We start from the raw sequence: 113872 nt of genomic DNA on the forward strand, positions 1-113872 counted from the left end.
ATTTTGCCATCTTGCAGGGCAATATTAGTCAGCGTGTCATCGACCAGACGCGCATGGCGCAGGAGTAAATCAAACATCGTTCTCTCCTTTGCCGGATGGCGGCGCAACCGCCTTATCCGGCCTACAAATCAACAGTTAGCTAATCGCAATCGGGAAGATGGAACCGAGGATCATCGCGCCTAAAATCGCGCCGCCGGTAATCGGCTTCTGCCAGATATAAAACAGCAGCGCGCCCACCAGAGAGCCCAGACCAATGGGAATCGATGCCGTCATGGCGCTGAGGATAATCAACGGCCCCAGAAAACGACCTGAAGTGTTACCGGCCCCCATCATGACGTCCGCTCCGTACGTGGAGTCGCTCTGATTGATGGTGAACTTACGCGCCAGAATAATGATGTAGCCAATCGCCAGGCCAATCACCAGACCGGTTATCAGCGAAGCGATAAAGTTCGCCACCGGGAAGACAAAGCCAGCCCCCAGCAGTAACGCCGGAACCCCTAAGCCCACGCCAGTCTGAATTGCCCCGCCGATATCCAGAATTCCGACCAGCGAACCTTCGATAATGCGGGCAAATAAAAAGCTGGCGCCGAAAGCGGCGACCGCGCCGTAGACGCCGGTATCCATCCCCGCTTTCAACATCGCCACAAAAGCGACTTCGTTAAATGCGCCGATGCCGTACAGATAGTACATATGCGTCCCGGCGAAAACGCCGGAGGAGAGCAGGCCAACAAAGATCGGGAACGACCAGTCGGCATACCAAAAACCTTTATTCTCTTCCATTGTGGCCTCCGTTATTTGCCGCTGAGCGAGTTGTGGATCAGTTCAAGCCAGTTCGGTACCGTCATGTTGAAAGACTCGATCATTTTCATGTCGAAGCCGCGGAAGAAGCCGCTCAACACAAACAGCAAAACGATGGCGACCATCATCACTTTGGTGACATGGTTCCAGCCGCTCTCTTCTACGCCTTTACCGATCAAAATACCCAGTACCAGCCCCGGTACGGCGTTCCCCATGATGAGCTGCGCCGCGCCGCCGAAAACGGTGGCCCAGAAGCCCGATTTTTTACCAGCGTCGATCGCCGCTAACCAGAAGATCACAGGCATGACGATGTTGACCAGCAGGTTTGCCGCCGGTACCAGCACCTTAACCGCCGTCACCTGTAGCGCTTCTGGCACGGATGAGGCGGTCAGGTTAAGGAACGTCACGACGATCATGCCGATGACGGCGCAGGCGATCGCCATTTTTTTCGGGTCGTGCAGCGTCTCGCCGACGTTACGGTTTTTGATCATTAGCGCCGCCGCGCCCCAGTTAGGGATGATGCGGTGATCGACATCCTGGGTGAACGATCCGGCCGCCACAGACGAGGCCCAGGCGTTAAAGAAGAAACCCAGCCCAAAGGAGAAGTGAGATGCCGGGTCGCCTTCACAAGAGTTGAGTTCGCCCAACGTACGGAACGCGCCCATCCCCTGCGTGGTTGGCGCGTGAAACATGCGTGCAGCCCCAGCGCCCACCCCTACGCCGACCAGCGCACCGATAATGAGCGATTTAATTAGTATTATCAGGAACATAACTATGCCTTTTTAATAAAAATCAGCGTTTCGCGACGAAATCCACCCTGTCGAGATTGATGGCGGTCACGTTGACGGTCACATCCAGCTCCACGCTGTAAGTGCGTCGTTCCCGGCGCAAAAAGAAAAACAGAAAGGCCTCTTTACGCACCGACTCATGCGCCTGAACAATCCGCACATCCTGTGGCTCAATACGCAGTAAGATATACGGCGACTCTCTCATCACCGCCGACTGAACATGGTTCAGCGCATCGGCAAAGGCGCGTGCTTTGGCGTCGCCCTTGCCTTTTACTCTCACCGTGGTGGTGAATTGCTCTTTCATCATCAGGCGCCGTATTTCTTTTGCCACGCCTGCACCAGGCGCTCGCCGAGCTCTTCTTTATCCATAAAGCCGAAACCCAACACGTTGCAGCCTTCATTGATAGCGGTGACGCCTTCATCCACTGACCGCATTCCATATTTGGCTTTGTAGCCATGCTTGTTTTGCGCGGTGATAGCGCCCGCGCCGCCGCTGCCGCAAAATGAAATGCCGAAGGTGGCGTTTTCCGCTTTCATCACATCGCCCAGCTTCATGTCTGCCGCGACGCCCGGTACGACGACCGCGCGACCGCCCGCTTTTTCCACGCCTGCCGCTACTTTCTGGCCTTTACCCAGGCGATCGCCAATCACGACGGTAATCTGTTCCATTTTTTGCTCCTTAGAGGTTGTCTTTCGCGACTTCAAAATGTACCGATAATAGCCAGGCTTCTTCGTCAGGAAGGTTGCCAAACGCCGCCACGATTTCGCGGGCGAGCGCCATTGATTCGGCTGAGATTTCATCAAACAAGCTGGCATCGACTTCCGGTAAAGGCTCGCCGGTAATTGACCGGTGCGCCATCGCGCGAACGTGCGAGGTCAGCATTTGCGTCTGTACCGCATTGGGGACAATGTGATGCCGCCCCAGCAGGCTATCCACCTGCGTTAACACCTGTTCAGCCAGTTCGTTAATTCGCTCACCAGCATCGTGTTTTACTGCTCCGTTATCCACGCGTCTCACCCCGTTAATGGCAATGAGATAAAACTAGCGGTAAGGGTTAAAAGTTTGTAGCGAGTTATTTTCCACCTCGAAGTGGAAACGCGAGTGGGATAGGTGATCTGCGCCACAGAAAAGGCGGCATTAATGAATTAATGCCGGGAAAGTGTGAGATCTATCGCGGCATAAAGAGGAAATGGCGAAACAATGACGTTGTCGTATAAAGTGAGAAAGTGTGATGGGTATTACAGTTTGCCGGATGGCGACCTGCGGATAAAGCGAAGCCGCCATCCCACAAAAATTAACGATACTTCTTATGATACGTATTGCGGGTGGTTTTTAGCGCTTCCGCCGCCGCTTTCGCTTCTTTAACGTTACCTTCGTTCGCCAGCTTCAGCGCGCCATCAATTTGGCCGACCAGAATGTCAAAACCGTGACGAAAATCCTTCATTTCCGGGCTATCCGGCGCTTTATCTTCCAGCTTTGGCGGCGTAGCTTTTTGAGCATCCAGCGCGGCCGCGCGCATTTTGGTTAATGCCGCTTTCAGTTCAGGGGCACTATCCGTTTTCTCAACAACTTTCAGATTATCATTGAGAATATCCATATTATCTTCAAGATCGGCAGCAAAAACAGCCGAACCGAATACCAGCGATGACACAGCAAGAATAGCTAACAGGCTTTTACGCATTGCTCACTTCCTTTTTTATTATTAACGATAAGTGTAATACCCTGAATAATTCGGGTCGCAGGCAGCCAACGCGCCTGCAGCCTGAAGTATGACGGGTATTATTGTCCGGCGATTTTCATCTCCGGTAACAATACCGAACCACACTGTATATTACTGCGCGTTTCAATATCATCACCTACGGTGACAATATTACGCCACATCTCTTTTAAATTACCGGCAATGGTAATTTCACTTACCGGGTACTGGATTTCACCATTTTCAACCCAGAATCCCGCAGCGCCGCGGGAGTAGTCGCCGGTAATACCGCTGACGCCCTGGCCCATCAGTTCCGTCACCACCAGGCCGGTGCCCATCTCTTTCAGTAACTGCTCAAAGTTCAGCCCCTGCCCGGCGATACGCCAGTTATGAATGCCGCCGGCATGACCGGTACTTTTCAGCCCCAGTTTGCGGGCGGAATAGTTGGTCAGCAACCATTGCGTCAGTACGCCATCCTTCACAATGTCCCGGCGCTCCGTACGCACGCCTTCGCTGTCGAACGGCGAAGACGCCAGCCCTTTTAGCAGATGCGGGTGTTCTTCGATGGTTAACCATTCCGGCAGAATTTGTTTGCCCAGCGAGTCGAGCAGAAAAGTGGATTTACGGTATACCGCGCCACCCGCAATAGCCCCGACCAGATGACCAAATAGCCCTGTCGCCACTTCATTGGCGAAAATGACCGGCGCTTTCATGGTGGAGAGCTTGCGCGGCGACAGGCGGGATAAGGTACGGCGCGCGCACTCGGCCCCGACCCATTCCGGCGCTTGCAGATCCGCCATTGCCCGACCGATGGTGTAAGCGTAATCACGCTCCATATCGCCGTTCTCTTCGGCGATGACGCAGCTTGAGAGCGAATGGCGCGTGGAGCAATATCCCTGCAACATGCCGTGGCTGTTGCCGAACACTTTAATGCCGTAATGGCTGTTAAAACTACCGCCTTCGGTATTGGTGATGCGTTTATCCGCCTTTAGAGAAGCCTGTTCCGCACGCGCGGCCAGTTCAATGGCTTCGTCTGGCGTAACCTCTGCCGGGTGGAACAAGTCCAGATCCGGCGCGTCAAACGCCAGCAGTTCTTTGTCCGCCACGCCTGCGCACGGGTCCGGCGACGTGTAACGCGCGATATCCAGCGCGGCCTGCACGGTACGGGCAATCGCCTGCGGACTTAAATCCGTCGAAGAGGCGCTGCCTTTGCGGTTCTGGTGATACACCGTAATGCCCAGCGCGCCGTCGCTATTAAATTCGACATTCTCTACTTCACCATAACGGGTGCTGACGCTAATGCCGGTGGTCTTGCTGACGGCGACTTCCGCCCCATCCGATTTGCCTGAGGCTAACTCCAGCGCTGTCGAAACTGCTTCTTCCAGAATCTTACGCTGCGCTTCAACTTGTGAGATTACTTTCATTGCAAATGCCATAATGTAGAGAGAGTTTCTCTGAAGTCTAACAGAGAACCGTTTTTCAGTGCGCATCTTAACTGGTAACATTAGCCTCTTTTTTTAAGGAGCCTGACATGACAAAGCAGCCCGAAGACTGGCTCGACGACGTTCCCGGTGATGACATCGAAGACGAAGACGATGAAATTATCTGGGTCAGTAAAAGTGAAATTAAACGCGATGCCGAGGAATTAAAACGCCTGGGCGCGGAACTGGTGGATCTGGGGAAAAACGCGCTGGATAAGATCCCGCTGGACGCCGATCTGCGCGACGCCATTGAACTGGCCCAGCGTATCAAAATGGAAGGACGCCGCCGCCAGTTGCAGCTTATCGGAAAAATGCTGCGCCAACGCGACGTTGAACCTATTCGCCAGGCGCTGGACAAGCTGAAGAACCGCCATAATCAGCAGGTGGTGCTGTTTCACAAGCTTGAGCATCTGCGCGATCGTCTGATCGTCGAAGGCGATGACGCGGTAGCCGAAGTACTGACCCTGTGGCCGCACGCCGATCGTCAACAGCTTCGTTCATTGATCCGCAATGCGAAGAAAGAGAAAGAAGGCAACAAACCGCCGAAATCAGCGCGTCAGATTTTCCAGTATCTGCGCGAGCTGGCGGAAAACGAAGGGTAATTGCCGTAAATGACCGCGCCAGCCTGTGGCGCGGTACAGGCAAATCCACCCTTTTTTAACGTCCGAGTAACTCCCGCTCGATCCGCTCGCGCGTTTCCACCGCCTGAACACTCATTTTTTCAGGATAACCAAACAGCGACGTGGTGATAATTGCCTCACCGCCCACCTTAAACGTGCGGTTTGCAAAATCCATTTCACGCAGCGCCTAGAATAGCGCGTCAAAATCAACCTCACCTTCTCCCAGCCCGATGTGCTGATGAATCGTCGCATTCACGCCAGGCGGGTTCATGATATAGCGGCAGGGAAGCGTGTGGTTGTGCGTATCGGCCAGCAGAACATGCGAAAGATCGGCCCCGGCATAGTTCAGCATCCTTGCGACGTCGCCCTGCCCTTTATCGTAAAAGAAGCCATGCGGTGCGCTGTACAGATAGGTCACGTTATCACTACGCAAAGACTGCACCATGTCGACCGTCTCATCGTTCAGTTCGCAGAAATCCCAGGGGTGAGACTGAATTTCGATTCGAATTCCCTCTCGTTCCACGATCGGCAGCAGTTCCTCCATGGAGCGATACCACATCTCTTCACAAATCTCCGGCTCATCCGGCGTCCCGGAAAGCTCGGTATTAATCACCTGTACGCCCATATCAACGGCAATCTCAATCATCCGCTTCCAGTTGGTTACCGCGGCGCGCCGACGCTCTTCATCGGGGCCGGACCAACGATAAACCACAATAAATGACGAGATTTCCACACCGTAGTTCTGCAAGGCGCGTTTATATTCCTGCATGGTATCGCGACCAGCTTTAGGGTGTTTATAAAACGGATTAATACGCGGGTGCGGCGACTGCTCAATATATTTATACCCCCACTCGGAAACCTGCCGTACCATTTGGGTAATGGGTAAATGTTTAATAACATCGACATCAAAAGCAATTTTCATTGTAAATACCACGCTGCGGAAACTGAAAACGGTCACCTGGAAATTAGCTGTATCATTGCAGCAGCAATGACACGCTGCGATTAATTTGTTCCTCTATTTCCGCCTCACTCCAGGAAGCCAACTGGGAAGAAAAAGGTTCAAAAGCGTAAATACCGCGATATCCCATATTTTCCAGACGCTGCACCTGCTGGTAATTCTGCATTACATCCTTTTCACTCAGCATAATACGCTGCTCATCAGCCAATGCTTCCGTTGGTCGGGTGTCTTCCACACCGGACAAATGCACCAGCCCGATAGCAGAAATATCAATGCGCGACGCAAACTCCTTTTCGGCCTCTTCGTACAGATGATGATGGAAGGTATCCAGCAAAACCTTAAAGGGGGAACCTGCTTCCCGGATCAGTTGCTGAGCCCAGACGGCAGAACGCAGCGAACTTACGCGGAATCCCAAAGGTTCAACCAGCCCCTGAATATCATACCGGGCAAAGAGATCGCTCAGTCGTTTTATTGCCTCAACCGTAACCTCCGGCGGCACAATCGTTCCATCATTCAGCGGACAAAGAACTAATGCCCGCGCGCCGACTCCCTGTGCGTCTCGTAATAATCCTTCCGTTTTTTTTACTACCTCCTCGGTCAGTTGGTTAAAGGGATAGACCGCATTAATTGTGACAATTTCAAGTCCATACTTTTCTGCCAGGTTACGCACCTGATTATAATTCAAGTCATCAGTAACGCTGCCGCTTGGCATATCATTACGCAATTCCACTTTATTAAACTCAAGACGTTTAACCAGTCGAAAGAATGCTTCTATGCTTAGACCCGGTGCAATTTTCCGGTTAATACAAAACCGTGTTTTTTCGATATTCATTATTTTCTCCCTGAACGTATATGAGTGGGTAAATAACCGTAATCCGTTAGTACAATTTAACGTAGGGTGAAAAAACCGGCTTTATCAATCTTGATAAAAACCGGTTTAATTTAGTGATGAACATCACAGGCTATAAGGGATTTTTGAAGAATATTTGAAGCTATTTCTCGCCAGGCACTTTAAGAAACTGCACCAGGATGCCGCTGAATAAATAGAGCCCCGCCATAGTATACATCACCACGCCGGTGCCGAACCCTGCCAGAACGGAGACCAGCGCTGGCCCAACGAAATTCCCCAGGCCGGAGCCAAAGTTCACGGCCGAGTTCGCCGCCCCCTTCTTATCCGGCGCCATCATCGGCACCAGCGGCGTCATTGGCACAAAGCCAGCCAGCCCGGCTCCCCACAAACACATCGCCAGCATAAAGGCGACATAGTTATGCCCCCATATCATCGGCACCCAGTAAACAATCAGCGTAGCGACACCAGTCAGGATGCTGCCAAAAGTCTGGATGGTTCGGCGAAAACCAATTTTATCGCCCATCCAGCCAAAGATAATGTTGAAGACCTGGTTAGAGATAAAGGTAATCCCCCAAATACTCGCCCATTCCTCAAGCGTAAAGTGCTTATCCAGCAGAAACAGAGGTAATACGACAACAAAACCATAGGTGCCAAGACCGTTAATAGTTTTGACAATCACCGCCAGACCGATCCGTGGCCGTTCATACATAATGGAGATACCCGCAGATAACTCTTTGAAGACCGGCGTCGTTCGCGGTTTCAGAATGAATTCATTGCGTTCCAGCACCAGCATGAAGAGAACCCCCAGCAGCGCAACGCCCATCCCGGCCCACATCACGTTGATATGCCCCAACGCAGGAATTAACGACGCCGCCACCACCGGCCCAATGATAGTAAAACCAAGGTTATAGACCACCCAAAACAGCGAGGTGCCGATCCCTTGCTGGTGATTATCCAACTGGATGGTCAGGCGTACCAGGAAGGAGTAACAGACCAGCGGATACCCCACGCCACGCAGCATATAGGTCACGAGAATGGCGCCAAAATCATGGCTGGGTAGCGCAAAGTTCAGAAACGCGACGGAAGCCAGAAGATAGACGATAAAACCGGTAACCATCACCTTTTTAGGACCAAAAACGTCCACACAGACGCCGGATAGCCAGGAGGTGATCGCGACCACAATCCCATATCCGGCAAAAATCTGCCCGATATGCGCCTGATCAAATCCCTGCGTATTTAACCAAGCAGATAACCAGCTGTTCTCAATACAGCCGCCCAACATAAATAAAAATGTTCCCAGGTAGCTCCAGATAAACTTACCTGGTTTTATATAAAATGTCTGGGGCAGCGTTGCCTGCATTTCTTTCATTTTATTACCCTCGGTATAGAAAAGCTCTCACACTTTTCAGTGCGAGAGTTTCTTCATTATTAACAGATGCAGTTAAAGATAAATATCGCTTGTTATTTTCACCGGCAGCCCGCTTTTTAATGATTGCTGCGCGGCAATAGCGATACGCTGGGCCAATAATGCGTCTTCGCCGGTACAGACAACCGGCGTATGATGCAGGACTGAATCAATAAAGTGTAATATTTCCGTTCGGTAAGCTTCGCGATAACGGACCGTGAAATCAGGAAGGGGATTTTTCATTATGCAGTGCTGGCTGTTGAAAACTTTCACCGTCGATTCACTAACGTTATCCGCATACGCCATCCCTTCTGAGCCAAAAACCTCCACCCGTTGGTCATAGCCATATACCGCCCGACGGCTGTTATCAATGAGCGCGTAGCCGCCGTTTCTGAAAGTCAGCATCACCGCAAGCGTATCAACATCATCAATATTTTTCAGGCTGGGATCAATCAGCGTATTGCCCTTAACATAGACTTCGCTGACTTCATCCTGCATCATAAAACGAGCCATATCAAAGTCATGCATGGTGAAGTCAAAAATCAGACCGCCAATACGTTTGATCAGTTCATGGGGTAGCAGGTCCGGATCGCGGGAGGTGATTTTTATCATCTGGGGCCGACCAATCTTGCCGCTGCGCACCAGCTCAAAGACCTCGTGAAACTGAGGATCAAAACGGCGGTTAAAGGCAACCTGCAACGTCACCCCCTTCTCTTTCACTTTTCTCAGCACCGCCATTGAGGCCTGCTCATCTTCATTCATGCTGAGCGGTTTTTCACAAAAAATGTGCTTCCCCGCCTGCGCTGCCGCCGTGACGATCTCTTCGTGCATATCCGTTGAGGTGAAAATAAAAACTGCCTCTATATCATCACGCTGTAAAAGTTCCTGATAATTTTTATACCCTGAAGTTATATTTACCGAATAAAGCCAATCGCTCATCTCCTCAATAAAATAATCGGCGGCGCAGATAATATCTAATTGAGGCAGTAAATACATATTCTCAACATGCATTTTACCTACCCGACCGAGGCCAATAACACCACATCGAAGCTTTTTCATTCGTACCTCTTAATCTCATGAATAGTAAATTTAAAACCGCAAAAGAAAAGCACCCGTAATTCTGCGAAAAACGGATCGTTTTATTTTGCCGTTCTGAAAAGCAAACAATGCGTTGACGCTGTATCGTTCAGGTTGCAGAACAATAACCACACTTCTGCAACCTGAACGACGGCAAATTAATCAGTACTGCCGGGCCTGTCCGATATGTTCCTCAAGAATACGCGCTACCGCCTGGATACGTTCGCTACGGGATACCTGCGCCCCGCCAACGCGCCACCAGCTCAGGTACTTATGCACCATCGTTTTGGGAAGCACTTTTATGTCTATCAGCGTGCTCACGGTCTGTTTACGAGCATCTTCCAACGCTTCATGCAGTTGTTCAATGGTGGTGACGCGATAGCTTTTACAGCCATATCCTTCAGCGATGCGAGCGAAATCGACCGGGATAAACCCGCCTTCCTGACGACCGCTCTCCTGCTGATGGAAACGAAACTCGGTGAAGTAACTGTCCATACCGTGTTCCATTTGCAGATTATTGATACAGCCGTTGGTCATGTTATCGAGCAAAATGACGGTAATCTTTTTCCCCATCTGGACGGAAGTGACCAACTCAGAGTGCAGCATCATGAACGAACCGTCGCCCACGAAGCTGTACACCTCGCGCTCCGGCTGCGCCAGTTTGGCCCCCAATGCGGCATTGACTTCGTAGCCCATACAGGAGTAGCCGTACTCGACGTGGTAATCATTCTCGCCGCGGCTTTGCCAGACACGCTGGAGGTCGCCCGGCAGGCTGCCCGCCGCCGCCACCACCAGCGCGTTTTCCGGCAACATCCGGTTAAGCACGCCCAACACGCGCGTCTGGGTCAGCCACGACCGCGTAATCTCATTAAACTCTTCAAACACCTTTTGAGTATCCATATGATCCTCAATTTCAGGTTTGAAGCCCTCTCCGCTATATTCCACAGCATAGACGCGCTCAACTTCCGCCATATATTGCGAGCGGACGCGGTGAATAGTCTCACCCCATTGCGAAGCATAATGCTCCTGGGCCAGCCGTTCGCTAAGCTGCGTCAGGGCGACGCGAGCGTCACCCTGCATCTGTACGCCATCCAGCTTGAAGACATCAAAGCGGCTAACGTTGATATTTAAGTAGCGCACGTCGGGATTCTGGAAGATCCACTTTGAGGAGGTGGTGAAATCGGTATAGCGCGTCCCTACACCGATAATCAGATCGGCCTCCTGCGCCAGCAGATTCGCCGCCAGTGAACCGGTTTCGCCAATCCCGCCGACGTTCAGCGGGTGTGCAGAACTGAGCGCTCCCTTGCCAGCCTGGGTTTCAGCAATCGGCAGATGACAGCGTTCGGCAAATCTCAGCAGCGCCTCTTCAGCCTGCGAGTACTTCACGCCCCCGCCGCAAACGATCAGCGGCCGCTGGTGGCGGCGAATCAGCGCAACCGCCTCGTTCAGCATCGGCTCCGTCGGCGCGTGACGCTCAAGACGATAGACCCGGCGAGCGAAAAAATAATCCGGATAATCCCAGGCTTCACCCTGCACATCCTGTGGCAGGCAAAGCGTCACGGCCCCCGTATCCGCCGGATCGGTTAACACCCGCATCGCGCTGATACAGGCGCTCATTAGCTGTTCCGGACGCGTAATGCGATCCCAGTAGCGGCTAACTGCACGGAAAGCGTCATTGGTGCTCAGCGTCAGATCGTGTTCTTGTTCAACCTGTTGCAAAACCGGGTCGGGTTGACGCGATGCGTACACATCGCCCGGCAGCAAAAGCAGTGGAATACGGTTAGCCGTCGCGGTCGCCGCTGCGGTGATCATATTGGCGGCCCCTGGCCCCACTGAGGAGGTGCAGGCATAAATCTGATGGCGACGCATCTGGCGGGCAAACCCCGTCGCGATATGCGCCATTCCCTGTTCGTTACGCCCTTGATGAACGCTAAGTTGGCCACAGTCCTCTTCCAGCGCTTGCCCCAATCCGACGACGTTCCCGTGGCCAAAAATGGCGAAAATCCCTTTTACAAATTTGATTTCGCTGCCGTCTACGTCGATGTACTGATTATCAAGAAAGCGCACCAAAGCCTGCGCCATGGTCAACCTGATTGTTTTCATGTACCCCACCTGCTTTTATCAACCGTTCGGCTGTCGTTGCCTGCTTATGCATCGCTTCAGCCCCAAAAACACAGAGACTTATCATAGGATCAAAATTTCCGTTCTCACAATTATATGGAATTTATATTTCATTTATGGGAAGGAGATCAAAAAACGGTTAAAAAATTTCGCCATTTAGGCGTATTTTTCATGAAAATGAAATTTATCTTCCACGTGCTTTTAAAAGAAATAACACATTAATAATCAATCAATTAAAACAAAAAACACAACAAAAAATGATTATATCCGTTGCCCGGAAATGCCATTTCTGTGATCTTGTTCAAACAATAAATGAAAACATTATTTCCATTTTTATTGAAAATGAAATCACCAAACCTTAGTATGGGCAAAAATAACACCGTCTTCTGTTAGGGGATATGTCAATGAATAAAGCAGTCAGTAGTGAGCAAAAGCCGCTGGACGTTATCTGTCTGGGACGAGTCGCCGTTGATTTGTATGGTCAACAAATCGGGTCGCGGCTGGAGGATATGACGACTTTCGCTAAATATTTAGGGGGATCGTCAGGCAATGTTGCCTACGGCACGGCCATTCAGGGATTACGTTCCGCTATGCTGGCCCGCGTCGGCGATGAGCATATGGGACGTTTCGTTCGTGAAGAATTAAACCGCGTTGGTGTGGATACGCAGTGCCTGCTGTCGGATCGCGATCGTCTGACCGCGCTGGTGATCCTCGGCATTAAAGATCAGGACACCTTTCCTCTGATCTTCTACCGCGATAACTGCGCGGACATGGCGCTAACACCTGAGGATATCCGCGAAGATTACATCGCTTCTTCACGCGCATTAGCCGTCACCGGTACCCATCTTTCTCACCCCAATACGCGCGCCGCCGTTCTTAAAGCGCTGGAGTATGCGCAAAAACACGGGCTGCGGCGGGCACTGGATATCGACTACCGCCCCGTACTGTGGGGCCTGACGTCGCTAGGAGACGGTGAAACGCGTTTCATCGCCTCATCACAGGTTACCGAACAGCTCCAGCAGGTATTGCGCCATTTCGATCTGATCGTTGGGACCGAAGAAGAATTCCATATCGCCGGCGGCAGTACCGACATGCTGACCGCCCTGCGGCGCGTCCGTCAGTTGACCCAGGCCGTACTGGTGTGCAAACGCGGCGCGCTGGGCTGCTCAGTCTTTGAAGGCAACATCGCCGATGACTGGTCGCAGGTGAAGATACATAGCGGCGTTCGCGTAGACGTTCTGAACGTTCTGGGCGCGGGCGATGCCTTTATGTCAGGACTGCTGCGGGGATACCTGAACGATGAAAGCTGGGAGCAAGCCTGCCGTTATGCAAACGCCTGCGGCGCGTTAGTGGTATCGCGCCACGGTTGTGCCCCCGCCATGCCAACCAAAAAAGAGCTGGACGACTACCTCGCGCGTGAACAATCCATCACCCGGCCAGACAAAGACCCGCGGCTGAATCACCTTCATCGGGTCACAACCCGTAAACAGCACTGGCCGGAGCTGTGCGTATTCGCCTTTGACCATCGCAAGCAACTGGTGGATATCGCAAATGAAGTCGGCGCCAGTGAATCCGCGATCCCCCCCCTGAAGATGCTACTGCTGGAAGGGGCACGTCAGGCGGCGCTTGAGGCCGGTTTACAGAATAATAGCGGCATCCTTGCCGATACCACCTTTGGTCAGCAGGCGCTTAACGACGTGACCGGCCAGGGATGGTGGATTGGCCGACCGGTTGAGATGCCCGGTTCGTATCCGCTGAAGCTGGAACATGGCGATATTGGCTCTCAGCTTGTCAGCTGGCCGCAAGAGCACGTCGTGAAATGTCTGGTCTTCTATCATCCACTCGATGCAGAGTCGGTACGTCTTGAACAAGAGGCGCTCATTGACGAGGTTTACCGCGCCTGCTGCCAGTCTGGTCACGATCTGCTGCTGGAAGTCATCTTGCCGCGCGATGCGGCAGACCAAAATGAGCAATACTATCCTCAGATTGTGGAACGTTTTTATCAACTGGGGATCCTGCCGGACTGGTGGAAACTGCCGCCGTTAAGCCCAGATCGTTGGCGAGAAATCAGCCAGCATATTGAGCATTATGACCCTGAATGTCGCGGTATATTGATACTTGGCCTGGACGCACCGGAAAGCGAGTTGAAGTCAGGATTCGCCGCAGCAGCGGATATGCCCTGGGTGAAAGGTTTCGCCGTCGGCCGGACCATCTTTGGCGAACCGTCACGCCAGTGGTTAGGCGGCCAGCTTAACGATGAACAGCTCATCGCAACGGTGAAACAAAAATACCGCATGCTTATCGACTACTGGCGCGAATACCGCCCGGCACGTTAATGCCTGCCTCATCACGCCCCGTGTCTGCATCGGACAAGGGACGTGTTCAAGGACGATTCCATGCCAGCTCTCACACAACATTCCACATCGATCACGCTGTTTCGCATCAGCGCCGCGATGTTTCTCAACTATCTGACTATTGGCATCCCGTTAGTCATGCTGCCGCTGTACGTTCAGCAGCAGTTGCATCTGAGCGATCTGTTGATCGGTATCGCGGTAGGCAGCCAATTTATCGCCACCTTGCTTACCCGGGGCGCCGCGGGTCGAAAAGCCGACACGTCAGGCGGACGTCGGACGGTTATCACCGGTCAGTTCTACTGCGCCGCATCAGGTCTGCTGATGCTGGTCAGTCTAATCGCTCACCCGGTTCCGCTGCTCGCATGGGCCATAATGATTGTTGGTCGTGTGCTGCTGGGCATCGGTGAAAGTTTCATTTTGACCGGTAATTTAACCTGGGGGATGTGGCTGGCGGGCTCGACCCACGCGGGTCAGGTTATTTCCTGGAACGGCATGGCGACCTACGGTGCGCTGGCTATCGGCGCGCCGCTGGGGCTGTCGCTTTACGCCAGGGCCGGCCTGGCGCTTCCGGCGCTCCTCGTCGTGCTGTTGCCGATCATCGCCAGTGGAGTCATCTATGGCATTCCGGGGAATATCCCAACAGCCCGTGCGTGCCAGTGCTACGGGTAGTCGGCCTGGTGTGGCGGCCCGGAACAGGGCTTGTGCTCCAGGGCATTGGTTTTGCCACCCTAAGCGCGTTTACCGCCCTCTGGTTCAACGAGCGTCACTGGGATAACACCGGTTTTGCGATAACGCTGTTTGGCATTGCGTTTATCGCTGTCCGCTTTTTCTGCGCCAAATTTCCCGACCGTTACGGCGGCGCCACGGTCGCAACCTTTTCACTACTGGTAGAGGGGACCGGACTGGCGGTAATGTGGGCCGCTCCGTCAGCAGGCGCTGCGCTGATTGGCGCGGCGATTACCGGCTGCGGCTGTTCGCTGATGTTCCCATCGCTGGGCGTAGAGGTTGTGCGCAGAGTGCCACCGGAGATTCGTGGTACGGCCCTCGGCGTCTGGTCAGCGTTTCAGGATCTGGCCTACGGATTTACCGGACCAATAGCGGGCCTGCTGACGCCGTTTATCGGCTATCAGCAGGTCTTTCTTCTGGCCGCGGCCTGCGCGCTGCTGGGCGCGGCGGTTGTCCATCTCCTGCTGCGGCAACATTAAGCTGTTAAGAAGGGGCGAGTCTTTTCCGCCCCTATCGCAAAGACTTCGCTGGCAGCCATCTGCCAGTAGCCAGGGTTAAACAGTTCCAGCGAACAGATCCCCTCATAGCCCTTCTGCACTAGCTCATGCGTGATCTCATGCAGTGGGATCACGCCGTTGCCAGGAAACAGACGATGGCAATGCTCCAGCGTTGCCAGCGGCAGATTATCGGCGTCATCAATATGGTAAACGAAGATCTTTTCCACAGGGATCTGGCGAAGCGTGGTCAGATCCCGCCATTGATCGTGCAGGTAAAGGTTAAAGGCATCGACGACCAGCCCGACATTACTGCGATCGACCGCATCTACGATCTCCATCGCCATGGCAAGACTGCGCACACAGCATCCTGCGGAACCGATCGGCTCAAAGGCCAGCCGCATCTGGCTTTCTTCCGCCACTGCCGCCATCTCGCGCAGACGCTTCACTGAATCTTTCACCGTTTCCCCTGGCGGAAAATTTCCCCCCTGACGAATGGTGGGCACCACGACCAGACAATCCCCCCCCACCACTGAGCCAGCATGGCAGGCGAAAGCCAACTGCCGCCGTTTCTCCGCCCAGCTTTCGCTATCACAAAACGTAATGTCTTCCAGCGAATTGTAGCCCCAGGGCTTAAGGTGGCCGACGGCAAAAATGTCTGCCAGCTCGCTTAACGTATGTTTCTGCAACCACTCCTGCAACATATCCAGACGGATTTCGATGTAGTCATAGCCAAAACGTTCCGCCAACACAACATCCTGTGCCAGCATGGAGTTTCGCATACAGGTCGCTTCATTAAATCCCAGCTTCATCATTCAGATCGACTCCTGCCGCCATAGCAACGTACTGGCGCCTGACGGCGGCAGCGTTAACGCGATCTCTTTATCGCCATCCAGCACCCGGCAACGCCTTTCCTGTACATCGCGGTTATACACCACCAGCACACGCTCACCGTCAGGATTCACAAATCCCACCTCTTCCAGAAGATTATCGTAACTTGAAGAAAGCATGACCCTCGCCCCCGGACGCACATAGCGGCAGAAGTGGCCAATACCATACCAGGAGTGGTTACGCCGCAGCACGTCGTTTTGCGCATCGTATTGAATGGGCGCTTCACACAGATTACCCTGATGATTCGGCCCGCCCTCACTGTTCAGCAGCAGATTCCAGTCGATAAACCCGCTACAACCCGATTTGAAATTACCAATCATGTCATGGAGATAGGTATGCCAGTGGCGAATCTGGCTACCGGCATCGCTCTCCATTGGCACACAGCCTTCGGAAAACAGGAGTTTTTTATCCGGCAGGCACTGGGCCAGATACTGTATTTGCGAAAAATGGTCGCCGGTATACCAGTGGAATGCCAGCCCGTTAATTCCCTTATAATTAGCTTCGTCAGCAAAGGCGAGTTCAGCCCAGTCCACCAGGCCATCTTTATCGTGATCCCAGATATAGATCTCCATCTCATCCATACCCTGCCGGGCGAGGCGCGGACGCAGATACTGCACGGCAAAGGCTGTCTCCTCTTCCACGCTATACAGACAGGAGTCCCAGGTTTTTACCGCCACCGGCTCATTCTGCACGGAGAGCGCCTGCACATTAATGCCGTGGCGGCGGTATTCCAGCAGGTAGTTGATAATGATATCGGCCCAGTCGGCGTAGCATTCGCGCCGCAGCTTGCCGCCACCGTTCATATCGTTATTAGTTTTCATAAACGCCGGCGGACTCCACGGCGAAGCCATCAGCTTCATTTGTGGATTTAACCGCAACGCCCCGGAAATCAGCGGTATTAAATGCGCTTCATCGCGGGAAAAGGAGAGCCGTCCCTGCTGCAGGTCAGCGCTGGAATCGACATACGCGTAATTGCCCAGGGAAAAATCACAGCTCTGAATTGGCATCCGCGCCAGAGTGTAATTATGTTCCTGAGCAGAAAAATAAAGGGAAAGAAATTGCGCCTTCGTCTTTTCGCTCATGCTGTTGAATACCACGCCCGCACCTTCGGTAAAGCTGCCGCCGAATCCGTCAATCTGCTGTAACGTGTGGCGCGGTAAGACGCTGATTAATTCACTGCAATCACGCTGACGATGCGAAAAAGAGACCGCACGCTCAACAAGGAATTGCTGACGATACGGATCGGAAGAGATGAGTCTGCCTTTCATAGGGAAGTTCCGGATAAAAGAAGATAATAAATTGTGATATGCCGGATAGGACGCTTAAGCATCGCTATCCGGCAGGAGTTTTAATACGCGGAAGGTTTATTTGTAGAAATCAGGTTTTGAGGGTAATTCAACAATCTCGGTATTCCCTGTTTCCTGAGACTTCACGCAGGCATCAGCGGTAACCGCAGCCAGATAACCATCCCATGACGTTGGGCCTGCCGGCGGCAATCCTGCGTTCAGACGATCGAAGAAATCCTGGAACTCAATGTCGTAGGCATCAATAAAGCGCTGTTTCCAGTCAACCAGGATGTCGGTGCTATACTTCGCCGCTTTCCGTACCGCGGCGCTGGCGACGGTTGGCAGCTCCGCCATTCCTTTCTCGCCGGTAACATCGCAGTGAATGTCGTAGCCATACTGGCAGTTCACAAACACTTCAACCACAATATTGATGCCGGAGGTGGTTTCCATTACAACCAGCTGCGGATCACGCAGAGTGGTCACCAGGCTGGACTGACGCGGGAAGTAAACCTTAACGGTTTTATAATCTTCGTTAAGCAGCCAGTGCATAACGTCAATTTCATGAATCAATGTTTCATAAATAGCCTGTGGCGTTTTGTATTCTGGCACCGTGCTGGCATTGTAATGACGTCCATGAACTATTAATGGCTGACCGATTTCGCCGCTGTCGATAATATTTTTCAGCTGAACGTAACCTTTGTCGTAGCGGCGCATAAAACCAATCTGCACCATGCGCTTACCATTTTTCTGCTCTGCTTCAATCACACGCTGACAATCCGCAGCCGTCACCGCTAACGGTTTTTCGCAGAAAACATATTTGTTAGCATTTAGCGCGGCAACGGCCACATCGGCATGCGCCTCATTTGATGCGGTAATGATGACCACTTCAACGTCTTTATCATTAATCAGATCGTGATAGTCATTATAATCTTTGGCTTCGATCGCATACTTATCCAGCGCCGCCTGCGCCCTACCCGCGACGATATCACATACGGCAACAACCTCTACACCCGACACGGTGTTGGCCAGACGTCTTAAGTGATCGGAGCCGATCATGCCGATACCTACAATACCTGCTTTTAAAGTCATTTTCTGTTTCCTTTTCAATTAAAGATAATTTTTCAGTAACTCATCAATATGCTTTTTACCTTTTTGCGCATATTCCAATGGGTTATATTTCTTAGGATCCTGCTCGGCCTCAACAACAATCCAGCCAGAATATTGATGCCCGACCAGATAAGCTAATACGGATTTAAAATCAATATTTCCATCGCCGGGGACGGTAAACACACCATCAAGGAAAGAATTGAGGAAGGATTTCTTCGCGAGGCGACATGCTTTAAGTTTTTCATTACGCACATCTTTAAAATGAACGTGTTTAATACGATCAAAATGTTTACTCAGTAGCGGCATGACATCGCCGTCAGAAACATATATATGCCCGGTATCAAACAGCAGATGTACAAATTGCGGATCGGTATTCTCCATGAGTCGATCCACTTCTGGCAGAGTCTGCACACCGGTGCCCATATGATGATGGAAAGCGAGCTTCAGCCCGTGCGCATTGGCAATCTTCCCAAGCGCATTAAGTCCTTCGCATAAAAGCTGCCATTCGCTGTCGCTGAAGTTAGGCTTCTCTGTATAAACGCACTTATCGATAATACCTTGAATACTATAAGTTTGTTCAGAAACAACGGCGACATATGCATGTATTGCCTGCAAATAAGCACAATGCTGTTCAAAAGCATTCATCGCAGATGCAATACCATCGCGAATAATAAAGGAAGAAAACCACTGGCCTGGTATTTCCAGTCCGCGAAGCATTAACTCTTTATTTAACTCAGCAGGATCCTGCGGATAACAACCGCCAACTTCTGTCCCGGAAAAACCGGTAAGCGCGGCATCACTAAGTATTTGTTTATATGTATTTTCTTTACCAATCTCAGGAATATCATCATTGCGCCAACCGATAGGCGCAATCCCCAACTTAATGCTCTTTTTTACATTGTACATGTTGCTGGCTCCCACTTAATGAAACGCTTTTACTGCATACCGCGATGCAAATTAACCTTTGATGGACAACATATTACTTTTTGTAGCCTGAAAAACTTTATCTATCCTGGTTGAAGATGTGGGATAAATGCGTCAGGTATCACAAAAAAATCATCACTCTTTAATGATATTGCCAGACTTTTCGCGCTATAGATAAACGCATAAAATATACCGACAAATAAAAAATGGCCGCAGTATTGCGACCATTCTCATGACGATTAAATTTTAGCAAGCATTAATATTCAAATAATAAATAATTAGCTTTACGATAGTCCTTGCGATATTGACCGGGCGTTTTCCCCACTTTATTTTTGAAGTAATTCTGAAAATGACTAAGGTTGCTAAAGCCAACACGATAGGCAATAGAGGTGATCTTTTCGCGCCCGCCTTCATCCGTGGTTAGTAACGATTGCGCCTCCCCCAGCCTACGTTTTATCAGGTAATCCATCGGTGAATAACCATAGCGGCGTTTAAATTCATGGGAAACATAATAAGGACTGACATTAAATTTCGTCGCCAGCGTATCCAGCCGAATTGGCTCATAGAAATTGCGATCAATATAGGATTTTATTGAATCAAGTAAATTTTCATGGCGCTGTATGGCATCGTTACCTGTGCGCAATAAGACATTTCCCTCAATGTATTTGAGTACTACCTGGGTCAATAGCTGCGCCATTGCTGGCCCTTCTACCGCATGCTGATTAATAACGGTAAACACGGAGCTCATCAGTTTTTCCACCGTCGCATAATGGTGATACAGTGGAATAACCGGCACAATATCATCCGGTATTAGCGCATTCTCACGTAGACCCGGACACGAAATATTGTTAATCCCACAACAAATAGTGCCAATTGGCCGCCCGCTTTCCAGATACTCATCATGCACCACCTGGCTGTTATAAATGACCAGGTCGCCTTTACGAACCGGGTAGATGCGATCGCCAATGAAATACTCCCCGTCTCCTTCGGTGATAAGAATCAGTTCAACGGTCTGTGGGTGCATATGCATGAACCGGACAAACGGACCATTGCTCTCACTGACCTGACTCACATACGCCAACTGGGGCTGAGCCTTATTCTCTCGTTCTGAAGGACAGAAGCACAAGCGCATGATTTACCCTCCAATATCCGAAACTGTGGTGCCGAACCCCCCCTGAAATTTGAATTTTTATACCACAGCAAATGAAACAAAAATGCTATATAGATCATAGTTTTTTCCAAATCTTTCCTCGTTACAACAGACAACCCTTGATATCACACCAAATAAAAACAATAAAAATCAATTAGTTAATTAGATTTTGAGTTTCTTGCCGCACATAACCTCGTATAAAAACCAGTCGCCAAATTTTCAAAATAAAATTCCATAAAAATAAATTTGAAATTTTTAATCCTAAAATTTACATTGAATACGGTATGCGTTTTAGGCTGAAGATAACCAGGCTTTCCTGTGACCGCTCAGTCAGAACGTCGTCAACATCGGTTTAAGAGGATAAAAAAGAGATGGAAACAGTCGGCAATTTTATTCATGGTAAAACGACACTGAGCAGCAGCGGCGAGACGCTACCGGTGACTAATCCGGCCACCGGTAAAGTAATTCGTCAGGTCACCCAGAGCACCCGAGAGGAGATGCTGGCGGCAATTCAAAGCGCACATGAGGCTTTTCCGGCATGGAGTAAAATGACTCCGCTACGCCGGGCACGTATCCTTTTTGAATTCAAAGTATTACTGGAAAAGCATCGGGACGAACTGGCGGCGCTGATCGTCAGCGAGCATGGCAAGGTCTGGTCAGATGCGCTTGGCGAGCTGACGCGCGGCATAGAGGTTGTCGAATTTGCCTGCGGGATCCCGCACCTCAGCAAAGGAGAGTACTCCTTTAACGTCGGCTCAGGCGTTGACAGCTTTTCATTAATGCAGCCGCTTGGGGTTGTGGCAGGCATCACACCGTTTAACTTCCCGGCAATGGTGCCTATGTGGATGTTCCCGGTTGCTCTGGCTTGCGGCAATACCTTCGTCCTGAAACCGCCCGCACTGGTGCCGTCCGCATCGTTACGTATGGCGCAGCTTCTGCAGGAGGCTGGCCTGCCGGACGGCGTGTTTAACGTTGTTCACTGTGGCAATGAGGCGGCTAGCCTGTTGACCAGCGACCCTCGCGTACAGGCCGTCAGCTTTGTCGGTTCCTCCGCCGTCGCGGAACATATCTATACCACCGCCAGCGCCCATGGCAAACGCGTACAGGCCTTCGGGGCCGCCAAAAATCACGCAATCGTCATGCCGGATGCAGATCTGGACGCCACCGTCAACGCCATTATGGGCGGAGCATTTGGTTCCGCGGGCGAACGCTGTATGGCGCTGCCGGTAGTGGTCGCGGTGGGCGATGAAACGGCGGACCGTCTAATCGAACGCCTGAAACCGCTGATTGCGGCGCTACGTATCGGCCCGGGAGAGCTGCGCGGCAAAGATGAAAATGAAATGGGCCCGGTTGTTTCACGTGCTCATCAACAGAAAGTGTTGGGTTACATCGACAAAGGGGTTAGCGAGGGAGCAACTCTGGTCATGGATGGCCGCAACTATAGCGTGGCGGGATATCCTGAAGGCTTTTATGTCGGCGGCACTCTGTTTGATAACGTCACGCCTGAGATGACCATCTGGCGTGAAGAAATTTTTGGCCCGGTTCTCGGAATTGTGCGCGTCCCGGATTATGCCACCGCCATTAGCACGGTAAACTCCCATGAATTCGGCAACGGCAGCGTGATTTTCACCACCAACGGTCACTATGCGCGCGAATTCGCCCAGTCGGTTGAAGCCGGGATGGTCGGTATTAATATTCCAGTTCCGGTTCCGATGGCATTTCACTCTTTTGGCGGCTGGAAGCGCTCGGTGTTTGGCGCCCTGAACGTCCATGGGCCGGATGGCGTGCGCTTCTATACCCGGATGAAAACCGTTACCTCGCGTTGGCCGAACGGACAGCAGATCGTATCGGAGTTCAGTATGCCGACTCTCGGTTAATACGCTTTCAGGAAGGAGAAGATTATGGCCAACTTGCTGAGTACCTGTACCTCTGAGTCGGGAAATATCCAACACATTTCCCCTCAAAATGCAGGCTGGGAGTATGTCGGTTTTGATGTCTGGCAGTTGAAGGCTGGAGAGTCGATAACCCTGCCGTCCGATGAGCGTGAACGCTGTCTGGTGCTGGTTGCCGGGCTGGCCAGCGTTAAGGCCGCCGACAGTTTTTTCTATCGGATTGGTCAGCGCATGAGTCCGTTTGAACGCATTCCGGCTTATTCGGTTTACCTCCCCCATCATACGGAGGCGAAAGTGACAGCCGAAACCGACCTTGAGCTGGCCGTATGCAGCGCGCCGGGATTCGGAGAGCTTCCGGTACGTCTGATCTCGCCACAAGAGGTCGGGGTAGAGCATCGGGGAAAAGGGCGCAATCAGCGCCTGGTGCATAACATCCTTCCTGATAGCCAGCTCGCCGACAGCCTGCTAGTCGTTGAAGTGTACACTAATGAAGGCGATACCAGCTCCTGGCCCGCGCACAAGCACGATACGGCAGTTGAAGGTCAGGAGACCTATCTGGAAGAGACGTACTATCACCGTTTCAATCCACCTCAGGGATTCTGCTTACAGCGCGTCTACACCGACGATCGCAGCCTGGATGAATGTATGGCGGTCTATAACCGGGATGTAGTGAAAGTACCTAAGGGCTACCACCCGGTTGCCACCATCGCGGGTTACGATAACTACTATCTGAACGTGATGGCCGGCCCGCTACGAAAATGGCGTTTCACCTGGGAAGAGAACCACGCGTGGATTAACTCACCAGACTACCCGCGATAACACTTCGTTGAGTGGTACTTTGCCAGCCGTCCTCTGCGGCTGGCTTTTTTATTCAACTCTGCGCCACACACGCTATCCACCTTCTCTTAAATTATTCCCTGTTTTGTATATAGCGTATTTACGGCACGGCCCCCACCAGGAATACGCAATAAAATAATGATGCAGAAGAAGACTTACCCTATTTGCCGATATTATTATGGATCAATTAGTTACGTAGAGGTGGTAAACACTGGGGAGGTTTCAACAGGGTATATCCTGTGCGCACTCGCTGGAGGGAGTAAAGGTTGTGTAACCAGCGGAGAATATCTCTGGATATTCTCCGCTAATATTGGAGAGGTATCAGGCTATTACATCGCGACGTTTCCCCTGAATTTCACGCAGCTTGTTCTCGGCCAGCCGTTCAATTTCTGTTAGCGGCACCCCTTTTGTTTCCGGCACATAACGAGAAATAAAGACATAGCAGACCAAATTAAAGACGACAAAAATCCACATCGAGAAAGCGCCGCCGAAGGTCTCCTGCAGCCAGGCGTTATCATTTATGACCGGGAACAACAGTGAGATGAGGAAGTTGGCTATCCACATCAGACTCACCGCCAGCCCCATCCCAAAACCTTTTATCTTTTCAGGGAAAACCTCAGAAATCAGTACCCATGCACCAACGCTCCAGCTGACGGCAAACAGCAGCATAAAAAACAGGATGCCAAAGATGGTAATGTAGCCTGTATCATGGGTGTACAAACCGTATGACGCGATCAACAGGCCGACAATTGAGCCGATGGTACCAATTTTCATAATCGGTATACGGCCATAGCGGTCGAACAGGATCATGCCGATAAAACTGCCCACCACATTACATACCGCGATAAAAATGGTCTGGAACATAACCACTTCGGTACTGCTGTTCTGCAACACCAGCGGCGCATAATAGTTCATTACGTTAACGCCTGTGAACTGTTGCAAAACGGCGATACAGCATCCAACCAACAGAATATAGCGGAGCACCGGCGAGCTTTTCAGGTTGGTGCGTTCTCCCCCGGCGACGTTGTCCTGTGGACGTACGGTTTCTTTCATGCTGTCAAAAATAGCGGCCACATCTGTGGCCGTTAATCCACTGTAGATCCGGGTAAGCACCTTTATCGAACGAGCTTCGCTGCGGTTGTTACGGGCGCACCATGCCGGTGATTCGGGTAGGAAAAGCGTAATCGCTAACATCGCAATGGAGGGTACCACTTGGGCAAAAAGCATAGTCTTCCAGCCCTGGGAAACCAGCACATCAGCAGGCATTCCTTTTGCTATCAGATAGTTGACTATAAACACGATAACCTGGCCAGATACCACGGAGATATTGTAAATGCCCAGCGCTTTGCCGCGAATTTCAGCAGGCGCCAGTTCAGACATATACATGGTGGATGCCGTTCCGGCCATCCCAACCGCAAAACCACACACAATGCGGGAAAGGGAGAAGATCATGAACGATTCACTCATCGCCGCCCCTAAGGAAGAAGCGATAAAAATGATCGCAATGATCAGAAGCGCAGGTTTACGCCCCAGTTTATCGGCAATTTTTCCACCGACCAGCGCGCCGATGATACAACCAATCACGATACTGGAAACGGCCCATCCGGTCTCGGTTGGCGTCAGTTGGTAATACTGCTGTAAAGGCAATACCACTCCGGTAATCACCGCCGTTGAATAACCAAACATCAATCCAGCCAGCGCCGCAATACAACACAGGACGTACACATAGGCCGAATTGTACTTACTTCTCTGAGACATAATCCCTCCCTTGCCTGTTGAGGAAACAACACACCAATGAAATTTTTCATTTTATTTTCGCATTCATTAGAAGAAAAATTCCATGCAAAAGATCACGAAATGGAGATATTCCAGGAAAGAACAAAAAGTACGGCCCCTGACAAATTGAGTTCAGGCACTGTCACGGAAGCAATAAAATAAAGCAAATTCATCAAGATACAGGAGAGCACTGCGCAAAACGCAGCATCTTAACGATAAAAAACGCCAGGATTATGAAATTCGAAATGTGATACCCATAACAAAACATAAGTTTCATTATTGATCGTTTTGAAATTAAAACATAGGTTGTGAAACGAGAGTTCTCAATAGCTATAAGATCGTCGGCAGCGCTACGGCAATGACCGACATAAGATGAATTTGTCTATTTGTTCACTAAATTCAAACAGATAGATGAAGTTTATTCTGGAGATAATCTACCTATGTCCACATCAGATAGTTGTTATAATACGGGTTACATATTACGCATCTGCGCGATTGCCGCACTGGGCGGAATATTATTTGGCTACGATACTGCTGTTATTTCAGGTGCGATTGGTTCACTGACCAGCTACTTTCATCTATCTCCTGCTGAGACCGGCTGGGCGGTTTCCTGCGTTGTGGTGGGGTGCGTTATTGGTTCGTTTAGCGCCGGATATTTATCCAAACGTTTTGGACGCAAGAAATCATTGATGGTTTCAGCGCTGTTATTCACTATTTCCGCAGTGGGCACCTCCCTCTCCTACACGTTCACCCATTTTGTGATTTATCGCATTATCGGTGGACTGGCAGTCGGCCTGGCGGCAACAGTATCACCGATGTATATGTCTGAAGTCTCACCGAAAAACATGCGCGGCAGAGCATTAAGTATGCAGCAGTTCGCTATCGTTTTCGGTCAGATTCTGATCTTCTACGTTAACTACAAAATAGCATCGATTGCAGCGGATACCTGGCTCATTGAACTTGGCTGGCGCTATATGTTTGCTGCGGGTATTATTCCCTGCATTTTGTTCTGTATTTTAGTCTTTTTAATCCCGGAATCTCCCCGCTGGATGATGATGATTGGTCGCGAGGAGGAGACGCTAAAAATACTGACCAAAATATCCAACGAAGAACATGCCAGACATCTTCTTGCCGATATAAAAACCTCACTGCAAAACGACCAACTAAACGCCCATCAAAAACTCAATTACCGCGACGGGAACGTGCGTTTCATCCTGATTCTGGGCTGCATGATCGCTATGCTGCAACAGGTAACAGGGGTTAACGTCATGATGTATTACGCGCCAATCGTCCTGAAGGATGTGACCGGTAGCGCCCAGGAGGCTCTGTTCCAGACAATCTGGATCGGCGTGATTCAGCTTATCGGTTCCATTATTGGCGCAATGATTATGGATAAGATGGGGCGTTTGTCGCTGATGCGTAAAGGCACTATCGGCAGTATCATCGGCTTGTTGCTCACTTCATGGGCGCTGTACAGCCAGGCAACCGGTTATTTCGCACTATTTGGTATGCTGTTCTTTATGATTTTCTACGCGCTTTCCTGGGGCGTGGGCGCATGGGTGCTTATTTCTGAAATATTCCCTAACCGGATGAGGTCGCAGGGAATGAGTATTTCGGTCGGATTTATGTGGATGGCAAACTTTTTAGTTTCGCAATTCTTCCCGATGATTAATGAAAACCCGTATTTACTTTCGCATTTCCACGGCGCATTTCCAATGTGGATATTCGCCATCTGCTGCATCTTCAGTTACTTCTTTATCTGCCGTTACCTGCCGGAAACAAAAGGCATTTCGCTGGAGAAAATGGAGAGCGTAGTGTTAGCAAAACGCAGAAAAAAACTGCAGCCAATTCAAACCGAACGTTATTCTGATTAAGTTTCACCACAATGCCGATGATCGCTAAATACGATCATCGGCTTGTTTTTTTACTCCGTCGCCAGCGCCAGTGAAACCGCTAACGTTTGCGCCAGACACATGGATGCGACCTGAGAACGGAAACCATCGACCTGCGCTTCACGTACCACAAAACAGACTTCACTGAACGCTGCCAGCGGGCTGACCTGGCTATCGGTTATCGCAATATGGTGCGCACCGCGTTTCGCGCCAAGCTCGACTAATTCCACCACTTCCTGCGCGTAAGGCGAGTAGCTGATGGCAATAACGACATCGTCGGGGCTGACCATACTTAGCTGTTCAGAGAACATTCCGCCAATACCGTCAATTAAAAATGCCCGTCTCTCCAGATGACGCAATGCGTAGGTTAAATAACTGGCCACGCTAAACGAACGACGTAATCCAATCACATAAATATTGTCGGCTTTCGCTAACAGATTTACCGCCGCATCCAACTGCTCATTTTTAATCTGCACCGGTAATTGTTGTAATACCTGTGCATTCACCATTGAAAATAGCTTCAGAATTTCACCCGGCTTTTCCGGGGTAGGTTCCCCTTCATCCGCATTTTTCTGTCTGAACAGACGCGCCCGCTCGGTATAGCTTACTGTTTCCTCCATCAGGTGCTGGCGAAATACCTGTTTCATTTCATTAAATCCGCTAAAACCAAACGCATTAGCAAAACGAATCAGTGTCGAAGGGGGAACATCGGCATGTTGCGCGATGGAAGCGACCGTGTCAAAAGCAACGCTATTACTGTTATCCAGAATATACTGAGCAACTTGTTTAAGACGTTTGCTAAGGCTGTCATAGCGACTGCGGATATCATCCTGCAGTAAGGAAAGTTGAGTTTGATGTTTAGACATGCATGATACTCTAATAGAACGAAAATTTCGTAAATAACCATATTAGCACAAATGAACTGAACATACAGTTAACAACATTCAAATTGCGCTGTGGTTACCTTCAGTACAGAATTTGCTGGCGGGCTGGGTTCTGAGCAATCTGAATCTGACCGCATAAATGCGACAGGATCAGCATTGTTATGACTGGACGATGCCCGCAGCCAGGCGGCATCGCAAACGTTGAAAGGCAGAAGATGACGTTTATAAATCACGAAACCTTCATCTGTTATTGCGAACTGGCTCTTTTCGTCCCGCATACGGCAACCGGCGGAACACTCTTAGTGTATTACACTGATTACTTTAAGGATATGCGTCTACTCTTTTTCAATACTGAGCGGCAAATGATTTTTTCAGTATTGCTTTAACGTCTCCCGGCGAGCGGAATGCGCTTTCGATGGCAAGATGCCCCATATAAAACAGCCAGCCACAAAGCTGGCTGACCGCATAGTCATTTAATACGCTGTTACGTTCTGAGCTTTTTTCGCCAGCCCATCCAGCAATTTCTGATGGATGCCGCCGAAACCGCCGTTGCTCATCACCAGGATGTGATCGCCAGGCTGTGCGGTTTTCACCACCATGTCCGCCAGCGTATCGACATCTCCACTCCAGTGAGCAGGCTGTACGCAGGCTTCGGCGACTTCCGCCACTTGCCACGGAATATGCGGCGGCTGCAGCAGGAACACTTCATCCGCACGCCCTAACGACGGTGCCAGGTCATCCTTGCATAACCCCATCTTCATCGTGTTAGAACGCGGCTCCAGCACTACGATAATGCGCGCGGTGCCGCCCACTTTACCGCGCAACGCCGCCAGCGTGGCCAGAATTGCCGTCGGATGGTGAGCAAAATCGTCATACACCGTCACGCCGTTCGCTTCACCACGTAGCTCCAGACGGCGGCGGGCGTTAATAAATGACCCCAGCGCACTGGCCGCTTCTGCGGGCGCGACGCCCACGTGGCGCGCGGCGGCAATCGCCATCAGCCCATTATGCATGTTATGTTCGCCGACCAGGCCCCATTTCACATCGCCGACTTTTTCGCCGTCCAGCCACACTTCCCACTCGGAAGCATCCGTAGTCAGCTTCTTCGCCTGCCAGTGTCCCTGCTCGCCCACCAGCTCCTGCTCGCTCCAGCAGCCCAGAGCCATGGTCTGTTTCAGGTTGATGTCGTTTTCCGGCCAGATGATGCGCCCCTGCCCCGGCACGATGCGCACCAGGTGGTGGAACTGCTTCTGGATCGCTTTCAGATCGTCGAAGATGTCGGCATGATCAAACTCAAGGTTGTTGAGAATCAGCGTACGCGGGCAGTAATGCACAAATTTAGAACGTTTATCAAAGAACGCGCAGTCGTACTCATCCGCTTCGATAACAAAGAACGGGCTCTCGCCCAGGCGCGCGGAAACCTCAAAGTTACCCGGTACGCCGCCGATCACGAAGCCCGGTTTGTACCCGCACGCTTCCAGTATCCAGGTCGCCATGCCTGCGGTCGTGGTTTTGCCGTGGGTACCGGCGACCGCCAGTACCCAGCGGTCGCGCAACACAAAGTCGTGCAGCCACTGTGGACCAGACATAAAGGGAATGTTTTTTTCCAGCACCGCTTCCACGCACGGATTCCCGCGCGTCATCGCATTGCCGATAATCACCAGATCCGGCTGCGGATCGAGCTGGCTGGCGTCATAACCCTGGATCAGATCAATGCCTTGCTTCTCAAGTAAGGTACTCATCGGCGGATACACATTGGCGTCCGAACCCGTTACTTCATGACCAAGCGAGCGAGCCAGCATCGCCAGCCCCCCCATGAAAGTGCCACAAATTCCCAAAATATGAATGCGCATACGTCACTATCCTTTTTTTATCTGCGAGCCATTTTACGCACATGTCTGGCAAGTGAGAAACGCATTTCAGGTAAATCTGTACTTTGCTGGCGCGATTCACCTGAGCGCATCATCTGAAATGTTTGTTAAGATTGTTACGGTCGCTTTACTCCAATCAATTGCAGGGAAAGTGTTATGAAAACGTTAGGTGAATTTATTGTCGAAAAGCAGCACGAGTTCTCTCAGGCTACCGGTGAGCTCACTGCTTTGCTGTCGGCAATAAAATTGGGCGCCAAGATCATCCACCGCGATATCAACAAGGCCGGTCTGGTCGATATCCTGGGTGCCAGCGGTGCTGAGAACGTACAGGGCGAGGTTCAGCAGAAACTCGATCTGTTCGCGAACGAGAAACTGAAAGCTGCACTAAAAGCGCGCGATATTGTAGCGGGCATCGCATCGGAAGAAGAGGACGAAATTGTCGTCTTTGAAGGCTGCGAACACGCGAAATATGTGGTGCTGATGGACCCTCTGGATGGCTCTTCTAACATCGACGTTAACGTCTCTGTCGGTACGATTTTCTCGATTTATCGCCGCGTGACGCCCGTCGGCACGCCGGTCACCGAAGAAGATTTCCTGCAACCCGGCAACAAACAGGTCGCTGCGGGATATGTCGTGTATGGCTCGTCCACCATGCTGGTTTACACCACCGGCTGCGGCGTACACGCTTTCACCTACGATCCGTCGTTGGGCGTGTTCTGTCTGTGCCAGGAACGTATGCGTTTCCCGGAAAAGGGTAAAACCTACTCCATTAACGAAGGCAACTACATTAAATTCCCGAATGGCGTGAAGAAGTACATCAAATTCTGCCAGGAAGAGGATAGTTCAACAAGTCGCCCTTATACCTCACGTTACATTGGCTCTCTGGTGGCCGATTTCCATCGCAACCTGCTGAAAGGCGGCATCTATCTCTACCCCAGCACCGCCAGCCATCCGCAGGGAAAACTGCGTCTGCTGTATGAATGCAACCCGATGGCGTTCCTCGCGGAACAGGCCGGCGGCAAAGCAAGCGATGGTAAAGAACGTATTCTGGATATCATTCCGGAAAGCCTGCACCAGCGCCGCTCGTTCTTCGTTGGCAACCGCCATATGGTTGACGATGTGGAACGCTTTATCCGCGAATACCCGGACGCGTAATCTTTACCACCATGCGGACTAACGCATGAAGCCGCCATTGGGCAATAACATGTCCGATGGCGGCGTTGCCTTATCAGGCCCGTGATTTTTCCGGTTCTTAACCTTTGTCGTTTATGCTCCGCAACGACGCGCCAGATGAGGCGGAAACGAAAACAAGCGAAGACTTTCGGCGTGAGTTGGCTATAATACTCGCCACTTGTTTGTCATAAATTCAAAGGAAACAGACATGAGCTTACTCAACGTCCCGGCGGGTAAAGAACTGCCGGAAGATATCTACGTCGTTATCGAGATCCCGGCTAACGCAGATCCGATCAAATACGAAGTTGACAAAGAGAGCGGCGCGCTGTTCGTTGACCGCTTCATGTCCACCGCGATGTTCTATCCGTGCAACTACGGTTACATCAACCATACCCTGTCTCTGGACGGCGACCCGGTAGACGTTCTGGTCCCGACGCCGTACCCGCTGCAGCCAGGCGCCGTCATCCGTTGCCGTCCGGTTGGCGTACTGAAAATGACCGACGAATCCGGTGAAGATGCGAAACTGGTTGCCGTACCGCACACCAAACTGAGCAAAGAGTATGATCACATTAAAGATGTGAACGATCTGCCGGAACTGCTGAAAGCGCAGATCACTCATTTCTTCGAGCATTATAAAGATCTCGAAAAAGGCAAATGGGTGAAAGTTGACGGTTGGGACAACGCCGAAGCGGCTAAAGCGGAAATCGTTGCCTCCTTCGAGCGCGCAGCGAAGAAATAAGTTCGCTTTTACATAATCGTCAAGATAAAGGCTCTCATAGTAATGAGGGCCTTTTTATTGGCTAATGAATAGAACACAATTTTTATCATTATTAGTTTAACATTCACGGAATGAATAAGACTCTACCTTATTTTTTATTAAAAAGGGTTGAATACGCTCACGGTTTCTCTAAAAAGCTTAAGATAATAATTGTTTTGTGAATGCCCGCAGACTCCTCTGGACTTACGCCCTAAATATTAGCAAGCGCTAAATTCTTATTTAGTGCATAAGCCCGATTACCTTTTTAATAAGGCATCCTAAGCTCTCCCTACCAATAACCGTATTTTTAATCCAACATAACATCCGCTCAAAACACACTTTTTAATATATTTTTAAGGGCTGCCATAATTATTTACTACTTTAAGAGATTATGATGAAAAATGATATATTAATTACCGGTGGACATATCATCGATCCCGCTCGTAATATTAATGAGATTAACAATTTACGCATCATTAACGATATTATCGTTGATGCCGATAAATATCCTGTAACTTCGGAGACCCGGATTATCCATGCCGACGGCATGATCGTCACTCCCGGTCTTATCGATTATCACGCGCATGTTTTTTATGACGCGACGGAAGGCGGCGTCAGGCCTGATATGTACATGCCGCCGAATGGCGTCACCACCGTCGTAGATGCAGGTTCTGCCGGTACGGCAAACTTTGATGCCTTCTACCGAACGGTGATTTGCGCCAGCAAAGTTCGAATCAAAGCGTTTCTGACCGTGTCGCCGCCGGGCCAAACCTGGTCACAAGAAAATTATGATCCTGACAATATTGATGAAAATAAGATCCACGCGCTGTTTCGTCAGTATCGCAACGTTCTTCAGGGATTAAAACTCAAGGTTCAGACTGAGGACATTGCTGAATATGGCTTAAAACCGCTGACTGAATCCCTTCGTATTGCCAACGATTTAAAGTGTCCCGTGGCAATACACTCGACTCATCCCGTCGTTCCCATGAAAGAACTTGTCTCCTTGCTACGCCACGGCGATATTATCGCTCATGCGTTTCACGGCAAAGGTAGCACCATTCTTACTGATGAAGGCGCTGTCTTAGCCGAAGTCCGTCAGGCAAGGGAAAGAGGCGTTATATTTGATGCCGCCAATGGTCGCAGCCATTTTTCAATGAACACGGCACGCCGGGCCATCGCCAATGGCTTTCTTCCGGATATCATCAGTAGCGATCTCTCAACCATCACTAAACTCGCCTGGCCTGTTTATGCCTTACCATGGATTTTATCGAAATATTTAGCACTCGGCGTCGCGCTTACCGATGTCATTAACGCCTGTACCCATACCCCAGCAGTTTTATTGGGCATGGCAGCAGAAATTGGTACGCTGGCCCCTGGGGCATTTGCCGATATCGCCATCTTTAAATTAAAAAACAGGCATGTTGAATTTGCCGATATTCATGGTGAAACGCTCACGGGGACGCATGTGCTGGTACCACAAATGACCATAAAATCCGGTGAGATATTATTTCGTCAAATTGATTTTGGCGCGCGGCCAAACGGAGTTGAAAAATGACCTCAATGCAAAAATGGCTACGGATCGGCGCGACATTAATGTTCGGCCTTTTTGTTGCTTATCTTGACCGTTCTAATCTTTCCGTTACGTTACCTACGATTACACACGACCTGAATATTGATGGCGCAACGGCCAGCATTGTATTAACCATATTTCTTATTGGCTATGCCTTTTCAAATATTTTTGGCGGCGTATTTACCCAGCGATACGATCCGAAAAAAATAGTCATTCTGATGGTGCTAATCTGGTCGATTGCGACCGTTTTTGTCGGATTTACCTCGTCAGTGTACGTTATTTTGATTTGTCGGCTGGTGCTTGGCATTACCGAAGGCATTTATTGGCCGCAGCAGTCCCGCTTCGCCAGCGACTGGTTTTCAGACAAAGAACGGACGCAGGCGAACAGTATTATCCAGTATTATGGACAGTTCCTGGCATTAGGCCTGGGATTTATGATTTTGTCCCCGCTGGATGCTGCCTTCGGTTGGCGAAATGTTTTTATTATCACTGGTGTGATCGGCATTGTTGTTGTAGTTCCACTTTATATAACAATGCTAAAAAAACAGGAAGAAGCGCCTTATTATCGTGCGCCGGCGCCAACAGAGAAAACTAAACTTACCCTGGAATCGCTGGGCGGAACCCCCTTCCTACTTCTTATTTTTACCTACATTACTCAAGGGATGTTGTTCTGGGGAATTACGTTATGGATCCCCATGGTTGTCAATTCTCTCGGCTATACCGGATTCAGTAAAGCATTGGTCAGTTCTCTGCCTTATCTGACTGCGGTTATACTGGCAATCCCTATCTCATGGATCAGTGATAAGACACAAAAACGTGTACTTATTGCTTCACTGGGCCTACTAATCCCCGGCGTGATGTTATTTCTCCTGCCATTTGTCGATGCGCCAGGCTTTAAAATCACGCTCATTACCCTGGCGATGGGCTATTATGCCGCCAGCTTTACCCCCAATATCTGGTCGATTATCCAGTCGAACGTTAAACCCCATGCGATTGGCCCAGCCTCCGGTATTATTAATGGCATCGGCGCCGGCGGCGGCGGCGGCGGTACGCTGGCAGGCCTAATGGTCGGCTATTTTTACCGGACAACCGGCAGCTATATGCAGGGATTTATGGTTCTCGGATGCATTGTTATCCTGGGCGGCGCGTCATTATTGATTTACGGCAGAATAAGAGCTCACCATGCCCGGCGCTAGCGCCATCAGCCAGAATGTAAAAAAACAACGCCACCCGAGGGTGGCGTGTTCAGTTCAGGGCTGGTTTCTGTCTAACCAGTCACCGCTTTCAATCAGAGTTAACCCATCAACAGGACGTTGATATACATACATCCATGCGCTGCCGTAAGGCGTCTGGATTAACTGGCGTGCGTATTCACCGCCCCTGGTGCGCAAAGCATCAAGTTCGGCCAGCGTGGCGTTATCAATTCGATAAACTTCACCGTATACCGCTCCGTTTCCCGGAACTGCGCCTGGATAGTGGCCCAGACTATACAACTGGTAGTTATCGATACGGTAATCGCCAAGCAATTGGGCATTGGTCATCCAGTGACTGTTGCCTTGTTTCTGTCGTAAACTGCCATAGACAAATATTCGCATTGCTAAAACTCAAACTGATAGAGCAAATCAAGTGCCTGATCTACGCCAGACACTGCTTCCAGATATAGCTTAGGCATCAGGCGATAACGTAACGTGAGCGTCGCCAGAGAGTCAAATATCCCTACACCATACTTCACCTGTAGACCCGGCAGTACATAGCCGCTGACCACAACCTGGGACGAATCGCCCACCCCTTGCGTGTCCAGCGCCAGATTACTTACACCGAATGTCTCTCCGATTTTACCCACAACCTGACCACTTTGCGCAACCCCCAGGCCAATAAGCATGGAGGTCATTGCTGCGCTATCACTCTGATTGCTGTCCAACCCCTGCCCACGCAGCAGATAAGAAAGCGCTTCAGCCTGCGGCATCGCCGGATCGGAGAAGATTTCCGCTTTGGGTTCATCAGCAGTGCCTGTGACGCGCACACCCGCAATGACATCGTCTTCGGTGGCGTCAGGGTTACGGATCGCTTCGATATTGAGCAGCGGCTGATCCGGCGGGCCGGAGAACAGCAGCTCGCCTTTACGGACAAGCAGGTCCTGGCCGTAGGCGCGGAATCGGCCGTCAGGAATATTGATTTGACCATTCAGCCCCAGCCCCTGCTTATCCTGCGCGACTTTCAAATCGCCGGTCAAACGCGCTTTAAGCCCGAAGGCGTCGATGCGCACGTTGTTGCCGACGTGGACCGTCAGATTACTGTTGATGGGAATAGACGCTGTCTGCGGCGTTTCTGGTTGCAAGTCATTGTTGAGCATAACCACATCGCTGGAGACGCCGACCGCGCTCTCCGGCAGGTCGTGCACCACAATTCGTGCCCACGGAACGTCCACACGCCCATCCAACGTGAACAGCGAAGGCGTCGCGTCAAAGACCACATCCGGCGAGACATCCAGGCGCACCATCGGCGGAACGGTAATCCGCACCCGGCTGCCTTTCGCCGTCACCCGCGCGCGCCAGTTGTCAATCTGACTCCAGTCGGCGTTACCGTTCAGGTTAATTTGCCCTTGTTGTGTTCGCACGATACCGGCGAGTGTCGAACGCGTCCCGCTAAAGTTCATGGTGAGCTGGCTCGGCTGCATCTCAAACGGCATAAAATTACCGTCAATATCCAGCGCGCTAAGCTGCAACTGACCAAACAACTGCGGGCTTTGCACATCGCCGCCCAGACGTAGCCTGGCGTTTAACATTCCCGCCGCTTTTTCGCCGCGCGAAAAGACAGGGTTGACCATCGCCAGATTGAGATTGCGCATGTTGACGTTACCGCCGAGATTGCGCCGCCCCTGAGGATCGGTTACCTGCACCTGGCCATCGAATTGACCATTGTTCGTCAGGCGAATCAGCCATCCCAGCTCGGCGCGATTATTGTGCAGATCGGCGCTGAGGTTCAGCGTCTCAAACGCGACCGGTAATGGCGCGTCATTGACGGTCTGCGTGACCTTCACATTACGACCGGAAAGCGTGACCTTCCCCTGCGGCAATCCCTCCTGGGTGGTGTCCCACGACACATCCGCTTTCCCGCTAAAGATCCCGCTGGCCTGAGTGGTATCAGGCATAAATGGCTTCAGCATCGCCAGATCAAAGCGGTTGAGATTGACCACCGCCCGTCCTGCGGCGCCCGCATCAATGGTTTGCGGGATGCACAGCTCGGCGTTCGGGTTCAGCCAACAATGTGGCCCGATACTGATTTTCTGTTCTTTATTACGGTAGTCCAGCGCAATCGCGCGGGTCAACGACCATGGCCCCACTGGCGTCTGGAAACGGGTGTCGCTTAACGTCCCTTTCCAGCGCGCCGCCTCGCGATCAAAACTGCCTGTCAGGGAGAGTTGACCGGATACCGGTTCTCCCTGAACACGGAGCTGTAGCTGATGCTGCTTCTCGCTGCCTTTGGCGTCAAGCGCCACCAGATTGATGTTAACGTCGGGCTGCGAAATCCGCTCTACGCGAACGTTGAGATGGCCCGCTATCTGATCGGTGGATTTAATATCGCCCTCGATGCGCGCCTGGGCGACAGACAGCTCCTGCCAGCGCAAGCCGCGGGCGGTGATATCCGCCAACAGCTGCGGCGCTTCTACCGTACCGCGGACTTTAACAATTCCTTTTGCCATGCCCCCCAGCCCTGGCAGCGCATTATCCAGCCCTGGCGCATCGATGGCGGCGTCAAGATTCAGCTCCTTAACGCCAAGCTCGCCTTTTATATCGGCGCTGTTTGGGCCCAGCGCAAGGTGCAGCCCCGGGATCGTCCACTGCATGTAGCTGTTGCCCTTTAGCGTCCCGTTGACGTTAACGCTGTTCTGCTTCACATTGCCGGTCAGCTTGAGCTCCGGGACATCCATCTGCCAGGTGCCGCCGTAGAGGCTGCCTTTGGTTTTCATGACGCCGTTAAGCTTCGCGGGCCAGTCCGGGATCTCTTTAGCGGTATTGATGCCATTCAGCGTCAGTTCGCCACGCCAGCTAATCGCCTGCTGCCAGTCCACCAGCGCTTTCAGTTCGGTTTTTCCCTCCAGAGCGGCGACGGTGAGTTTATCGAGATTAATCTGCCGCTCATTCCCTTTAGCATCCAGCGTGATGGTCGCCGGCGGAATATCTTGTCCTTTCACGGCGGTTCGCATCGACAACGTATAGTCGGTCATCTTACCGCTCAGTTTGAGCTTCAGATCGTCAGCCTGAAACTGGGTATCACCCGTCAATGGCCAGGCAATGCGTTGGCTGACGACTTCAAGATTGAGCGGTAAACCGGCCTCCGCCAGCCGCGTCTGGGCGCGAAGCGCGACATCCATCGGCCCGGAAAGGTTCACCCCGACCTCCAGTTGTTCGCGTAGCGCGCCGCCGACCTTGAGTTTTATCTTTTCACCCTTTAGCGGATCGATATTCAGCGTACTGTTGAGCGTAATATCGACCGGCCAGTTATTGGCGAGCTGCGCCGTACCGGAGGCTTTCACCGTGCCCTGGTTGGCGTCGATATCCAGAGTATCCAGCTTCATATTACCGTCGATACTGCTGACTTTAAGCAGCATCGTGCGCACCGTCAGATCGGTATCGCCAGTGATGCGTAGCTGCTCGCCGCGAAATGACTCGATATTCAGATTGAGCGGCAGGTGAACATCGGTCATCTCCGGCATTACTGGTTTTGCAAACAGATCTTTTAGCGTTTCGCCAAGCGGCTTTTCATCCGGTTGAGGTTTCTCGATTTTGGGTTCAACCACCTCTTCCTGCGCCACGTCAGCGACCTTCGGCAGCGCGATCAGCAATCCCTGAAGCCGCGTCGGTTTCAGGGTCAGGTTTTTCTCCTGCCATGCCAGCCCGGAGGTAAAATCCAACACCGAAACGGTAGTGTCATCAATCTTGATATTGATGTTATTCAACGCCACGCGCGACAGCGTGATGGGCCAGGGCGTGGAGAGGTTCAGCGGTCCGCTTTCTTCCTCTTCTTGCGCCGGTTCGGAAGGCGGCATTTTTTTGCTGTCGATAGCGACATTAATGTCTTTTAGCGCCAGATCATTGACGCACAGGCTACTGCGCCACAGGCAATCAAGCCCGACGGCCAGATGAATTTCGCCCGCATTTACCGCAACGCCCGGCTGCTCATAGCGGATATTTTTTAACGATAAGTCCCGCCAGCCGCCGGTGACCTGCCCAATCTCCAGCCCCGGCACCCAGCGGTTCGCCGCACTGAATACCAGATGCAGCCCCGTCGTCGTCCCGACCAGAAACGCAACGCTCGCCAGTAACACCACAATGAAAATCAACACGCCGAGGCTTATTTTCTTCCATAAACTCATAATTCAGGCCCCAGACCGATATAAAACTGTAAACCGTGTTCGTCTTTGTCGCCGACCGGTACGGCAAAATCGAGTTTGATAGGCCCAACCGGCGACGCCCAGCGCACGCCGACTCCGGTCCCGGTTTTGAAATCGCTACGGCGAATATCACTCACCGCCTCGCCGCTATCGACAAACACTGCCCCCCACCATTTGCCGGTGACGTTATACTGGTACTCCAGCGATCCGGTTGCCAGTTTTGAGGCGCCTTTAAGATTGCCGTCGCTATCTTTAGGCGAAATAGATTTGTATTTATAGCCGCGAATACTGCGGTCGCCCCCGGCGAAGAAACGTAAATCCGGCGGAACTTTGTCGAAATCACCGGTTTCTATCCAGCCCAAATTGGCGCGCATCACAAAACGGTGGCGATCGTACAAAGTCCGAATCCAGACGTTTTGCGCCTGCAGCACGGAGAAATCCACGTCGGAGCCCCAGGCCGTATTCGAATAGTCTACTGAATAGCGCTGCGAATCGCCCCAGGTTGGCATCAGTCCCCCTCGCGAGCGGGTTCGGCTGATCATCACGCCCGGGTAGAACAGCATGGTGGTATTGGTGACGTTCCCCTGGGTAAAGTGGTCGAAACTCCAGCGCAGGTTAATCGCCCGCTGCCAACCGCTGGAAAGGTCCCAGTAACGCGAAACGGCAAGCGTGGTCGAGTCCTGCTCCGTATCATTCAAATCGGTACGTTTAAAACCGCCCTGGACCAGATAGTATTGCTCCAGCGGGTTTTTCAGCAGCGGCATTTTATAACTAAAATCCAGCACCTGTTCCGGCGCAGAAATACTGGTGCTGGTGGTCAGGCTATGACCGTAAGAGTTCATCCACGGTTTTTTCCACGACGCTTTCACGCGCGGCCCGACGTCGGTGGAGTACCCCACCCCGGTTTCAATCGTGTTTTCGGTTCGCGGCGATACCACGCCTTTTAACGGCAGAATTTTTGTTTTACGCGATTTCTCAAATTCCGGCGCCACCACGACAGAATTAAACCATCCGGTAGCGGAAAGTCGGCGGTTTAGTTCCGCCAAATCTTTCGATTCGTACTCATCACCCTCTTTAAACGGCAACAGATTTTGTAAATATTCATCACGAATCTGCGAACCTTCGAAGGTGACAGGTCCGAAGCGATAGCGCTCACCGCTATCATAATCAATATCCCAAAACGCCTGATGACGGCCCAGAGCAATTCCCAACTGACTTTTAACGAATTCGCTGTCGAAATAGCCTTTACGTAGCGACACGCTGGTTAACGACTTTTTAAAATTGTCATAGTCTCCCTGGTTCAGCACCGTGCCGATTGCCGGACGCGTTTTCAGTAAGGCCAGATAATCTTTGTCCGTGCGCGCGCCGCCGCGTAAAATGACTTCTGTACCGCCAATCAACACCGGCTGGCCGGGCGTAACCCTGGCGATTAATACCTGCCGTCCTTTCGCAGGCGGTGGAAGCAAGTCGAATTTGATAGTGGGTTCGTAATAGCCTAGCGCTTTAAGCCCTTCGCGAATCGCATCATCAACTCGGGCGCGAAAGCGCCGATCCGGCGTCACCTCATCGCTCTGAATCGTAGAGAGCTGTGCGCGAACGTTTTTTTCCAGCTCTCCGGATAGCCCTTCGACTTTCAGACGAACATTTGCGGCTACCGCAGAACTGCTCAGGCACAGTAAGCTAACCCAACATAACTGACGGATATGTGGCACATTTTCTCCTGAATATCCCCTATTCCCACCCCTGGAAAAAATCACACTACCGCTCCGCGGCTTAACATAAAATCAACAATTTCGATTGAAAAGCAGACGACTGCCCAAATATTTCTTATGGTTAAATCCAGATACATTAATGTTGTTATTGTGTGCAAAGATGCGTCTCGTTACAACCTTAACGCCAATTAACGCTTTCGGGAGAATAGCTCATGAGTTTATTTGATAAAAAACATCTGGTTACTCAAGCAGATGCGTTACCAGGACGCAACACCCCGATGCCGATCGCCACTCTGCATGCGGTAAATGAACACTCTATGACCAATGTCCCTGCCGGGATGGAGATCGCCTACTTCGCGATGGGCTGTTTCTGGGGCGTAGAACGTTTATTCTGGCAATTGCCCGGCGTATATAGCACCGCGGCAGGGTATGCAGGCGGTTACACGCCTAATCCAACCTACCGGGAAGTCTGCTCCGGGCAGACCGGTCATGCCGAAGCGGTACGGATAGTGTACGATCCTGCCGTTATCAGTTATGAGCAGCTTTTACAGACCTTCTGGGAAAATCACGATCCGACGCAGGGGATGCAACAAGGTAACGATCACGGTACGCAATACCGTTCTGCGATTTATCCCTTAACGCCGGAACAGAATGCCGCCGCTCACGCCAGTCGCGAGCGCTTTCAGTCGGCAATGACCGCCGCCGGAGACCATCGCCCTATTACCACGGAAATCGCCCATGCGACGCCGTTTTACTACGCCGAGGATGAACACCAACAGTATCTGCACAAAAATCCATACGGTTACTGCGGGATTGGCGGGATCGGCGTTTGCCTGCCGCCTGACGCGTGACGACGCAGGCGTAGGGGGAACTTGTCGGAGTTGAAAATGAACCCTCTGGCGACTTTACAGTAGCTTACGCTATACTAGCCCTGAACTTATCGGCTCACTGCTACGAGCCGGTTTTCATTAAACGTTACCACACGGATTTATAAACTTCCCTTCCGAGGATCTGGCGTTTCGCCGGATAAGATATGTTAAACAGTATATTCATTATATTCTGCCTGATCGCTGTAAGTGCGTTCTTCTCCATCTCCGAGATCTCGCTTGCCGCATCACGTAAGATTAAACTTAAGCTATTAGCTGATGAAGGCAGTATCAACGCACAACGCGTATTGAAAATGCAGGAAAATCCCGGCATGTTTTTCACCGTTGTGCAAATTGGCCTGAACGCCGTCGCTATTCTTGGCGGTATCGTCGGCGATGCGGCATTTTCGCCCGCCTTTTCCGCCCTTTTCTCGCACTATATGTCGCCAGAACTCTCCGAGCAGCTGAGCTTTATTCTCTCTTTCTCGCTGGTGACGGGGCTGTTTATCCTGTTCGCGGATTTAACCCCGAAACGCATCGGTATGATTGCGCCAGAAGCTGTGGCTTTGCGTATCATCAACCCGATGCGCTTCTGCCTGTTCGTTTTTCGCCCGCTGGTGTGGCTGTTTAACGGCATGGCAAACAACATCTTCCGCCTGTTCAAAATTCCAATGGTGCGGAAAGACGACATTACTTCTGATGATATTTACGCAGTGGTGGAAGCCGGCGCGCTGGCGGGCGTCTTGCGCAAGCAAGAGCACGAACTGATTGAAAATGTGTTTGAACTTGAATCCCGCACCGTACCGTCTTCTATGACGTCGCGCGAAAGTATCATCTGGTTTGATCTGCACGAAGACGAACAAAGCCTGAAGAAAAAGGTCGCCGAACATCCGCACTCAAAATTTTTGGTGTGTAATGAAGATATCGACCACATCATCGGCTATGTAGACTCCAAAGATCTGCTGAATCGCGTGCTGGCGAACCAAAGTATGGCGCTGAATAGCGGCGTGCAAATTCGCAATACCTTGATTGTGCCGGATACGCTGACCCTTTCTGAGGCGCTGGAAAGTTTCAAAACGGCGGGCGAAGATTTCGCGGTCATTATGAATGAATACGCACTGGTCGTCGGTATCATTACGCTGAACGATGTGATGACCACGCTAATGGGTGACCTGGTCGGCCAGGGACTGGAAGAGCAAATTGTGGCGCGCGATGAAAATTCCTGGCTGGTTGACGGCGGCACGCCGATTGACGACGTCATGCGCGTGCTGGATATCGATGAGTTTCCGCAATCCGGCAACTATGAAACCATTGGCGGCTTTATGATGTTTATGCTGCGCAAGATCCCAAAACGTACTGATTCGGTGAAGTTTTCCGGCTACAAATTTGAAGTGGTGGATATCGACAACTACCGTATCGATCAGTTGCTGGTGACGCGTCTCGACAATAAAAGCAACGTACCGGCGCCGAAACTGCCCGATGCGCAAGGTAAAGAAGACAGCGCGGCCTGAAATCCGTTTGCCAGAAACATCAACGGCTCCTGATTCAGGAGCCGTTTTTTTTTACTTTTTTAACCTACTGCATAGCACTTTTGGTTACGCCATCTCAGTTTGCAGACGCATAACCTGACGGTTAACTTCAGACATCACAGACAAGTGCTGCTTGTCTCTCACTTTTGGGATAAGAATCTTACCCTTATCGAACTCAAAAGCGCCAACATCCTTGATATATAACCGTCCACGGAACAGGATCTTCACGTACTTCGCCACCTGTAGCGGGTTGTAGCGTTGGAAAATTTTCATTGTTGTCTCCTGCAAAGTATTACGCCCTTGCGGTGCCACAATCGGCCCAACAGTTTTAAGGCGCAAATTTTAATGCCATATGACTATAGACCATATCTACGTCGTTTCCAGTGTGCATAAGTATATTTACCTTTTGATTACAGTTATTCAGAATTATCTAAACATCAGCTCATTTTTCTCAGTATATGCCTTCATTTTTCACAGGAAATGTGCGCCCGCCCGCAAACTGGCATCCCCTTTGCGGGAAAAAGCATCAATCGCACATATGATTAACTATCGGCCCAAAGTGGTCGGATCACCTGCAAAAAATAAAGAAGGAATGACCATGACCCTACGTAAAATTCTGGCGATGTCGTGTCTGCTACTCCCCATAATGGCTTGTGCGCATAACCTTGAAGTTAACCAACGGGTGCCGCCGGTAGGCATTGCCGACCGTGGCGAACTGACGTTGAATAAAGATGAGTTTAGTTATAAAAACTGGAATAGCGCGCAGCTGGCGGGAAAAGTGCGCGTCCTGCTGCACATTGCGGGTCGAACGTCAGCGAAGGAAAAAAACGCCACGCTGATTGAAGCGATTAAATCCGCCGGGCTTCCGCATGACAGATACCAGACGACCACAATTGTGAACACCGATGATGCGATCCCAGGCTCCGGTATGTTCGTGCGTAGCAGTATAGAAAGTAATAAAAAGCTCTACCCGTGGTCGCAATTTATTGTCGACAGCAATGGCGTGGCGCGTAACGCCTGGCAATTAAAAGAAGAGGGGTCCGCCGTCATCGTGCTTGACAAAGACGGTCGGGTTCAATGGGTGAAAGATGGCGCGTTAACCCAGCAAGAGGTACAGCAGGTGGTCGACCTGCTGCATAAGCTCCTCAGTAAATAGTCACCCGGAAGCCGGGGTTAAGGAACGATTCACGAGGGGTATAGTCCAGCGTTTTTCCCTGCCAGTCGTGAACGTGCGCCCCGGCTGCAACGGCAATGGCATGACCTGCGGCAGTGTCCCAGACGCTGGTCGGCCCAAATCTGGGGTAAAGCTGCGCCTGGCCTTCCGCCACAAGGCAGAATTTCAGCGAGGAACCAATAGAGGTGGTCTGATGTTCGCCAAGCTGTTGGAGATATTCGGTGAGTTCATCATCCGTATGCGAACGGCTAATCACCACCAGCGGCGGGCGGGCATCCCGCACCTGAATCTGCTTACGCACCCCGCACTCCTCTTTCCAGGCCTTACCTTCCGCCGCGTAGTACATCACTTTCAGCACCGGCGCATAGACAACGCCCAACACCGGCTTGCCCTGCTCAATCAGCGCAATATTGACCGTGAATTCGCCATTGCGCTTGATGAATTCTTTGGTGCCGTCGAGCGGATCGACCAGCCAGTAACGCTGCCAGTGCTGGCGCACTTCCCAGGCGGGCGGATCTTCTTCTGAAAGCACCGGAATATCCGGCGTGAGCGTGCGTAACCCTTCGAGAATCACGGTATGTGCGGCGATATCCGCCGCAGTGACTGGAGAATCGTCCTGCTTGCGGGCGTACTCCATCGGTTTGGCTCCATCATAAACCTGCATAATGGCATCGCCCGCGTTCCGTGCAAGCTGGCATACTTGTTCTAACATTCTCCACCTCTTTATGACGGGGGCGTTAACTCGTTGTTTTACTTATACCCGATCGTTAAGGGTTCCGCCAACTGTGATACCGTCAGCGGTTTTGATAATAGCTTTCATGGCATGATTCACCTTTCTGTGAACACTCGCAAAAAATCGGCCGGATGGGGCGGTTTCGCCTTCTTCTGGCGACGGTTGGAACGATATCGGGTTTCACTGTTTATCATCGCTATTTTTCACTATCCGGCTTTTCTATTGCGTTCTTAAAAGGTGCCTCTGATGATTAAGTTTAGTGCAACGCTTCTGGCTACGCTGATCGCCGCCAGCGTGAATGCGGCCACCGTCGATCTCCGTATCATGGAAACTACTGATTTACATAGCAACATGATGGATTTCGATTATTACAAGGATACCGCAACCGAAAAATTCGGATTGGTACGTACCGCAAGTTTGATTCATGCCGCCCGAAATGAAGTCAAAAACAGCGTGCTGGTGGATAACGGCGACCTGATTCAGGGGAGCCCTCTGGGCGATTATATGGCGGCAAAAGGGCTCAAAGACGGTGATGTTCACCCGGTCTATAAAGCGCTCAACACTCTGGATTACGCGGTTGGAAACCTTGGCAACCATGAATTTAATTATGGTCTGGACTATCTGCATAACGCGCTGGCCGGCGCGAAATTCCCTTATGTTAACGCCAATATTATCGACGTTAAAACCCAAAAGCCGCTCTTTACGCCTTATCTGATTAAAGAGACGAGCGTTATTGATAAAGACGGCCACCCGCAAACTCTGAAAATCGGCTATATCGGCTTTGTTCCGCCGCAAATCATGATTTGGGATAAAGCGAACCTGAGCGGCAAAGTTACCGTCAATGACATTACGGAAACCGCCCGGAAATATGTGCCAGAAATGCGCGAGAAAGGCGCTGATATCGTGGTAGTCATTGCTCATTCAGGCCTTTCTGCCGATCCGTACCACAGCATGGCGGAAAACTCGGTTTATTACCTCAGCGAAGTTCCCGGCGTCGACGCGATTATGTTTGGCCACGCCCACGCCGTCTTCCCCGGTAAAGATTTTGCCGACATCAAAGGCGCGGATATCGCCAAAGGTACGCTTAACGGCATTCCTGCGGTAATGCCTGGCATGTGGGGCGACCATCTGGGAGTGGTCGATCTGGTGCTCAATAACGACAGCGGTAAATGGCAGGTTGCGCAGGCGAAAGCGGAAGCGCGGCCTATTTACGACGCCGCCGCTAAAACGTCGCTGGCGGCGGAAGACAGTAAGCTGGTCGGTATTCTGAAAGCCGATCACGATGCCACCCGCGAGTTTGTCAGCAAGCCCATCGGCAAGTCCGCCGATAACATGTACAGTTATCTTGCTCTGGTGCAGGACGATCCTACCGTACAGGTGGTGAATAACGCGCAAAAAGCGTATGTGGAACACTTTATTCAGGGCGATCCGGATCTGGCGAAACTGCCGGTGCTGTCCGCCGCCGCGCCGTTTAAAGTTGGCGGGCGTAAGAACGATCCTGCCAGCTTTGTCGAAGTGGAAAAAGGCCAGTTGACCTTCCGTAACGCCGCCGATCTTTATCTCTATCCGAATACGCTGGTGGTGGTGAAAGCCAGCGGCAAGGAGGTAAAAGAGTGGCTGGAATGTTCTGCCGGACAGTTTAATCAAATTGATATTCACAGCAACAAACCGCAATCGTTGATCAATTGGGATGGCTTTCGCACCTATAATTTCGATGTCATTGACGGCGTGAATTATCAAATCGATGTGTCACAGCCCGCCCGCTATGATGGCGAATGCCAGATGGTGAATCCGCAGGCGGAACGTATTAAAAACCTGACCTTTAACGGTAAGCCTGTCGACCCGAACGCTACGTTCCTGGTCGCCACGAATAACTATCGCGCTTACGGCGGCAAGTTTGCCGGCACGGGCGACAGCCATATCGCCTTTGCGTCTCCGGATGAAAATCGCGCCGTGCTGGCGGCATGGATTGGCGCAGAATCAAAACGCGCGGGCGAAATCCATCCGGCGGCGGATAATAACTGGCGTCTGGCGCCAATCCACAGCGATACGGCGCTGGATATCCGCTTTGAAACATCGCCAGGCGATAAAGCCGCTGCCTTCATTAAAGCGAAAGGGCAGTATCCGATGAAGAAGGTTGCCGTCAATGATATCGGTTTTGCCATTTATCAGGTGGATTTAAGCAAGTAACGTGTGTCCCGTATGGCGCTGCGTTTATTCGGCCTGACTGGCAGGCCGAATAAAGCGCTAGCCGCCATCTGATAAACGCTCCCGCTGCGCCAATACCTGCGGCAAATTCAGTTCTATCCAGTCCGCCAGCGCGGCGACTTTATCACTCACCTGCTCGCCAAGCGGCGTCAGGCTGTACTCCACATGCGGCGGAACAACTGGATATGACACCCGGTTGAGAAATCCGTCCTGTTCAAGCGCCTGTAACGACTGCGCCAGCATCTTTTCACTCACGCCTCCCATCTTGCGGCGCAGGTCGCTAAAACGGTGTGTACCGTCGCGTAACGCGACCAGAATCAGTACGCCCCAGCGACTGGTGACATGTTTTAACACCTCACGGGACGGGCACTGTTCAGCAAAGAGATTACCTTCACGCAACTGCCGGGAAAGAGTATGAGCGCGCATTGATACTTACCTTTTTGTACGTACTTACTAAAAGTAAGTTTAGGTGGTAGCGTAATAAAACACAAGACCAACACTGAGGAGTTCACCATGATTGCTATCACTGGCGCAACAGGCCAACTGGGCCAACACGTTATTGAAAACCTGCTAAAAACGACGCCCGCCAGTCACCTCGTCGCGATCGTCCGTAACCCGAAAAAAGCCGCCCCGCTCAGTCAGCGCGGGATTGCCGTTCGCCAGGCGGATTACGCTAACGAAGCCGCGCTGACCTCCGCCTTACAGGGCGTTGATAAACTGCTGCTCATTTCATCCAGCGAAGTGGGACAACGCACCGCGCAGCACCGCAACGTTATTCAGGCCACCATTGCCGCAAAGGTGAAATTCATCGCCTATACCAGCCTGCTACATGCGGATAAATCGCCGCTGGCGCTCGCCGATGAACATATTGAAACGGAAAAAATGCTGGCTGAGTCAGGTATTCCTCACACGCTATTACGTAACGGCTGGTATACGGAAAACTACCTGGCGAGCGTCCCTGCCGCGCTGAAGCATGGCGTCTTTATTGGCGCAGCGGGACAAGGGAAAATCGCCTCCGCAATGCGCGCTGACTATGCCGCCGCCGCCGCGCGCGTCATCCGTGAAGAGGGTCACGCCGGGAATGTCTACGAGCTGGCGGGTGATGACGCCTGGACATTACGCCAGTTGGCGGATGAACTTACTCATCAGAGCGGAAAAAAAATCGTCTACCAGAACCTGAGCGAAGTCGATTTTGCCGCCGCGCTAAAAGGCGCAGGCCTGCCTGACGGACTGGCGGATATGTTGGCCAATTCTGACGCTGGCGCGGCGAAAGGCGGCTTGTTTGATGACAGCCATACGCTGCGTAAACTCATCGGTCGCCCGACGACGACGCTCACAGAAAGCCTTCGCTCCGTACTGTAAGTGTTAAAATTTAGTTAATTTATGTGGCATCCTCATAGACCTTCTCTGATAATGACGGAACGGTTTATGAGGAGAATCTGATGATTAGCGGCGTGCTATACGCCCTGCTGGCAGGGCTAATGTGGGGATTGATTTTCGTCGGCCCGTTAATCGTGCCGGATTACCCGGCCCTCTTACAGTCAATGGGACGCTATCTGGCGCTGGGGCTGATTGCCCTGCCGATTGCCTGGTTAGGCCGCACGCGGTTACGCCAGTTGACGCGCAAAGACTGGTTCACCGCCCTGTCGCTGACTCTGATGGGCAATGTAATCTATTACGCCTGCCTCGCCAGCGCTATTCAGCGAACCGGCGCGCCGGTTTCGACGATGATCATCGGGACATTGCCGGTCGTCATTCCGCTTTTCGCTAACGTTCTCTATAGCCAACGAGACGGCAGATTATCCTGGCGGCGTTTAGCGCCCGCGCTGGCGCTTATCGGTTTTGGCCTGCTGTGCGTCAATATTGCTGAACTTAGCCAGGGATTGTCCGATGTTAGCGGCTGGCGCTATGGTTCAGGCATTGTGCTGGCGCTGATTTCCGTAGCGTGCTGGGCATGGTATGCGCTGCGCAACGCCCGCTGGCTGCGGGAAAATCCCGACAAACATCCCATGATGTGGGCAACGGCGCAGGCGCTGGTTACGCTGCCGGTCTCGTTAATCGGCTATGCGGCGGTCTGTCTGTGGCTGAGTATCCAGAAACCGTTGTTTACCCTGCCCTTTGGCCCGCATCCCGCGCTGTTTATCGGTCTGATGATCGCCATCGCGGTGCTGTGTTCCTGGGTGGGCGCGCTGTGCTGGAATATCGCCAGCCAAAAATTGCCAACCGTTATTTTAGGGCCGCTGATTGTTTTTGAAACGCTGGCGGGACTGCTCTATACCTTCATTCTGCGCCAGGAAATCCCGCCATTCCTGACGTTAAGCGGCATTGCGCTCCTGGTGGCGGGCGTGGTCATTGCCGTGAGAGCGAAACCGGAAAAAGCGACCGTCGTTCCGGTCACGGAACGCTAATTTCATACTCGCTTAAATTATACGCACCCCGAAAGTGTTATAGCCTCGCCTTAAAGATGCATTTATAATACAACTTATATTATTGCAAATGAGGTAACGGCTATGGCTTATCGCGATCAACCTTTAGGCGAACTGGCGCTCTCTATTCCCCGCGCATCGGCGCTGTTTCGCCAGTACGATATGGATTACTGCTGCGGTGGAAAACAGACGCTGGCACGCGCCGCCGCGCGTCACGACGTCGATATTGACATCATTGAAGCGCAACTGGCGCAATTGGCTGAACAGCCCATCGAAAAAGACTGGCGCGCCGTTCCGCTGGCGGACATTATTGACCATATCGTTGTTCGCTATCATGACCGACATCGCGAACAACTGCCGGAGCTTATTCTGCAGGCAACCAAAGTGGAACGCGTTCACGCGGATAAGCCAAACGTCCCACGCGGCCTGACAAAATATCTCACCGCGCTGCATGAAGAGCTTTCCAGCCATATGATGAAAGAAGAACAGATCCTGTTCCCAATGATCAAACAGGGTATGGGTCGCCAGGCAACGGGCCCGATAAGCGTAATGGAAAGCGAGCATGACGAGGCGGGAGAGCTGGTAGACGTCATCAAACACGTCACCCAAAATGTAACGCCGCCGCCAGAAGCCTGCACCACCTGGAAAGCGATGTATAACGGCATTAATGAGATGATTGATGATCTGATGGAGCACATCAGCCTGGAGAATAACGTGCTGTTCCCACGCGCACTGGCCGGGGAATAATCCACCGCCAATAAACGATCCTGAACGTATAGACAGGATCGTTTATTCTGAATCGACTAACGCTTTTTAGCGAGAGGTGAATGCATTATTAATAACCTCATATTTCCCCTCCTCAGTGACCAGATAATAACCGCTCTTGTCGATATGCGCAGTATCCAGCGTCCGCGTTACGTTACGCCGTTGCCCGCTATCCACCAGCGTATCACCGAAGAAATAGAGATAACGATCGTCATGAGCAAAAACATCAGAAAATGAACCATCGGGATTTTTAAACCACACCAATGGTCCAATAGGGTCGATAATCTGCACGCCCCCATCGCCGATAAAATAGATCTGTTTACCCACCAAATTAGCGCCAGCTTTCAGCTGTACCTGCGGATCAGGCAAGCGGGTGATGGTTAATACCCTGTCGACCGGAGAGACATACTTCACCTGGTACAATAGATCTTTGTACTGTGCTACCGTCCAATTGTAATGAATGGGATGGAAATATTCTGGATCAACATTGGGAATAGTCGCTATTCGGCAGTCATCGCCTCGGCGCGATGCCTCTCGCGTCATCCATGTCACCTTATCCCGCTGTACATTAAACGTATTGAGACAGTCTTTGCCGAAGTAATAGCGTTTTACGCCTGCTTTGTCGCGATAGAGTAACTGCACGCCAGCGACCCAGCGCACAACATGAAAAGAGTTCGGATCGGCATCAATTGCCACACCATTAACAAAAACCTGCGTGGCGGTACGTAGAATAGTGTCCCACGGGCCAGGATTAGATGTAGTATCGCAGCTGGTCGGCGAAAACAGAATATTACGCTGCTCCCAGGATTTAACGCCCAGGATGGAATATCCCTGCGCACTAGCCAGCCAGCGTCCCTGAAAGTAGAGGTTGCGCCTGTCTTTAAGCACATCGCCGGAGTCGTTTAATTTGATGTTGCCGCCGACCTGCTGCAACGAATCTATATCGACCCTTTTTTCACCATGATTATCATCTGTGCGCTCGCCGTCGAAGTAAAGACTATCTTTATCAGCGGCAAAGCGTCCATACGCCCGAAAAGTCGCTGCATCCACTGGCGGCTTACCCGGTGGATTTTGTACGATTTTCCCAGCCCATAAAATATGCTGGCCGTCGGTTAGCCAATAAAACTGCCAGAAATCATTTTTTATTAGCGATGAAAAAGCGGCGACATGAACAAAATCATTACTCATTTTTCCACGGTCATTATATTCATTAATAATGCGGTCAGGAACGTGCCGTAGTTGACTAAATTTTACCTCTCGAATTTTAATATCTTTAAAATTAATACCATAATCATAATCTTCTTCAACTACATATTTCGTTCCCTGCCCCCACGGCTGATAGTGAAACAAAGCATATGGAATGCCGGAACAGGCCAGAGCTAACACTGGTGCCAGCATTAATAAAATCGATAAACAGAACTGTTTTATTCTCAACATTGCGCCATCCTGCGCTAGTGGTAATCAGAGGGAAGCAAAGAGATAACGTCAGTGGGCGCTGGTGATACCGTCGTCCACTCTGTTAATATCGGGTTATAGCGCTGCCATTGATCACGTGAGATCTGGCGATATAATTGCCCATCCGCGGACAAAGCCAGATGGTAGTAATTATAGGTAACTCTATCTATTTTCAGCGCCGGAAGTTTTTCCTGCGACGTAAAAATGCGCAGTACCCCCTCGCCCAACGCATTCGTGCTCACCTGATAAATACGATCCTTATACCAACCGGTGTTCCCGTTCAGACGAAAAAAATACTCCGGATCGACACCCGGCAGGGTTTCCACTTTACAACTGCTCCCGGCGTTGGTTGCCTCATGTTTCAGCCATGTCACCTCACGCAGGCCAATATTAAAATAGCCGCAGTACCGACTGGAATTATCAATCTCATAGTCATGCTTACCGGTTTTATCACGATAAATTAGTACCTCGCCAGGCATCCAGCGAATGATTTGAAACGTATTAGCATCAGCGGTAATGGGTATGCCGTTCACAATCACCCGTTGCGCCGTCGTCACAATAAACTCCCTTGCCGAAGTGGAATCCAGCCTCAACACGCGAAACCCATCGGCCCGCCCCAGCCAGCGGCCTTCATAATAGAGATTATTTTTATCCCGCAGCAGATTCCAGATTTTCGTCTCTGCCAGAGTCGCCATATCCACACGTTTTTCACCCGCATTGCTATCACGACGTTTACCATCAAAATAGAGACCGTGTTTATCGGCGGCAAAGGCGCCAAAAGACTGAAAGCTGGCAACATCAACGGCAGGCTCATCCCCGGTATTCTGGACGATTTTGCCTGCCCACAGGATAAAGCGCCCATCGCTGAGATAAGCGTGCTGACAAATATGATTGTCGTCGCAGTTATGGCTGTCGGGATTGATTTCTATTAACGGGCGAGGGTCTTGCGGGTGAGATAAATCGGCAATACGCCGTAAATGCGAATAGCTAACGTCAGGCAGTCGGGAGAGAATTTGCGGTTCGTCGTCGGCGGTATAAAAAACGCCGTCCTTATCCTGCTGATACTGAAAATCTGCGAACGCAGGAACAGGCAGCAGCAAAAGCGTAGCGCTTAAAATCCAGCGTCGAATGGTCATAATTACAGTTTGAAATAGGAGATTAATTTGTTACTTAAACCACTTTTTCAACGTATTATCCAGCGCGAGCCGCCATTATAGGAATTCATCAAGGCGGCACTTACCGTCAGCCTGCAATTTACAGCTGCCCTTCCTGAAGAAACGTTTTTCGCGTCATTGCATCAGCGGACAAACACTCATTTCCTGAGCTTTTCATCTCCATACGCTATCAAATGTGGCGAGAAAAATAGCTCGTTAAGGAGCGGGAAGCGACAAAATGGGGCGTAAAAATGAAGAAAGCGCCCCGGCGGGTACGTTATGCGCATACCCCCTCGCCTAAGCGAGAGGGATAAATCCGTCATTTAGCCAGTTTGTTCTTACGCAGGAACAGCCAGCCCAGACCCAACGCGATAAACCACAGCGGCGTCACGATCAGCGCCTGGCGCGTATCGTCTTCCAGCGTCAGTAATACCAGCACGAACGCAAAGAACGCCATGCAGACCCAGCACATCAGCTTACCGAGCGGCATCTTATAGATGGATTTTTCATGCAGGTGGGGACGCTTTTTGCGGTACACCAGGTATGAACACAGAATGATGGTCCAGACAAACATAAACAGGATAGCCGAAACCGTAGTGATCATGGTGAATGCGCCAATCACGCTCGGGTTGACCATCAGCATAACCACGCCGCCCAGCAGGCAGATACAGGAGAAGGTCAGGCCTTTCGCCGGTACCGCGCGTTTCGATAGCTTAGCGAACGCTTTTGGCGCCACGCCTTCTTGCGCCAGGCCAAACAGCATACGGCTGGTCGAGAAGACGCCGCTGTTGGCGGAAGACGCCGCCGAGGTCAGCACAACAAAGTTGATCACGCTCGCAGCGGCAGGCAGACCCACCAGTACAAACAGCTCAACAAACGGGCTCTTATCCGGCACCACGGAACTCCACGGCGTCACCGACATAATGACAATCAGCGCAAAGACGTAGAACATGATGATACGGATCGGTATTGAGTTAATCGCGCGCGGCAGCGATTTTTCCGGATCTTTAGTTTCTGCGGCGGTAGTACCAACCAGCTCAATGCCCACGAAAGCGAACACCGCAATCTGGAAACCGGCAAAGAACCCGCTAATACCTTTCGGGAACCAGCCGCCGTCATTCCACAGATGCGCGAAAGACGCTTCAACGCCTGTCGGCGATTTAAAGTGCATCGCAATCATCACCAACCCGACCACAATCAACGCCACAATGGCGACGATTTTGACCATAGCAAACCAAAATTCCATTTCACCAAACATTTTAACGGTGGCGAGGTTGAGGCTTAGCAGCAGGATCACTACCGCCAGCGAGGCGACCCAATCGGAAAGGCCGGGAAACCAGAACTGCGCGTAGGCGGTAATCGCCACCACGTCAGCCATACCGGTCACTACCCAGCAAAACCAGTACGTCCAGCCGGTGAAATATCCCGCCCAGGGGCCAAGCAGGTCGGAAGCAAAATCGCTAAACGATTTATATTCCAGATTCGAGAGCAGCAATTCCCCCATGGCGCGCATCACGAAAAAAAGCATAAAACCGATGATCATATACACAAAAATGATCGACGGTCCGGCGAGACTGATCGTTTTACCCGATCCCATAAACAGACCGGTACCAATAGCGCCGCCAATAGCGATAAGCTGTATATGACGGTTTGTAAGATTGCGCCGTAGCGACTGTTCAGCCGGAGCCTGTTCGTCGGCTGCGACTTTTACCTGATCTACCATGTTTTTCTTCCTGTACCTGTCTGTGTTGTGCGGGCTCTACGGCCTTTGGTCTATGATACGACGATCCTGTTATCAGGACTCATCGATATTAGGTAAGAATCGGCGGGATGAATACTCAGATTCAAATACAATGTTAATTTTATGTTTAAAATGAGTGTTATATCACTTTGATAATGCGAATTAGCTCACAAAAATACACGTAACGACGCCATTTGCAAAATAAAATATTGGCATCTGCTGAAGTCAGGATTGCCGGATAAGGCGTTTACGCCGTCATCCGGCAAACCCGGGGCGCTTACAGAATTTCCAGCAGTTCCACCTCAAACACCAGGGTGCTGAATGGCGGAATAGATGCCCCGGCCCCACGCTCGCCATAGGCCAGCTCCTGTGGGATAGTCAGTTCCCATTTGGAACCTACCGGCATCAGAGTCAGCGCTTCAATCCAGCCGGCGATCACTCCATTTACCGGGAATTCAGCCGGTTCGCCGCGCGCGACGGAGCTGTCAAATACGGTGCCATCAATAAGCTTACCGGTGTAATGCACGCGTACGCGGTCGGTACGCGCCGGAATCGCGCCTTCGCCCTGCGTCAGAACGCGGAACTGTAAACCAGATTCAGTACTGTTCACACCGTCTTTTTCGCGGTTTTCTTCCAGGTATTTCACGCCTTCGGCCGCCATCGCTTTGAAACGCTCACGACGCACCGCGTCCGCACGCTCATGAATTTCACGCAGCGCACGATGCACCACATCAACAGGAACCGCCGGGTGTTTACCTTCCAGCGCATCAGCAATGCCTGCAACCAGCGCTTCAGGCAACAGCCCTTCAAGACCGGATTCGCTGAGCTGCTGCCCTACCTGCAAACCAATGCCGTAGCTCGCTTGCGCTTCAATAGTGTCAAAAGTCGGGGTGGCCATTATTTTTCCTTCATCGGATATCAAAAAAGTAGCGGGCAGCATAACAGCCACGCTTCTTCTGGTAAAACTTTGTCTCAGGGAGGATGACAAATCGCAGGGAAAAAGAAACAATAGATTATCCGTATTGATGTCACGAAAGCGGATAGCACTACCAGTATCATAGCGTTAGCCATCTATACTCTATGATTAAGGAACGAGATGCGGAGCAGGAGGTAAACCATGCCCGGGCGCTTTGAATTAAAACCAACCCTGGCGAAAATCTGGCACGCGCCGGATAATTTTCGCATCATGGAGCCGCTGCCGCCTATGCATCGTCGTGGCATTATCATTGCCGCTATCGTGCTGGTGATCGGTTTCCTGCTGCCCGCCAGCGAGACCAGCGACTCACCTGTCGTCACGCGGGAAGCGCAATTGGATCTGCAATCGCAATCACAGCCGCCGACGGAGGCCCAGCTTCAGGCGCAGCTGGTCGCGCCGCAAAACGATCCGGATCAGGTGGCGCCCGTTGCGCCGGAACCTATCCAGGAAGGCCAGCCGGAAGAACAAAACCAGCCGCAGACGCAGCCTTTCCAGCAGGATAGCGGCATCGGTCAACAGTGGCGCTCGTACCGGGTAGAGTCTGGTAAAACTCTGGCGCAACTGTTCCGTGACCACGGACTGCCCCCGACAGACGTTTATGCAATGGCACAGGTAGAAGGCGCTGGCAAGCCGCTGAGTAATCTCAAAAATGGTCAAATGATTAAAATTCGCCAGAATGCCAGCGGGGTGGTGACAGGTTTAACGATAGATGGCGATAACGGTCAACAGGTGCTGTTTACGCGTCAGCCTGACGGCAGTTTTATTCGCGCACAGTAACGCCGGCTACGCCTTACCCCGCCTATACCCTATTCGTTCAGGTGAAGCATTACCGCTTCACCTTATTCACCCACCAAATCCCCGAACACACCAGCACCAGCGCAATCATGTATTTCCACTCCAATATATTCTCGCCGAGAAAAATAGCCGAAAGAGCCGCGCCGGAAACCGGGATCAGAAAGTTAAACGGCGCAATCATCCCCACGCGATTATATTTGAGTAAAATGCTCCATAGCGCAAAAGCGACCGACGAGAGCAGCGTCAGGTAGACTAAAATCGCCACCGACGAGAAGCCATGTATCGTCAGCGTACCGCCAAAAACGTAACCGCCAAAGACCAGTACCAGACCGCCAATCCCCAATTGATAGCCAGTCATGACCATCGGATCGACCGTCTGCGAGAGACGTTTGCCATACAACGTGGCCGCAGAAAGAATAAACGCCGCCAGCACCACGGAGCCTTCTCCCGGCAGATTAAAGCTGAAATCCAGGCCGTTGCTGACGTTCACCACCATGACGCCCGCAAAGCCCAGAATACAGCCGAGCGTTTTGTTGTAGCTCAATCGGTCGTTCTGATAAATAAAGTGCGCCAGCAATACGCTGAAGAATGTGCCTGTCGCGTTCATGATTGAGCCTTTCACGCCGGAGGTGAACGCAAGGCCGATATAGAAAAAGAGATATTGCAGCGACGTCTGGGTCAGCCCCAGTAACGTCAACTGAGCAAACTGGCGCGGACGAAACCGACCAATCGGTTTACGCTGAAGCAGCGCGAACAGTAGCAGCAACCCACCCGCAAACAAAAAACGATAACCAGCAAAAACAATTTTAGAAGGGATATCGTCGGTGGCTATCTGAAAGAGGTCATAACCGCTTTTGATGGCTGGATAAGCGCTGCCCCATAGCAGGCAACAAAATGCGGCACACACATAAACGACGTTTTTGCGGGCAAACGGGGAGGCCTGGCGTTGGGTATCCATTCTTTCACCAAGAAATTAAAATAATGTTTTATTTTTGATTATCGCGAAAAGAGGGGGAGATAGCCAGTCGAAAAGCGATGGGGTTAAAAAAGCAAAACGTCGGCGCTGGGCCGACGTTTCGTTGCTAGCAAAAACGAGAATGCCTGATTACTCAGCAACCACGTTGATGATAACTTTTGCGAATACTTCGCTGTGAACCTGGAAGTTCACTTCGTGTTCGCCAGTGGTACGCAGAACGCCGTTCGGCAGACGAACTTCGCTCTTAGCCACGTCAACGCCAGCCGCAGTCACAGCGTCAGCGATGTCGCGAGTACCGATGGAACCGAACAGTTTACCTTCGTCGCCTGCTTTAGACGCGATAGTAACGGTTTCCAGGGCGTTGATTTTCTCTGCGCGTGCATTTGCAGCAGCCAGAACGTCAGCCAGTTTAGCTTCCAGTTCAGCGCGACGTGCTTCGAAGTATTCAACGTTTTTCTTGGTAGCCGGAACAGCTTTACCCTGTGGTACCAGGAAGTTACGAGCATAGCCCGCTTTAACGTTAACCTGATCACCCAGGCTACCCAGGTTTGCTACTTTATCAAGCAGAATAACTTGCATTACCTTATCCTCTCAAAGTCGTATTAATGGACCGTGACCGATTACTGATGGCGATCAGTGTACGGCAGCAGAGACAGGTAGCGAGCGCGTTTGATAGCGCGAGCCAGCTGACGCTGGTATTTTGCACGGGTACCGGTGATACGGCTTGGGACAATCTTACCGCTTTCGGTGATGTAGTTTTTCAGCGTAGCGATATCTTTATAGTCGATCTCTTGAACGCCTTCCGCGGTGAAACGGCAGAACTTGCGACGACGGAAATAACGTGCCATATGGCTAGTCTCCAGAATCTATCAATTCAATCTGCTCGGCATGCAGAACCATTTTGCTCAGACCGTTCTTTGCCTTGTGGCAAGAAATAAACCCCTGAACGGTTATGCGGCTGCCGACCGTTATACTGTGAGTAATGGCCTGGTTTTTGTGTCCGCTAACAATAACGGGCATTTGGCACCACGCCTGCCGGTGAAAGCCGGCTTCCTCTTGCACAGAACGATGCTCAAGCACGAACTGGCAATGCGGAATTCCTGATGGACTGACCTTTCGAAGGGGGGCCCTGCACACGGTGCCGGACAACGCCAGACGGTTGGTCATCAGAAATTACTCTTCAGAATCCCCAGCTTCAGCATCATCTGCGGTTTCGTTAGCGAAATCATCGCGACGCTCACGGCGCTCGTCTTTCGCTTTAACCATCGGAGAAGCTTCGGTAACAGCGTGCTTAGTACGCATAACCATGCTGCGGATAACGGCATCGTTGAAGCGGAAGGTAGTTTCCAGCTCATCGATCACTTCCTGCGGCGCTTCAACGTTCATCAGAACGTAGTGCGCTTTGTGCAGTTTGTTGATCGGGTAAGCCAGCTGACGGCGGCCCCAGTCTTCCAGACGGTGGATCTTGCCTTCTGCGCCAGTGATGGCAGCAGAGTAACGCTCGATCATACCCGGAACCTGTTCGCTCTGGTCAGGATGGACCATAAAAACGATTTCGTAATGACGCATCGAATTGCTCCTTACGGATTATTCAGCCTCCTGTCTGGGTCAGCCGCGGCCCATGGAGGCAAGGAACGTGTTAAAGGTCGGCTGAAAAATGACGCGTTATAATACTGGCGCCTGCGGGCAAACTCAAGGTGATTGTACAATTATTTATCGTGCCGAACGTAACGCCTGTCCCGTCACATTTTGCTGCTGAGATATTAACTTCATATCGCATGCCACTATAAACGGCCTGTTGCGGCAGAGAAATTGACACTGTGGTCAGCGCACTTTTTTGCCACACAGGATTTCTTAAACATGGCGGCATACATCAATGGGTTGTTAATCAGGTAAAAAGCGACAATGCGATAATTTTTTGAACAACAGCATCATAAAAGGTCGCCATCTCTGCGGCGGGTTATGGTTAAAATTAAACCAGAAGCGATTCACTAAAGGGGGATATCGCCAACCAGACCGCGCTGCTGAGGAGGTACTCTATGCGAGCCCGGATAATGTTATTTCTGGCTGCGCTTTTGCCTGGCATAACGGCAACGGCAGCCATCGAGTTAAATAATCATCAGGCCAGAAATATGGATGATGTGCGCAGCTTAGGCGTGATCTACATCAACCACAACTTCGCCACGGAAAGTGAAGCCAATCTGGCGCTGAATGAAGAGGCCGACGTGCGAAACGCAATGTATTATCACGTCATACTTATCCGGGAACCGGGTAGCAACGGCAATATACACGCCAGCGCGAATATTTATCGCTAGCATCAGGAAAACCAACGAAAAAGCCATAGTTGATTTGCCCCCTGAGCAGGGGGCTTTTTTCGCGGAAAGATGGCTCCGGAATTAGACCTGTGACATCCCGATAATATTCACATTCCGGAGCTCATACTTCACTTCTGCCCGTAATACGCATTCGGGCCATGCTTACGCATGAAGTGTTTATTCATCAGATAATCGTCGATGGGATTCAGCGCCGGGTTAATGCCGCGCGCAATCCACGCCATTTTTGCCACTTCCTCCATGACCACCGCGTTATGTACCGCATCGTGCGCATCTTTCCCCCAGGCGAATGGCCCGTGTTGATACACGACAATGCCTGGCGTATGCAGCGGTTCCACCTCGCCCAGCGTTTCGATGATCACCTTACCGGTGTTCAGCTCGTACTCGCCCTGCACTTCTTCTTCGCTTAACGCCCTGGTACAAGGAATATCGCCAAAGAAATAGTCCGCGTGCGTGGTACCGAGCGCCGGAATAGCCATCCCCGCCTGCGCCCATGCCGTGGCGTGGGTGGAGTGGGTATGAACGACGCCGCCAAGCGACGGATAGCGTTGATACAGCGCCAGATGGGTAGCGGTATCGGAAGAAGGACGATAACCTCCCTCCACCACTTTGCCATCCATATCCACCACCACCATGTCATCTACCTTCATGGTTTCATAGGCGACACCGCTTGGCTTAATCACCACCAGCCCGCGTTCGCGATCGATAGCGCTGACGTTGCCCCAGGTAAACGTCACCAGTCCATAACGGGGCAAATCCATGTTAGCGTCAAATACCTGCTGCTTGAGCTTTTGCATTAGGCTGCCTCCACCAGACCGGCGCTGGCCATGCGCGCTTTCACCCAGTCACGCGCTTTCGCTACCTCTGCCGCCGGGTTCTCTGCTGTTTCGCTCCACATCTCAATCAGATAGGGCCCGCAATAGCCACTCTGTTTGAGCGTTTCGAAGCAGCGTTCGAAATCGACAACGCCTTCGCCAAACGGCACATTTTTGAACACGCCGGGTTTAGTATCTTTGACGTGTACCGCGACGATATGCCCGATTCCCGCCTGTAGCTCCATCTGTACGTCGTTATCCCAGGCAGACAGATTGCCGATATCCGGATAGAGCTGGAACCACGGGTTATTGAGGTAGTGAGCATAGCCCAGCGCTTTACTGATGGAATTCATCAGCGGGTAGTCCATGATCTCCATCGCCAGCGTCACCTGGGCGCGGCTGGCCATATCAACGCTCTCTTTTAACCCATCGCGGAAGCGGCAACGCGTTTCGTCGTTGGCCTGCTGATAGTAAACGTCGTACCCCGCCAGTTGAATGACGCGAATCCCGACGTCCTGCGCAAACTGAATCGCTTTACGCATAATCTCCAGCCCCTGCGCCCGTACCGCGTCATCTTCGCTACCGAGCGGAAAACGACGATGCGCGCTCAGACACATGGACGGCACGCGCACGCCGGTTTCAGCAACCGCGCTCACCAGCGCCAGGCGCTGCTCGCGACTCCAGTCGAGCCGCGCCAGTCGGGCGTCGGTCTCGTCCACCGACATTTCAACGAAGTCAAAACCCAGCGTTTTCGCCAGCCGCAGGCGCTCCAGCCAGCACTCCCCGGCAGGGAGCGCTTTTTCATAGATGCCGAGCGGAATTTGTTTCGACAGCATAGCCGCTCCTTAGCCCCACAGTTGGGCAATGGAGCGTTTGAACTGCCGTGCGGCTTCTACCGGCGATTCAGCATCGCGAATGCTGCGGCCAGCAATAAAGACATGGATCGGAATGCCTTTGAACAGCGGCAGGTCTTCCAGCGCTAGTCCGCCGGTCACGGTCACTTTAAAGCCCATATCGGACAGCCGCTTAATCGCGGTAATATCCGCCTCGCCCCACGCCACGCCTGCCGCCTGCGCGTCACGGCTGCGGTGATAAACCACTTGCTGAATGCCCGCATCGCGCCACTGCTGCGCCTGTTCCCAGGTCCAGTAACCGGTCAGTTCGATCTGCACGTCGCCGTTGAACTCTTTCGCCACATCCAGCGCGCCTTTCGCGGTGTTGATGTCGGCGCAGCAAATCACCGTCACCCAGTCCGCGTTGGCTTCGAAACACATACGGGAGAGGATTTTACCGGCATCGGCAATTTTGGCGTCCGCCAGCACGATTTTGTGCGGATAGAGTGCTTTCAGGTCGCGAACGGCACGCACGCCTTCGCCCACGCACAGAATGGTGCCCACTTCGATAATGTCGACTTCTTCGGCAATCAGGCGAGTGGTTTCATAGGCGCTATCCATAGTCTGGTTGTCCAGCGCGACCTGCAACATTGGTAATGACATTTTCAATTCCTTCTTAAGCTGCCGCGTTGGTGCGGTCAATGAGATCCAGGACTTCCTGCGCGGTGCGGCAGGCGCGTAAACGGTCAAAATTAGCTTCGTCTTCAAACAGGTTGACGATCTGCATGATGCCCACTTCCTGGTGAGTGTTGGCATCAACCGCCGCCATGGTGATCAGAATATCGACCGGGTCGTTATCTTCGTGGTTAAACTCCAGCGGCTTTTTCAGGGTCACCAGCGAAAAACCGGTTTTCTTCACCCCTTCTTCCGGGCGGCCATGCGGCATCGCCAGGCCGGGGGCAATCACAAAATAGGGGCCAAACTGCTCAACGCCATCGAGAATGGCCTGGTAATAGCGCGGCTCCACCACGTCGGCAGCCACCAGTAAATCGACGCCGATCTTGACGGCTTCCTGCCAGGTATTCGCTTCAGCCTGCAGGCGGATAGAATTATTCTCCGCCAGTGAATCACGTAATTTCATGTTGCATCCTTACTTCACGTCTTGCGGGAAATGTTCTTTGATCACTTCCAGCAGTTTCGGGCCGAAGTCAGCAGGAGAGAGCATGTTACGCACGCCAACCACATATTTGTTGCCGGTCACGCTGATTTCGCCCGCAATATGGGTAGAAGCGATGATGATATCCGCGCCGCTCAACTCGCTTTTGTACTCGCCAACCGCGCAGCTGTTTACCGTGTGGTCAATGTTTGATTGGGTTAAAAACTGGTCCACTTTCATTTTCATGATCATGGAACTGCCCTGTCCGTTGCCACACACAGCCAGAATACGTACGGTCATAATCAAAACTCCTTATTAAGCAGACTGTTCTGCCAGTTGTTTTTCTGCATCTTCTTCTGCGCGCAGTGCGCGGCCAGCGAAGAACATATAAGCCAGTGCAATTACAATGATGACGGCCATAAAGGCGATACCGAGGGAGAAGAAGCCCTGCATCATCGGCGGTGCCAGAATCGACCAGTCCGCCATACCCATCCAGGCGCTCATCCCCGTGAGTTTCACCGCCCAGACGCAACCAAAGATTTCGATCATCCCCATCACCAGACAAATCTTCAGCGCCGCACGCCAGCCGCCGAAGTGGTTAGCGAACACGCCGATAGTGGCGTTAGAGAAGAACATCGGGATAAAGCCAGGAATAATCAGGATCGAGGAGCCGCAGGCAACCAGGATGCCAACCGCAATCAGCTGACCGATGGTGCCCCACATAAAGCCCCAGACCACCGCGTTCGGCGCGAAGCTATAAATAGCGGCGCAGTCAATCGCCAGTACTGCGCCCGGAATCAGACGCTGGGAGATACCGTTAAAGGCCTCAGAGAGCTCGGCGACAAACATACGCACGCCCTGGGTGATGATGAAGATCGCCACCGCAAAGGAGAAACCGGTTTGCAGGATATAGATTGTCCAGTGGGTTTTACCCGCCATCGCCTGTACGGTATCGATACCAAAGGAGAGCAGAATGGCACCAAAGAAGATGGTCATTACAATCGCCGTGGAGACGATGTTGTCATGGAAAATGTTCAGCCAGCCCGGCAGTTTGAGGTCTTCAACGCTTTCCTCTTTTTTGCCCAGGAACGGCGCGACTTTATAGGCAATCCAGGAAGCAAACTGCTGCTGGTGACCGATGGAGAAACCACAGCCATCGGTCACTTCCTGAGTCGGCTTGTACATCATGTTGGAGGTAATACCCCAGTACAGGGAAACCAGTATCGCCGTGCAGATAATGGTGGTCCACATGGAATAGCCGAAGATATAGAAAGAGACCGCAATCAGCCCCGCCTGCTGGAACATGATGTGCCCGGTCAACATGATGGTGCGAATACCGGTAATGCGTCGCAACAAGACGTAACAAATATTCAGCGCCAGCGCGAGCAACACCGCGTAGCCTACCCAACTATACGCATCACCCATCCGTTCGATCGTTGCCATCATCGAAGCATAGGTATCGGAAATCGCGCCGTTGATGCCGTAGACCTCAGACATTTTCGCCACCACCGGTTTAAAGGTGCTGGTCAGAATGCCGGACCCGGCCTGTAGCAGCATGAAGCCAATGATGGTTTTGATCGTCCCTTTGATGATCACGCTGACGCTTTTACGCAGCAGGATATAGCCCAGGCAGGTCACAATACCCAGTAATAGCGGGGCATTGGTCATTACCTGATTAAAAAAAATGGTAAAGATGTTGTAGAGGATCTCCATAACGATCTCCGGTAGACAAGGTTGCTGAGTCACAGGCGCTCAGAATAATGTCCCTCCACTGTAATTTTCAAAAGTAATCACAACAAGATTGAATTTGATTAAATGTGACGTAGCGCGCAAATAATTAGCACACTTAATACATGGTTTACTTATAAATAACTCATTTCTTCATTAAAATAAGTAAAATCATAAAGATGAATACATCCCCATGACGCCAGAAAAGATTAAATTTTCTTCTGGCTGCGTTCTCCTCTACCCAAAAGTCAAAAAATAGCCCATTGCCTTCTTGAGAAAATAGTGTCAGGATTAATCAAAACAAATCACATTTTGAACTATTTTGAACAAACATGAAGGTAAATGCGATGAGTAAAGTACAAAGCATCACGCGTGAATCATGGATTCTGAGCACGTTTCCGGAGTGGGGAAGCTGGCTGAACGAAGAGATTGAGCAAGAGCAGGTCGCGCCGGGTACGTTCGCTATGTGGTGGCTGGGCTGTACCGGTATCTGGCTAAAATCTGAAGGCGGCACTAACGTATGCGTCGATTTCTGGTGCGGTACCGGTAAACAGAGCCACGGTAATCCGTTGATGAAAACCGGCCACCAGATGCAGCGTATGGCTGGCGTCAAAAAATTACAGCCTAACCTGCGCACCACGCCGTTTGTTCTCGATCCTTTCGCTATCCGTCAGATTGACGCCGTCCTGGCGACCCACGACCATAACGATCACATTGACGTCAATGTCGCGGCTGCCGTAATGCAGAATTGCGCCGATGATGTTCCGTTTATCGGCCCGCAGACCTGTGTGGATTTATGGGTTGGCTGGGGCGTGCCGAAAGAACGCTGCATCGTGGTAAAACCGGGCGATGTCGTGAAAGTGAAAGATATTGAAATTCACGCGCTTGATGCCTTTGACCGCACCGCATTAATCACCCTGCCCGCCGATCAGAAAGCCGCTGGCGTACTGCCGGACGGCATGGATGTACGCGCGGTTAACTATCTGTTTAAAACGCCGGGCGGCAATCTCTATCACAGCGGCGATTCTCACTATTCCAACTACTACGCGAAACACGGCAACGAACATCAAATTGATGTCGCGCTCGGTTCTTACGGTGAAAACCCACGCGGTATTACGGACAAAATGACCAGCGCGGATATTCTACGCATGGCGGAATCGCTGAATACCAAAGTGGTGATCCCGTTCCATCACGATATCTGGTCGAACTTCCAGGCCGATCCGCAAGAGATCCGCGTGCTATGGGAAATGAAGAAAGATCGCCTGAAGTATGGTTTTAAACCGTTTATCTGGCAGGTTGGCGGCAAGTTTACCTGGCCGCTGGATAAAGACAATTTCGAATACCACTATCCGCGTGGGTTTGACGATTGCTTTACCATTGAACCCGATCTACCGTTCAAATCCTTCCTGTGAGTCGATATCATGCCGGGATTACCCGGCATTTTTTCCATTTACTTTAGTATTTCCAGGCTATTTCAAATATCATCTTTTCAAATCAATTTGTATCGGAATAGCTCATGACTGAAGCACAAAGACATCAAATACTGCTGGATATGCTGGCACAGTTGGGCTTTGTTACCGTCGAAAACGTGATTGAGCGTCTGGGGATCTCCCCGGCGACAGCGCGCCGCGACATCAACAAGCTCGACGAAAGCGGGAAACTTAAAAAAGTGCGCAACGGCGCAGAGGCCATTACCCAACAGCGGCCCCGCTGGACGCCGATGAATCTGCACCAGGCGCAAAACCACGATGAAAAAGTACGCATCGCGAAAGCGGCGTCGCAGCTGGTAAACCCGGGTGAAAGCGTAGTGATTAACTGCGGCTCCACCGCTTTCCTGCTGGGGCGTGAAATGTGCGGGAAGCCGGTACAGATCATTACCAACTATCTGCCGCTGGCGAATTATCTGATCGATCAAGAGCATGACAGCGTGATTATCATGGGTGGTCAGTATAATAAAAGCCAGTCGATTACCCTGAGCCCGCAGGGAAGTGAAAACAGTCTCTATGCTGGCCACTGGATGTTTACCAGCGGAAAGGGCTTAACCGCGGATGGCCTGTACAAGACCGATATGCTAACCGCCATGGCGGAACAAAAAATGCTCAGCGTCGTCGGGAAACTGGTCGCGCTGGTCGATAGCAGTAAAATTGGCGAGCGCGCGGGAATGCTGTTCAGCCGCGCCGATCAGATCGCTATGCTGATTACCGGCAAAAATGCCAATCCGCAGGTTTTGCAACAGCTTGAAGCCCAGGGTGTAAGCATACTCCGCGTTTAAAGATGCTGTCGGAAAAACGCTACCGTCGCCGACAACGCTTCTGGCGTAATGCGATGCCGCACGCCTGCGGCCCATAAACAGGTCACATGCTTATCCAGCTTCGCCGCGGCGAGTGCCTGCTGGAGCCGGAAGGTTTCGATAGCAGGCACCACGTCATCCTCCTGACCATGCCACAACAGAAGCGGCCTGTCGGCCAGTCGCTCTAACTGGTGTGTGACTTCCCATTCACGTAGCGGCGCGATGATATTGTCGAATTCCGCCTGCTGTGCTGGGTTCTGCGGGGATAACGGCGGGAAAAGCGTCCGGGCGAGCCCGGTAAAATAGCCCGACCCCATTAAACTGGCCCCGCATTTTACCTCACGGTGACGCGTCATAATGCCCAGCGCCGTCATACCGCCCATGGATGCGCCGCCCACCGCCAACCGCCCGTCAAGTAGCCAGTTTTCCGCCTGAATCGCCGCACGTAACGTCGTAAATTCCTGCATGTTTTGGTGCAGAATCTGCCAGAATCGGTGTATCCGTCCCTGTGAGTCGCCGCCGAAGCGAGCGCCATGCTCCGGCGCATCCGGCATGACTACCCGGAATCCTGCCTGTGCCAGGGCAACGGCAAAATAACTATAAACCAGGCTGGAGGAGGTGAAGCCATGATAGAACACCACACAGGGAAGCGGCACGGCGCGTTTCCCTTCCGGGAAGGCATGTAGTACGACGCCTCCGGCTAATTGTCGTGTTTCAATCGCTATCATTATTCTCTCCTTTTTATCCGGTATGCCACGGAGAAATACTTAACGCAAGTTTATGGATAGCGCAATAATTCATAATGTTTGAGAACTGGGTTACGCTTTCGCAACGTTTTCATTCGAAAATCGCGTGACAGGTAACACTTCGGGAACATTCCCCCTAAAGGGAAATCAATAAGGCATTACACTATGATTATCAGGAAACGAGATAGAGTTATGCGTCGGTTTGCTTCATTGATAGCAGCGCTGTTATTAAGCGCGTGTAGCGTGCTGCAGGGTACGCCGCAACCTGCGCCGCCTGTCGCCGATCACCCGCAGGAAATCCGTCGCGATCAAACGCAAGGACTACAGCGGATGGGGACCGTAAGCGCGCTGGTTCGGGGCTCCCCGGATGATGCAATAGATGAAATCAGAGCGAAAGCCGTCGCTGCGAAAGCCGATTATTACGTTATCTTAATGGTTGATGAAACGGTTGTAACCGGCCAGTGGTATTCACAAGCCATTTTGTATCGTCAATAACAGTAGATTGATTTTTAGTCAGTTTTACATTGCTTTGCGCCCCTATGCGTTTACCTGTGCACAATAAACAAACAGGTTTACCGTGATGGAGCGTCCTGTTAAATGCGGGGTATGTAATAAGGAGCTGACGATGAAACAAGAACTTGCCTTATCCTCACTGCTGCTTTCTGCCGGACTGGTGAGTACGACGGCACAGTCTGCCGAATTCGCCAGTGCTGACTGCGTAACGGGTCTGAATGAAATCGGCCTGATCTCGGTCAGTAATGTTGCAGGAAACCCACAGGATGTGGAGCGGATTATCGCCCTGAAAGCCGATGAACAGGGTGCGTCCTGGTACAGAATTATTCAAATGTATGAAGAACAACAGTCGGATAACTGGCGCGTACAGGCGATACTCTATGCCTGATGCCGCGTGGCTCGCGCCGGATGGCATGTACTACAGGCCAAACGTTACCGCAGTCCCCCGGTCGCCCTTAACAGTAAATCATTTTGCACTTGGGCAGGCAGCGGCATTTCGCCGCGTGTATCCAGCATCATCTGACACCACGCTTGCGCCAGCGGCGGCGAGGCATGACGCAGCATTTCCGCTCCGCACCCCAGCAGGAAAAGCTGCTGCGTAATCTCTCTGCCCATTGCTTCGTCCGGTTTGCGTAAACGTTGCTGTAGCTGACGTACCGCGCGGTCGTAATGGCGATCCTGGCCTTTGACTTCCGCAAAAGCCTCACTCAATACGTCATAGACGCCGTGTTGTTTTGTCAGCACCCGAAGTACATCCAGACACATGATATTGCCGGACCCTTCCCAGATACTGTTCACCGGCATTTCACGGTACAGGCGCGGGAGTTCGCTCTCTTCGCAATACCCCATCCCGCCGAGAACCTCCATCGCCTCAGCCACAAAAGGGATTCCCTGCTTACAGATGGCGAATTTCGCCGCTGGCGTGAATAATCGCGCCCATAATGCCTCTTTCGCCTCGCGACGTTGCTCCCAGGCGCGCGCCAGCCGAAACAAAAGCGCCGTCTGCCCCTCCAGGCATAGCGCCATACGACTTAAGGTTTGTCGCATCAACGGTTGTTCGATCAGCGGCTTACCAAAAGCCTGACGCTGATGAGCATGGTAAATCGCGACTGAAAATGCGCGCCGCATTAAGCCATGACTCCCGAGCGCGCAATCAAGACACGTCATACCGCCCATCTTTAAGATATGCCGAATCCCTTCGCCCTCTTCTCCCAGCCGCCAGCCGACGGCATCCTGAAACTCGACTTCGGCGCTGGCATTAGATCGATTACCGAGTTTATCTTTCAGGCGTTCAAGACGAACAGAGTCCCGTTGCCCGTCTGGCAGGAAACGCGGCACAAAGAAACAGGATAGTCCTCCTTTTGCCTGCGCCAACACGAGGTGCGCATCACTTTGCGGCACAGAGAAAAACCATTTATGTCCCACCAGCCGATATGAATCATCCGCCAGCCGCTCCGCGTGGGTCGTATTACTGAGTACGTCAGATCCGCCCTGCTTTTCCGTCATTCCCATGCCGATGAGCAGACCCCGCTTTTGCCCGCCCGGCAGCAAATGCGAATCGTAGCGATCGCTGCGCAGCGGCACCAGCCAGTCATGGAAAGTGGCGGGAAGCATCTGCAATAGCAACGGTGTCGCGGCAAAGGTCATCGTGACAGGACAGAGTGTTCCCGCTTCTACCTGAGCATGTAATACAAAACGCGCCGCCCGGGCGACAAAACTTCCCGCCCTTGCCTCCTCCTCCCAGGCCAGGTTATGTACCCGATTAGCGCAAAGCCCCTGCATCAACAGGTGCCAGGCGGGATGAAAGCGAACGTCATCCAGACGCTGTCCCTGGGGATCGTAACGCAGCAACTCAGGAGGATGCGCGTTCGCCAGACGACCCAGCTCCAGTGATTCCGCCGTTCCCAGTTGTTGGCCAATGCTGGCGAGAAGATCGCTATCCCATCCCGCGCCTTCCCGGGAAACCGCTTCACACAGCGCGCCATCAGACAGGAATAAGTTACTGTTATTGAGCGGAGCAGGTTGATTAAAGACGGTATGTGTTTGCCAGGACATGGTGTCTCCCTCCTTCAATGGCGCTGCAGTCAAGTATGGTCATGACTGCGCCATTGACGCCAGAGCAAGATCACAAAAGTATGATTAACCGGCAATATAATGTGGGACGAAACGGGAAGTGTCTTTGGTAATTAGCGTATTGTCCTCGCGAATCCCCATCCCGGAGGCTTCATCGTCAATGATCCAACTGCCAATCAGCGTATAGCTATCGCCAAAGCGCGGCAAAGGCTGAAACGCCTGGTAAATCATCGGCTCGTCAGCGTAGTCGCCGTCGGCATGATCGATAACATTTTGCCGCTCGTCGAAAATCGTGACGTTGCCGCCTTCACGTGAATAAATCGGCTTCCGTACGCTGCTTTCGCCTGGCGCTGCGAGCGATTTTTCGCCCTCAAACCAGGCCGGCAGAAGATTCGGATGGCCAGGGAAAAAGCGCCACAATAACGGCAACAGCCCTTTGTTACTCAGAATACTTTTCCACAATGGCTCAATCCATTGCTCACGACGTTTTCGCAACAGCGGGCCGTTGTCATCGCGCATCATCCATTCCTGCGGGTAGAGCTTAAAGGCGCGGCGAATCACGTTATCGTCCAGATCGGTCAGCACACCGCCTACGCCAAGTCCCAGTTCTTCAATATAGATAAATCGCGTTTCCTGGCCCGCCTGCTGCGCGCAATCCTGAAGGTACAGCACCGTCGTGCGATCTTCGTCGGTATCTTCACAACAGCAAAAGTAGAGCGGTTCCCGGCTGTACAGCTCGCTGAAGCGGGCGATCAGCCGCTCCTGTATCGCGTTGTATTGATCGGCATCACGCGGGATGGCGCCGCTACGACGAGCATCCTCCAGCCATAGCCATTGAAAGTAGGAGGACTCATAGAGCGACGTCGGCGTATCCGCATTGTATTCCAGCAATTTAACCGGATCTTTGCCGCACCAGACGAAATCCATCCGCCCGTAAAGCGAAGGATCGCGGCTGCGCCAACTTTCGGCGATGACATCCCAGTACAATGGCGGGATCGCCAGCTGCTGCATGATCTGCTCATCCCGGACGGCCCGCTCGACAATCTCCAGACACATCTGATGAAGCTCTGCGGTCGGTTTTTCGATCTGTTCTTCAATTTGCCGTAATGTAAAACGGTAGGCCCGGCTTTCATCCCAGTAAATTTCGTTATCGATAACATGAAAGTCAAAACCGTGATCGCAGGCGATCTTATCCAGATCCCGGCGTATCGGTACGTTGTGTCGTAGCATGGTTAGCCTCCCCAGTGCCCGCGGGCGCTGGAAGAACGGCCATAGCCGCCGCGGGAGACGGTGGACGCTTTCCGTGTGATATAACCAGGGCTGGTCACGGTATCGCTTTTCCCTGTGCCGCTGCGCCACGCATAATCGCCGGATGTGGTGCGCCAGACGGGACGGGAGACGTAAGATGAACCGCCGCTGCTATAGATGTATTGTTCATCACGGTTCTGACGAATCGCGCGGCTGAGTAAAAAGCCGCTTAATACCGGAACCCAGCTCCGCTCGGTGATATCAAAGTAGCAATCGCCAAACTGCGACTGACAGCGCTCCTGCGTCAATTGCTTAGGCACATTAGCGTAAAATTCTGTTTTCGCATTATTCCAGCCGTCAGCGCAAACGCTGGCGCTGTTGCCATCGTCGATACAGTCGTTCACCGTGGCGTAAAACGTCCCATCGCCGTCGTTGTCAGTATTGCCGCCATCACCGCACCCTTTCAGGAGAAAAAAGGCCGCTCCACCCATAATCGCCAGCGTCAGGCATTTTGGCGTGTAGCGATTTCGTTGCCGCTCAAAGGGATTAACCGGTTCGGCTATTCGTCTTATTGCCGAATGGCCTACGCCGGATGTGCTTCTGGATTTTCGTTTTTTTGCCATGATCTTCCGTTACCATGTCATACAGGCAGCGTTAAAAATACCGCCAGCCAGCGCTGCGGTTCCCATAAATAGCCCCGCCGCCACGTTGTGATGAATAATTTTTTCGCTCAGCGTAGGCATGTATAACCTTACGCAACCATAAATCAGCAGTTGAATCACCAGCGCAATGCCGCCCCAGGCAAAATAGTCCGGGATACTGACCGAGTTTATCGCCGCGCTGGATAAGGGGATGACATAGCCCAGCAACGTACCGCTAAAGGCCAGCGATGCCGCAGTATTGTTATTTTTTATCAGCTGCCATTCATTATGCGGCGTTATCTTTGAGTAAATAAAAAGAAATACAATGACCATTGCCGCGCCAATAAAAAAATAGGCGCAGAAAGCCAGTAATGCGTCCAGTATATGCATAATTTCCCTGTATGTGCTTAACCAATAACCGTCAGTGAAGTGAGCGGGATATCCACGCCGAGGGCGCGTGAAAACACCCATTCAGGCTCACCGCGCTCATTAAATGATTCTTCCCCGTTCAATAGAAGATACTCCCAGGCGTCATCCGTCACCTGGCGCTGGAAGCCCATCGTAAAATTGTGAACGTCCCATTTCTCTGCCTGCTGATTTTCAACCTTTTCCAGCATGTAGACAGGTTCAATATTGCCCGGCTCTTCATGGTTAAAAAAGCGCTGCCAGCGCCGTTCTTGCCAGTTGAGCGTCATCGGCCCTATTGCCGCTGGCGCAATGGCTGAACGCCAGTGACGTTCCTCGTTAATACCGAAACTTTCCTCATATACAAAAAGTTTGATGTCATCAATGTCGTCAACATCCGTGCCGCCAGTGGTGTTAATTTGTAGAAACTCATCGCCAGAGGTGTAGTAGCGAAAAATCTGACTGCCGCCGCCTAAATCTATGCGACTCGCTGCCGCGACAGTGTATTTTTCACCCGGTAGCGCCACCAGCAACGACGACTCCAGTAGCCGAAATGCCAGCGTATCCAGCGTGAAACCGGCGTTAAGATGTAATCCTAATGGTCCGCGAATCGGCGCTGGCGCGCTTGTTTTACCGAGCAAACGCTGAAAAAATTGCATCATAGGGGAACCTCTATCTCTTGCCATGCGACCTCTTCAGCCAGAATGCGATTATTACCGACCAGATGTAGCCACATACCGCCTCTGACTTCAGTTGAAATCACCGGATTCAATTCCATACCACGACCATTCTTGCAGTGACTGATCCCCAGCACCGTCGCGTCATGATGAAGCTTCATATAACGCATTAGCGCGCCGTATCGCATAGGCGCGACAGAAGCCGGGACAGACAGCGCGAATCCGGTATCGCCCAGCATCGGATTCATAATGGAAGCGACAGATTGCGATGATCCTGGGTCCTGAATGGAACGGGAAAGTTGTTCAGCGGAAAGGTTACGGACTATCTCCATGCGCGGGCAGTGGGTTTCCAGTAATCCGGCATAACGCTCGTCTTCCAGATAAACCACAATATGGCACTGCGCGGGTACATAGTCTGCCAGCGAGAGCGCCGCCGTGAAGGTCTGCTCATCGGTACGAGCGAAAATAATCACGCTCTGGCACTGCTCCAGCCCCATGCGCTGGTGTTCCTGCGGATCGTTAAAGTTGCTGATGCGGATAAAATCCACCCAGTTATTACCCGGCAGCGGATGCTGAATATCTTCCAGTTCGCACAGCAGAACCCGTTCAAAGGCACGCCGCTTGTCATATAGCAGCAATGAGATCATCTTTTCGGTTTGATGACCCCGCCAGCCAATCACCAGCATATGATGGTGTAAATGGCGATAATCGCCCATGCCCGTTATTCCTTTCGCTAACATTCCCTGTACCTGCGCAATCACTTTTCCCATTAACGCGCCGAACAACCCGATGCTAACCGGAATTTGCCACAGCGCGGTGAACAGACGTCCTGGCGCCGTCTGCGGGCTAAGATCGCCAAAACCTAATGTGGAACCCACCACCGAGCAGTAATAGATAAAATCGCTTAACTGGCTCACCAACGCGCTTTCGCGCAACAGGCGCAGCACCAGATAACAAAGCAGATACTGCCCGATAAACAGGCCCAGCAAAGCGGGCCAGGTCAGTCTGGACAAATGACGCTGGCAGGTTTTGACAATCCACGTAAAGAGCATTATTCGCCTTGTTGACGCTGTAAACGCGCCAACACATCCTGAGCATTGCTTTTATTGGTTGCGCCAATGCCGGCCTGCGCCAGTTTTTCATCCAGGTCGCGTCCATCGGCGACTTTTTCCAGCTGCGCGGCGGCATCCAGCCGGGCCTGGCGTTCAGCCTGACGCGTTTGTAAACGTTTAAGCGACTCCGCCGCCGTAGACACATTCGACGCGGCTCCGACGGTCGAAGTCGTCACCGCCTGCTGCGCGCGCTGCATGGCTTCTGTCGCCTTAACCACTTCAAGTTGCTGCTCAAACTGCGCAATCCGCTGGCCTGTCGCCGTTACGGCCTTCTCCACCGCATCGCAAGAGGCTTCCAGATTAGTCAGCACCTGTTCTTCGGCAAGAATGGCATTTTCCAGACGGGCTATTTCTTCCGCCACTTCGTTGAGTAAAGCGGCGTCGACATTCTTACTCATTGCCGCCAACGCTCGTGTTTCAAGGCTGGCTTTACGCTCACGTAAATCATTCAGCTTGTCATGGCTTAGCTTCACCCGCGCCAATAAATCCACTCTGGATTTACCCGCTTTATCCAGCTCGGCTTTTGCGTCGCGAATATGCTGCTCCAGCATACGTACACCCTGTGCTTCATCAATGGCTTCTTCTGCCTGAGCAACGAATGATTTACCTAACGTGAACAAACTTTTTAAAATTCCCATGAAAGCCGCCTGTATTATTCCTGTGAATAGACTTGTGTTATTTCAGCGATATCCAACGCATTTTCTACAAGCGTGGTGATTTCCAGCGTCACGTCGGCAAGCGACGAATTTAACGACAACGCGCCAAAAGCAACATAATACTCCTCCTGTTTTACCTGGGTAATACCGACCGAAGACAGCGGTAAAACCTTCTGATTTCTCAATAAGAAAAGATTAAATTCCGCTGTATCTCTAATCGTATTTACCGGACAGATATAAGTCTCGATAACTATTTGTTGCGAGGTAAATAAAACCGCCAGTGGTAAATCGCCATAATCATTCATTTTTATTATTAATGAAGATTCATTATTTTCTATATCAATATCTAATTCGGCGATGTTGTTTAACGCATCCGCCAGCGTCCGTGGAGTCCATGCCATATTATTATCTCTATCTCTTTTTTATAAATAAAGGGAGTTACAGGGTAGGTTTTGCTTTTTATATTACCAGCCAAAGATAAAAAAAAACCATCCGATTATGGATGGTTATTTTCTTAAAAAAGAATATTAGCGTCAGGTGCGCTGGCGAACGGCTTCAAACAGACAAATCCCGGTCGCCACAGAGACATTCAGCGACGACACGCTACCAGCCATAGGAATGCTGATCAGCTCATCGCAGTGCTCACGGGTCAGACGACGCATACCTTCACCTTCTGCGCCCATGACCAGCGCCATGCGGCCAGGCATTTTGCTCTGATACAGCGTATGGTCAGCCTCGCCCGCCGTTCCGACAATCCAGATATTCTCTTCCTGCAACATGCGCATCGTGCGCGCCAGGTTGGTGACGCGGATCAATGGCACGCTTTCCGCTGCGCCGCAGGCGACTTTCTTCGCCGTCGCGTTAAGTTGCGCGGAGCGGTCTTTCGGCACGATTACCGCATGTACGCCTGCAGCATCGGCGCTGCGCAGACAGGCGCCAAGATTATGCGGATCGGTGACGCCATCGAGGATCAACAAAAAGGGGCGTTCGTGTAATGCGATCAGATCCGGCAGATCGTTTTCCTGATACTGCCGGCCTGGTTTCACGCGAGCGATAATACCCTGATGCACGGCACCGTCGCTTTTCTCGTCGAGATATTGGCGGTTTGCCAGCTGGATAACAACGCCCTGGGACTCAAGGGCGTGAATCAGCGGCAACAGACGTTTATCTTCACGGCCTTTTAAAATAAAGACTTCCTGAAAACGTTCAGGGGCGCGCTCCAGCAGGGCCTGCACTGCGTGGATGCCGTAAATCATTTCGCTCATTAATGTACTCGTTGTTTACGTTTTGCCGGGGGCGCTACGCTTGCCCGGCCTACAGATAATTCACCCTCTTCTGTTTGAAGAGGGTATTGCTCACTCTGCCGCTTTTTTCTTCGCCGCACGCTTCGCTTTGGTCGCTGCGGCTATTTTCTGCGTTTTAGCCGATGGCTTTTTTGCTTTTCTCGCGTCTTTCTTCGCTGCTTTCGGCTTCGCTTTTTTCTCGCCGCGGAAGGCGCTATCAGGCTCGAAGTTAACTTTTTTACCTACCTGACGACGTTTACCGGCGTTTTTACTTTCACCTTTTTTCGCTTTTTCACGCGCCGTTTTGCCGACGTTACGCGGTGCGCGCTCGCTGGAGATCAGGCTAAAGTCAATTTTCCGTTCGTCCATATTCACCGCTTCGACGCGTACCTCGACCCGGTCGCCCAGGCGATATGTCTGCCCGCCGGACTCGCCAATCAGACGTTGCCCTACCTGATCGAAGCGATAGTAATCGTTATCCAGTGAGGAAACGTGTACCAGCCCATCGATAAACAGTTCATCAAGACGGACAAAGAAGCCGAAACCGGTGACGCTGGCAATCACGCCCTTAAAGACGTTGCCTACCTGATCCAGCATAAAGTCACATTTCAGCCAGTCGGAGACATCACGCGTCGCTTCATCAGCGCGGCGTTCCGCCATCGAACAGTGCTGACCGAGCTGCAACATCTCTTCCATCGAGTAGTGATAACCGCCCGTTTCTGTGGTGTTGCCCTTGTTCCCTTGCTCTTTCGCCAGCAGGTACTTAATGGCGCGGTGCAAAGAAAGATCCGGATAGCGGCGAATCGGCGAGGTAAAGTGCGCATAAGACTGCAACGCCAGGCCAAAGTGCCCGCGGTTTTCCGGATCGTAAATCGCCTGCTTCATTGAACGCAGCAGCATAGTTTGCAGCATTTCGGCGTCCGGCCGGTCGGCAATCGATTCAAGCAGTTCGGCATAATCGCGCGGTTCCGGTTTGTTTCCGCCCGGCAGCTCCAACCCCAGCTCCGCCAGTACGGAGCGGAATGAGGTGATCGCTTCGGTGGTGGGCTTATCATGAATACGGAATAACGCCGGCTCTTTAGCTTTTTCGACAAAGCGCGCCGCCGAGATATTCGCCATGATCATGCACTCTTCGATAAGCTTATGCGCGTCATTACGCTGGGTCTGTTCGATACGCTCAATGCGACGATCGGCGTTAAAGATAAACTTCGCCTCTTCGCTCTCAAACGAGATCCCCCCGCGCTCTTCACGCGCTTTATCCAGCACTTTGTAGAGGTTGTGCAGCTCTTCAATATGCTTCACCAGCGGCGCATATTGTTCACGCAGATCCTGATCGCCCTGCAGCATATGCCAGACTTTGGTATAGGTCAGACGCGCATGGGAGCTCATCACCGCTTCATAGAATTTGTAGCCGGTCAGCCGACCTTTCGCCGAGATGGTCATTTCACAGACCATACACAGCCTGTCAACCTGCGGGTTTAGCGAACACAGACCGTTGGAGAGCACCTCCGGCAACATTGGGACAACCTGTGACGGGAAGTAAACCGACGTGCCGCGATTGCGCGCCTCGCGATCCAGCGGCGTTGGCGGCCGTACATAATAGCTCACATCAGCAATAGCGACCCACAAACGCCAGCCGCCGCCGCGTTTTTTCTCACAGTAAACCGCGTCGTCAAAGTCACGGGCATCTTCGCCATCAATAGTGACCAGCGGCAAATCGCGCAGATCGACACGACCGACTTTCGCCTCTTCCGGCACCTCTTCTTTCAGCCCGGCGACCTGCTGCTCTACCGCCTGCGGCCAGATGTAAGGTATTTCATGGGTACGCAGCGCCATATCAACCGCCATACCGGTGCCCATATTGTCGCCCAGCACTTCGACGATTTTCCCTACCGCTTTAGTACGGCGAGTTGGACGTTGGGTCAGTTCAACCACGACCACGAACCCCATCCGCGCGCCCATGACGTCTTCTGGCGGGATAAGAATGTCGAAGCTGAGACGGCTGTCGTCCGGCACTACAAAGCCGACGCCCGCATCGGTGAAATAACGCCCGACTATCTGACTGGTTTTCGGTACCAGTACACGGACGATACGCGCTTCGCGGCGACCTTTACGATCGGCGCCCAGCGGCTGCGCCAGCACCTGATCGCCATGAATACAGGTTTTCATCTGCTCGCTGGAAAGATACAGATCGTCTTTGCGGCCTTCGACACGTAAGAAACCGTAACCGTCACGATGACCGATCACGGTGCCTTTCAGCAGGTCGAGGCGTTCCGGCAGCGCATAGCACTGGCGGCGGGTAAAGACCAGTTGTCCGTCGCGCTCCATCGCGCGCAGGCGGCGACGCAAGGCTTCAAGCTGCTCTTCGCCTTCAATATTCAGTTCTACGGCCAGTTCTTCGCGACTGGCCGGTTTTTCACGTTTCGTTAAATGTTCGAGGATAAATTCCCGGCTCGGGATAGGATTCGCGTATTTTTCTGCTTCGCGTTCCTGGAAAGGATCTTGTGACATTGAGGTTCCTCCATTGTCATCTCTAATGAAGTTTACTTCACTCCACCAGTAATAATTTATAAAGCGGTTGATTCTCTTCAACCAAATCGGCAAGCGTGTAGTTATCCAGCTCCTTGAGAAAACTCTGCACGGCCTTAGAAAGCGCCTGTTTCAGACGACAGGCAGGGGTGATGTGGCAAAATTCGCTGCTACAGTTGACCAGTGATAAGGGTTCCAGCTCACGCACCACATCGCCAATACAAATAGTATTAGCCGGTTTACCCAGGCGGATACCGCCATTTTTTCCCCGAACGGCGGTGACAAAGCCCGCCCGGCTAAGCTGATTGATAATTTTGACCATATGATTACGGGACACGCCGTAGACTTCTGTCACCTCAGAAATGCTGGTCATTCGTCCATCTGGTAACGACGCCATATAGATTAGCGCACGTAAGCCGTAATCGGTGAAACTCGTTAACTGCACATCAACCTCAGGAAAAGGGAAAACGGGAAAAATACATTTATATTGATGATAAACCAGCCACAAGCTGTGTCGCTAATTTATTTCAGTTCGGGGAAGGAAAAAAGCGAGGATTTAACACTGTGTCGGATAGCGTAATGGCTTACCCGACACAGCAATGTATCACACTGTTAGCCCGGCAGGCAAAATATCTGCCAGGCGTACCAGATTTACGCGTCGAACGGGTCGCGCAGAATCATCGTCTCAGTACGATCGGGGCCGGTAGAAATAATATCAATCGGCACGCCGGTCAGTTCTTCGATACGTTTGATGTAGTTCAGCGCCGCCTGCGGCAGGCCGCTACGATCTTTCACGCCGAAGGTGGATTCAGACCAGCCCGGCATGGTTTCGTAAATCGGCTCTACACCTTTCCAGTCGTCAGCTGCCAGCGGAGTGGTAGTCACTTCGCGACCATCCGGCATACGGTAAGCCACGCAGAGTTTCACCTCTTTCAGGCCATCCAGCACGTCCAGTTTGGTCAGGCAGAAGCCAGACAGGGAGTTCAGCTGTACCGCACGACGAACGGCAACGGTGTCCAGCCAGCCGGTACGACGACGACGGCCGGTAGTAGCGCCGTATTCGTTACCCTGCTTGCAGAGGAACTCGCCGGTTTCATCAAACAGCTCAGTCGGGAACGGACCTGCACCTACACGAGTGGAGTAAGCTTTGAGGATACCCAGAACGTAATCAACATAACGCGGGCCTAGGCCGGAACCGGTCGCCACGCCACCTGCAGTGGTGTTAGAAGAAGTTACGTACGGATAAGTACCGTGGTCGATATCCAGCAGGGTACCCTGCGCACCTTCAAACATGACGAAATCGCCACGCTGACGCGCCTGGTCGAGCAGGTCCGAAACGTCAACAACCATAGAAGTCAGGATGTCGGCAACAGCCATCGTATTATCCAGAACTTTCTGGTAATCAACCGCTTCAACTTTGTAGTAGTTAACCAACTGGAAGTTGTGATATTCCATCACTTCTTTCAGTTTTTCAGCGAAGGTTTCTTTGTCGAAAAGGTCACCAACACGCAGACCGCGACGTGCCACTTTATCTTCATAAGCAGGCCCGATTCCACGACCGGTGGTGCCGATCGCTTTCGCGCCACGCGCTTTCTCACGCGCGTTATCCAGCGCAACGTGATAATCAAGGATCAGCGGACAGGCTTCAGACAGCAGCAGACGCTCACGAACGGGGATGCCACGGTCTTCCAGTTCTTTCATCTCTTTCATCAGCGCGCTCGGAGACAGCACAACACCGTTACCGATGATGCTGGTTACATTCTCGCGAAGAATACCTGATGGAATAAGATGGAGAACGGTTTTTTCACCGTTGATTACGAGAGTATGGCCTGCGTTGTGACCGCCCTGGTAGCGTACAACATATTTAGCCCGTTCAGTCAGAAGATCGACGATCTTTCCTTTACCTTCGTCACCCCATTGGGTGCCCAGTACGACGACGTTGTTACCCATTTTTCAAAATCACCGTTTGCTTAAAAATGGATTCTACCATCGCTTTTTCAGATATACAGCACTTTTTGCACTCAATCTGCGGCAAATCCGACCACTTTTTGCTCAGCCAATCGTTTTCCTCAACATGTAGTAGACCACAACTCCCGCGACCACAAGTCCGCCGCCAAAACGACGTAAAACATTTTCCGGCAGTTGCGCCAGTGCCGAAACCATTTTTTTCCATGCGCCGGGATACAGCATCGGTCCCAGCCCTTCGAGGACTAATACCAGAGCAAGCGCCAACCAGATTGTTGAATTCATTTATCGCCCTTATAAAAGAAAACCACCGGCATCCTTTGGATGCGGTGGTTTTGCTGGTCTAAAACCGCTGACGCTATTTTAGCGTGTCGTCGAACTCGGTGTCTTCATGTAGCGGAAGAAATCGCTGTCCGGGCTCAGTACCATCACGTCCTGATTACCTTCGAAGCTCTTCTCGTAAGCGCGCAGACTACGAATGAACGCGTAGAAATCAGGGTCCTGACTGAACGCGTCGGCAAACAGCTTCGCGGCTTCAGCATCACCTTCACCACGCATGATACGCCCCTGACGCTCGGCTTCCGCCAGAGTTTTCGTCACCTCATAGTCAGCAGCCGCACGCAGTTTTTCCGCTTCTTCCTGACCTTGTGAGCGATGACGACGCGCGACCGCTTCACGCTCGGCGCGCATACGGTTGTAAATCGCCTCAGAAACCTCGGTCGGCAGGTTGATCTGCTTAATACGCACATCGACCACTTCGATACCCAACGCCGCCATACTGTTCGGGTTGATGACCGGTACTTTACCTTTGGTTTCCGCCGTGACGCGTTCCGCCGCTTCGGCAATCGCATCATCCGCCGCCGGGGTCGCCACTTCATCATCAGTGCCGGCTGAACCGGAGTTCAGCGCGTCGCGCACCTCCAGAGTCAGACGACCACGAGAATCGGTCACGATGTCTTTTACGTCCAGGCGACCAATCTCAGAACGCAAACGGTCCGAGAATTTACGTTTTAACAGCACTTCGGCTTGCGAAATATCGCCGCCGCCGGTCGCCAGATAGTAACGGCTAAAGTCGCTGATACGCCATTTGATGTAGGAGTCGACAATCAGGTCTTTCTTCTCTTTAGTCACAAAGCGATCGGCCTGGTTATCCATCGTCTGGATACGCGCATCAAGCATTTTCACTGATTCAATAAACGGGATCTTAAAGTGCAGACCCGGCGCGTAAACCAGCGGTTTGTTCTCATCGTCACGCAGAACTTTACCAAAACGCAGCGTAATGCCGCGCTCGCCCTCTTTGACCACAAAGACGGACATGTAGAGCACTACCAGCACGATGATGATAATCGCAATAACTGACTTACGCATCGTTATTCCCCCTGACGCTGGTAGTCGTTACGCTGCGCATTCGCGCGGCGTTGGTCCATAATATCGCCCTGATTTGAGGACGACGTGTTGCTTGCTCCGCTGGCGTTAGACTTTGTGGACGGCGGCAGGCGCAGCAGGTTGCTGGCGCTATTGTCGCTCTTTGCCGCCGGCGCATTCCCGCCTTTCAGCATCTGATCTAACGGCAGCACCATTAAATTACCGCTCTTGTCGTTAACCAGTACTTTACGGGTATGGCTCAGCACTTTTTCCATCGTTTCAATATACAGACGCTCGCGTGTAATCTGCGGCGCGGCTTTATATTCCGGCAAAATCTTCGCAAACCGGGCGACTTCACCCTGCGCTTCCAGGATAGTCTGGGTTTTATAGGCGCGTGCCTCTTCCAGAATACGCTGCGCCTGACCGTTGGCGCGCGGCTGAACTTCGTTGGTATACGCTTCCGCTTCACGAATGTACTGCTGCTCGTTTTCACGCGCGGCAATCGCGTCGTCAAAGGCGGCTTTCACCTCTTCCGGCGGACGCGCAGCCTGGAAGTTCACATCCAGCAGGGTAATCCCCATGTTGTACGGTTTGATAGTCTCTTCCAGCTCGCGTTGGGTATCGCTACGAATAACGGTACGGCCTTCGGTCAGGATGCGATCCATCGTGTATTTGCCAATGACGCCACGCAGCGCGCTGTCGGTGGCCTGACGCAGGCTATCGTCCGGGCTGGTCACGCTAAACAGATATTTCTGCGGATCGGTGACGCGGTATTGCACGTTCATTTCAACGCGCACGACGTTTTCATCAGACGTCAGCATCACGCCTGACGCCGCCAGTTCGCGCACCGCTTCGACGTTCACCGGCGTAACGTCGTCAATAAATGTCGGCTTCCAGTTCAGACCTGGCTCTACCAGATGGCTGAATTTACCAAAACGCGTTACAACGCCGCGCTCGGCTTCTTTAATGGTATAAAAACCACTGGCCGCCCAGATAATGACTACTGCCGCCGCGGCGATGGCGACAATACGGCCTCCCAGTTGCGGACGCGGGCCTTGCGATGAGCTACCGCCGCCGGAACCGGTGCCTTTACCGCCCCCAAAACCACCGAGTTTTTTACTCAGCTTACGGAAGATATCATCCAGATCGGGAGGTCCCTGATCGCGGCCACCTTTGTTTCCATTTCCCCCAGAGTTGCTGCCAGGTTTGCTGCTTCCCCACGGGTCGCGGTCCTGTCCGTTATTACCGGGCTGATTCCACGCCATGTTTGTGCTCCATATTTGTTATGCGGTGATCCCCGTTGTCTTTCGACCTCAGAGGATAAGGCGAAATTACTCCATGCTTCAGACGAACCGCCGTTACAGACATCATCTTTCAGGCTGCGTCTTGAGTGGCGGCTTTTTTACCCCAGGTCACTTAGTTGTGAGCTCCTGAGATTCTCTCAGCTACCGCCTCAATACGACCTGAATGGCTTCGCGTCTAGATCACGTATTCGATCAACGCCGGTTCTTGTTTACAGAGGCGACGCCAGTCGACAATCGGCATTCGTACCTGCAGACTGACGCTACCGTCTTCCTCCATCCACTCTTTTTCTATTGCCTGAAGCTGATAAAACCGACTTCTCAGACGCCCTTCCTGCGGCGGCAAACGCAGCGTATGCTGCGCCACCTCGCCGGAAAGACGCTCCGTCAAAGCCTGAAAAAGCTGTGGTATCCCCACGCCGCTTTGCGCTGAAAGCCAAACGCGGATGGGTTTATTCTCTTCATCTCTGTCGATACGCGGTTCAAAGTCGTCCAGCATATCGATTTTGTTCATCACCATTAAGGTGGGGATTTCGTGAGCGTCAATCTCTTCGAGAACGGTGTTTACCGCCTCGATGTTTTCCTGCACACGAACATCCGCCGCATCGACCACATGCAGCAGCAGCGTCGCCTGACGCGTCTCTTGCAGGGTAGCTTTAAAGGCAGCCACCAGATCGTGCGGTAAATGGCGGATAAAGCCTACCGTATCCGCCAGAACGGTTTCACCGACATCCGCTACATCAATACGACGTAACGTGGGGTCCAGCGTCGCAAATAGCTGATCTGCCGCATAGACCCGCGCTTCAGTGATCTGATTAAAAAGGGTGGATTTTCCGGCGTTGGTATAGCCCACCAGCGATACCGTCGGAACGTCGGCCTTGATGCGCGACTGCCGCCCCTGCTCACGTTGCTTCTCAACTTTCTCCAGGCGCGACTGAATCTGCACAATGCGATTACGCAGTAAACGACGGTCGGTTTCGAGCTGGGTTTCACCCGGACCGCGCAAACCAATCCCGCCTTTCTGACGTTCAAGGTGGGTCCAGCCACGCACCAGACGCGTAGCCAGATGGCGTAGCTGCGCCAGCTCAACCTGCAACTTACCTTCATGGGTACGCGCACGTTGGGCAAAAATATCTAAGATAAGACCGGTGCGATCGATAACCCGGCACTCGCACAAACGCTCCAGGTTTCGCTCCTGGGCTGGACTCAATGCATGATCAAACAATACGACCGCTGCGCCAGTCGCTTTCACGGCTTCCGCAATTTCAACTGCCTTACCTTCACCTACAAAGTACTTCGGGTGCGGTGCTTTACGGCTACCGGTAATCACCTGCATTGCTTCGACACCGGCGGAAGAGACCAGAGATTCAAACTCCTGGAGGTCTTCCATATCTTTGTCTTGCGAAAAATAGATGTGTACCAGTACCGCCTGCTCACCGGCATCATAACGGTCAAACAAGCGTAAACCCTCTTAATAACCAGCGGGGGCGATTATCCGACGCCCCCGACATGGATAAACAGCGCGTGAACTTATTCAGTCTCTTCGCTGTCCTGTTGCGCAGTAGAACCCTGCGCGTTGCTACCGTGATGGTAGTTATTGCTGGCGCCGCCACCGGCATTGTTGCTGTGATGGGAAACCGGGCGGGACGGGACAACAGTAGAAATCGCGTGCTTATAAACCATCTGGCTGACCGTGTTCTTCAACAGGATCACGAACTGATCAAAGGACTCGATTTGACCTTGCAGCTTAATACCATTCACCAAATAAATAGAAACTGGAACACGTTCCCGACGCAATGCGTTCAGGAACGGATCTTGTAAAGATTGCCCCTTAGCCATTCTCTTTTCCTTATATGCTTATTTGTACTTTGAACCTTTCGATTCTGAAAAATTGCGCACGATACGTCTCAATTGTACACATTCAGTCTGCGATAGCACCAACAACCTGTAATACTTCTTTTCGCGCCCGATCGGGATTCTCACTGTCAAGCCAGCGCACCCCTTCCCAACCGCGCAACCAGGTCATCTGGCGCTTCGCCAACTGTCTCGTGGCGCAAACACCTCTATAAACCATTTCATCATATGAGATTTCGCCCTCAATGTATGACCACATCTGGCGGTATCCCACACAACGGATGGAAGGCAAGTCCGTATGCAAATCTCCTCGGGCAAAAAGCGCCCGGACTTCTGCTTCAAAACCTGAAGCCAACATCTGATGAAAACGCAGTTCAATGCGCTGATGGAGCAGTTCACGGCTCGCCGGGGCGATAGCGAACTGATGCACCTGGTACGGTAGCGCGTCTCCTGACGTTTGCGTTAGCTCCGTTAAAGTTTTACCCGAAATGAAAAAAACTTCCAGTGCCCGGGAAAGTCTTTGCGGATCATTTGGATGAATTCGCGCGGCGGCAACCGGATCTATCTCCTGAAGTTGCTGATGCAACGCCTCCCATCCAAGCTCCGCTGCTTGCTGCTCTATCCGGGATCTGACTTCCGGATCTGCTGAAGGCAGCGGCGATAACCCTTCCAGCAATGCCTTAAAATACAGCATGGTACCGCCCACTAACAGCGGGATACGCCCCGCAGCGGTGATCTCCGCCATTTGCGCTAACGCGTCGCGGCGAAAATCCGCCGCCGAATACGCCTGCGACGGGTCGCGTATATCCAGCAGTCGATGCGGCGCCGCTTTCAGCTCATCGGCATTCGGCTTAGCCGTGCCAATATCCATTCCCCGATAAATGAGGGCGGAATCAACGCTTATCAACTCTACTGGCAAAACTTTACGCAGTTCTATCGCCAGCGCCGTTTTGCCGGAGGCCGTCGGCCCCATCAAAAATATCGCCTTAGGCAGGCTCGCCTTGCTTACATCATTCATGCTTCAGGGCGTTCATCGCCGAATGTAAATCAACAGGTTGTAACAGGCCACCCGGCGGCGCTTTTACCAGCTGCGGACATAGCCGCTCAACATCCGCCAGCAGCGATATGGCCTGCGCCATCGACCACTGCGGATGTTCGCTCTGCACATTACGCGCTATCCATTGTGCAATATTGACTGTTGCAAATGTGGTCTGCTGCGCCAGGTAGCCTATCAGTTCAGGAATCAAGATTTGTAAATTTTGTTGTCGTAAGGGTAAAGGCACCGCCCGAATGGTCACATGCTGCGCATCTGACTGAAATTCAATACCCAATTCTCCCAACAAAGATTGGGCTTTTTGCAGCGCGGCTTTTTCATCGGCGCTCACTTTTAAACGCAGCGGAATCAGCAACGGCTGCGCGCAAACCGGACTTTGACCCGGTGTAAGCTGCGCCTGACGCAGCCAACGCTCCGCAACCGGTAGCGACAAGAGCTGGATAGTCCCCGCGTGTTCCAGCAACGCGCAGTCACCGCCGACTATTGTCAGTACGCGACCGAAACTCTGGCTATGTCCGTCAAGCGCAGGCGCAACCGGCTCCGGCGCAGGGCTCGTCGTCGGCGTCTGTAAAAGCGCGCGATAAACCTCGCCCTGCTGCTTCTGATAACCTGGCTGCGCGGGCGGCCAACCACCAGCGGTCTGACGCCCGCCGTTACCGCCCGATGCGCCGCCGGAATAACGCGGTGTCGCGGGCTCGCGCGCCGCAGTTGGCTCGGCGGGTACAGCAAAATGGTTGCGCCCGGCGGCGATACGGTTTTCCGGGACATGCCGCGGCGCTGGCGCAATCTCCTCCAGCGGCAGCGTCGTTTCCGTCTGCTGTTGTAGAACGCTCAGCACCCCTTGATAGATGAAGTCGTGCACCAGCCGCGATTGATGAAAACGCACTTCGTGCTTGGCGGGATGAACATTGACATCCACCTGATGCGGGTCAATCTCCAGATACAACACAAACGCAGGCTGTTGGTCCGCGCCCAGTTTATCTTCACAGGCCTGGCGAATGGCATGGTTGATCAAGCGGTCGCGCATCATGCGGCCATTCACATAACAGTACTGGATCTCCGTTAACGCCGTGGTGGTGTGATTCGGATCGGCGACCCAGCCGCGCAGGGTCAGATCGCCATGCTGCCACTCGATCGCCAGTGCATGTTCGAGAAACGGCGTGCCGCAGATGGCGCCTAACCGGCGCTCTTTTTGCCCGTCCTTTGCGACAGCGCGATACTGCCGTACCAATTTGCCGTTGTGCGACAGGTTAAGCGTGACGTCAAAACGGGCCAATGCAATACGACGGATGATCTCATCGATATGATTAAATTCCGTTTTTTCGGTACGCATGAACTTGCGCCGGGCGGGCGTATTGTAAAAGAGATCCAGAACTTCCAGGGTGGTGCCGACCGGGTGCGCGGCGGGTTTTACCGTCACGTCCATGTCACGCCCTTCCGCATACGCCTGCCAGGCTTCCGCCTGCTCCGCCGTGCGCGACGTTAGCGTCAAACGCGAGACCGAACTGATACTGGCCAGCGCTTCGCCGCGAAATCCCAGACTGATAATCGCTTCCAGATCGTCAAGCGAGGCGATTTTACTGGTGGCATGACGGGCCAGCGCCAGCGCCAGCTCCTCTTTTTTAATGCCGCAGCCATTGTCGCGAATACGAATAAGCTTCGCGCCGCCACGCTCGATATCAATATCAACGCGGGTAGCGCCTGCATCCAGACTATTCTCTACCAGCTCTTTAACAACCGACGCAGGGCGTTCCACCACTTCGCCAGCGGCGATTTGGTTCGCGAGCTGCGGCGGCAGAACCTGAATCGGCATGAAATCTCCTTAATTCGCGGCGGTTATGGCGCCAGGCTGGTTGGTACTGGCCGTCTGGCCTGGGCCGCCCTGCGGCGCAGACTGGATCGGATGCGCTGCAAAGTACTTACGCAACCCCCGGTATATAGCGTCAGCAATCTGCTGCTGATAGCGGTCGCTCGCCAGCAATCGCTCTTCGCCGTGATTACTGATAAAGCCCGTCTCCACCAAAATGGACGGGATATCCGGCGAACGCAACACGCCCAGGCTCGCGTGTTCCGGGCGACGTTTATGCAACGACCCCACACCATCCAGTTGGCTTAGCACGTTCGTCGCCACATCATACCCTACCCGCTGCGAATGACCGAATTGCAAATCCAGTACCGCCTGGCTCAGGTAAGGGTCTGACTGACTGTTCGCCAGCACATCGCCAGCGCCGCCTAACAGTTCGGATTGCTTCTCATGCTGCTCAAGCCAGTTTGCCATTTCGCTGTTCGCGCGACGATTGGACAATACCCAGACGGAGGCGCCGGTGGCGTCGCGATTTGGCGCGGCATCCGCATGAATAGAGACAAGGAAGTTGGCGTTTTGCTTACGCGCCACGTCAGACCGCCCCATCACCGAAATAAAATAGTCGCCGTCACGCGTCAGCACGCCTTTAAACATCGGATCGTTATTCAGCAATGTGCGTAACTTACGCGCGATGGCGATGGTGACATTTTTCTCGCGCGTACCGCCCGGGCCTATCGCGCCGGGGTCCTGGCCTCCATGTCCGGCATCAATAGCAATCACCACTTTATCGCCAGCGCCTGCCGACGCGCGCGCCGCAGGCCGCGTAACGGTATTGCTGCTGGTTACGCCGGTCAGGCGATCATCAGAAGATTTAAACGGATTACGGGCAGGCTCCGTCGGACGGGGCGCGCTTTCAACCCGTTTCGCGACGACAGGCGGTGGCGGCGGCGGAACATCGGCATTAATGGTGAAAATGACCGTATAGTTGCCGCCGTTTTGCCGCTTCACAGCCTCGGTTTTACCATTTTCCGTCAGATCGACAAGCAACCGTAAAGATTGCGCATCTTTCGGCGTTCCGGCACGGATCGTTTTTACCAGATTGTTACCGCTAAACTGAAGCGGCAGCCCCTGAATCACGCCGGTCTGCCTGATATCCAGCGCCACGGTCCGTTTACCGTCCTGTGAGTAAGCATATTCCGGCTCGCCGATAAAACTCAGCGTAATGCGCGCCTGCTGCTCGCCGTTGGACACCTGAATATCAGAGAGACTGGCGGCGCCCGCCTGCGCGCACAGCAGGATTAAGGCTGCTATTACGGCATTTTTGATGCGATAAATCATCCCGCCACCTTTATAGCTAATCGGCTAAACGCGCCAGTAACGAATGACCCGATGAGGATACCGCGCTTACGCGAGCCTCACGCCCCTGCGCCTGGTAATCAATATGGATTTCGACGTCCGGGTCGGGGAGAACGCCTTTACCTTGTTGCGGCCACTCCACCAGACAAATGGCGTCGTTGGCGAAATAATCGCGAATGCCCATAAACTCCAGCTCCTCCGGGTCCGCAAGACGGTATAAGTCGAAGTGATATACCATCATGTTATCAATCGCATAAGGCTCTACCAGCGTATAGGTGGGGCTTTTTACATTACCGTTATGGCCTAACGCCTGTAAAAATCCCCGGCTAAACGTCGTTTTACCGGCACCTAAATCGCCATACAGATAAATAACGGTCGCGCCATCGCAGGCGTTGGCTACCCGTTGCCCCAGGTCTAGCGTCGCCTGTTCGTCAGGTAGCGGAATTACTCGATTCATCATGGTTTACGTCAATCACATCAGGGTTAACAATACGCCGCAGCGTAGTAAAAAGATCGGTCGCCAACATGCCGCGAGCGCCATAACGCGCTGCCAGTAAGTCCGCCGCCGCGCCGTGAGCCACACATCCCACACATGCCGCATCATACGGGGTAAACTTCTGTCCGAGCAATGCGCCGATGATGCCGGACAGGACATCGCCCATCCCGCCGCTCGCCATCCCCGCATTACCAGCGTCAATGATAGCCAGAGGGTGGTGTTCAGCGGCGATAATCGTTCCTGCGCCTTTTAACACGACCACGCCTCCGTACCGTTTTACCAGACGCTGCGCTGAAAGTAAGCGATCACTTTCAATTTCTGCCACAGAACATCCTAACAGGCGGGCAGCCTCTCCCGGATGCGGCGTAATCACGCGATTGTGACGTTTATCAGGATTGATTGCCAGTAGGTTCAACGCATCCGCATCCCACAGCATAGGCTTACGGACGTTTTCTACTTTCTGTAAGGCTTTTTTGCCCCATTCCTGCTGCCCAAGCCCCGGGCCGATCACCACAACGTCAGCCCAGGTCAGGCTCTCTTCCAGCGACTGAGGCGTGAGTTCATGTACCATCAGTTCCGGGCGGGCCGTCAGCAACGGCGCAATGTTTTCACCGCGGGTCAGTACTCTGACCAACCCAGCCCCCGTACGCAGCGCCGCCTCGCCAGCCATCCGAATTGCGCCCGCTGTTCCCTGGTCGCCGCCGATGATCGCCAGACGACCATGATCGCCCTTATGCGAGGTCGGTCGACGCGGCGTTAACCATTGCCCCAACTGCGTCGCGTCAAAACGCCGGAGCGGCGGCGTCTGGCTTGCCAGCCAGCCTTCCAGTCCCAACGCGTCATAATGCAGTATGCCGGTAACGTCACGCGCTTTGCCGGTCAGCAGGCCTGGTTTCAGGGCGATAAACGTGACCGTATGCGCGGCGCTTATCACCGCGCCAGGCGTGGCGCCCGTTTGCGCCAGCAGGCCTGACGGGATATCGACGGCGACAACCGGCGCAGGATGGGCGTTCGCCTGTTCAATCAGACGGGCTACCGGGGCGCGCGGCGCCTGGGCTATGCCGGTGCCAAGCAGCGCGTCGATAATCAGATCCGTCGCTTCCGGCCAGATAATATCGGCAGCATGGATAATGCCGCCAGCATTCAGCCAGGCATCGCGCGCCTGCGCCGCTTCTTCAGGCAACGGTTTGTCGCTCTCCTGCGCCAGCAACGTTACGCTAATGCCCGCCGCTTGCGCTAGTCGCGCCACAACGTAACCATCGCCGCCGTTGTTGCCATGACCACACAACACCAGCCAGTGTCGGGCGTCAGGGTAACTGTCACGGGCTACCCGAAATGCCGCGTCGCCAGCGCGCAGCATCAATTCATAGAGTGTGAGTCCGAAGGCATCCGCCGCATCGCGTTCCAGCCGTTTGATGTCATCGGCGGGCCAAATGGAGTGTGGTATACTTACAGGGTTTTTCTTCATGTTATGGTCCATCATGTCAAAGCCCCTCGATCTCAATCAGTTAGCACAAAATATTAAGCAGTGGGGGCTGGAGCTGGGCTTTCAGCAGGTCGGTATTACTGATACCGATCTGCGCGCATCCGAACCTGCGCTGCAGGCGTGGCTGGACAAACAATACCACGGCGAGATGGCATGGATGGCGCGCCACGGTATGATGCGCGCCCGGCCTCATGAACTCTTACCCGGTACGCTACGTGTCATCAGCGTGCGCATGAACTATCTGCCCGCCAACGCCGCGTTTGCCAGTACGTTGAAGGATCCCACGCTGGGCTACGTTAGCCGATATGCGCTGGGGCGTGATTATCACAAGCTGTTACGCAGTCGTCTTAAAAAACTGGGCGAGCAGATCCAGCAGTACTGCGGTTCGCTGAATTTTAGACCGTTTGTCGACTCTGCGCCTATTCTTGAACGCCCATTAGCGGAAAAAGCCGGACTTGGCTGGACGGGTAAGCACTCACTTATCCTTAATCGGGAGGCCGGCTCATTCTTTTTCCTGGGGGAATTGCTGATTGATTTACCGCTGCCGGTCGACCAGCCGGTCGAGGAAGGTTGCGGCAAATGCGTCGCCTGTATGACCATTTGCCCGACCGGGGCGATTGTCGAACCGTATACGGTGGACGCGCGGCGCTGTATTTCTTATCTCACCATTGAGCTGGAAGGCGCTATTCCGGAAGCATTTCGCCCACTGATAGGTAACCGTATTTACGGCTGCGATGACTGCCAGCTTATCTGTCCGTGGAATCGTTACTCTCAGTTGACCGACGAAGCAGATTTTAGCCCACGCAAGGCGCTGCATAACCCAGATTTGGTTGAGTTGTTTAGCTGGAGCGAAGCGCAGTTTCTGAAAGTCACTGAAGGTTCTGCGATTCGGCGCATTGGTCATTTACGCTGGCTGCGCAATGTTGCCGTCGCGCTGGGGAATGCGCCGTGGAGTAATGCCGTCATTACGGCGCTGGAAAGCCGCAAGGGTGAGCATCCACTTCTTGATGAGCATATCGAATGGGCGATTGCGCAACAAATTGAAAAGCGCAACGCCTGCATCATTGAAGTGCAGCTACCGAAAAAACAGCGCCTGGTCAGGGTGATTGAAAAAGGGCTGGTGCGCGATGCCTGAATTATTCACAGGCTGTGTATAAAAATAAAAACACATTGCGATTCAAGAGGGAAAAAAGGAATAGTCAATAACGCTAACGTTTTGAAATCTTATTTTTTCTATATTTTTCAGTAAATTATAAAAATTCTACGCGTCAGGTATAATTTTTTGCATTCCAGGAGTAATGGGCCGCCCTGTGGATAAGTCTGTTTACAAGGATCTGACGAAAGCGGAACAAAACGTGCCCCAACGCGATATTCGTTGTGGATAATTTTACTGTAGATAAGAATTGGAGCGGGAAACGAGACTCGAACTCGCGACCCCGACCTTGGCAAGGTCGTGCTCTACCAACTGAGCTATTCCCGCATAATCTTCGTCTTTCGAACCGCTACTGTGTTGGCTGCCTTCACTCGCCTGAGTCACTTACTTCAGTAAGCTCCTGAGGACTCATTCAGTTGCCGCCTTGTCGCAATTCGAAATCCTGCGATTGGTGGTCTGTGCTTAACAAGCACTTTCAAATTTTGGAGCGGGAAACGAGACTCGAACTCGCGACCCCGACCTTGGCAAGGTCGTGCTCTACCAACTGAGCTATTCCCGCATAATCTTCGTCTTTCGAACCGCTACTGCGTTGGCTGCCTTCACTCGCCTCAGTCACTTACTTCAGTAAGCTCCTGAGGACTCATTCAGTTGCCGCCTTGTCGCAATTCGAAATCCTGCGATTGGTGGTCTGTACTTAACAAGTACTTTCAAATTTTGGAGCGGGAAACGAGACTCGAACTCGCGACCCCGACCTTGGCAAGGTCGTGCTCTACCAACTGAGCTATTCCCGCAAATTTGTTGCTGTCGTAATTCGCATTTCTGCGTCGTTACGGGAGGCGCATTATACGAGAAATCCATTTAGCTGCAAGCCCCTGAACGCATTTTTTCGCGATTTTTGTTTGAATGCTGATTAAATCACCAAACAAGACAAAAAACGAGCAAAGCGTGCGCTATGCAACAAAAAACTTTTCACGCCACGCCTAAAGGCACAGAATCAGAATAGCACCCTGCGCCAAAAAAAGAATAGCACGGTGACCACAACATCCAATTGATATCAGGGATCAAGATGAAAAAAAAACTTATTGTCATGCTGTTAGCCAGCCTCTCCGTTCACGCCGCTTCCGTTTCCGCCAGAACATTACATTTTGGCACCTCCGCCACCTATGCGCCCTATGAGTTTGTCGATGCCGATAATAAAATTGTTGGTTTCGATATTGATGTCGCCAACGCGGTCTGCAAAGAGATGCAAGCGGAGTGCTCATTCACTAACCAGAGCTTTGATAGTCTGATCCCCAGCCTACGCTTCAAAAAGTTTGATGCGGTGATCGCCGGTATGGATATGACGCCCAAACGTGAGCAGCAGGTCTCCTTTAGCCAACCCTATTACGAAGGTTTATCGGCGGTAGTCGTCACGCGTAAAGGGGCTTATCACACTTTTGCCGATCTGAAAGGCAAAAAAGTCGGTCTGGAAAACGGTACAACGCATCAGCGCTATTTGCAGGATAAACAACAAGCCATCACGCCTGTCGCCTATGACAGCTATCTAAACGCCTTTACCGATCTGAAAAACAACCGTCTTGAGGGCGTGTTTGGCGATGTCGCCGCGATTGGTAAGTGGCTAAAAAACAATCCGGATTACGCCATCATGGATGAACGCGCCAGCGATCCTGACTACTACGGAAAAGGGTTAGGCATTGCGGTACGCAAAGGCAACGACGCGCTATTGCAAGAAATTAATGCCGCGCTCGACAAGGTGAAAGCATCGCCGGAATATGCACAAATGCAGGAGAAATGGTTTACGCAGTAATTCAGTGGCGGGAGAGCTGCCGGATGAGACGCTCTGGCGTTGCCATCCGGCATGTTACGCCTCACAGCTTAATGAAATGCTCGCGGTAGTAAGCCAGCTCCGCCACCGACTCGCGAATATCATCCATCGCCTGGTGCGTGCCCTGCTTGGTAAAGCCGGTTAGAATCTCCGGCTTCCAGCGGCGCGCCAGTTCCTTGAGCGTACTGACATCCAGATAGCGATAGTGGAAGTAGGCCTCCAGTTCCGGCATATATTTAAACAGAAAACGACGATCCTGACCGATGCTGTTACCGCAAATCGGCGACTTACCCGCAGGCACCCACGTTTTCAGAAATTCAATCGTCGCCAGTTCAGCGTCTCGTTCGCCCATCGTACTTGCCTTAACGCGATCTACCAGGCCGCTACCGGTATGGGTGCGCACGTTCCAGTCATCCATTAACGCCAGTTGCGCATCGGATTGATGTACCGCAATCGTCGGCCCTTCCGCCAGAATATTCAGGCTGGCATCCGTCACTAGCGTGGCTATCTCAATAATGCGATCGCGCTCGGGGTCCAGACCTGTCATCTCCAGATCGATCCAAATCAGGTTGTTTTCATCGGCACTCATGCTATTTTCCACCCTTCAGAGGTCACATTCACTGTGACTATATTCATCTACAATTGCGTGTATCATAGATGTTTTGCCCACTATGGGCGACCAGGAGCCAGTACGATTGAGCAAAAATAAACTCTCCAAAGGCCAGCAGCGCCGTGTGAACGCCAATCACCAGCGTCGTTTAAAAACGTCCGCGGAGAAAGCCGACTACGATGACAACCTGTTTGGCGAGCCTGCAGAAGGTATCGTCATTAGCCGTTTTGGTATGCATGCCGATGTGGAGTCTGCTGACGGCGAGGTTCACCGTTGCAATATCCGCCGCACTATCCGTTCGCTGGTGACGGGCGATCGCGTCGTCTGGCGTCCGGGCAAAGCCGCCGCAGAGGGCGTCAACGTAAAAGGCATCGTTGAAGCGGTGCATGAGCGCACCTCGGTATTGACGCGCCCGGACTTCTACGACGGCGTGAAGCCTATTGCCGCCAACATTGACCAAATCGTTATTGTCTCCGCGATTTTGCCGGAGCTGTCGCTGAATATCATCGATCGCTATCTGGTCGGCTGTGAAACCCTACAAGTTGAGCCGCTTATCGTACTCAATAAAATTGATCTGCTGGACGACGAAGGTATGGACTTCGTTAATGAGCAGATGAATATCTACCGCAATATCGGCTATCGCGTGCTGATGGTCTCCAGCCATACGCAGGATGGTCTGAAACCGCTGGAAGAAGCGTTAACCGGTCGCATCAGTATTTTTGCCGGGCAGTCCGGCGTCGGAAAATCCAGTCTGCTAAACGCTCTGCTCGGCTTACAGAACGAGATTCTGACGAACGATGTGTCGAATGTCTCCGGTCTGGGTCAACATACCACTACCGCTGCTCGTCTGTATCATTTCCCGCATGGCGGCGATGTCATTGATTCCCCCGGCGTGCGCGAGTTCGGCTTATGGCATCTGGAGCCGGAACAAATCACCCAGGGCTTTGTCGAATTTCATGACTATTTGGGACATTGTAAATACCGGGACTGCAAGCATGACGCCGATCCAGGCTGCGCCATTCGCGAGGCGGTAGAGAACGGCGCTATTGCGGAAACCCGTTTCGAAAATTATCACCGAATTCTTGAAAGTATGGCGCAGGTAAAAACGCGTAAAAACTTTTCTGATACGGACGACTGACAGATACGCTAGGCGTCGTTAGAATCGTCCCCTTTTTTCAGGATACCGGTATAACTGCCGGTTCAGGAACAACAATGGCCTGGAGGCTACCTTGTTAAACTCATTTAAACTTTCGCTACAATACATTCTGCCGAAACTATGGCTCACTCGCCTGGCGGGCTGGGGCGCAAGCAAACGAGCAGGATGGCTGACAAAACTGGTTATCGATCTCTTCGTAAAGTATTACAAAGTCGATATGACCGAGGCGCAAAAACCGGATACCGCCAGCTATCGTACGTTCAATGATTTCTTTGTTCGTCCGCTGCGTGATGACGTGCGTCCGCTCAATACCGATCCTAACATCCTGGTTATGCCTGCCGACGGCGTGATAAGCCAGTTGGGTCGTATCGAAGAAGATAAAATTTTGCAGGCCAAAGGCCATAATTACAGCCTTGAAGCGTTGCTGGCGGGTAACTACCTGATGGCGGATAAGTTCCGCAACGGCACGTTTGTGACCACTTACCTCTCCCCTCGCGACTACCATCGCGTGCATATGCCATGCAACGGCATCCTGCGCGAAATGATCTACGTACCGGGCGATCTGTTCTCCGTTAACCATCTGACCGCGCAAAACGTCCCCAACCTGTTTGCCCGCAACGAGCGCGTTATCTGTCTGTTTGATACCGAGTTCGGCCCTATGGCGCAGATTCTGGTCGGCGCAACTATTGTCGGCAGTATCGAAACCGTCTGGGCGGGGACCATTACCCCGCCGCGCGAAGGCATCATCAAGCGCTGGACCTGGCCAGAAGGCGAACATGAAGGGTCTGTCGCCTTGTTGAAAGGCCAGGAGATGGGGCGCTTTAAACTGGGTTCCACGGTTATCAACTTATTTGCGCCGGGGAAAGTGAATCTGATCGCGTCGCTGGCAAGCCTGTCCGTTACCAAAATTGGCCAACCGCTGGCGACGTCGACCGAAACATTCGTCGCGCCGGAGGTGGAACCTGCTCCGCTGCCGGCAGAAGAAATTAAAGCTGAACACGACGCCAGCCCGCTGGTTGACAATAAAAAAGACGACACCTAATCAAGAGAGAATGCTGACGTGCGCCTGATTATCGCTTTTCTGATGGCCTGGTGCCTCAGCACGGGGGCCTTCGCCGCAACGGCCCCCGACGCCAAACAAATCACGCAGGAACTGGAGCAGGCAAAAGCGGCGAAGCCCGCTCAGCCGGAAGCCGTTGAGGCGCTCCAGACTGCGTTAAACGCGCTTGAAGAGCGAAAAGGCTCGCTTGAGCGCGCGAAACAATATCAACACGTTATTGATAATTTCCCTAAGCTATCCGCCACCTTGCGCGCCCAGTTGAATAATCTGCGCGATGAACCTCGCAGCGTACCGCCAGAGATGTCCACCGAAGCGTTAAATCAGGAGATCTTGCAGGTTAGCAGCCAGCTACTGGATAAAACCCGCGAGGCGCAACAGGAGCAGGAGCGCGTCAGGGAGATCGCCGACTCGCTCAGCCAGCTTCCCCAACAGCAAAACGACGCCCGCCGCCAGCTTAATGAGATTGAGCGACGGCTCGGCGCCGCAGGCGGAAGTGCCGCGCTTAGCCAGGCGCAAAGTCTCAGTATGCAGGCGGAGTCCGCCAAACTAAAAGCGTTAGTCGACGAACTGGAGTTGGCGCAACTGTCCGCCAACAACCGTCAGGAACTGGCTCGTCTGCGTTCCGAGCTGGCGGAAAAACAGAGTCAGCAATTGGATGCGTATCTTCAGGCGCTGCGCAATCAGCTCAACAGCCTGCGCCAACGTGAAGCGGAACGCGCGCTGGAAAGCACTGAGCTGCTGGCGGAAAACAGCGCCGGTTTGCCGGAAGGCATCGTAGAACAATTTAAAGTCAACCGCGAGCTGTCACAGGCGCTTAATCAACAAGCGCAGCGGATGGATCTGGTCGCCTCGCAGCAGCGACAGGCCACCAGCCAAACGTTACAGGTGCGCCAGGCGCTCAATACGCTGCGGGAGCAGTCGCAATGGCTTGGCGTGTCCAACATGCTTGGCGAAGCGCTGCGCGCGCAGGTCGCCCGTCTGCCAGAGATGCCTAAGCCGCAGCAGCTTGATACGGAAATGGCGCAGCTACGCGTCCACCGTATGCGCTATGAAGAGTTACTCAATAAGCAGCCGCAGCTACGGCAAATACGTCAGGCCAATGGACAGCCGCTGACCGCCGAGCAAAACCAGATTCTTGACGCCCAGCTTCGCACTCAGCGCGAGCTGCTCAACTCGTTGTTACAGGGCGGCGATACGCTGATCCTGGAGCTGACCAAACTGAAAGTCTCCAACAGCCAACTGGAGGATGCGCTTAAAGAGGTTAATGAAGCGACCCACCGTTATCTGTTCTGGACCGCTGACGTTAGCCCGCTATCGCTCTCCTGGCCTGTTGATTTGGTTCAGGATTTACGCCGGCTTATCTCATTAGATACGTTTAATCAGTTAGGTAAAGCCAGCATCATGATGCTGACCAGCAAAGAGACGCTACTGCCGTTATTCGGCGCGCTGGCGCTGGTCGGGTTTAGCCTCTATTCACGTCAACACTTCAACCGGTTCCTTGAGCGCTCGGCCTCGCGCGTCGGGAAAGTCACTCAAGATCACTTCTCGCTGACGCTGCGAACGGTGTTCTGGTCGATTCTGGTCGCCTCGCCGCTGCCGGTCTTGTGGGCGACGCTCGGCTATGGTCTACAGGAAGCCTGGCCGTATCCGCTGGCCGTCGCCATCGGTGATGGCGTGACGGCGACAGTACCGCTGTTGTGGGTAGTCATGATTTGCGCCGCTTTTGCCCGTCCTAATGGTCTGTTTGTGGCGCATTTCGGCTGGCCGCGAAACCGGGTAGCGAAAGCGATGCGCTACTACCTGATGAGCATTGGGCTGATCGTGCCGCTCATCATGGCAGTGATCATGTTTGATAATCTTAACGATCGGGAGTTTTCCGGCTCGTTGGGCCGCCTTTGCTTCATCCTGATATGCGGCGCGCTGGCGCTGGTCACGCTGAGTCTGAAAAAAGCGGGCATCCCGCTCTATCTTGATAAAGAAGGCAACGGCGACAACATGGTCAACAGCCTGCTGTGGAATATGCTGATGGGCGCGCCGCTTATCGCGATTCTGGCGGCGGCGGTGGGTTATCTGGCCACGGCGCAGGCGCTACTGGCGAGACTGGAAACCTCGGTCGCCATCTGGTTCCTGTTGCTGGTCATCTATCACGTCATTCGCCGCTGGATGCTGATCCAACGACGCCGACTGGCTTTTGACCGCGCCAAACATCGTCGGGCGGAAATGCTGGCGCAGCGCGCGCGCGGCGAAGAAGAACCGGCGCACTCCTCCAGCCTGGAAGGCGCGGTCGACATCGATGAAAGTGAAATCGATCTTGACGCTATTAGCGCTCAGTCGCTGCGTCTGGTCCGCTCAATTCTGATGCTTATCGCCCTGCTATCGGTAATTGTACTGTGGTCGGAAATCCACTCGGCATTCGGCTTCCTGGAGAATATTTCGCTGTGGGATGTCACCTCTACGGTGCAAGGCGTGGAAAGTCTGGAGCCGATTACCCTCGGGGCGGTGCTCATTGCGATTCTGGTCTTTATCATCACCACGCAGTTGGTGCGTAATCTGCCTGCGCTGCTGGAACTGGCGTTATTACAGCATCTCGATTTAACGCCTGGTACCGGTTACGCCATCACGACCATCACCAAATATCTGTTAATGCTGATTGGCGGACTGGTCGGTTTCTCGATGATCGGCATTGAGTGGTCGAAGCTACAATGGCTGGTGGCCGCGCTCGGCGTTGGGCTTGGTTTTGGCCTGCAAGAAATTTTCGCTAACTTTATCTCCGGCCTGATTATTTTGTTTGAAAAGCCGATTCGTATCGGCGATACGGTGACCATTCGCGATCTCACCGGCAGCGTGACCAAAATCAATACCCGCGCCACCACCATCAGTGACTGGGATCGTAAAGAGATTATCGTGCCGAATAAAGCCTTTATCACCGAACAGTTTATCAACTGGTCGCTGTCTGACTCCGTTACGCGCGTGGTGTTAACCATCCCGGCGCCAGCGGATGCCAATAGCGAAGAGGTGACGCAAATTCTGCTGACGGCGGCGCAGCGCTGTTCTTTGGTGCTGGACAACCCGCCGCCTGAAATCTTTCTGGTGGATCTCCAGCAGGGTATTCAGATTTTCGAACTGCGTATCTATGCCGCGGAAATGGGACACCGTATGCCATTACGCCATGAGATCCACCAATTGATTCTGGCGGGCTTCCGCGAGCACGGTATTGATATGCCGTTCCCGCCGTTCCAGATGCGTCTGGAGAGTCTCGGAGGTAAACAAACGGGGAGAACGTTAACGTCAGCGGGTAAAACCAGCCGCCCGGCGGGCAGTTTGTAAACGCAATGGTGCCGGATGACGCTAAAAGACTCGATGACATAGGCTTATCAGGTCTTTTAGCATAGATCACACACAAAACTGATAGCGCAGGAAGAATTGCCAGGACCAGTAAGCAAATATCACCAACGCGACACAGTACAAAAACCAACTACGTATTTTCTTATACACAGTAACGTAAAAAAATGGGAAAAACAGGGGCAGCGTCATCATCGCGCCAAAACCTCTGGAATCATCATTTTCGACAGTTCTCATCACATCACAAATGTTGTTTATCCCACTCTCGCCAATCATCCACTCTTTATCCAGGACTGAAAATACAGCGATGAGTGGGATAGCCAGTAAAATCCAGATAGCGCACAATGCAAACATTTTCGGACTCATTATAAATATCCTTTTCATAAAGCCGATGAGCTAACGCTATCCGGACAAAGATTACTCCGCCGCCCACTCCGGATCAGCGCTCATGCGGCTACTGTAATTCTGATAAATCGCCATCGCCAGCAACGAGAAGAAGATCGGGCCGCCGATCATCCACAAGGCGCTGTCCCAGTCCCCAGCTTCAATCACTGGCTGGATGATGGTAAAGACGTTGGCAAACGTCACCACCAGCACCACAACACCCGTCGCGACCAGGGTAGAGGCTTTGGTTTTAAAGAGAACAAATGGCCGCTCCAGATCCTGACGCGCTTTAAAGAAGGGAAATGCCAGCGCAAGGAACAGGTATGGCAAGGTCATTGAGACGTTCGCCATCAGCGTGAGTTTGTTATAAAACGCCGATGCGGTGTCACCGCCAAAAGAAACCAGCAAAATAAACAGACTCACCAGCACGCACTGTAGCCACATAGCGGTCGCCGGCATACCGTTAGCGTTCAGTGTTGTCATCGGCGCGGGCCACAACGCTTTTGGCGTCCCCTGAATAATGGCTTTCAGCGGTGAATAGCTCAACGTAAAAAACGCGCCGGTATAAGCCAGAAACATAGAAAGGCCGGTGATACGCGCAAACCAGACGCCCACCGTCATCGCAGCTTCCGGAGAAAGGTTTAACGCGTTACCTAATGTCGTGCCTAAACTCGACATCAGAATGTAGGTGATATTCCCTAAGTTAACGGCGCTATTACTTAATATCTGTTGCCAGTTAGTGCTGACGCCCCATAAAAAGATCGCCAAAGAATAACCAATTGAAATCACAATGGCCGCGAAAACAATACCTTTCGCAAAATTCTTTTCCGGTTTCTCGGTTTTATCCACCAGTCCGCCGACAGCCTCAATACCGCCGTAAGCAAAAATAGCAAATACCACAAATGACAACATTGCCAGGCCGGAGTGATAACCCGGATTCGGTGACGAGGTAAAATTAATCTCTTGTGCAAAATGCCCACCATTTAATAACAAAATAGCGACACTCACTAACAATAAAACTAAATTAAGACACATTACGGCAATACCTCCGACCGCCGTAATTCGCGCAATTTTATTGATCCCTCTGGCGGCGACACACGTCACCAGGATCATCCAGCCAACGGCGAGCAGCCCGACAACCTGCGTAGGCTCAAGCCCTGCAATACGCCAGTGCTGCGTCATATCGGCGCCAAAAACAAAAGTAGAAAACGGTACCCAAATTTTTGCCGCCGTACTTACCATCCATATGACATACGATGAAAACCACATAAACGTGCCAATAAACGCGTAACGTGGCCCCACGCTATTATTCATCCACGAATAGATCCCGCCCTCTTCTTTGCGATAAGCGGAACCCATTTCAGCCATCATTAAGGCGAATGGAATAAAAAACAGCAAGGCAGAAAATATATACCACGGGATTGCGCTATACCCCATTAAATAAAACGCCGACGGGCTATTCGCAAAACCAAAAACAGAAGTAAAAATCATCAGGATAAGCCCAATAAGGCTCATCTTTTTTATCGTGTGGGTCATTCAACCATCCCTTACTCTCGAGCGCGTTTGCCAGACGCCGCTCACCGATTGACGCCGCCTTCTTTTTTACAAAGGTCAGCGATAAAAAAATCAACACAGGATTGATACCTAAATGGCATCAAAGTTCCAGCCTTATGTTGTGGCAAATAGAGGATAATTGAAAAAATATGCTACAAAATGGCGCTTATTGCGCCATTTTATCTCGCGAAAGAGTGAATTTCAGATTTACGCCCGATCGACCGTAAAAGCAATCACGTCCGCCAGGCTTTCTGCTCCCAGCGCCAGCATCACCAGACGATCAACACCCAGCGCCACGCCGGAACAATCCGGTAGACCGGCGGCCAGCGCATCCAGTAGATTTTGGTCAATCGGCTGCTGCGGCAGACCGCGAGCGGCGCGCTTACGATTGTCCTGTTCAAAGCGCTGTTGTTGCTCACGTGCGTCCGTCAGTTCGTGGAAACCATTCGCCAGCTCAATACCTTTGTAGTACACCTCAAAGCGCTCGGCGACGCGATGATCCTCGGTACTGATTTGTGCCAGCGATGCCTGACTTGCCGGAAAGTGATAAATAAAGGTCGGCTTTTCTTTACCTATATGCGGCTCAACCCCCATCGTGAACAGCAGTTGCAGCAACGTATCACGGTCTTCTTCCGTATCGGCGATATTGCTTAAATCAAGCTTTGCCGCCGCCTCACGCAGTTGCGTTTTATCTGCTGATAACGGGTCAATCTCCAGATGGCGCTGAAACGCCTGTTGATAGGAGAGACTTTCCGCAGGTTGACAATCCAGCACTTGCTGAAGCAAATCATCCACTTCATTCATCAGGCGGTACATATCGTAATGCGGGCGATACCACTCCAGCATGGTGAATTCCGGATTATGATGTCGTCCCATCTCTTCATTACGGAAACTGCGGCATAGCTGGAAAACCGGACCGCACCCTGCCGCCAGCAGGCGTTTCATATGGTATTCCGGACTGGTCATTAAATAGAGGTTGATCCCCTGGGAATGGCCAGGTCCGACGAAACGCGTTTCGAACGGGAACAGATGAATGTCTGTGACCGTCGCCTGACTCATGCAGGGCGTCTCAACCTCAAGCACTCCACGATCGGCAAAGAAACGACGGATTTCCGCCATAATCGCCGCACGTTTTAATAAATTGGGGATGGACGCGCTCGGCTGCCAGGTTGCCGTTTCGCTCATGATTCTTTCTCCAGTTTAAGACAAGGTCACGAAGTCTACTCGCAACGCGCGGGCGAAACAAATTTTGCGCAGGCGTATCGGGCACCTTCTGGAGGGTAAAAAAAGTGATTTCAGATGGTTTAGTAATTAAATTAATCAAAATCAATGATAATTCATCCCTCTGATACGCTAAAAAAATCGAACACGTCAAATTTCCCTCACATCCCTGAGACTATACTGTTGTACCCATAAAGGAGCAGTGGAAACGCATTCATACTTCGCAGAACCCAGAGGCTTTATCTGGCTGCGCGAGGGTGAAATTACAATAATCTGGAGGAATGTCGTGCAAACCTTTCAAGCCGATCTTGCCATTATAGGCGCCGGTGGCGCGGGATTACGTGCTGCAATTGCTGCCGCACAGGCGAATCCCAATGCTAAAATCGCACTGATCTCAAAAGTGTACCCGATGCGCAGCCACACCGTCGCTGCCGAAGGGGGTTCAGCCGCTGTCGCCCAGGATCATGACAGCTTTGACTACCATTTTCACGATACGGTAGCAGGCGGAGACTGGCTGTGTGAGCAGGATGTCGTGGATTACTTTGTCCACCATTGTCCCACTGAGATGACGCAGCTGGAGCAATGGGGCTGCCCGTGGAGCCGCCGTCCGGACGGTAGCGTTAACGTGCGTCGCTTCGGTGGTATGAAAATCGAGCGTACCTGGTTCGCCGCGGATAAAACCGGCTTCCATATGCTGCATACCCTGTTCCAGACTTCCCTGCAGTTCCCACAAATCCAGCGCTTTGACGAACATTTCGTGCTGGATATTCTGGTTGATGACAACCATGCGCGCGGCCTGGTGGCAATGAACATGATGGAAGGCACGCTGGTGCAAATCCGCGCCAACGCCGTGGTCATGGCGACAGGCGGCGCAGGCCGCGTATACCGCTATAACACCAACGGCGGCATCGTCACCGGCGACGGGATGGGCATGGCGCTGAGCCACGGCGTTCCGCTGCGTGATATGGAATTCGTTCAGTATCACCCGACCGGCCTGCCAGGTTCCGGTATCCTGATGACTGAAGGTTGCCGCGGCGAAGGCGGTATTCTGGTCAATAAAAATGGCTACCGTTACCTGCAAGACTACGGCATGGGCCCCGAAACGCCGCTGGGCGAGCCGAAAAACAAATATATGGAACTGGGGCCGCGCGACAAAGTATCCCAGGCTTTCTGGCACGAATGGCGTAAAGGCAACACCATCTCCACGCCGCGCGGCGATGTGGTTCACCTCGATCTGCGTCATCTCGGCGAGAAGAAACTGCATGAACGTCTGCCGTTCATTTGCGAACTGGCGAAAGCCTATGTCGGCGTCGATCCGGTTAAAGAACCGATTCCAGTACGTCCAACCGCGCACTACACCATGGGCGGCATTGAAACCGACCAGAACTGTGAAAGCCGTGTCAAAGGGCTGTTTGCCGTTGGCGAATGCTCCTCTGTTGGCCTGCATGGCGCGAACCGCCTCGGTTCCAACTCACTGGCGGAACTGGTGGTGTTTGGTCGTCTGGCTGGCGAACAAGCAATGGAACGCGCTGCTACGGCAGGCGCCGCAAATAGCGCCGCGCTCGACGCCCAGGTTGCCGATATTGAACAGCGTCTGAAAAATCTGGTGAACCAGGAAGGCAACGAAAACTGGTCGAAGATCCGCGATGAGATGGGTCTGTCTATGGAAGAAGGTTGCGGTATTTACCGTACCCCGGAACTGATGCAGAAAACCGTTGATAAACTGGCCGAGCTTCAGGAACGTTTCAAACGCGTACGTATCTCCGATACTTCCAGCGTGTTCAACACTGACCTGCTGTATACCATTGAACTGGGTCATGGTCTGAACGTGGCGGAATGTATGGCGCACTCTGCGCTGGCGCGTAAAGAGTCCCGCGGCGCGCATCAGCGTCTGGATGAAGGCTGTACCGAGCGCGACGATGTGAACTTCCTCAAGCACACCCTCGCCTTCCGCGATGCTGATGGCACGACCCGTCTGGAATACAGCGACGTGAAAATCACCACCCTGCCGCCAGCCAAACGTGTTTACGGCGGTGAAGCGGAAGCAGCCGATAAGAAGGAGAAGGCGAATGGCTGAGATGAAAAACCTGAAAGTTGAGGTGGTGCGCTATAACCCGGAAACCGATACCGCGCCGCACAGTGCTTTCTATGAAGTTCCTTATGATGAAACAACATCGCTACTGGACGCGTTGGGCTACATCAAAGATAACCTGTCGCCAGACCTGAGCTACCGCTGGTCCTGCCGTATGGCGATCTGCGGCTCCTGCGGCATGATGGTCAACAACGTCCCTAAACTGGCGTGTAAAACCTTCCTGCGCGATTACACCAACGGTATGAAGGTGGAAGCGCTGGCGAACTTCCCGATTGAGCGCGATCTGGTTGTCGATATGACGCACTTTATCGAAAGCCTGGAAGCGATTAAACCGTACATTATTGGCAACTCTCGCACGCCAGATCAGGGGCCGAATGTCCAGACCCCGGCGCAAATGGCGAAGTATCACCAGTTCTCCGGTTGCATCAACTGTGGTCTGTGCTACGCCGCGTGCCCGCAGTTCGGTCTGAATCCTGAGTTTATCGGACCGGCTGCGATTACGCTGGCGCATCGCTATAACGAAGATAGCCGCGATCACGGTAAGAAGGAGCGTATGGCGCAGTTGAACAGTCCGAACGGCGTATGGACCTGTACTTTCGTGGGCTACTGCTCCGAAGTCTGTCCAAAACATGTCGATCCGGCTGCGGCCATTCAGCAGGGTAAAGTGGAAAGCTCGAAAGACTTTCTTATCGCCACCCTGAAACCACGCTAAGGAGTGCAACATGACGACTAAACGCAAACCCTATGTGCGGCCGATGACGTCCACCTGGTGGAAAAAACTGCCGTTTTATCGCTTTTATATGCTGCGCGAAGGCACAGCGGTGCCGGCAGTCTGGTTCAGTATTGAACTGATTTTCGGTCTGTTTGCGCTCAAACACGGCGCGGAATCCTGGATGGGATTCGTCGGCTTTTTACAAAACCCGGTGGTAGTGATCTTAAACCTGATCACCCTGGCGGCCGCGCTGCTGCACACCAAAACCTGGTTTGAACTGGCGCCGAAGGCGGCCAATATCATTGTAAAAGACGAAAAAATGGGGCCAGAGCCAATCATCAAAGGGCTTTGGGTGGTCACTGCGGTAGTCACCGTAGTCATTCTGTATGTTGCCCTGTTCTGGTAAGGAGTCCCGGATGATTAATCCAAACCCAAAACGTTCTGATGAACCCGTATTCTGGGGACTGTTTGGCGCAGGCGGTATGTGGGGCGCGATCATCGCGCCGGTGATCGTGCTACTGGTTGGCATCATGCTGCCGCTGGGGCTATTTCCGGGCGATGCCCTGAGTTTTGAGCGCGTACTGACGTTCGCCCAAAGCTTTATTGGTCGCGTTTTTCTGTTCCTGATGATCGTGCTGCCGCTATGGTGTGGCCTACACCGTATGCACCACGCGATGCATGACCTGAAAATCCACGTGCCTGCGGGCAAATGGGTCTTCTACGGTCTGGCGGCAATCCTGACCGTTGTGACGGCGATTGGCGTTATCACTCTCTAAGTTGCCACGACGCCCTCTTATCTACCCGATAAGAGGGCATTTTTTCTTTTCCTGCCTCTCATTTTCCCGCCAGGTTCTACACTTAGAAAAAACACTGGAAGGAAAAACGCTATGCGCTTGCTGCCCGTCGTTGCTGCGGTTACTGCGGCATTTTTGGTTGTCGCCTGTAGTTCGCCTACCCCGCCTAAAGGCGTTACCGTGGTAAATAACTTTGATGCCAAACGTTACCTCGGCACCTGGTATGAGATCGCACGCCTCGATCATCGATTTGAACGTGGACTGGAACAAGTCACGGCCACCTATAGTCTGCGTGACGATGGCGGGATTAATGTCATCAATAAAGGCTATAACCCGGATCGGGAAATGTGGCAAAAAACAGAAGGCAAAGCGTATTTTACCGGTAGTCCAAACCGCGCCGCGCTCAAGGTCTCTTTTTTCGGCCCGTTCTACGGCGGCTATAACGTGATTGCGCTTGACCGGGAATACCGTCATGCGCTGGTGTGCGGCCCGGATCGCGACTATCTGTGGATACTCTCTCGCACGCCAACGCTTTCTGAGGAAATAAAACAGCAAATGCTGGCCGTCGCGACCCGGGAGGGGTTTGACGTCAATAAATTAATTTGGGTAAAACAATCAGGTTCGTAGCAATATCAGCGACGAATTAATGCGCACTGAGTTTTAGCCCAATGATACCCGCGACGATCAAGCCAAGACTGAGCAAACGCGCCGGTGAGGCAGACTCGCCCAGCAGAAGGATACCGGTGATTGCCGCCCCAACGGCGCCGATGCCGGTCCAGATGGCGTACGCCGTTCCAACAGGCAGCGTTTTCATTGCCCAGGAAAGTAACGCCATACTGATAACCATGGCCGTAATGGTGATAATACTGGGGGTCAGACGAGAAAAACCGTGGGTATACTTCAGGCCGACAGCCCATACCACTTCAAGTAAACCAGCGATTAATAGAATGATCCAGGACATAGCAGGCTCCAGATAATTAATGGGGCCGTCCCCGGTGAGAATAGCGTTTACAGGTCGTCCTGTAACGTATACGGATGAAAAGCCATTCTTGCCTGAGAGAAAATGAATTTCAACCTTTTTATTTTTTTCCGTCTAAAGGCGGGAATTGGCCCTTTTAAGCCGCGTAGTTTTCGCATTTAGCGCCCACAGGAGTTCTCTATGATGGAACGCCTTCTGGGAAAGAAAGTGCTTTATCTACTTCCGGGTGCAAAAAACTATGTTGAAAATTTTAGTGATAGACCGATGCCACTTTACCCGTACGGGCATGGAGGCCTGGCTTAATCACACTGATGTGCTCAGTTCTTCACTGCTGGTATCCGGGATGAATAACCTTATACTGGCGAAAGAACATATTCTGCAATGGAAGCCCCACCTGGTTATCGCTGATTTATATGGTTTTCTCAACGATGCCTTACCCGAACAGCCTATCAATGCATTTTTTGCCGCCTGCAGGATGACGCCGTTGGTATTATTACAGTCAGGGAATATGCCGTACAGACCACAATATGCCAGTCATGCGGTGTTATCTAAACACACGCCTTTACATGAGCTTGCACAACGAATTAAAGGAGCGCTACATACTCATCCACTGCAGGAAGCGCCGGAAAGCGCCACGCCATTGCTCTCTCCGCAGGAGGAAAAAGTGCTCGCGATGTGGACGGAAGGCACCAGCAATAAAGAGATTGCGTATGCGCTTGGCATTCACGGGAAAACGGTTTACACCTATAAACGTAATATCCGTATGAAACTTCATATGGATAACCGGTATTCTCCCTTTCTTATGCTTCCGGAGAAAATCGATTAACGGTACGACGCCATGCCGTACCGTTGATGATTACTGCTGAGCTCTGGTTGCAGCGCCAGAGATCGCACTACCACCGTCCGAGATGTCCTCGCCCACGCCGCGCGTGGTATTACAAGCAGTTAATACAGTGGAAAGTACCAAAACAGAAAAGATCGCTGCAATTGTCTTTTTAACCATAATGTCTTCCTTTTCTAGCCAATGTTGTTTGTGTATAGCAACTTAATAATAGACAACATCCCAGAAAATGATGGGCGATCGACTAATTTTAGGAAGACGAGAAGCGATTAGCTGGCTGCACGGGAGATGGCGTGGCCGAGATGCTGAATATCTTCGCCGAAGCCGCGGGCGGTATTACATGCCGTTAATAATGTGCTGGTAAGAAGAACCAGCGCGACAAGACCGATAAAGCGTTTCATCATTGAGGCGCGAAAAATAGGATGGCGCAGCATACGCTGCACCATTTTTCCCGATAACGTAAATTATTTTACGCGGGATACGTATTCGCCGGAACGGGTATCGACTTTGATCACTTCGCCAATCTGCACGAACAGCGGAACTTTAACCACTGCGCCAGTAGACAGCGTGGCTGGTTTGCCGCCAGTACCTGCGGTATCGCCCTTCAGACCTGGGTCGGTATCAACAATTTCCAGTTCAACAAAGTTCGGCGGAGTGACAGAGATAGGCTGACCGTTCCACAGGGTCACGATGCATTCCGCCTGATCCAACAGCCATTTTGCGTTGTCGCCGATAGCCTTGGCATCTGCAGACAGCTGCTCGAAGGTTTCGTTGTTCATGAAATGCCAGAACTCACCGTCGTTGTACAGGTAAGTCAGGTTCATATCGACTACATCCGCGCCTTCTGCGGAATCGGTCGATTTGAAGGTTTTCTCAACGCGCGTGCCGGTCAGCAGACGGCGCAGCTTAACGCGGGCAAACGCCTGGCCTTTACCCGGTTTCACGAATTCACTGGATTCAACCGCATAAGGTTCGCCATCCAACATGATTTTAAGACCGGAACGAAAATCGTTGCTATAGTAAGTCGCCATAAGGCCCTCTGAAATTGTTAACTGGTAGCTAAGCCACAAAATGGCGCATATTGTAACCCTAAATACCCCATTGCGAGAAGATTGGTTAGCGCAACTTGCCGATGTTGTGACCAATCCCGACGAACTGCTGCATCTTTTACAGATTGAAGCTGATGAAAACCTCCGGGCAGGACAGGACGCCAGGCGCTTGTTTGCCCTCCGCGTGCCGCGCGCTTTTATTGCGCGCATGGAGAAGGGCAACCCTGACGATCCTCTTTTACGTCAAGTGCTGACGTCCCGGGATGAATTTATTGTCGCCCCCGGTTTCTCCACCGACCCGCTGGAAGAGCAACACAGCGTGGTGCCAGGATTATTGCATAAATACCAAAACCGGGCGCTATTGCTGGTAAAAGGCGGATGTGCGGTAAATTGCCGCTACTGTTTCCGTCGTCACTTCCCGTATGCAGAGAATCAAGGCAATAAGCGCAACTGGACAGTCGCGCTGGAGTATATCGCCGCACACCCGGAACTGGATGAGATCATCTTTTCCGGCGGCGATCCGCTGATGGCGAAAGATCATGAGCTGGACTGGCTGCTCACGCAACTGGAAGCCATTAAGCACGTCAAGCGGCTACGCATCCACAGTCGGTTGCCTATCGTCATCCCGGCACGCATTACTGACGAACTGGTCGCCCGCTTTGACCAGTCACGTCTGCAAATTTTGTTGGTGAACCATATCAACCACACTAATGAAGTGGACGAGGCATTCTGCCTGGCGATGAAGAAACTGCGCCACGTGGGCGTCACGCTTCTCAACCAGAGCGTCCTGCTGCGTGGCGTGAATGATAACGCGCGAACGCTGGCGAATCTGAGCAACGCGCTATTTGACGCTGGCGTGATGCCCTATTACCTGCATGTGCTGGATAAAGTGCAGGGCGCCGCGCATTTTATGGTCACCGATGACGAAGCCCGGCAAATCATGCGCGAACTGCTCACGCTGGTATCCGGCTATATGGTGCCAAGACTGGCGCGTGAAATCGGCGGCGAACCGAGCAAAACACCGCTGGATTTACAGCTTCGGCAGTGCTAATCCTCGCGGGCGCGTCAGGGACGACGAAAAATATTAGCGCGCAATATTACGAGGAGATTCCCCCGCGATTCTCCTCACCCTGAGGATAAACTAACCTTCGTTAAATACACCTTTCCGGTCCTCTCTTTTCAATAAAGTCCGTTTTAGGACTCGCTTAGCGTGTACTGCATTTTCGAATTATACTGGTTCTCCTTTTTATAGGACGGCATAAACAATTTATATATCAAATACATTGCAGTAAAACATTTAATTATTTTATATTTGTGGAGAATTGACATGGCCTTAACGATTAAGGGACTAAATACCGGCGTTATTCGTCACAATGATAAGTTTATCGCGCTGGCGCTTAAGGTGAAGTCACTGAGAAATAAAGAAACACTGCTTTTCTTTCCTGTGCTCGCGCTGCGAGACTTGTTGATCGGCCTTGAACACCGGCTTTATTTACAACACTCGCTTCCGGAACAAGAGCAGGAAAAACGCCAGAAAGCCAAAAGCAGTCATGTGCTTAAAATGCATGAGAATATTCCGGCAATACTCCGTGAAGAGCTGGAAAACGCCGATGTTAATCAGCGTGTTGAATCTTTAGCGTTGAGCGATAATACAGAAAAAGTATTAACCTTTACGTTAAAGCTGCACAATGGTAGCCATCTTGATTTACAGGTCGGTGAGTGGCAGGTTGAAGTTCTGGTGATGGCTATTATTCACGCCATTAATAATGCCGAAATGCGTGAGCTCGCATTGCGTATTTCTTCAATGCTGGACTTTTTACCATTATACGATGCTGACTGCCTGGAAAACGGTAATATCGAATTCGATACCTATAACCAGCCTGACTGGAAACATAATCTGTATAACCATTATTTAGCGCTCGTTTATCGTTATACGGATGAGGCAGGACAATCGCATGATTGCGGCACCATCATTAAGACCCGTAGTCAATCAGGCTCTAAAGAAGCTGAAGCGATATCACGCCGCTTGCTGAATTTCAGCCCGCGTCTTAAAAAGCTGGAAGGAAAACCGTGTAAGGTTTTTGTCAGAACGCTTGGAACCGGTAAAGCAGCGCGTCTGACGCAAGATCAATGCATGCGCGCGTTGCATAATCTACGCATGGCATCATCGCAGGAAAAACGCTAACCATATCGCCCTCTGAATCTTTCAGAGGGCGTTACGATTCAGACATATCAATTCGGACATTTATAAACCTGGCCGTTCATCTCGCTGGCCGTCGGGACAAAACTGGACAACATGCCCTGCGACGGACTACTTACGCCATACAGCACGTTTCCACCCATCGCGGCTGCCTGATTACGCAGATCGTTCGCTGCGCCACGCATTGAGCCACCCTCTTCGCCGTGCTGGCCTGAAAACCAGTTACTCTGTTTACCGGTTGCCGTACCAATTAGCTGGCATTCCGCGCCTGGCTTATCTTCGACAAAGCGTACATTTTGGCCGGCAGCGGTGAGTTCGTTGCTGGAGCTACAACCCGCCATCAGCAGCGCGGCGCCAACGATCCCTGCTAAATATTTCACGTGCATGTTATTCCCCATAATCAATGAGCTGGACGTTTTGTCCGTATCTGAATCTTATACTAAAAAGATGACTAAAAGAAAAACCCCCGGTCATTTCTGCCCGGGGGTTTCTCAATTCTGGGAGATAAGCACCCAAATCATTCTGGTTGCAGGAAGGCGGTAATCCCCAGTCACTTACTCAAGGAAGTGACTGGGGTTAGCCAACGCATCTGCAGCCTGAAGGATGCAGGGTATGGGCAATTACATCATGCCGCCCATACCACCCATACCACCCATGCCGCCAGCAGCGCCTAAATCAGGAGCATCGCTTTTCGGCAGGTCGGTCACCATGCACTCGGTAGTGATCATCAGACCAGCCACAGAAGCTGCGTACTGCAGCGCAGAACGGGTAACTTTGGTTGGATCCAGGATACCCATGTCGATCATGTTGCCGTATTCTTCGGTTGCTGCGTTGTAACCGTAGTTGCCGTCGCCGCCCTTAACGGTGTTAGCGACAACAGACGGTTCTTCGCCGCAGTTCAGTACGATCTGACGCAGCGGAGCTTCCATTGCGCGCAGCGCAACTTTGATACCCACGTTCTGGTCTTCGTTCTGGCCTTTCAGGTCAGCAATTTTAGAAGCAACGCGGATCAGCGCAACGCCACCACCAGCAACCACGCCTTCTTCTACCGCAGCACGGGTCGCGTGCAGGGCATCTTCAACGCGGGCTTTCTTCTCTTTCATTTCAACTTCGGTCGCAGCACCAACTTTGATAACCGCAACGCCGCCTGCCAGTTTCGCTACGCGCTCCTGCAGTTTTTCACGATCGTAGTCGGAGGTCGCTTCTTCAATCTGCTGACGAATCTGAGCAACACGGCCCTGGATGGCAGCTTCTTCACCCACGCCATCGATGATGGTGGTGGTGTCTTTGTTGATCACAACACGTTTCGCCTGACCCAGGTCTTCCAGGGTTGCTTTTTCCAGCTCCATACCGATCTCTTCAGAGATTACGGTACCGCCGGTCAGGGTAGCGATATCCTGCAGCATCGCCTTACGACGATCGCCGAAGCCCGGTGCCTTAACAGCAGCCACTTTCACGATGCCACGCATGGTGTTAACAACCAGGGTAGCCAGCGCTTCGCCTTCAACATCTTCAGCGATGATCAGCAGCGGTTTGCCTGCTTTTGCAACGGCTTCCAGAACCGGCAGCATTTCGCGGATGTTGGAGATTTTCTTATCAGCCAGCAGGATGAACGGGCTTTCCAGCTCTACTGCGCCAGTTTCCGGCTTGTTGATGAAGTAAGGAGACAGGTAGCCGCGGTCAAACTGCATACCTTCAACCACGTCCAGTTCGTCCTGCAGACCGGTACCGTCTTCAACGGTGATGACGCCTTCTTTACCGACTTTATCCATCGCTTCCGCGATCAGTTTACCTACGGTTTCGTCGGAGTTAGCGGAGATAGTACCTACCTGAGCAATCGCTTTAGAGTCGGAGCACGGTACGGACAGCGCCTTCAGCTCTTCAACCGCAGCAGCAA

The 113872-nt window shown here is 52.2% G+C and carries 110 protein-coding genes, 3 tRNA genes and 3 pseudogenes (2 of these 116 only partly in view); 37 read left to right on the top strand and 79 right to left on the bottom strand.

Features of this window, described 5'->3' with window-relative positions; translation table 11 throughout:
- The 8 genes from J4728_RS10055 to pmbA form a co-directional block, all read right to left on the bottom strand.
- Positions 1 to 77, bottom strand: the beginning of a protein-coding gene (locus J4728_RS10055; protein WP_208211696.1) for an amidohydrolase/deacetylase family metallohydrolase. Its footprint begins 1057 nt before the window's first position; only the first 77 of its 1134 coding nucleotides appear in the window; the start codon lies at positions 75 to 77; the stop codon falls past the left edge of the window.
- 58 nt (positions 78 to 135) lie between these two features.
- A complete protein-coding gene (locus tag J4728_RS10060; RefSeq protein ID WP_000392127.1) occupies positions 136 to 780 on the bottom strand; it encodes a DUF4310 family protein in 645 nt (214 codons plus the stop codon).
- Positions 781 to 791: 11 nt separating this feature from the next.
- Positions 792 to 1568, bottom strand: a complete 777-nt coding sequence (locus tag J4728_RS10065; protein ID WP_000478578.1) for a DUF4311 domain-containing protein — start codon at positions 1566 to 1568, stop codon at positions 792 to 794.
- A gap of 22 nt (positions 1569 to 1590) precedes the next feature.
- A complete protein-coding gene (locus tag J4728_RS10070) occupies positions 1591 to 1893 on the bottom strand; it encodes a DUF4312 family protein (protein ID WP_000975187.1) in 303 nt (100 codons plus the stop codon).
- Complete coding sequence (locus J4728_RS10075; RefSeq protein WP_000435389.1) at positions 1893 to 2255, bottom strand: SFCGS family glycine-rich protein; 363 nt, start codon at positions 2253 to 2255, stop codon at positions 1893 to 1895. Before J4728_RS10075 ends, J4728_RS10070 begins: the two co-directional genes overlap by 1 nt.
- Before the next feature lie 10 nt (positions 2256 to 2265).
- Positions 2266 to 2604, bottom strand: a complete 339-nt coding sequence (locus J4728_RS10080; RefSeq protein ID WP_001255104.1) for a glycine dehydrogenase — start codon at positions 2602 to 2604, stop codon at positions 2266 to 2268.
- 277 nt (positions 2605 to 2881) lie between these two features.
- Positions 2882 to 3268, bottom strand: coding sequence for a cytochrome b562 (gene cybC / locus J4728_RS10085; RefSeq protein ID WP_001232231.1), 387 nt, complete (start codon positions 3266 to 3268; stop codon positions 2882 to 2884).
- Positions 3269 to 3366: 98 nt separating this feature from the next.
- Positions 3367 to 4719 (bottom strand): metalloprotease PmbA, encoded by a 1353-nt coding sequence (gene pmbA / locus J4728_RS10090; RefSeq protein WP_000852994.1) that lies wholly within the window; start codon positions 4717 to 4719, stop codon positions 3367 to 3369.
- Between the two features lie 95 nt (positions 4720 to 4814).
- Between pmbA and yjgA the strand changes: the two genes are divergently transcribed.
- A complete protein-coding gene (yjgA, locus tag J4728_RS10095; protein ID WP_000166287.1) occupies positions 4815 to 5366 on the top strand; it encodes a ribosome biogenesis factor YjgA in 552 nt (183 codons plus the stop codon).
- Between the two features lie 55 nt (positions 5367 to 5421).
- Here the strand turns inward: yjgA and iolH are convergent.
- From iolH to iolD, 5 genes and pseudogenes are all read right to left on the bottom strand, one after another.
- Positions 5422 to 6306 (bottom strand): annotated as a pseudogene (gene iolH, locus J4728_RS10100) (sugar phosphate isomerase/epimerase IolH).
- Between the two features lie 52 nt (positions 6307 to 6358).
- Positions 6359 to 7174 carry a 2-keto-myo-inositol isomerase IolI2 gene (gene iolI2 / locus J4728_RS10105; RefSeq protein ID WP_001019386.1) on the bottom strand — a complete coding sequence of 272 codons (816 nt, stop codon included), beginning with the start codon at positions 7172 to 7174 and terminating at the stop codon, positions 6359 to 6361.
- A gap of 160 nt (positions 7175 to 7334) precedes the next feature.
- Positions 7335 to 8561 (bottom strand): MFS transporter, encoded by a 1227-nt coding sequence (locus tag J4728_RS10110; RefSeq protein ID WP_208211697.1) that lies wholly within the window; start codon positions 8559 to 8561, stop codon positions 7335 to 7337.
- 72 nt (positions 8562 to 8633) lie between these two features.
- Positions 8634 to 9656: a D-chiro-inositol-2-dehydrogenase IolG2 gene (iolG2, locus tag J4728_RS10115; RefSeq protein WP_024149458.1), complete on the bottom strand. Its 1023-nt coding sequence runs from the start codon at positions 9654 to 9656 to the stop codon at positions 8634 to 8636.
- A gap of 180 nt (positions 9657 to 9836) precedes the next feature.
- Positions 9837 to 11777 carry a 3D-(3,5/4)-trihydroxycyclohexane-1,2-dione acylhydrolase (decyclizing) gene (iolD, locus tag J4728_RS10120; RefSeq protein ID WP_208211698.1) on the bottom strand — a complete coding sequence of 647 codons (1941 nt, stop codon included), beginning with the start codon at positions 11775 to 11777 and terminating at the stop codon, positions 9837 to 9839.
- A gap of 416 nt (positions 11778 to 12193) precedes the next feature.
- Between iolD and iolC the strand changes: the two genes are divergently transcribed.
- Together iolC and J4728_RS10130 are read left to right on the top strand one after the other, a co-directional pair.
- Positions 12194 to 14131, top strand: coding sequence for a bifunctional 5-dehydro-2-deoxygluconokinase/5-dehydro-2-deoxyphosphogluconate aldolase (gene iolC / locus J4728_RS10125; RefSeq protein WP_208211699.1), 1938 nt, complete (start codon positions 12194 to 12196; stop codon positions 14129 to 14131).
- 60 nt (positions 14132 to 14191) lie between these two features.
- Positions 14192 to 15354 (top strand): annotated as a pseudogene (locus tag J4728_RS10130) (MFS transporter).
- Here J4728_RS10130 and iolI1 read toward each other — a convergent pair.
- The 5 genes from iolI1 to reiD all read right to left on the bottom strand — a co-directional run bounded on the left by iolI1 (position 15351) and on the right by reiD (position 20658).
- Positions 15351 to 16184, bottom strand: coding sequence for a 2-keto-myo-inositol isomerase IolI1 (iolI1, locus tag J4728_RS10135; protein ID WP_023224154.1), 834 nt, complete (start codon positions 16182 to 16184; stop codon positions 15351 to 15353). The pseudogene J4728_RS10130 and the gene iolI1 sit on opposite strands and share 4 nt — an antisense overlap.
- Positions 16185 to 17528: a lysosomal glucosyl ceramidase-like type III secretion effector SrfJ gene (gene srfJ, locus J4728_RS10140; protein ID WP_024156583.1), complete on the bottom strand. Its 1344-nt coding sequence runs from the start codon at positions 17526 to 17528 to the stop codon at positions 16185 to 16187.
- 96 nt (positions 17529 to 17624) lie between these two features.
- Positions 17625 to 18635, bottom strand: a complete 1011-nt coding sequence (gene iolG1, locus J4728_RS10145) for an inositol 2-dehydrogenase IolG1 (RefSeq protein ID WP_208211700.1) — start codon at positions 18633 to 18635, stop codon at positions 17625 to 17627.
- Positions 18636 to 18653: 18 nt separating this feature from the next.
- The gene (gene iolE / locus J4728_RS10150; RefSeq protein ID WP_012601329.1) at positions 18654 to 19574 is read right to left on the bottom strand and encodes a myo-inosose-2 dehydratase; all 921 of its coding nucleotides are present in this window, start codon (positions 19572 to 19574) and stop codon (positions 18654 to 18656) included.
- Between the two features lie 259 nt (positions 19575 to 19833).
- Positions 19834 to 20658 carry a myo-inositol utilization transcriptional regulator ReiD gene (gene reiD / locus J4728_RS10155; protein ID WP_000332219.1) on the bottom strand — a complete coding sequence of 275 codons (825 nt, stop codon included), beginning with the start codon at positions 20656 to 20658 and terminating at the stop codon, positions 19834 to 19836.
- Positions 20659 to 20780: 122 nt separating this feature from the next.
- On the opposite strand from reiD, the pseudogene J4728_RS10160 reads away from it, so the two are divergent.
- The 3 genes and pseudogenes from J4728_RS10160 to iolB all read left to right on the top strand — a co-directional run bounded on the left by J4728_RS10160 (position 20781) and on the right by iolB (position 23438).
- Positions 20781 to 21083: pseudogene (locus J4728_RS10160) on the top strand (hypothetical protein).
- A 15-nt stretch (positions 21084 to 21098) separates the two neighbouring features.
- Positions 21099 to 22604, top strand: a complete 1506-nt coding sequence (gene iolA, locus J4728_RS10165; protein WP_000450729.1) for a malonate-semialdehyde dehydrogenase IolA — start codon at positions 21099 to 21101, stop codon at positions 22602 to 22604.
- 24 nt (positions 22605 to 22628) lie between these two features.
- Entirely contained in the window at positions 22629 to 23438 is an 810-nt protein-coding gene (gene iolB, locus J4728_RS10170; protein WP_000002010.1) for a 5-deoxy-glucuronate isomerase, read from the top strand.
- A gap of 339 nt (positions 23439 to 23777) precedes the next feature.
- On the opposite strand, the gene iolT2 is transcribed toward iolB, so the two are convergent.
- Positions 23778 to 25214, bottom strand: a complete 1437-nt coding sequence (gene iolT2 / locus J4728_RS10175; RefSeq protein WP_000083108.1) for a myo-inositol import MFS transporter IolT2 — start codon at positions 25212 to 25214, stop codon at positions 23778 to 23780.
- Positions 25215 to 25672: 458 nt separating this feature from the next.
- Here iolT2 and iolT1 point away from each other — a divergent pair, with 458 nt between their 5' ends.
- Positions 25673 to 27106 carry a myo-inositol import MFS transporter IolT1 gene (iolT1, locus tag J4728_RS10180; RefSeq protein ID WP_000107709.1) on the top strand — a complete coding sequence of 478 codons (1434 nt, stop codon included), beginning with the start codon at positions 25673 to 25675 and terminating at the stop codon, positions 27104 to 27106.
- A 50-nt stretch (positions 27107 to 27156) separates the two neighbouring features.
- Here the strand turns inward: iolT1 and iolR are convergent, their stop codons facing one another.
- Both iolR and mpl read right to left on the bottom strand, forming a co-directional pair.
- Positions 27157 to 27990 carry a myo-inositol utilization transcriptional regulator IolR gene (iolR, locus tag J4728_RS10185; RefSeq protein WP_000033840.1) on the bottom strand — a complete coding sequence of 278 codons (834 nt, stop codon included), beginning with the start codon at positions 27988 to 27990 and terminating at the stop codon, positions 27157 to 27159.
- A gap of 491 nt (positions 27991 to 28481) precedes the next feature.
- Entirely contained in the window at positions 28482 to 29861 is a 1380-nt protein-coding gene (mpl, locus tag J4728_RS10190) for a UDP-N-acetylmuramate:L-alanyl-gamma-D-glutamyl-meso-diaminopimelate ligase (RefSeq protein ID WP_208211701.1), read from the bottom strand.
- Positions 29862 to 30035: 174 nt separating this feature from the next.
- Here mpl and fbp point away from each other — a divergent pair, with 174 nt between their 5' ends.
- The 4 genes from fbp (at position 30036) to J4728_RS10210 (ending at position 34575) form a co-directional block, all read left to right on the top strand.
- Positions 30036 to 31034, top strand: coding sequence for a class 1 fructose-bisphosphatase (gene fbp / locus J4728_RS10195; protein ID WP_000853764.1), 999 nt, complete (start codon positions 30036 to 30038; stop codon positions 31032 to 31034).
- Between the two features lie 226 nt (positions 31035 to 31260).
- Entirely contained in the window at positions 31261 to 31791 is a 531-nt protein-coding gene (ppa, locus tag J4728_RS10200) for an inorganic diphosphatase (RefSeq protein WP_000055079.1), read from the top strand.
- Positions 31792 to 32200: 409 nt separating this feature from the next.
- On the top strand, positions 32201 to 33364 hold the full coding sequence (locus J4728_RS10205; protein ID WP_208211703.1) for a metallo-dependent hydrolase: 1164 nt from the start codon (positions 32201 to 32203) through the stop codon (positions 33362 to 33364).
- Positions 33361 to 34575, top strand: coding sequence for an MFS transporter (locus J4728_RS10210; RefSeq protein WP_208211705.1), 1215 nt, complete (start codon positions 33361 to 33363; stop codon positions 34573 to 34575). Before J4728_RS10205 ends, J4728_RS10210 begins: the two co-directional genes overlap by 4 nt.
- Before the next feature lie 54 nt (positions 34576 to 34629).
- Here the strand turns inward: J4728_RS10210 and J4728_RS10215 are convergent, their stop codons facing one another.
- The 3 genes from J4728_RS10215 to tamA are packed head-to-tail and all read right to left on the bottom strand — an operon-like array spanning position 34630 to position 40486.
- Complete coding sequence (locus J4728_RS10215) at positions 34630 to 34974, bottom strand: gamma-glutamylcyclotransferase (protein WP_001219167.1); 345 nt, start codon at positions 34972 to 34974, stop codon at positions 34630 to 34632.
- 2 nt (positions 34975 to 34976) lie between these two features.
- Positions 34977 to 38756 carry an autotransporter assembly complex protein TamB gene (gene tamB / locus J4728_RS10220; protein ID WP_208211707.1) on the bottom strand — a complete coding sequence of 1260 codons (3780 nt, stop codon included), beginning with the start codon at positions 38754 to 38756 and terminating at the stop codon, positions 34977 to 34979.
- A complete protein-coding gene (gene tamA, locus J4728_RS10225) occupies positions 38753 to 40486 on the bottom strand; it encodes an autotransporter assembly complex protein TamA (protein ID WP_001120235.1) in 1734 nt (577 codons plus the stop codon). Before tamA ends, tamB begins: the two co-directional genes overlap by 4 nt.
- A 212-nt stretch (positions 40487 to 40698) precedes the next feature.
- Here tamA and msrA point away from each other — a divergent pair, with 212 nt between their 5' ends.
- Positions 40699 to 41337 carry a peptide-methionine (S)-S-oxide reductase MsrA gene (gene msrA / locus J4728_RS10230; protein ID WP_000051472.1) on the top strand — a complete coding sequence of 213 codons (639 nt, stop codon included), beginning with the start codon at positions 40699 to 40701 and terminating at the stop codon, positions 41335 to 41337.
- A 182-nt stretch (positions 41338 to 41519) separates the two neighbouring features.
- The gene (locus J4728_RS10235; protein ID WP_000934974.1) at positions 41520 to 42863 is read left to right on the top strand and encodes a hemolysin family protein; all 1344 of its coding nucleotides are present in this window, start codon (positions 41520 to 41522) and stop codon (positions 42861 to 42863) included.
- An 84-nt stretch (positions 42864 to 42947) separates the two neighbouring features.
- Here J4728_RS10235 and J4728_RS10240 read toward each other — a convergent pair whose 3' ends face one another.
- Positions 42948 to 43154: a DUF1107 domain-containing protein gene (locus J4728_RS10240; protein WP_000689229.1), complete on the bottom strand. Its 207-nt coding sequence runs from the start codon at positions 43152 to 43154 to the stop codon at positions 42948 to 42950.
- A gap of 325 nt (positions 43155 to 43479) precedes the next feature.
- Between J4728_RS10240 and J4728_RS10245 the strand changes: the two genes are divergently transcribed.
- Positions 43480 to 44037 carry a YtfJ family protein gene (locus tag J4728_RS10245; protein ID WP_000175302.1) on the top strand — a complete coding sequence of 186 codons (558 nt, stop codon included), beginning with the start codon at positions 43480 to 43482 and terminating at the stop codon, positions 44035 to 44037.
- On the opposite strand, the gene cysQ is transcribed toward J4728_RS10245, so the two are convergent.
- Complete coding sequence (gene cysQ, locus J4728_RS10250) at positions 44027 to 44767, bottom strand: 3'(2'),5'-bisphosphate nucleotidase CysQ (protein ID WP_000893398.1); 741 nt, start codon at positions 44765 to 44767, stop codon at positions 44027 to 44029. The genes J4728_RS10245 and cysQ overlap by 11 nt on opposite strands.
- Before the next feature lie 267 nt (positions 44768 to 45034).
- On the opposite strand from cysQ, the gene J4728_RS10255 reads away from it, so the two are divergent.
- Positions 45035 to 46978, top strand: coding sequence for a bifunctional 2',3'-cyclic-nucleotide 2'-phosphodiesterase/3'-nucleotidase (locus tag J4728_RS10255; RefSeq protein WP_208211710.1), 1944 nt, complete (start codon positions 45035 to 45037; stop codon positions 46976 to 46978).
- Positions 46979 to 47035: 57 nt separating this feature from the next.
- Here J4728_RS10255 and J4728_RS10260 read toward each other — a convergent pair whose 3' ends face one another.
- Positions 47036 to 47422, bottom strand: a complete 387-nt coding sequence (locus tag J4728_RS10260; protein ID WP_001201297.1) for a winged helix-turn-helix transcriptional regulator — start codon at positions 47420 to 47422, stop codon at positions 47036 to 47038.
- A gap of 87 nt (positions 47423 to 47509) precedes the next feature.
- Here J4728_RS10260 and J4728_RS10265 point away from each other — a divergent pair, with 87 nt between their 5' ends.
- The 3 genes from J4728_RS10265 to ytfE all read left to right on the top strand — a co-directional run bounded on the left by J4728_RS10265 (position 47510) and on the right by ytfE (position 50169).
- The gene (locus J4728_RS10265) at positions 47510 to 48358 is read left to right on the top strand and encodes an SDR family oxidoreductase (protein WP_208211712.1); all 849 of its coding nucleotides are present in this window, start codon (positions 47510 to 47512) and stop codon (positions 48356 to 48358) included.
- A gap of 80 nt (positions 48359 to 48438) precedes the next feature.
- Entirely contained in the window at positions 48439 to 49404 is a 966-nt protein-coding gene (locus J4728_RS10270; protein ID WP_000623275.1) for a DMT family transporter, read from the top strand.
- Positions 49405 to 49506: 102 nt separating this feature from the next.
- Entirely contained in the window at positions 49507 to 50169 is a 663-nt protein-coding gene (gene ytfE / locus J4728_RS10275) for an iron-sulfur cluster repair protein YtfE (RefSeq protein WP_000331471.1), read from the top strand.
- Between the two features lie 66 nt (positions 50170 to 50235).
- On the opposite strand, the gene J4728_RS10280 is transcribed toward ytfE, so the two are convergent.
- The 4 genes from J4728_RS10280 to fklB form a co-directional block, all read right to left on the bottom strand.
- Positions 50236 to 51624 carry a hypothetical protein gene (locus J4728_RS10280; protein ID WP_208211714.1) on the bottom strand — a complete coding sequence of 463 codons (1389 nt, stop codon included), beginning with the start codon at positions 51622 to 51624 and terminating at the stop codon, positions 50236 to 50238.
- Positions 51625 to 51638: 14 nt separating this feature from the next.
- The gene (locus J4728_RS10285) at positions 51639 to 52778 is read right to left on the bottom strand and encodes a DKNYY domain-containing protein (RefSeq protein ID WP_000155543.1); all 1140 of its coding nucleotides are present in this window, start codon (positions 52776 to 52778) and stop codon (positions 51639 to 51641) included.
- Between the two features lie 337 nt (positions 52779 to 53115).
- Positions 53116 to 54519: a D-serine/D-alanine/glycine transporter gene (cycA, locus tag J4728_RS10290; RefSeq protein ID WP_000228321.1), complete on the bottom strand. Its 1404-nt coding sequence runs from the start codon at positions 54517 to 54519 to the stop codon at positions 53116 to 53118.
- A gap of 295 nt (positions 54520 to 54814) precedes the next feature.
- Positions 54815 to 55435, bottom strand: a complete 621-nt coding sequence (gene fklB, locus J4728_RS10295; protein WP_000235161.1) for an FKBP-type peptidyl-prolyl cis-trans isomerase — start codon at positions 55433 to 55435, stop codon at positions 54815 to 54817.
- Positions 55436 to 55654: 219 nt separating this feature from the next.
- Between fklB and J4728_RS10300 the strand changes: the two genes are divergently transcribed.
- A complete protein-coding gene (locus J4728_RS10300) occupies positions 55655 to 56290 on the top strand; it encodes an OapA family protein (protein WP_001119448.1) in 636 nt (211 codons plus the stop codon).
- Between the two features lie 49 nt (positions 56291 to 56339).
- On the opposite strand, the gene J4728_RS10305 is transcribed toward J4728_RS10300, so the two are convergent.
- The 6 genes from J4728_RS10305 to J4728_RS10330 form a co-directional block, all read right to left on the bottom strand.
- Complete coding sequence (locus J4728_RS10305) at positions 56340 to 57266, bottom strand: DMT family transporter (protein WP_000381070.1); 927 nt, start codon at positions 57264 to 57266, stop codon at positions 56340 to 56342.
- Between the two features lie 147 nt (positions 57267 to 57413).
- Positions 57414 to 57863, bottom strand: a complete 450-nt coding sequence (gene rplI, locus J4728_RS10310) for a 50S ribosomal protein L9 (RefSeq protein WP_001196065.1) — start codon at positions 57861 to 57863, stop codon at positions 57414 to 57416.
- A gap of 41 nt (positions 57864 to 57904) precedes the next feature.
- Entirely contained in the window at positions 57905 to 58132 is a 228-nt protein-coding gene (gene rpsR, locus J4728_RS10315) for a 30S ribosomal protein S18 (protein WP_000135199.1), read from the bottom strand.
- 4 nt (positions 58133 to 58136) lie between these two features.
- On the bottom strand, positions 58137 to 58451 hold the full coding sequence (gene priB, locus J4728_RS10320; protein WP_023138842.1) for a primosomal replication protein N: 315 nt from the start codon (positions 58449 to 58451) through the stop codon (positions 58137 to 58139).
- Between the two features lie 6 nt (positions 58452 to 58457).
- A complete protein-coding gene (gene rpsF / locus J4728_RS10325; protein ID WP_001216673.1) occupies positions 58458 to 58853 on the bottom strand; it encodes a 30S ribosomal protein S6 in 396 nt (131 codons plus the stop codon).
- Positions 58854 to 58923: 70 nt separating this feature from the next.
- Entirely contained in the window at positions 58924 to 59130 is a 207-nt protein-coding gene (locus tag J4728_RS10330) for a hypothetical protein (RefSeq protein WP_001541376.1), read from the bottom strand.
- 193 nt (positions 59131 to 59323) lie between these two features.
- Here J4728_RS10330 and yjfY point away from each other — a divergent pair, with 193 nt between their 5' ends.
- The gene (gene yjfY / locus J4728_RS10335; RefSeq protein ID WP_001529484.1) at positions 59324 to 59599 is read left to right on the top strand and encodes a DUF1471 family protein YjfY; all 276 of its coding nucleotides are present in this window, start codon (positions 59324 to 59326) and stop codon (positions 59597 to 59599) included.
- A 128-nt stretch (positions 59600 to 59727) separates the two neighbouring features.
- On the opposite strand, the gene J4728_RS10340 is transcribed toward yjfY, so the two are convergent.
- Genes J4728_RS10340 through ulaA form a run of 6 tightly spaced genes read right to left on the bottom strand, consistent with a single transcriptional unit; the run spans position 59728 to position 64134 of the window.
- Positions 59728 to 60414: an L-ribulose-5-phosphate 4-epimerase gene (locus J4728_RS10340; protein WP_001170767.1), complete on the bottom strand. Its 687-nt coding sequence runs from the start codon at positions 60412 to 60414 to the stop codon at positions 59728 to 59730.
- On the bottom strand, positions 60414 to 61268 hold the full coding sequence (ulaE, locus tag J4728_RS10345) for an L-ribulose-5-phosphate 3-epimerase UlaE (RefSeq protein WP_000949530.1): 855 nt from the start codon (positions 61266 to 61268) through the stop codon (positions 60414 to 60416). Before ulaE ends, J4728_RS10340 begins: the two co-directional genes overlap by 1 nt.
- Positions 61269 to 61277: 9 nt before the next feature.
- On the bottom strand, positions 61278 to 61928 hold the full coding sequence (ulaD, locus tag J4728_RS10350) for a 3-keto-L-gulonate-6-phosphate decarboxylase UlaD (RefSeq protein WP_000056761.1): 651 nt from the start codon (positions 61926 to 61928) through the stop codon (positions 61278 to 61280).
- A 13-nt stretch (positions 61929 to 61941) separates the two neighbouring features.
- A complete protein-coding gene (gene ulaC, locus J4728_RS10355; RefSeq protein WP_000776531.1) occupies positions 61942 to 62406 on the bottom strand; it encodes a PTS ascorbate transporter subunit IIA in 465 nt (154 codons plus the stop codon).
- A gap of 9 nt (positions 62407 to 62415) precedes the next feature.
- Complete coding sequence (gene ulaB, locus J4728_RS10360; RefSeq protein ID WP_000218358.1) at positions 62416 to 62721, bottom strand: PTS ascorbate transporter subunit IIB; 306 nt, start codon at positions 62719 to 62721, stop codon at positions 62416 to 62418.
- 15 nt (positions 62722 to 62736) lie between these two features.
- A complete protein-coding gene (gene ulaA / locus J4728_RS10365; RefSeq protein ID WP_000404873.1) occupies positions 62737 to 64134 on the bottom strand; it encodes a PTS ascorbate transporter subunit IIC in 1398 nt (465 codons plus the stop codon).
- Between the two features lie 362 nt (positions 64135 to 64496).
- Between ulaA and ulaG the strand changes: the two genes are divergently transcribed.
- Positions 64497 to 65561 carry an L-ascorbate 6-phosphate lactonase gene (ulaG, locus tag J4728_RS10370; protein ID WP_000049161.1) on the top strand — a complete coding sequence of 355 codons (1065 nt, stop codon included), beginning with the start codon at positions 64497 to 64499 and terminating at the stop codon, positions 65559 to 65561.
- Between the two features lie 104 nt (positions 65562 to 65665).
- Positions 65666 to 66421, top strand: a complete 756-nt coding sequence (gene ulaR / locus J4728_RS10375; RefSeq protein WP_000133618.1) for an HTH-type transcriptional regulator UlaR — start codon at positions 65666 to 65668, stop codon at positions 66419 to 66421.
- Here the strand turns inward: ulaR and yjfP are convergent.
- Complete coding sequence (gene yjfP, locus J4728_RS10380) at positions 66418 to 67167, bottom strand: esterase (protein WP_000560303.1); 750 nt, start codon at positions 67165 to 67167, stop codon at positions 66418 to 66420. The two genes, ulaR and yjfP, sit on opposite strands and share 4 nt — an antisense overlap.
- 183 nt (positions 67168 to 67350) lie before the next feature.
- On the opposite strand from yjfP, the gene bsmA reads away from it, so the two are divergent.
- Positions 67351 to 67680: a biofilm peroxide resistance protein BsmA gene (bsmA, locus tag J4728_RS10385; RefSeq protein WP_000586836.1), complete on the top strand. Its 330-nt coding sequence runs from the start codon at positions 67351 to 67353 to the stop codon at positions 67678 to 67680.
- 130 nt (positions 67681 to 67810) lie between these two features.
- Positions 67811 to 68086, top strand: coding sequence for a DUF1471 family protease activator YjfN (yjfN, locus tag J4728_RS10390; protein WP_001518964.1), 276 nt, complete (start codon positions 67811 to 67813; stop codon positions 68084 to 68086).
- Between the two features lie 44 nt (positions 68087 to 68130).
- On the opposite strand, the gene J4728_RS10395 is transcribed toward yjfN, so the two are convergent.
- The 22 genes from J4728_RS10395 to nnr form a co-directional block, all read right to left on the bottom strand.
- Complete coding sequence (locus J4728_RS10395) at positions 68131 to 69753, bottom strand: isovaleryl-CoA dehydrogenase (RefSeq protein WP_208211716.1); 1623 nt, start codon at positions 69751 to 69753, stop codon at positions 68131 to 68133.
- A gap of 84 nt (positions 69754 to 69837) precedes the next feature.
- Positions 69838 to 71001 (bottom strand): glutathionylspermidine synthase family protein, encoded by a 1164-nt coding sequence (locus J4728_RS10400; RefSeq protein ID WP_208211718.1) that lies wholly within the window; start codon positions 70999 to 71001, stop codon positions 69838 to 69840.
- Positions 71002 to 71003: 2 nt separating this feature from the next.
- The gene (locus J4728_RS10405) at positions 71004 to 71642 is read right to left on the bottom strand and encodes a DUF1190 domain-containing protein (protein WP_001085596.1); all 639 of its coding nucleotides are present in this window, start codon (positions 71640 to 71642) and stop codon (positions 71004 to 71006) included.
- A gap of 9 nt (positions 71643 to 71651) precedes the next feature.
- Complete coding sequence (locus J4728_RS10410; RefSeq protein WP_000547737.1) at positions 71652 to 72050, bottom strand: DUF350 domain-containing protein; 399 nt, start codon at positions 72048 to 72050, stop codon at positions 71652 to 71654.
- 17 nt (positions 72051 to 72067) lie between these two features.
- Positions 72068 to 72751: a YjfK family protein gene (locus J4728_RS10415; RefSeq protein WP_000090290.1), complete on the bottom strand. Its 684-nt coding sequence runs from the start codon at positions 72749 to 72751 to the stop codon at positions 72068 to 72070.
- A complete protein-coding gene (locus J4728_RS10420) occupies positions 72724 to 73794 on the bottom strand; it encodes a potassium channel family protein (RefSeq protein ID WP_208211720.1) in 1071 nt (356 codons plus the stop codon). The genes J4728_RS10415 and J4728_RS10420 overlap by 28 nt, the downstream gene beginning before the upstream one ends.
- Positions 73794 to 74492, bottom strand: coding sequence for a PspA/IM30 family protein (locus tag J4728_RS10425; RefSeq protein WP_208211722.1), 699 nt, complete (start codon positions 74490 to 74492; stop codon positions 73794 to 73796). Before J4728_RS10425 ends, J4728_RS10420 begins: the two co-directional genes overlap by 1 nt.
- Before the next feature lie 14 nt (positions 74493 to 74506).
- Positions 74507 to 74911: a YjfI family protein gene (locus J4728_RS10430; RefSeq protein ID WP_000312605.1), complete on the bottom strand. Its 405-nt coding sequence runs from the start codon at positions 74909 to 74911 to the stop codon at positions 74507 to 74509.
- Positions 74912 to 75043: 132 nt separating this feature from the next.
- Positions 75044 to 75775 (bottom strand): 23S rRNA (guanosine(2251)-2'-O)-methyltransferase RlmB, encoded by a 732-nt coding sequence (gene rlmB / locus J4728_RS10435; RefSeq protein ID WP_001293277.1) that lies wholly within the window; start codon positions 75773 to 75775, stop codon positions 75044 to 75046.
- 90 nt (positions 75776 to 75865) lie between these two features.
- Entirely contained in the window at positions 75866 to 78304 is a 2439-nt protein-coding gene (gene rnr / locus J4728_RS10440; protein WP_000076354.1) for a ribonuclease R, read from the bottom strand.
- A gap of 37 nt (positions 78305 to 78341) precedes the next feature.
- On the bottom strand, positions 78342 to 78767 hold the full coding sequence (gene nsrR / locus J4728_RS10445) for a nitric oxide-sensing transcriptional repressor NsrR (protein ID WP_001177632.1): 426 nt from the start codon (positions 78765 to 78767) through the stop codon (positions 78342 to 78344).
- A gap of 206 nt (positions 78768 to 78973) precedes the next feature.
- Positions 78974 to 80272 (bottom strand): adenylosuccinate synthase, encoded by a 1299-nt coding sequence (purA, locus tag J4728_RS10450; RefSeq protein WP_136164447.1) that lies wholly within the window; start codon positions 80270 to 80272, stop codon positions 78974 to 78976.
- Positions 80273 to 80374: 102 nt separating this feature from the next.
- Positions 80375 to 80572, bottom strand: a complete 198-nt coding sequence (locus J4728_RS10455) for a DUF2065 domain-containing protein (protein WP_001089290.1) — start codon at positions 80570 to 80572, stop codon at positions 80375 to 80377.
- Between the two features lie 78 nt (positions 80573 to 80650).
- Complete coding sequence (gene hflC / locus J4728_RS10460; RefSeq protein WP_001232417.1) at positions 80651 to 81655, bottom strand: protease modulator HflC; 1005 nt, start codon at positions 81653 to 81655, stop codon at positions 80651 to 80653.
- 2 nt (positions 81656 to 81657) lie between these two features.
- Positions 81658 to 82917, bottom strand: coding sequence for an FtsH protease activity modulator HflK (gene hflK, locus J4728_RS10465; RefSeq protein WP_000312505.1), 1260 nt, complete (start codon positions 82915 to 82917; stop codon positions 81658 to 81660).
- Positions 82918 to 83131: 214 nt separating this feature from the next.
- Positions 83132 to 84412 carry a ribosome rescue GTPase HflX gene (gene hflX, locus J4728_RS10470; RefSeq protein ID WP_000460338.1) on the bottom strand — a complete coding sequence of 427 codons (1281 nt, stop codon included), beginning with the start codon at positions 84410 to 84412 and terminating at the stop codon, positions 83132 to 83134.
- A gap of 71 nt (positions 84413 to 84483) precedes the next feature.
- Positions 84484 to 84792 (bottom strand): RNA chaperone Hfq, encoded by a 309-nt coding sequence (hfq, locus tag J4728_RS10475; RefSeq protein ID WP_001051875.1) that lies wholly within the window; start codon positions 84790 to 84792, stop codon positions 84484 to 84486.
- Between the two features lie 82 nt (positions 84793 to 84874).
- Positions 84875 to 85825: a tRNA (adenosine(37)-N6)-dimethylallyltransferase MiaA gene (gene miaA, locus J4728_RS10480; RefSeq protein ID WP_001000734.1), complete on the bottom strand. Its 951-nt coding sequence runs from the start codon at positions 85823 to 85825 to the stop codon at positions 84875 to 84877.
- A complete protein-coding gene (gene mutL, locus J4728_RS10485) occupies positions 85818 to 87674 on the bottom strand; it encodes a DNA mismatch repair endonuclease MutL (protein WP_208211724.1) in 1857 nt (618 codons plus the stop codon). The genes miaA and mutL overlap by 8 nt, the downstream gene beginning before the upstream one ends.
- Positions 87675 to 87683: 9 nt before the next feature.
- Entirely contained in the window at positions 87684 to 89003 is a 1320-nt protein-coding gene (amiB, locus tag J4728_RS10490) for an N-acetylmuramoyl-L-alanine amidase AmiB (protein ID WP_000640362.1), read from the bottom strand.
- A 16-nt stretch (positions 89004 to 89019) separates the two neighbouring features.
- Positions 89020 to 89481, bottom strand: a complete 462-nt coding sequence (gene tsaE / locus J4728_RS10495) for a tRNA (adenosine(37)-N6)-threonylcarbamoyltransferase complex ATPase subunit type 1 TsaE (RefSeq protein ID WP_000981983.1) — start codon at positions 89479 to 89481, stop codon at positions 89020 to 89022.
- Positions 89453 to 91000, bottom strand: coding sequence for a bifunctional ADP-dependent NAD(P)H-hydrate dehydratase/NAD(P)H-hydrate epimerase (nnr, locus tag J4728_RS10500; RefSeq protein WP_208211725.1), 1548 nt, complete (start codon positions 90998 to 91000; stop codon positions 89453 to 89455). The genes tsaE and nnr overlap by 29 nt, the downstream gene beginning before the upstream one ends.
- Between nnr and queG the strand changes: the two genes are divergently transcribed.
- Positions 90999 to 92138 carry a tRNA epoxyqueuosine(34) reductase QueG gene (gene queG, locus J4728_RS10505; RefSeq protein WP_001615111.1) on the top strand — a complete coding sequence of 380 codons (1140 nt, stop codon included), beginning with the start codon at positions 90999 to 91001 and terminating at the stop codon, positions 92136 to 92138. The genes nnr and queG overlap by 2 nt on opposite strands.
- A gap of 269 nt (positions 92139 to 92407) precedes the next feature.
- Here the strand turns inward: queG and J4728_RS10510 are convergent.
- From J4728_RS10510 to J4728_RS10520, 3 genes are all read right to left on the bottom strand, one after another.
- Positions 92408 to 92483 (bottom strand) — tRNA-Gly (locus tag J4728_RS10510).
- A 156-nt stretch (positions 92484 to 92639) separates the two neighbouring features.
- Positions 92640 to 92715 (bottom strand) — tRNA-Gly (locus J4728_RS10515).
- 156 nt (positions 92716 to 92871) lie between these two features.
- A tRNA-Gly gene (locus J4728_RS10520) sits at positions 92872 to 92947 on the bottom strand.
- A 275-nt stretch (positions 92948 to 93222) separates the two neighbouring features.
- On the opposite strand from J4728_RS10520, the gene J4728_RS10525 reads away from it, so the two are divergent.
- A complete protein-coding gene (locus tag J4728_RS10525; RefSeq protein WP_000727897.1) occupies positions 93223 to 93963 on the top strand; it encodes an arginine ABC transporter substrate-binding protein in 741 nt (246 codons plus the stop codon).
- Positions 93964 to 94024: 61 nt separating this feature from the next.
- On the opposite strand, the gene orn is transcribed toward J4728_RS10525, so the two are convergent.
- Positions 94025 to 94570 carry an oligoribonuclease gene (gene orn / locus J4728_RS10530; RefSeq protein ID WP_023207253.1) on the bottom strand — a complete coding sequence of 182 codons (546 nt, stop codon included), beginning with the start codon at positions 94568 to 94570 and terminating at the stop codon, positions 94025 to 94027.
- A 106-nt stretch (positions 94571 to 94676) separates the two neighbouring features.
- Here orn and rsgA point away from each other — a divergent pair, with 106 nt between their 5' ends.
- From rsgA to mscM, 3 genes are all read left to right on the top strand, one after another.
- Positions 94677 to 95729, top strand: a complete 1053-nt coding sequence (gene rsgA, locus J4728_RS10535) for a small ribosomal subunit biogenesis GTPase RsgA (protein ID WP_000041948.1) — start codon at positions 94677 to 94679, stop codon at positions 95727 to 95729.
- A 91-nt stretch (positions 95730 to 95820) separates the two neighbouring features.
- Positions 95821 to 96789 (top strand): archaetidylserine decarboxylase, encoded by a 969-nt coding sequence (gene asd, locus J4728_RS10540; protein ID WP_000934949.1) that lies wholly within the window; start codon positions 95821 to 95823, stop codon positions 96787 to 96789.
- A gap of 18 nt (positions 96790 to 96807) precedes the next feature.
- On the top strand, positions 96808 to 100134 hold the full coding sequence (mscM, locus tag J4728_RS10545) for a miniconductance mechanosensitive channel MscM (RefSeq protein ID WP_001236755.1): 3327 nt from the start codon (positions 96808 to 96810) through the stop codon (positions 100132 to 100134).
- Positions 100135 to 100200: 66 nt separating this feature from the next.
- On the opposite strand, the gene J4728_RS10550 is transcribed toward mscM, so the two are convergent.
- The 3 genes from J4728_RS10550 to epmA all read right to left on the bottom strand — a co-directional run bounded on the left by J4728_RS10550 (position 100201) and on the right by epmA (position 103272).
- Entirely contained in the window at positions 100201 to 100515 is a 315-nt protein-coding gene (locus J4728_RS10550) for a YjeO family protein (RefSeq protein ID WP_000074655.1), read from the bottom strand.
- A 51-nt stretch (positions 100516 to 100566) separates the two neighbouring features.
- A complete protein-coding gene (gene yjeM, locus J4728_RS10555; protein WP_000149876.1) occupies positions 100567 to 102069 on the bottom strand; it encodes a glutamate/gamma-aminobutyrate family transporter YjeM in 1503 nt (500 codons plus the stop codon).
- Positions 102070 to 102294: 225 nt separating this feature from the next.
- Complete coding sequence (gene epmA, locus J4728_RS10560; protein ID WP_000004794.1) at positions 102295 to 103272, bottom strand: elongation factor P--(R)-beta-lysine ligase; 978 nt, start codon at positions 103270 to 103272, stop codon at positions 102295 to 102297.
- Positions 103273 to 103594: 322 nt separating this feature from the next.
- Between epmA and frdA the strand changes: the two genes are divergently transcribed.
- The 5 genes from frdA to J4728_RS10585 all read left to right on the top strand — a co-directional run bounded on the left by frdA (position 103595) and on the right by J4728_RS10585 (position 107533).
- On the top strand, positions 103595 to 105385 hold the full coding sequence (gene frdA, locus J4728_RS10565; RefSeq protein WP_001192954.1) for a fumarate reductase (quinol) flavoprotein subunit: 1791 nt from the start codon (positions 103595 to 103597) through the stop codon (positions 105383 to 105385).
- Positions 105378 to 106112, top strand: a complete 735-nt coding sequence (gene frdB / locus J4728_RS10570; protein WP_000829509.1) for a fumarate reductase iron-sulfur protein — start codon at positions 105378 to 105380, stop codon at positions 106110 to 106112. Before frdA ends, frdB begins: the two co-directional genes overlap by 8 nt.
- 10 nt (positions 106113 to 106122) lie before the next feature.
- Complete coding sequence (gene frdC / locus J4728_RS10575) at positions 106123 to 106518, top strand: fumarate reductase subunit FrdC (RefSeq protein WP_000208749.1); 396 nt, start codon at positions 106123 to 106125, stop codon at positions 106516 to 106518.
- Positions 106519 to 106528: 10 nt separating this feature from the next.
- Positions 106529 to 106888, top strand: a complete 360-nt coding sequence (gene frdD / locus J4728_RS10580) for a fumarate reductase subunit FrdD (protein WP_000609650.1) — start codon at positions 106529 to 106531, stop codon at positions 106886 to 106888.
- A 111-nt stretch (positions 106889 to 106999) separates the two neighbouring features.
- Positions 107000 to 107533: a lipocalin family protein gene (locus J4728_RS10585; RefSeq protein ID WP_001238396.1), complete on the top strand. Its 534-nt coding sequence runs from the start codon at positions 107000 to 107002 to the stop codon at positions 107531 to 107533.
- Positions 107534 to 107549: 16 nt separating this feature from the next.
- Here J4728_RS10585 and sugE read toward each other — a convergent pair whose 3' ends face one another.
- A complete protein-coding gene (sugE, locus tag J4728_RS10590; RefSeq protein WP_000118469.1) occupies positions 107550 to 107867 on the bottom strand; it encodes a quaternary ammonium compound efflux SMR transporter SugE in 318 nt (105 codons plus the stop codon).
- A gap of 256 nt (positions 107868 to 108123) precedes the next feature.
- On the opposite strand from sugE, the gene J4728_RS10595 reads away from it, so the two are divergent.
- Positions 108124 to 108711: a helix-turn-helix transcriptional regulator gene (locus J4728_RS10595; RefSeq protein WP_000912957.1), complete on the top strand. Its 588-nt coding sequence runs from the start codon at positions 108124 to 108126 to the stop codon at positions 108709 to 108711.
- Between the two features lie 30 nt (positions 108712 to 108741).
- On the opposite strand, the gene ecnB is transcribed toward J4728_RS10595, so the two are convergent.
- The 3 genes from ecnB to efp all read right to left on the bottom strand — a co-directional run bounded on the left by ecnB (position 108742) and on the right by efp (position 109757).
- A complete protein-coding gene (gene ecnB, locus J4728_RS10600) occupies positions 108742 to 108888 on the bottom strand; it encodes a lipoprotein toxin entericidin B (protein ID WP_000239598.1) in 147 nt (48 codons plus the stop codon).
- A 107-nt stretch (positions 108889 to 108995) separates the two neighbouring features.
- The gene (locus J4728_RS10605) at positions 108996 to 109130 is read right to left on the bottom strand and encodes an entericidin A/B family lipoprotein (protein ID WP_000977687.1); all 135 of its coding nucleotides are present in this window, start codon (positions 109128 to 109130) and stop codon (positions 108996 to 108998) included.
- A gap of 60 nt (positions 109131 to 109190) precedes the next feature.
- Entirely contained in the window at positions 109191 to 109757 is a 567-nt protein-coding gene (gene efp, locus J4728_RS10610) for an elongation factor P (RefSeq protein ID WP_000257282.1), read from the bottom strand.
- 40 nt (positions 109758 to 109797) lie between these two features.
- Between efp and epmB the strand changes: the two genes are divergently transcribed.
- Positions 109798 to 110826, top strand: a complete 1029-nt coding sequence (epmB, locus tag J4728_RS10615) for an EF-P beta-lysylation protein EpmB (RefSeq protein ID WP_175066356.1) — start codon at positions 109798 to 109800, stop codon at positions 110824 to 110826.
- 276 nt (positions 110827 to 111102) lie between these two features.
- On the top strand, positions 111103 to 111960 hold the full coding sequence (locus J4728_RS10620; RefSeq protein ID WP_001229227.1) for a YjeJ family protein: 858 nt from the start codon (positions 111103 to 111105) through the stop codon (positions 111958 to 111960).
- Between the two features lie 47 nt (positions 111961 to 112007).
- Here J4728_RS10620 and J4728_RS10625 read toward each other — a convergent pair whose 3' ends face one another.
- Positions 112008 to 112361, bottom strand: a complete 354-nt coding sequence (locus tag J4728_RS10625; RefSeq protein WP_000558210.1) for a DUF4156 domain-containing protein — start codon at positions 112359 to 112361, stop codon at positions 112008 to 112010.
- A 234-nt stretch (positions 112362 to 112595) separates the two neighbouring features.
- Positions 112596 to 113872, bottom strand: the 3' portion of a protein-coding gene (gene groL / locus J4728_RS10630; RefSeq protein WP_000729126.1) for a chaperonin GroEL. The gene runs 370 nt beyond the window's last position; the window shows 1277 of its 1647 coding nt (coding positions 371-1647); the start codon falls outside the window, past its right edge; its stop codon occupies positions 112596 to 112598.

Origin of the sequence: Salmonella sp. 32070601201500089SM (genome assembly GCF_017573605.1) — a bacterium.
GTDB classification, from domain to species: domain Bacteria; phylum Pseudomonadota; class Gammaproteobacteria; order Enterobacterales; family Enterobacteriaceae; genus Salmonella; species Salmonella enterica.

What these genes read in the sequence shown, in the direction of transcription:
- J4728_RS10060 (WP_000392127.1), bottom strand. Translation starts at nt 780, where the DNA reads ATGGAAGAGAATAAAGGTTTTTGGTATGCCGACTGGTCGTTCCCGATC.
- J4728_RS10065 (WP_000478578.1), bottom strand. Translation starts at nt 1,568, where the DNA reads ATGTTCCTGATAATACTAATTAAATCGCTCATTATCGGTGCGCTGGTC.
- J4728_RS10070 (WP_000975187.1), bottom strand. Translation starts at nt 1,893, where the DNA reads ATGATGAAAGAGCAATTCACCACCACGGTGAGAGTAAAAGGCAAGGGC.
- J4728_RS10075 (WP_000435389.1), bottom strand. Translation starts at nt 2,255, where the DNA reads ATGGAACAGATTACCGTCGTGATTGGCGATCGCCTGGGTAAAGGCCAG.
- cybC (WP_001232231.1), bottom strand. Translation starts at nt 3,268, where the DNA reads ATGCGTAAAAGCCTGTTAGCTATTCTTGCTGTGTCATCGCTGGTATTC.
- pmbA (WP_000852994.1), bottom strand. Translation starts at nt 4,719, where the DNA reads ATGGCATTTGCAATGAAAGTAATCTCACAAGTTGAAGCGCAGCGTAAG.
- yjgA (WP_000166287.1), top strand. Translation starts at nt 4,815, where the DNA reads ATGACAAAGCAGCCCGAAGACTGGCTCGACGACGTTCCCGGTGATGAC.
- iolI2 (WP_001019386.1), bottom strand. Translation starts at nt 7,174, where the DNA reads ATGAATATCGAAAAAACACGGTTTTGTATTAACCGGAAAATTGCACCG.
- J4728_RS10110 (WP_208211697.1), bottom strand. Translation starts at nt 8,561, where the DNA reads ATGAAAGAAATGCAGGCAACGCTGCCCCAGACATTTTATATAAAACCA.
- iolG2 (WP_024149458.1), bottom strand. Translation starts at nt 9,656, where the DNA reads ATGAAAAAGCTTCGATGTGGTGTTATTGGCCTCGGTCGGGTAGGTAAA.
- iolD (WP_208211698.1), bottom strand. Translation starts at nt 11,777, where the DNA reads ATGAAAACAATCAGGTTGACCATGGCGCAGGCTTTGGTGCGCTTTCTT.
- iolC (WP_208211699.1), top strand. Translation starts at nt 12,194, where the DNA reads ATGTCAATGAATAAAGCAGTCAGTAGTGAGCAAAAGCCGCTGGACGTT.
- iolI1 (WP_023224154.1), bottom strand. Translation starts at nt 16,184, where the DNA reads ATGATGAAGCTGGGATTTAATGAAGCGACCTGTATGCGAAACTCCATG.
- srfJ (WP_024156583.1), bottom strand. Translation starts at nt 17,528, where the DNA reads ATGAAAGGCAGACTCATCTCTTCCGATCCGTATCGTCAGCAATTCCTT.
- iolG1 (WP_208211700.1), bottom strand. Translation starts at nt 18,635, where the DNA reads ATGACTTTAAAAGCAGGTATTGTAGGTATCGGCATGATCGGCTCCGAT.
- iolA (WP_000450729.1), top strand. Translation starts at nt 21,099, where the DNA reads ATGGAAACAGTCGGCAATTTTATTCATGGTAAAACGACACTGAGCAGC.
- iolB (WP_000002010.1), top strand. Translation starts at nt 22,629, where the DNA reads ATGGCCAACTTGCTGAGTACCTGTACCTCTGAGTCGGGAAATATCCAA.
- iolT2 (WP_000083108.1), bottom strand. Translation starts at nt 25,214, where the DNA reads ATGTCTCAGAGAAGTAAGTACAATTCGGCCTATGTGTACGTCCTGTGT.
- iolT1 (WP_000107709.1), top strand. Translation starts at nt 25,673, where the DNA reads ATGTCCACATCAGATAGTTGTTATAATACGGGTTACATATTACGCATC.
- iolR (WP_000033840.1), bottom strand. Translation starts at nt 27,990, where the DNA reads ATGTCTAAACATCAAACTCAACTTTCCTTACTGCAGGATGATATCCGC.
- mpl (WP_208211701.1), bottom strand. Translation starts at nt 29,861, where the DNA reads ATGCGCATTCATATTTTGGGAATTTGTGGCACTTTCATGGGGGGGCTG.
- fbp (WP_000853764.1), top strand. Translation starts at nt 30,036, where the DNA reads ATGAAAACGTTAGGTGAATTTATTGTCGAAAAGCAGCACGAGTTCTCT.
- ppa (WP_000055079.1), top strand. Translation starts at nt 31,261, where the DNA reads ATGAGCTTACTCAACGTCCCGGCGGGTAAAGAACTGCCGGAAGATATC.
- J4728_RS10205 (WP_208211703.1), top strand. Translation starts at nt 32,201, where the DNA reads ATGATGAAAAATGATATATTAATTACCGGTGGACATATCATCGATCCC.
- J4728_RS10210 (WP_208211705.1), top strand. Translation starts at nt 33,361, where the DNA reads ATGACCTCAATGCAAAAATGGCTACGGATCGGCGCGACATTAATGTTC.
- J4728_RS10215 (WP_001219167.1), bottom strand. Translation starts at nt 34,974, where the DNA reads ATGCGAATATTTGTCTATGGCAGTTTACGACAGAAACAAGGCAACAGT.
- tamB (WP_208211707.1), bottom strand. Translation starts at nt 38,756, where the DNA reads ATGAGTTTATGGAAGAAAATAAGCCTCGGCGTGTTGATTTTCATTGTG.
- msrA (WP_000051472.1), top strand. Translation starts at nt 40,699, where the DNA reads ATGAGTTTATTTGATAAAAAACATCTGGTTACTCAAGCAGATGCGTTA.
- J4728_RS10235 (WP_000934974.1), top strand. Translation starts at nt 41,520, where the DNA reads ATGTTAAACAGTATATTCATTATATTCTGCCTGATCGCTGTAAGTGCG.
- J4728_RS10240 (WP_000689229.1), bottom strand. Translation starts at nt 43,154, where the DNA reads ATGAAAATTTTCCAACGCTACAACCCGCTACAGGTGGCGAAGTACGTG.
- J4728_RS10245 (WP_000175302.1), top strand. Translation starts at nt 43,480, where the DNA reads ATGACCCTACGTAAAATTCTGGCGATGTCGTGTCTGCTACTCCCCATA.
- cysQ (WP_000893398.1), bottom strand. Translation starts at nt 44,767, where the DNA reads ATGTTAGAACAAGTATGCCAGCTTGCACGGAACGCGGGCGATGCCATT.
- J4728_RS10255 (WP_208211710.1), top strand. Translation starts at nt 45,035, where the DNA reads ATGATTAAGTTTAGTGCAACGCTTCTGGCTACGCTGATCGCCGCCAGC.
- J4728_RS10260 (WP_001201297.1), bottom strand. Translation starts at nt 47,422, where the DNA reads ATGCGCGCTCATACTCTTTCCCGGCAGTTGCGTGAAGGTAATCTCTTT.
- J4728_RS10265 (WP_208211712.1), top strand. Translation starts at nt 47,510, where the DNA reads ATGATTGCTATCACTGGCGCAACAGGCCAACTGGGCCAACACGTTATT.
- J4728_RS10270 (WP_000623275.1), top strand. Translation starts at nt 48,439, where the DNA reads ATGATTAGCGGCGTGCTATACGCCCTGCTGGCAGGGCTAATGTGGGGA.
- ytfE (WP_000331471.1), top strand. Translation starts at nt 49,507, where the DNA reads ATGGCTTATCGCGATCAACCTTTAGGCGAACTGGCGCTCTCTATTCCC.
- J4728_RS10280 (WP_208211714.1), bottom strand. Translation starts at nt 51,624, where the DNA reads ATGTTGAGAATAAAACAGTTCTGTTTATCGATTTTATTAATGCTGGCA.
- J4728_RS10285 (WP_000155543.1), bottom strand. Translation starts at nt 52,778, where the DNA reads ATGACCATTCGACGCTGGATTTTAAGCGCTACGCTTTTGCTGCTGCCT.
- cycA (WP_000228321.1), bottom strand. Translation starts at nt 54,519, where the DNA reads ATGGTAGATCAGGTAAAAGTCGCAGCCGACGAACAGGCTCCGGCTGAA.
- fklB (WP_000235161.1), bottom strand. Translation starts at nt 55,435, where the DNA reads ATGGCCACCCCGACTTTTGACACTATTGAAGCGCAAGCGAGCTACGGC.
- J4728_RS10300 (WP_001119448.1), top strand. Translation starts at nt 55,655, where the DNA reads ATGCCCGGGCGCTTTGAATTAAAACCAACCCTGGCGAAAATCTGGCAC.
- J4728_RS10305 (WP_000381070.1), bottom strand. Translation starts at nt 57,266, where the DNA reads ATGGATACCCAACGCCAGGCCTCCCCGTTTGCCCGCAAAAACGTCGTT.
- rplI (WP_001196065.1), bottom strand. Translation starts at nt 57,863, where the DNA reads ATGCAAGTTATTCTGCTTGATAAAGTAGCAAACCTGGGTAGCCTGGGT.
- rpsR (WP_000135199.1), bottom strand. Translation starts at nt 58,132, where the DNA reads ATGGCACGTTATTTCCGTCGTCGCAAGTTCTGCCGTTTCACCGCGGAA.
- priB (WP_023138842.1), bottom strand. Translation starts at nt 58,451, where the DNA reads ATGACCAACCGTCTGGCGTTGTCCGGCACCGTGTGCAGGGCCCCCCTT.
- rpsF (WP_001216673.1), bottom strand. Translation starts at nt 58,853, where the DNA reads ATGCGTCATTACGAAATCGTTTTTATGGTCCATCCTGACCAGAGCGAA.
- yjfY (WP_001529484.1), top strand. Translation starts at nt 59,324, where the DNA reads ATGCGAGCCCGGATAATGTTATTTCTGGCTGCGCTTTTGCCTGGCATA.
- J4728_RS10340 (WP_001170767.1), bottom strand. Translation starts at nt 60,414, where the DNA reads ATGCAAAAGCTCAAGCAGCAGGTATTTGACGCTAACATGGATTTGCCC.
- ulaE (WP_000949530.1), bottom strand. Translation starts at nt 61,268, where the DNA reads ATGCTGTCGAAACAAATTCCGCTCGGCATCTATGAAAAAGCGCTCCCT.
- ulaD (WP_000056761.1), bottom strand. Translation starts at nt 61,928, where the DNA reads ATGTCATTACCAATGTTGCAGGTCGCGCTGGACAACCAGACTATGGAT.
- ulaC (WP_000776531.1), bottom strand. Translation starts at nt 62,406, where the DNA reads ATGAAATTACGTGATTCACTGGCGGAGAATAATTCTATCCGCCTGCAG.
- ulaB (WP_000218358.1), bottom strand. Translation starts at nt 62,721, where the DNA reads ATGACCGTACGTATTCTGGCTGTGTGTGGCAACGGACAGGGCAGTTCC.
- ulaA (WP_000404873.1), bottom strand. Translation starts at nt 64,134, where the DNA reads ATGGAGATCCTCTACAACATCTTTACCATTTTTTTTAATCAGGTAATG.
- ulaG (WP_000049161.1), top strand. Translation starts at nt 64,497, where the DNA reads ATGAGTAAAGTACAAAGCATCACGCGTGAATCATGGATTCTGAGCACG.
- ulaR (WP_000133618.1), top strand. Translation starts at nt 65,666, where the DNA reads ATGACTGAAGCACAAAGACATCAAATACTGCTGGATATGCTGGCACAG.
- yjfP (WP_000560303.1), bottom strand. Translation starts at nt 67,167, where the DNA reads ATGATAGCGATTGAAACACGACAATTAGCCGGAGGCGTCGTACTACAT.
- bsmA (WP_000586836.1), top strand. Translation starts at nt 67,351, where the DNA reads ATGATTATCAGGAAACGAGATAGAGTTATGCGTCGGTTTGCTTCATTG.
- yjfN (WP_001518964.1), top strand. Translation starts at nt 67,811, where the DNA reads ATGAAACAAGAACTTGCCTTATCCTCACTGCTGCTTTCTGCCGGACTG.
- J4728_RS10395 (WP_208211716.1), bottom strand. Translation starts at nt 69,753, where the DNA reads ATGTCCTGGCAAACACATACCGTCTTTAATCAACCTGCTCCGCTCAAT.
- J4728_RS10400 (WP_208211718.1), bottom strand. Translation starts at nt 71,001, where the DNA reads ATGCTACGACACAACGTACCGATACGCCGGGATCTGGATAAGATCGCC.
- J4728_RS10405 (WP_001085596.1), bottom strand. Translation starts at nt 71,642, where the DNA reads ATGGCAAAAAAACGAAAATCCAGAAGCACATCCGGCGTAGGCCATTCG.
- J4728_RS10410 (WP_000547737.1), bottom strand. Translation starts at nt 72,050, where the DNA reads ATGCATATACTGGACGCATTACTGGCTTTCTGCGCCTATTTTTTTATT.
- J4728_RS10415 (WP_000090290.1), bottom strand. Translation starts at nt 72,751, where the DNA reads ATGGCAAGAGATAGAGGTTCCCCTATGATGCAATTTTTTCAGCGTTTG.
- J4728_RS10420 (WP_208211720.1), bottom strand. Translation starts at nt 73,794, where the DNA reads ATGCTCTTTACGTGGATTGTCAAAACCTGCCAGCGTCATTTGTCCAGA.
- J4728_RS10425 (WP_208211722.1), bottom strand. Translation starts at nt 74,492, where the DNA reads ATGGGAATTTTAAAAAGTTTGTTCACGTTAGGTAAATCATTCGTTGCT.
- J4728_RS10430 (WP_000312605.1), bottom strand. Translation starts at nt 74,911, where the DNA reads ATGGCATGGACTCCACGGACGCTGGCGGATGCGTTAAACAACATCGCC.
- rlmB (WP_001293277.1), bottom strand. Translation starts at nt 75,775, where the DNA reads ATGAGCGAAATGATTTACGGCATCCACGCAGTGCAGGCCCTGCTGGAG.
- rnr (WP_000076354.1), bottom strand. Translation starts at nt 78,304, where the DNA reads ATGTCACAAGATCCTTTCCAGGAACGCGAAGCAGAAAAATACGCGAAT.
- purA (WP_136164447.1), bottom strand. Translation starts at nt 80,272, where the DNA reads ATGGGTAACAACGTCGTCGTACTGGGCACCCAATGGGGTGACGAAGGT.
- J4728_RS10455 (WP_001089290.1), bottom strand. Translation starts at nt 80,572, where the DNA reads ATGAATTCAACAATCTGGTTGGCGCTTGCTCTGGTATTAGTCCTCGAA.
- hflC (WP_001232417.1), bottom strand. Translation starts at nt 81,655, where the DNA reads ATGCGTAAGTCAGTTATTGCGATTATCATCATCGTGCTGGTAGTGCTC.
- hflK (WP_000312505.1), bottom strand. Translation starts at nt 82,917, where the DNA reads ATGGCGTGGAATCAGCCCGGTAATAACGGACAGGACCGCGACCCGTGG.
- hfq (WP_001051875.1), bottom strand. Translation starts at nt 84,792, where the DNA reads ATGGCTAAGGGGCAATCTTTACAAGATCCGTTCCTGAACGCATTGCGT.
- miaA (WP_001000734.1), bottom strand. Translation starts at nt 85,825, where the DNA reads ATGAATGATGTAAGCAAGGCGAGCCTGCCTAAGGCGATATTTTTGATG.
- mutL (WP_208211724.1), bottom strand. Translation starts at nt 87,674, where the DNA reads ATGCCGATTCAGGTTCTGCCGCCGCAGCTCGCGAACCAAATCGCCGCT.
- amiB (WP_000640362.1), bottom strand. Translation starts at nt 89,003, where the DNA reads ATGATTTATCGCATCAAAAATGCCGTAATAGCAGCCTTAATCCTGCTG.
- tsaE (WP_000981983.1), bottom strand. Translation starts at nt 89,481, where the DNA reads ATGATGAATCGAGTAATTCCGCTACCTGACGAACAGGCGACGCTAGAC.
- queG (WP_001615111.1), top strand. Translation starts at nt 90,999, where the DNA reads ATGTCAAAGCCCCTCGATCTCAATCAGTTAGCACAAAATATTAAGCAG.
- nnr (WP_208211725.1), bottom strand. Translation starts at nt 91,000, where the DNA reads ATGATGGACCATAACATGAAGAAAAACCCTGTAAGTATACCACACTCC.
- J4728_RS10525 (WP_000727897.1), top strand. Translation starts at nt 93,223, where the DNA reads ATGAAAAAAAAACTTATTGTCATGCTGTTAGCCAGCCTCTCCGTTCAC.
- orn (WP_023207253.1), bottom strand. Translation starts at nt 94,570, where the DNA reads ATGAGTGCCGATGAAAACAACCTGATTTGGATCGATCTGGAGATGACA.
- J4728_RS10550 (WP_000074655.1), bottom strand. Translation starts at nt 100,515, where the DNA reads ATGAGTCCGAAAATGTTTGCATTGTGCGCTATCTGGATTTTACTGGCT.
- yjeM (WP_000149876.1), bottom strand. Translation starts at nt 102,069, where the DNA reads ATGACCCACACGATAAAAAAGATGAGCCTTATTGGGCTTATCCTGATG.
- epmA (WP_000004794.1), bottom strand. Translation starts at nt 103,272, where the DNA reads ATGAGCGAAACGGCAACCTGGCAGCCGAGCGCGTCCATCCCCAATTTA.
- frdB (WP_000829509.1), top strand. Translation starts at nt 105,378, where the DNA reads ATGGCTGAGATGAAAAACCTGAAAGTTGAGGTGGTGCGCTATAACCCG.
- frdC (WP_000208749.1), top strand. Translation starts at nt 106,123, where the DNA reads ATGACGACTAAACGCAAACCCTATGTGCGGCCGATGACGTCCACCTGG.
- frdD (WP_000609650.1), top strand. Translation starts at nt 106,529, where the DNA reads ATGATTAATCCAAACCCAAAACGTTCTGATGAACCCGTATTCTGGGGA.
- J4728_RS10585 (WP_001238396.1), top strand. Translation starts at nt 107,000, where the DNA reads ATGCGCTTGCTGCCCGTCGTTGCTGCGGTTACTGCGGCATTTTTGGTT.
- sugE (WP_000118469.1), bottom strand. Translation starts at nt 107,867, where the DNA reads ATGTCCTGGATCATTCTATTAATCGCTGGTTTACTTGAAGTGGTATGG.
- J4728_RS10595 (WP_000912957.1), top strand. Translation starts at nt 108,124, where the DNA reads ATGTTGAAAATTTTAGTGATAGACCGATGCCACTTTACCCGTACGGGC.
- ecnB (WP_000239598.1), bottom strand. Translation starts at nt 108,888, where the DNA reads ATGGTTAAAAAGACAATTGCAGCGATCTTTTCTGTTTTGGTACTTTCC.
- J4728_RS10605 (WP_000977687.1), bottom strand. Translation starts at nt 109,130, where the DNA reads ATGATGAAACGCTTTATCGGTCTTGTCGCGCTGGTTCTTCTTACCAGC.
- efp (WP_000257282.1), bottom strand. Translation starts at nt 109,757, where the DNA reads ATGGCGACTTACTATAGCAACGATTTTCGTTCCGGTCTTAAAATCATG.
- epmB (WP_175066356.1), top strand. Translation starts at nt 109,798, where the DNA reads ATGGCGCATATTGTAACCCTAAATACCCCATTGCGAGAAGATTGGTTA.
- J4728_RS10620 (WP_001229227.1), top strand. Translation starts at nt 111,103, where the DNA reads ATGGCCTTAACGATTAAGGGACTAAATACCGGCGTTATTCGTCACAAT.
- J4728_RS10625 (WP_000558210.1), bottom strand. Translation starts at nt 112,361, where the DNA reads ATGCACGTGAAATATTTAGCAGGGATCGTTGGCGCCGCGCTGCTGATG.